Genomic DNA, 111,793 nt, shown 5'->3' with positions numbered 1-111,793 from the left:
GTCGGGGGTGGCCGCGCACTGGCTTTACAAGAACAACGACAGCAGCGCCTTGAACGGAAACCGGCTCGGCACGCAGTGGCTGCAGTCGCTGCTCGACATTCAAGACGAAACCCGGGACGCTGCCGAGTTCTGGGACCACATCAAGGTCGACCTCTTCCCCGATGCGGTCTACGTCTTCACCCCCAAGAGCCAGATCCTGGCCCTGCCCCGCGGTGCCACCGCCGTCGACTTTGCCTACGCGATTCACAGCAACGTGGGCGACCATGCGGTCGGTGCGCGCATCAATGGCCTTGATTCGCCGCTGCGGGCTGAACTGAAAAACGGCGACGTCGTCGAAATCGTCACCAACCCCACCGCCACGCCCAACCCCGCGTGGCTGAGCTTCGTGCGCACGGGCCGAGCCCGGTCCAAAATCCGGCACTACCTCAAGACGATGGCGCAGACCGAGTCGGAGCGCCTCGGTGAGCAGCTTCTGGCCCAGGCCCTACGCGCCGAGGGCGTCGACCACGTCCCCGCAGACGATGAGGCGCACCAGGAGTTGTGGGAAAAACTGCTGCGCTTTACCGGCAGCCGCAGTCGCAGCGAGCTCATGGTCGACATCGGTCTCGGAAAACGGGTGGCCAGCATCGTCGCCAAACGGATGTTGGCGCTGCTCGACGAAAGCGGCGAAAAACCCGATGCCATCCTGTTGAGCCGCGAACGCTTCACCGCCCATGAAACGCTGTCGCAAGGAGCGGTCACGGTGGACGGCAGCGAAAACGCCTCGGTGCGTTTTGCGCGCTGCTGCCGGCCGGTACCCGGGGATGCGATCGTCGGCTATCTGGGCCGAGGGGAAGGCCTCATGGTCCACCGCGCGGAATGTCCAGCCGCCCGCAAGCTGTTGCAAAAGGACGCCGAGCGCTTCATCACCGTCGAATGGTCCGATGAGCCCACACGGGCGTTCGATGCAGAAATCGTCGTCACGGTGCGCAACGGCAAAGGCGTGTTGGCCAAGGTGGCCGGCGCCATCGCCGCAGCCGAAGGAGACATCACCCACATCGACATGGAAGACGAAAGCGCCATGGAGACGACCGATCTGCGCTTCGTCGTGGCTGTCCGGGACGAAGCCCATCTCGACAGCCTCATGCGCAGCCTGCGCCGCACCCCGCACGTGCTGCACGTCCGGCGGGCAATGGCGGGTGCGTAAGGGCAGCGGCCCGGTCCGTCAAGACGACGAGGTCGACCGCGCCTGCGGGTAGCTCACCTCGAGGATTTCGAGCATCCGCGTGCCCGCGGGCGTCTGCAAGCGGACCACGTCGCCCACGCGGGCCTTCAGAAGCGCTCGAGCGACCGGCGAAATCCAACTCACCTGCCCCTGGGTGTGATCCGCTTCGTCGATTCCGACGATGGTCACCGTACGCTGCTCGCCCAAATCGTCTTCGTACCTGACCGTCGCACCAAAAAACACTTCGTCGCGGCCATGGTGAACCGACGGGTCGGTGACGACGGCGATCTCCAGGCGCTTGGTCAGGAAACGGATGCGGCGATCGATCTCGCGCAAGCGCCGCTTTCCGTAGATGTAGTCGCCATTCTCCGAACGGTCACCGTTGCTGGCCGCCCAATGGACGACATCGACGACGCGAGGCCGCTCCACGTCGATCAGTTCGAGCAGCTCGGCGCGCAAGCGCGCATATCCTTCGGGCGTGATGTAGTTTCGTGTGCCTGCGGGTAGGCCCGCCGCTTCGGGTTGCTCCGAATCGTCGGCCTCGGCATCTGGCTCTCGGGTAAATGCCTTGCTCATCGCAAACCTCGAACACAAAGGAAAAAGCCCTGAAACCGATCAGCTTCAGGGCTTTTTGTTTGGTGCGGCTGGCAGGAATCGAACCCACGACCCCCTGGTTCGTAGCCAGGTACTCTATCCAGCTGAGCTACAGCCGCGAAGCCCGCATTGTACAACAAAATTTCGCCCCGCCCGCCGCCACCCGATCGGCATGCGCATGCCTGTCAATCTTGCCAGGGGTGCTCGACACCAAATTGGATGAATGGGGCAACCTTGAGTTTGAGCGTCACACCATCAGCCTTCAGGGAGGCCCGAAGGGGGACGAGCGGCGGATGTTGCGGGCGAAAAAGATCGACAAACAGAGCCGCGCCCGTAGGCGAATCCGCCGGGAACAAGGCGGGCTCCACCAGCGAGGCAACAACCTGGCTTGGGAGCCCGCCCCTTGTTTCCATCGCACTGCCACGCGCTGCGACACCAGCCTTTGGCACAATGCGCAAACCGCGCAGATGCGCCCTCTCTGAGGTCCCCTTTGAGCCGCGAAGCCATCTTGAGCGCCGTCGGGACTGGGCACTGGTTTCGACATGCAGCTTGGGCCGAGGCATCTATGGGGCATCACCCAGGAGTTCGAAATGACCGTCACCGTCCACATTGAACTGCAGTACGAATTCGAAGTGCACGCCCAGGCCGACGAGGTGTTCTCCGTGCTCTCCAACGTCCCCTTGTCGGTCAGCCACTTTCCCAAAGTGCATCGTCTCGTCGATCTGGGCGAGGGGGTCTATCAGTGGGAAATGGAAAAGGTGGGGACGAAGCAGGTCCACCTGCAAACCGTGTATGCCTGCAAGTATGTCAGCGACAAGGCCAAGCGAACGGTGAAATGGACGCCGGTCAAGGGCATCGGCAATGCCGAAGTTCGGGGCAGTTGGAAGATCAAGGACAAGAAAACATCCACCCAGGTCACCCTGAACATCGAGGCCGACGTCTCGGTGGCCCTACCCGCCCTGATGCGCGTGGTGGTCGAACCGGTCGTTCGCAAGGAATTCGAAGACCTGGTCGATCAATATGTCGCCAACCTCATCGAGCGCTTCGGGGGCGAGGTCGAATAGAAGATGGTCGACGAGGCGGTTGTCCCGTCTGGACGTGAACAATCTTGTGGATAAGCTTGGGCAAGTTCTGTAGTGAATACCCAAGTCTTTGATTTCAAAGGGCGGGCCTTATCCTGCCTAATTTTTTGGCAGCTAGGTCGGCCGACCCCCGCCCAACTCGCCCGCCCGATCAGCGGCTGCTCGCCTGACGCGGGTGACGCTGCTGACGGCGCTCGGCACGCTGCGCCTCGCGCTCTTGCCTGGCGCGATCTGCCTCGGCTTGCCACTGGACGAAACGCTCCGGGGTTTCCAGCGTGACGCGGCCCAAGGCTCCCGAACGAAAGTCTGCCAGCACCCGCTCGGCCGCCTTTTGTTCATCGACGCGTCCACCCGACTGCAAAGCACCGCGGCGTCGGCCGATTTCGGTGAGCAACTGGTCCGCTGGGGTTGCCGACACCTCCACGGGAGCGGCCAGTCCGAAGCGCTGCGCGAGCCGTTCTGGGTAGTCCGCGCGCAAAACATCGAGCAATTCGAGCGCGACCTCCACATCGTCATAGGCGTTGCGCCCGATCGCACCGCTGGCCGCCAGAAAGTAACCGCTGCGTTCGATCTCGATCTTGGGCCACAACATGCCAGGCGTATCGAAAAGGTAGAAGTCATCGGCCAGCAGAATCCGCTGCTCCATGCGCGTGATTCCGGCCTCATCACCCGTCTTGGCCATCCGTCGTCCGCACAGCGCATTGACCAGGGTGGATTTCCCGACGTTGGGGATGCCGCAGATCAGCACGCGCAGGGGTTTGGCCAGCCCATGCCGACCAGGCGCCAACGCGCGGCATGCGTCGATCAGCAGCCGGGCGGCGGCGCGCTCTGCGGCATCCAGCGCCAGCGCCCCGGTTGCCGTCCGCGCGCGATACCAGTCCAGCCAAAGCGCGGTTCGGGCCGGGTCGGCGAGATCTTGTTTGTTGAGGACCATCAGCACGGGGCGATCTCCGCGCAACCGCGCCAGCAGAGGATTGGCGCTCGACCCGGGCAGGCGCGCGTCGAGCAGTTCGATCACGACGTCGATTTCGGCCATGCGCTCGGCAATCGCCTTGCTTGTCCGGTGCATGTGCCCGGGATACCACTGAACCGTCATCGTCTGTCCTGTTTCGCTCGGGGCTCAGAGGCTGAGAGGGAATTGGGCGTGCCCGAAGGGGCGCCCCAAAACGCGCCCGAGTAGGCGCAAAGCACAGCCGTAGCTCGGGCTACGGCGCGCATTTGCAACGCCCTCTGGGGTGTTTTGGGACGTCAAAGCGGGCATGACCAATTCCCTCTCAGCCTCTCAGCCCGCCATCGCTCGGATTGTGCCTGTGAAAGCCGCCCTCGCCTGCTGCTGGCTTGACGCGCATCAAGAGAGCGATTCGGCCCGCTCGATAGACTCTTTACATTGAATCACCACTCACCGGAGAAACCCATGTCTCAGTATCACGCTGCCGTTTGGCTCGATCATGCCGAAGCCCATGTCATGCACATCAGCCCGGACGACGTCGAGCGCTCGATCGTTCGCCCCGAGGGCGGGCGGCCCCATCTGCATGTCAAGTCCGGCATCGTCGGCTCCGGGCATCGCAGCGGCGACGCGAAGTATTACCACGAGATCGCCGAAGCACTTCGCGGCGCCCAGGAGATCCTGATCGTCGGCCCGGGCCAGGCCAAGGTCGAACTGATGAAGCACTTGCAAAAGCACGATCCGCAGGTGGCCGAACGCGTCGTCGGCATCGAGAGCATCGACCACCCCACCGACAATCAGCTCGTGGCCTATGCGCGCCGTTACTTCCACGCCAAAGACCAGATGCTCGGCCATTGAGCCGACGCGCCTCGGACTTTATGCCCGCAACTGTCGGCGCAACTGAGAGAGTGCGCGGGCGACGACGTCGGTGGCATCGACAGGACGGAGGTGATCCCGCACCAGCAGGCGCTGCACGATGCGCCGCGTCATGGTGTAGGCGCGGCCGCCCTGGCCGTGGAAGAGGTAGAGGGTCTGGTTGGCCGTCGCCCAGCTCAGCTGCACGCGGCGCCAGCGTTCACGTACCTGAAGGTCGGCCCAGTCACCGACCCGCAGATGGTTCAAAACTTCGGCGATCAGCCGCTCCGCATCCCCCTCCAGGGGGCTCGCTGCGCTTTCCAGGGGTACAGCGGCGCTGTCCTCGAGCTGAGCGGGTGGTACGCCTTCCGCAGGCGAGGCACCGCCCGCCGAAGCCAGCCCCAGCGAGACGCGATCCTGTGGGGCCAACCACGGCATTTGCGGGCTTTGCGGCAAGCGTTCCTCGGGCACCACGGGCGTCCAGTGGGCGGGCAGCGGCGGCTGCGGCGCCTGCGACTGCAGGGCCGATCGCTCGCGGCGCAGGCGCAGCACCGGCTCGTGTAGTTGCAACAACACATCCAGAAAGCTTTGCCGCTCCTCGGGCGGCATGCCGATCAGATCGAGTCCGGCGTGGATACGCCGCAGCATCGGCGGCACGAGGTCGAGCAGCTTGGTCGGCTGACGCAGGGTGAGTTCGGGCTTCACGCTCCAGACCAAGTCGGGTACGACGAGGCCGAAACCGCTGGGGTCGAGTTGCTGGGCGGTATCGAGCAGCCGCGCATGGGCCATGACCAGCGACCAGGGACCAAACAGGAAATCGAGCACCGGGGCGGGCACCCCCGTCAAATCCGGCCGCTGGCTGAGTTCGTAGGCGATTTCGTTCGCCAGATCCTGCCGCCGCTCGGCGAACTGCAACCGCTGTAGGGCCTGCTCGCGCTCGGCCTGTTCGACGGCATCCTCACGCAGCCACTGGTTCTCAAGACGCCCGAGCGCATCCCGAAACGGCCCGCTGCCTTCGATTTCGGGGCGGTGGTGCAGCGCCTGAAACGTCGAGCGCACGCCGTCGAGAAAACCGCCAAAGCCGGGACTGTGGACGTCTCGAAACTTGAAGCTGCGCTGCGCAACCCGCGAAATCAGCCGCCTGCCGGGATGGGTCTCATCCCCGAAAAACCGGGGATCGACCAGCGCCAGCCGCAGCAGCGCGGGCTCGATCGCCACGATCGCCTCACGCACGGGTTCGAGCAGCCGAGGATCGTCGGCCACCTGGGCGACCAGACGCCGAACCACTTCGATGCCCAGAGCCTGATCGACCCGCTGGGCTCGCTTCTGCGTCGCCAGTCGCCAATCGGCCCGCCGTGCGGGCTCGGCCAGCTCGCCCCAGCGCGCGTCGAGCCTGCGGGCGTCGACCGGCGCCCTGCCACCCGGCGCGTCGTCGGTCGAAGCCGCCGCGCTTCGAGCCGCCCCGGCCTGTTGCTCCAGCGCTTCGAGGTAGGCGGCGTCCAAAGGCGCCGCCAGCGCTGGCGACGACCCGTCCAGAAAGCCCTCGAGCAGACGAAGTCCGAGCTCGGGGTCCAAGGGATTGATGGGCGAGAAGCCGCCAGCCTCAACGGCCCACTCCGGCGCCCGACCCGGCACCGCAGGGGCCGGGTCGTCGATCGCCGCGCGCGATGAATCCGCCGCGACCGAGCCCGCAACGCGCCCGCCGCGCGCGGGCTGCAGACGGTAGCGCGCAGGGCTTTCGACACCGGCGCGCAACAGGGTCAGCAGATGCTCGTAGACCGCACGCAGCGAGCGCCCCATCGACACGGCCAAAGCGCGCAGCCAGCGTGCGCGGGTGGCGGCGTCCGCGCCCGATTCGGTCACGACGATCATGAGCGCCCGCGCAAAGGTTTCCGGCCGAAGGAGGTTGCGCTCGGGCACCACTTCGGGCAAGCCCAGGGATGCATTGACCCAGGCATCGAGATCGGCCATCACGGGCTCGACCTGCAGCCGCCACTGCTGAACGAGGTGCGCAAAAGCCAGATCCTGAGCCATCTGCTCGTCGTCGACGAGCGACAAGCCGCCAAGGCCGCTGGGACTGGCATCGAGCACCCCCAGGACCGATGGCGTGAAGGGGGCAAGGCGTTGCGCCTCGGCGGCCGGGGCGACTTCGATCGCCTCCGCGAGCGCCGACACGAAGCGCGCATTCCAGGCTGCCCGCTGGCGCTGCAAGCCACTCCAGGCCAAGTGGAGTGCATCGCGTTCGAGAATCCGGCGCTCGGCCGCCTCAGCCGCCTGCAAAGCCTCGACCGCCTCGTCCATCGACTGCACAAGCGCGCTGCGCATGCGATCGCCCGCCTCATCGAGACAGCGACGAATCAGGGGAGGCAAATCGGACATATTTCGTGAAAAAAGTCACGAAAGTGTAGTCGTCGCGCGTGTTTCCTCAAACAACCAGGCCTCGATGAGCGCCGGATCTTGAACCAGGCGCAGCCGCTCGAACGCGGCGCGTGCCTCGGGGTAACGCCCGCGCAGGCTCGACAGCCATTGCTTGAGCCGACCCGCACGGTGTCGCGGTGCCACCCGCCATGAAATCTGCCGCCAGAACTCCAGCAGTAGGAGCCGAACCGAGGGCCAATCGACGGCCTCGGGCGCCGCGTCCGCGTGCGTTGCTCCGGCCTGAGCCGCCCGGATGGCCAACGCGAGGCCCGGATCCCGAATCATGCCGCGGCCGAGCATGAGTGATTCGCAGCCGGTGGTTTGGCGGCAACGCTCGGCATCCTCCGCGGTCCAGATTTCGCCGTTGGCAATCAAGACCGTGTCGGAAAGTGCGCGCCGGATGTCGGCAATGCGCGCCCAATGGGCCGGCGGCCGGTAGCCCTGCGCGCGCGTTCGCGCATGCACGACGAGTTCCTGCGCTCCGCCCTCGGCCAGCGCGCAGGCGCACTCGACCGCACGGGCGTCGTCGGCATAGCCCAGCCGCATCTTGGCGGAAACCGCGAACCCGGCCGGAACCGACCGACGCACGGCAGCCACGATGTCATGCAGGAGTTCGGGTTCGTCGAGCAGCACCGCCCCGCCGCGGTGGCGGTTCACCGTCTTGGCGGGACATCCGAAATTCAGGTCGACGCCGAACGCCCCGAGTTCGGCGAGGCGTGCCGCGTTTTCTGCCATGCACGCCGGATCCGAGCCCAGCAACTGGGGACGCACGGGCACGCCGCTGGGCGTGCGGCTGCCGTGTAGCAGCTCGGGGACGATGCGGGTGTAGACCCGGGGCGGCAACAACTGGTCGGTCACGCGGATGAACTCGGACACGCACCGGTCGATGCCGCCCACGCGCGTGAGGATGTCCCTCAAGCTGTGATCGAGCAGCCCCTCCATCGGGGCGAGCAGCAGCATCGCGCACGACCCCGGATCAATCGAGCGCGCGGCGCAGCCGGATTTCCTCGAGGCGGGTCGTCCCCACCGCCGTCGTGCGAGCGGTCTTGAGCTCGCGCTTGAAGCCTGCCAGCTCGAAGAATCGCAGCGCGCGCTCGTTGCGCAGCGGCACCCAGACCGTGACCTCGGTGCATTCCTCATCGAGCAGACCTTCGCGCGCGGCGTCCCAAAGGGCGAGCCCGGCCCCTTGATCCCAGTCGCCCGGCTGGACATACAGCGCCCAGATTTCGCCGGTCGTGGGCTTGGTTTTGGGGTCGCGCGAGCGGTCGAAACCGACAAAGCCGACCGGCCGGTCGCCGTCGACGGCCAACAAGACCTGGGGCTCGCCATAGGTGACGGCGTCACGCCAATGCGCCACCCGAGCCGCGTCGGGCTGGATGCGAGCCAACTCCTCTGGGCTCAGCAAGCCTTCGAGCACGGCCTGCAGGGTATGGGCGTGCAGTTCCGCGATGGTGCGGGCATCTTTGACGGTGGCGGGGCGGACGGAGTAATAAGAAGACATGGCGACTCGAATCTCGAAGATGCAAAACCCTGCATTGTCGCGGCAAGGAGCACATCGCTGCGGCACAATGAAGGCGCATTTGCTTTCTTCTTGCCGCACTCTTTGGAGCCCTATGAGCGACCGTTTCCTACTCTGTGCCTTGGTAGCGGCCTTGCTGGCAACGCCTGCCTGGGCCGACACCGCGCCCAAAGGCGAGCGCGCGGGCACGTTCAAGCAGGTCGAAGGCAGCGTCACCGCGACACTCGGCAGCGAAACCCGCAAGGTCCGATCCGGTGACGCCGTCTTTCCCAACGACCGCATCCAGACCGCGGCCGACGGCGCCGCAGCACTCACACTGCGCGACGGAACCGAGCTGGTGCTAGGCCCCCAGGCGCAACTGCAGGTCGCGGGCTTTGAGTTCGAACCCACGACGCAAAGCGGCAGCCTGTTGCTGAGCCTGCTGCACGGCAGCCTGCGCATGGTCTCGGGCCTGATTGCGAAGCTGCAGCCGGAGAAGGCGCAGGTCAAGACGCCCACGCTCGTCATCGGGCTGCGCGGCACCGATTTCATCGTGGAGGCACCATGAAGTCGCAAACCCCCATGAAGTACCGCAGGACGACCCTGGGCCTTGGGCTCTTGCTCGCGGCAGGGCTTGCCGGCTGCGCCGGGCCCGTCGACCGGGTCATCCTGCTGCCCGAGGACGGGGGTCGGCCCAGCGCCGTCGAGATCCGTCGCGGCGAGCAATCCTTGCGTCTCGACCAGCCCTACCAGGCCGCCACCGTCGACCGCAGCGGGCAGCTCGTGCCGGCGCAGAGCAGTGCCGACGAGGTGCGCGAGCGCTACCCCAAGCTGATTGCGCTGCGGCCGCAGCCACCGCTGAAATACACCCTCAGCTTTCTCACCGGGACCTCGGATCTCACCCCCGAGTCGGAACGCCTGCTGCCGGAGGTTCTGCGCGCAGCCGCGGCGCGTGCGGGGGGAGAAATTTTGGTGATCGGGCATACCGACACGGTGGGCGACGCAGCGGCCAACGACCGGCTGTCATTGCAGCGCGCGCAAGCGATACGCGAGCGGCTGCTGCGCGAGGGTTTCGATCCAGAGCGCATCGTCGCGATCGGCCGCGGCGAGCGCGAACCAGCCGTTCCAACGGCCGATGAGGTCGACGAGCCCCGCAACCGACGCGCCGAGTTGATCGTGCGCTGAGCCGCCTGACCCTACACCGGAGAGCCCCCATGCGTATAGGCGTCCTCACCGGTGGCGGCGACTGTCCTGGCCTCAACGCCGTGATTCGCGCCGTCACCAAATCGCTCATCCGGCAGTGCCGGGCCGAAGTCATCGGCATCGAAGACGGCTATGCCGGCTTGATGGAAGGGCGTCGCCGCCCACTCGACTGGGCCTCGGTCAGCGGCATCCTGTTCAACGGCGGGACGATACTCGGCACGAGCAACCGCGCCAACCCGCTCGCGTCCGAGGAGACCGCCGAGCGCGCCGTGGCGCAGGCGCGCGCATGGGGTCTCGACGCGCTGGTGGCCATCGGCGGCGACGGCACGATGAGTATTGCGCACGGGCTGATGCAGCGCGGGCTGGCCACCGTGGGCGTACCCAAAACCATCGACAACGACATCGAGGCCTGCGAACGCAGCTTTGGCTTCGACACCGCCGTTGCCACGGTCACCGAAGCCCTCGAGCGTGTCCAAACCACGGGCCAGAGCCACGGCCGCGTGATGATCGTCGAAACCATGGGCCGTTACGCCGGATGGATCGCGTTGGAGGCGGGCATGGCGGGGGCGGCCGACATCATCTTGCTGCCCGAAATCGACTACGACCCCGAGCGGGTGCTCGAAATCTGCCGCGAGCGTGAAAAGCGTCAGCGCTACACCGTGATCTGCATCGGCGAAGGCGCCAAACCGGTCGGCGGCACGTGGACGATCGAGCGGCGGGTCGAAGCCAGCGGCGGCGCCGACCCGATCCGACTCGGCGGTGTCGCGCACCGGTTGCGCGAGTGGCTCGAGCCGCGCCTGGACAGCGAAGTCCGCGCCACCGTCCTCGGGCATGTGCAGCGCGGCGGCTCGCCGACCCCTTTTGACCGTGTGCTCGCGACCCAGTATGGCAATCAGGCCGCGCAGTTGGTGCAACAGCGGCGATTCGGCCACATGGTCACGCTGACCCAGGGACGCATGGGCAGCATCGAAATCGAGCGCGTCGCCGGTCGGCAACGGCGCGTGCCGCTCGATCACCCGCTGCTGAACGCCGCCCGGCAAATCGGCGTCAGCCTTGGCGACTGACCCCTGAAAGACGCTCTCTTTTTAGGAGTCGTCTGCCGCCATTCATGCCGGGGTGAAGGCCAAAACAGCCCAAAAACGGCAGTCACGACGCGCGGCCAGGCATGGGCTGGGCCGGACGCCGCGGTTCCTCAGAGGCTGAGAGGGAATTGGGTTCCCAATTCCCTCTCAGCCTCTCAACGCTTGATGAGGCCAGCCGCCGCTTCGCCGCCCGATTGGAACGGGCCGAGCGGATTGACCTGCCGCTCGGTGAGGTCGATGCGCGGCTCGCCACCCGCATTCTTGAACAGCACCAGGCCATCGCGCGCGACCACCATGGCCTCGAAACGCCAGCCCTCGATGTGGGTAATGCGGCGGAAATTGAAGAAGTCGGTGAGGAACTCCCCTTCACGCTTGCGGCTTTGCTGGCTGAAGCGGTAGACATACGCGCGGCAGGCGGTCTGCGCGAGCAGGCAGTCGCGCACGCCGCGGTCGAGCGCGTCGAGGGGCACACCCGGATGCGGCGCGAGCCGGGCGACCACCTCGGGGTAGGGAATGACGGTCACGTTGGCCGTAGCCGCCGGGTCGAAGCCCAGCTCGGCGAGCTTCGCCACCGGCGTCTGGTACGGCTCGATGCGGTCGAACGCAGCCTTGGCCTCCTCGTAGCTGGCAAACGGCGAGAGCGTCACCGAACTGCCGCGGGGAAGCAGGCTGCTGCAAGCGGCGAGACTGGCGGCCAACGACGAACAAGCAAGGATACGCATCAGGCGGTGCATGGGCCAAGTATCGCACTTGCGGTCATCGGCACAAGAGCGGCGCCTCCTCGACGGCCCGCGCGGCAGGCTTGCACGCGCACCGCGCGCTGGCGAAATCGACGCGCTTGCGGCATGCTCAGGCCCCATGAGCGCCACCGAACCTTCTTCTCACCTGCCCCGCCTGCATCGGGCCCTGGGCGACTTGCTGCGCGCGCAGCGCGTGGCGGCGCTCGGCACGCTGGACGCGCAGGACCCCACGCAACCCTTCGTCTCCATGGTGCCTTACGCGCTGCTGCCCGATGGCGCGGGCTTCGTCATTCACGTGAGCGGCCTCGCGCCGCACACCGCCAACCTGCAAGCCGCGCCGCGCGCCGCATTGATGGTGATGGCGAGCGAGCCTGAAACCGGCCCGGTCCATGCCTTGCCGCGTGTGAGCATCGATGTGCGCGCCGAGACGCCCGTGCCGCATAGCCCCGCCTGGGAGCGCGCCCGTGATGCGTATTTGGCGCGCTTTCCCGAAGCCGAGCCGATGACGGCGCTGGCGGATTTCCGCTTCGTCACGCTGAGCCCAACCCGTGCCCGCCAAGTCGCGGGCTTCGGCGCGGCGCGCACGGTCGAAGCCGATGAACTCGCCGCCGTGCTCGCCTACGCGGCAGCCGCCCCCGCGCCATGAGCGTGACGAGTCGGGTCCCGGAGACCGCAGGCGCCGCCGAAGGCCCAGCCGGTCTAGATCCGCCAGGCGCTGAGGCAGCCGACACGGCCGCCTCGCCCCCGCTGCGCGTCCACTACGAAGACGCGTCTGTGCTGGTGCTCGACAAGCCTGCGGGCCTGCTGTCCGTGCCGGGCCGCGGGCCCGAAGGTATGCGCGCCTTGAGCGTCCATGCGGCGCAGCGCTGGCCCGACGCGCTCGTCGTCCATCGGCTGGACATGGCGACCTCGGGCCTCATCGTGCTCGCGCGCGGCCCGACGGCCCAACGGCGCTTGAGCCTCGCATTCGCGCAGCGCGCGGTGCGCAAGCGCTATGAAGCGCTCGTCAGCGGCCATCTATCGGCGCCGAGCGAGCACGACGACGGCTGGGGCCTGATCGACCTGCCGCTGATCCCCGACTGGCCCAACCGTCCGAAAAGCCGGGTTGATTTCGAAGTCGGCAAACCCAGCCGCACCCGCTGGCAGGTGCGCGCACACGAGTGGCTGCGGGGCCAGCCAGTGACCCGCCTCAGGCTCGAGCCGATTACTGGCCGCTCGCACCAATTGCGCGTGCATCTGCTCGCGCTCGGCCACCCGATCGTCGGCGACGCGCTCTACGCGCCCCCCGACCTGCTTGGACTCGCGCCGCGCCTCTTGCTGCACGCCACCGAACTCGACTTTCCCCACCCGGAGAGCGGCGAGCGACTGCGCTTCACCAGCCGCCCGCCGTTTTAGGGCGACGCCTACACGCCGCCCCCACGCAAGCCTCGGGACGCTGGCCGCTGACCGGGGCGCCACGGGCTCCTGGAGCGCGAATCGGCGCGATACTGTCGCCTTTGCCCCCACTCAGGAGTATTCCCATGCGTCGTGAAGTCGTGATTGCAAGCGGTGTGCGCACCGCCATCGGCACCTATGGCGGCAGCCTCAAGGACGTGCCACCCACGGAACTTGCCAGCCTCGTGGTGCGCGAGTCGCTCGCGCGGGCCGGCGTCGAAGGCAAAGATGTCGGCCATGTGGTGTTCGGCCATGTCGTCAACACCGAACCCAAAGACATGTACCTCTCGCGTGTGGCCGCCCTCAACGGCGGCTGCCCCGAGGAAACCCCGGCCTACAACGTCAACCGTCTCTGCGGCTCGGGGCTGCAGGCCATCGTCTCGGCGAGCCAATCGATCCTGCTCGGCGACTGCGACGTGGCCATCGGCGGCGGCGCCGAGAACATGAGCCGCGCCCCTTATGCCAGCCTCAACACCCGCTGGGGCGCGCGCATGGGCGACACCAAGCTGGTCGACATGATGGTCGGCGCGCTGCACGACCCCTTCCACACCATCCATATGGGCGTGACGGCCGAGCATGTGGCCGAGCGCTACCGCATCAGCCGCGAGCAGCAGGATGCACTGGCCGTCGAAAGCCACCAGCGTGCACAGCGTGCCACCGAAGCGGGCTACTTCAAGAGCCAGATCGTCCCGGTCATGCTCAAAGGCCGCAAGGGTGAAACGGCTTTCGACACCGACGAGCACTTCCGCCCGAACTGCACGCTGGCCGACCTGGCGAAACTCAAGCCCGTGTTCGTCAAGGAAAACGGCACGGTCACGGCCGGCAATGCCTCGGGCATCAACGACGCAGCGGCCGCAGTGGTGTTGATGGAAGCCCACGCAGCCAAGGCACGCGGGGTGCAGCCGCTGGCGCGGCTCGTCGCCTACGCGCACGCAGGCGTGGACCCGAAATACATGGGCATCGGCCCGGTGCCGGCCTCCAAACTGGCCTTGCAGCGCGCCGGACTCACGGTCAACGACCTCGATGTGGTCGAGGCCAACGAAGCCTTTGCGGCGCAGGCTTGCGCGGTCACCTGCGAGCTCGGCCTCGACCCGGCCAAGGTCAACCCCAACGGTTCGGGCATCTCGCTCGGCCACCCGATCGGCGCCACCGGCGCACTCATCACGGTCAAGGCCATCCACGAGTTGCACCGCATCCAAGGCCGCTATGCGCTCGTCACCATGTGCATCGGCGGCGGCCAGGGCATCGCGGCGATCTTCGAGCGGCTCTGACACCCAAAAAGCTAGGGGTTCCAAGGCTTTTCCTTGGAACCCCGGCGTGAAATGGTCTTCTCGCGCTATTGTTTTAGGACTTCACATCATCCCCAGCAGTCGCGGGAACCACAGTGACAAGGCGGGCCAATAGGTCACCACGCCGAGGAAACCCAGCATCGCCAGCAGCCACGGCCACACCGCCACCGTGAGTTCGGTGATGCCCATCTTGGTGATGCCCGAGGCGACGTAGAGGTTGAGCCCCACCGGCGGGTGACACATGCCCACCTCCATGTTCACCACCATGATGATGCCGAAGTGCACCGGGTCGATGCCCAGCTTCATCGCCACCGGGAACAGAATGGGCGCGAAGATCAGCACGATGGACGAAGGCTCCATGAAGTTACCCGCCAGCAGCAGGATCACGTTGACCGCCAGCAGGAAGGTGATGACACCCAAGCCGTTGCCCAGCATCCAGTCGGCCAGCGCCTGCGGGATGTTCTCGTTGGTCATGATGAAGCTGAACAGCACCGCGTTGGTGATGATGTAGAGCAGCATCGCGCTCATGTTGGCCGAGTTCAGCAGCACCCGCGGCACGTCCTTGAGCCGCATGTCCTTGTAAATGAACACGGCGACGATGAAGGCATAGACCGCACTCATCGCGGCTGCCTCGGTCGGCGTGAATACGCCGCTGTAGATGCCGCCCATGACGATCACGATCAGCAGCAGGCCCCAGATCGACTCGCGCAGCGCCGAAAGGCGCTCGCCCCAACTGGCCTTGGGCAGCCGCGGGTAGTCAAACTTGCGCGCGCGCCAGTAGGTCACGCCGCCGAGCGTGGCTGCGAGCGCCAGCCCCGGCACCACGCCGGCCATGAACAGCGCGCCCACCGAGGTGTTGGTCGCCACCGAATACATCACCATCACGATAGAGGGCGGAATCAGAATGCCCAGTGCGCCCGAGGTGGTGATGACGCCCGCGCCGAAGTTCTTCGGGAAGCCCGCCTTCACCATCGCCGGCAGCAGGATGGAGCCGATGGCCACGACGGTCGCCGGCGAGGAGCCCGACACCGCCGCAAACAGCGCACAGGCCACCACCCCGCCGAGCCCCAGGCCGCCATACCAGTGCCCCACCATGCTGGTGGCAAAGCGAATCATCCGCTTGGCCACACCGCCATGGGTGAGGAAGTTGCCCGCAAGGATGAAGAACGGGATCGCCATGATCTCGAACTTCTCGATGCCGGTGAACAGCTTGAGCGCCACCGACTCCAGCGGCACGTGGGAGAAGCCGAACAGGAAGGTCAGCACCGTGAGGCCGAGCGAAATCGAGATCGGCATGCCGGTGAGCATCAGCACCAGCAGGATGAGGAAGATGATGAGCGCGTTCATGGCTGCGTGTCCTTCGCTTTCGAAGCGGCCTCACCGGCCACGGGCTTGGGGTGCAGGTTTTCATCGAGCGCAAAGGGATTGAGGTCCACCGGCGGCTCGCCCGCGTCGAGGCCGTCCACATGGCCGTGGTCGTGGTGCGGCAGGTCACCCGTGCGGATGAAGTTCACCATCACCTGAAGAAAGCGAAAGCACATCAGCCCGGTGCCCAGCGGAATCGCGCTGTAGACGATCCAGGTCGGCCACTCGAGGTCGGGCGTCGTCGGCCCCTCGGGGATGTCCCCAACCGGCTGGCCGAACAACTGCAGAAAGAAGTGGTGCGCGCCGTTTTCCCAGACGAAGGTGGCGCCAAGCCAGGCGACGATGGAGGTGAACAAAGCACCGGCCGCCAAGCCGAAGATGATGAATTTCGCGCGCCAGCTCGGGCTGAGGCGATTGATGAGCACATCCACCCCAACGTGGATGCCGGTGCGCACGCCATAAGCCGCGCCGAACTTGGCCATCCAGACGAACATGATGATGGTCAGTTCCTGCGCCCAGCCCAGGTTGAGCGAGAGCAGCCAGTCCTGCACGCCCGGTATCGGCCAGCCCGCGGCGTAGCGGTGCAGCACGGCCACAAAGATGATCAGCGTGGCACCCGCCATGAGGAAGGTGATCAGCCATTCCTCCAGATGATCGAGAAATTTCATGCGCGGTCTCCCGTCGGCAAAAAAAAGACGCGGCGCGCCCGATGCTGAACATCGGTGCGGCCGCGCCCTGGCCTGGAATCAGAGCTTGTTCGGATCGAAACCGGTGACCTTATAGATCTCTTGCAAGGTCTCCTTGCCCACCCGATCGGCCATCTTGGTGTGCACCGGCGCGAGCACCTTCTTGAGCGCCAGGCGCTCCTCGGCTGTCGGCGTGTAGACCGTCGTCTTGCCGCTCTTGCGCACCGCTTCCAGCGCGCTGTCGTTTTCTTCCTGGGCGATCTTGTTGGCGTAGTCGGTGGCTTCCTTCAGCGCCTGTTCGAGTTCACCGCGGATGTCAGCGGGCAGACCGTCCCAGAACTTCTTGTTCGTGATGACGGCGTAACCGAGGTAGCCGTGGTTGGTCAGCGACAGGTGCTTTTGCACCTCGTGCATCTTCTGCGTGTAGAAGTTGGAAATCGGGTTTTCCGTGCCGTCGACCACCCCGGTCTGCAGCGCCTGATAGACCTCGGAGAAGGCCATCACCTGCGGAATGGCGCCGAGCGCGCGAATCTGCTCCTCGAGCACCTTGGAAGATTGAATGCGGAACTTCTTGCCCTTGTAGTCGGCGGGCACATGCAGCGGCGTGTTGGCCGAGAAGGACTTGAAACCGTTGTCCCAATAGGCCAAGCCCTTGATTCCCTTGGGCTCGAGCTTGGCCAGCAGCGCCTTGCCCACCGGGCCTTGCGTGACCTTGTGCAGTTCGGCGTAGTCGTCGAAGATGAACGGCAGGTCGAAGGCTTCGAATTCCTTCACGCCCAGCGGACCGAACTTGGCCAGGGACGGCGCGAGCATCTGCACCGCGCCCAGCTGCAGCGCCTCCATCTCTTCCTTGTCTTTGTAGAGCGAGCTGTTGGCATACACCTCGACCTTGACACGGCCCTTGGTCAACTCGCCGGCACGCTTGGCGAAAAACTCCGCTGCCTTGCCTTTGGGCGTGTTCTGCGCCACGACATGGCTGAACTTGATGACAATCGGCGACTGGGCAAGCGCCGGCAAGGAAAGCGAAAAAGCCGCGGCCGAGGCCAGGGCCAACACGGAACGACGCGCAAAACGGGTCATGGAAAGTCTCCTGAAGTTCGAACGAGAACCACCTCAGTATCGGTCGCAGCCGCCACTCGCGCCATTGTGGAAATCCACATATGCGCGCCGTCGAGATCAGGGTTTTCCCTGGCGCGCGCTGTCCGTGGGACATCCATGAATCCACCCACTTCGACGCCTGCGCCAGCCGCGAACGCCAGCCCCAGCACCCGGGCGATCTGGCTGCTGCCGCTGCTCGCCTCGGTCGTGTTCGTGGCCGGCGTCGCGGCGCTGGCGCAGTATTGGTTCAACGCCGAGCTCGAAGACCGCCGCCAAAGCCTGATCACCGACGCCCTCAACGTCAGCGCGCAGCTGCGCACGCAACTCGATGCCGAGCGCTCGCGCACCCGCACACTCGCCGAGCAACTGCGCAAGACGCCGCATACCCAATCCGCCTTGGCCGAAAACCCCGAAGTCGTCGCCGGCCTGCGCCGGCTCTGGCTCAGCGTGACCTGGCTCGATGCGGGCAACCGGGTGATCGCCGAAGTGCCCGCCGCATCCGCACGACGCGCCGAGAACAGCAGCGGCGAGCGCTTTCCCGGCCTCTCCGCGCACCTGAGCGCGAGCTACCCCACCGCGACGACGCCGGCGGCCGACCGTTTCGGCAGCGTGGCACCGCCAGCCCCCGAAGGCTCGGTGGTGGTGCGCTACGCGCTGCCGGTGCTGCTCAAGAATGCCGCGCCCTGGTGGCTCGCCCGCAAGTACGAAGTGCAGTTGCTCGACAGCGCCGACCAGCTCCTGGCCTCGGTCGACGATGGAGCCGTGCCGGCCCGCGGGCCCGACCATGAAAGCTACCGCATTCCACTCGACGAAGAGCTCCCCGGCGTGCTGCTCGAACTCACCGCCCGCGAGCGCACTCCCCGCCTGTGGACGCCCGTGCCTCTGGTTCTGATGGTGGGCTTCCTGGCGCTGATGGCGCTGGCGACCGTGCTGCTGCGTCGACAGGTGCAGCAGGTCAGCCGCGCCGAGGCGGCCTGGCGCACCGAAGCCACCTGGCGCAGCGCCATGCAAGACAGCGCGCTCGTCGGGCTGCGCGCCCGCGACGCCGAAGGCACGCTGTTGTATGTGAACCGCACGTTCTGCGAGTTGGTGGGCTACAGCGCCGAACAACTCGTCGGCCGCAAGCCACCGATGCCGTACTGGCCGCCCGAGGCGCTCGAGGAGGTCATGACGCGCAGCCGCCGCAACTTGCAGGGCCACGCACCGCGCGAGGGCTTCGAGGCGGTCTGGCGCCATGCAGATGGACGCCCGATTACGGTGATGGTGTACGAGTCCCCGCTGATCGACGCACAGGGCCGGCAAATCGGCTGGATGGGTTCCATCATCGACATCACGGCGAAGAAACAGCTCGAGGAGCGCGAGCGCCGTCAGCTCGAAGCCCTGGCCCGACAGGCGAGGCTGTCGAGCTTTGGCGAAATCGCCTCGGCGCTGGCGCATCAGCTCAACCAGCCGCTCGCCGCGATTGCGAGCTACAACGCGGGCGTGTTGCAGATGCTCGAGCGCCAGGGCTACACCGACGGGGTCGTGCTGCAAGCGCTCGAGCGCCAGGGCGAGCAAACGCGGGAAGCGGGCCGTATCGTGCAACGCATGCGTGAGTTCCTCACCCGGCGCCAGCCCCGGCGCGAACGGCTGGCGCTCGAGGCGACGATCACGCGGGTCCACACCCTGCTGCGCCATGACTTCCTGCGCCAGGGCATCGATTTGCGCTGGCGTGAGCCCACGGGGCTGCCGGCCGTCGATGCCGACGAAGTGCTGATCGAACAGCTGCTGATCAACTTGCTGCGCAACGCCGCCGATGCCCTCGAGGCCGGGGACGACCGCAAAATCGAAGTGCGCGCCGAGTGGGACGGCGGCCGCTTCGTTCAGGTGCATGTCGAAGACAGCGGGCCGGGCCTGCAGGGCCGCAGCTTCGAAGAACTGTCCACGCCCTTTCACAGCACCAAAGCCGACGGACTGGGCCTGGGGCTGGCCATCTGCCGCTCCGTCGTCGAGGCGCACGGAGGCGCCTTCGACTGCGGCGTCTCACACTTGGGCGGCGCGCGTCTGAGCTTCCGCTTGCCGGTCGCCGCAGACGCCTTGGGCCCAAACGGTGCGGCCCCGTCTGAACGCGACGCAACCCAGGCATCCGCATGAGGACAACGCCATGAAGCTCGAACACCCTGCTGCTGCATCCACAGGCACCGTCTACCTCGTCGACGACGAGGCCGCGGTGCGTGATGCGCTCAGTTTCCTGTTCGCCTCCCACGGCTTGGAGGTTCGGGCGTACACCGAGGGGCCGGCGCTGCTCGAGGCTTTGCGCGAGCCGGCCCCATTGCCGGCCTGCATCCTGCTCGATGTACGCATGGAGCCGATGTCGGGTCTGCAGGTGTTCGACGAGTTGCGACGCCTGGACGTCCCGCTGCCGGTGATCTTCCTCAGCGGTCACGCCGACATCGCGATGGCGGTGGATGCGCTCAAGCAAGGCGCGTTCGACTTCATCGAAAAGCCCTTCCACGACGCGGTGCTCATCGATCGGGTGCGCCAGGGGCTCGCCGCCTGTGACGCGGCGGTGGCCCAGGCGTCGAGCCTGCGTACGTTACGCGCGCGCATCGAGGGTCTCTCGCCACGCGAACGCGAATTGATGCGCCATGTAGCCGCAGGAAAGCTCAACAAGGTCATCGCCGACGAAATGCACATTGCCGTGCGCACGGTCGAAGTCCACCGCTCGCGCGTGTACGCCAAGCTCGGCGTGCGCTCAGCCGCCGAACTCGCAACGCTGTTGGTGCGCGCGGGGTTTTAGGGCAACGCTGAACAAGTCCCCCGCGCGTCGCGCATCCCGGCTGCGGGCGGTCTGCGTCGTTGCAAATCCTCGCCATAGCTTCGGCTATGGCTGCGGTTTGCGCCTCGCATCCCATCCCGCGGCCGGGCGCGCGCCATCACGGGAACTTATTCAGCGTTGCCTTAGGCTGAGTCAGCGTTGTCCTCAGCTCGGCTCTGGGTCCTGGAAGCCCCCGCGACGCAGGGTGACCACCAGCGTGTCGCGGTGACCGCCGGTAGCCAGCGGTTGGATCGGCGTCGTTTCGTGGATCACCCGCAGGTCGTCGAGCAACAGCACCGACCAGGGCTCGGTCAGTGTGAAGCGCTGCCCCGCGGGCCCCGTCGCCTCGAACACGCGCGTCTCACCGCCCTTGATGCCCTCGCGCGCAACGAGAAACACCGCGACCAGTTCCACCCCGTCGCGATGCGCCCCTTCGGGCGTGGGGCGACCGATGCCATCGGTGGTGTCGATGCGGAACTGGTGCGCCTCGACATACCAACGCTGCGGGGCATCGGCATTGGCCTTGAGCGCATCGGCCACGCGGGCCAGCCAACGCAGCAGCGCCAGCCAAGCCGGCTGCGCGCTGGTCGATTCCGCGATCGGCTCGAACCAACGCTCGATCCCGCCGTGCAGCGCGTTGTATTCGAGCGGCTGCCAATGCGCGCGGTGCGGCGTGCGCGTGACCGCATCCCCCTCGACGACGAAGCTGGCATGGCGACGACGCCGATACCGACCGCCATCTCGCAAATAGCGGTCGGGTGGCAGGTCGGACCAATCGGCCGCGAGGACGTGCAGCGCATCGGGCGACACGCCCGCGAGCCGCATCAGGTCGGAAGCACCGAGCACGGCATAGCCCTGCGTCGCCAGCTGCGTCCCGAGCCGATCGACCGGGGTCAAGGGTGGAGCAAAAGTCACGTCGGGCATCGTTCGGGGCTGGGGAGAAGACGCGTCGGAGCATACCCCGTCGGCGGGCACTGACCGCGGATCCGGACCTGACCTGGATCAAGCAGACCCGCGGTCGCCGGGACTAGACTTTTGCTTTTTTCGGAGACCCACCACATGGCTCTGCTCGAATGGACCGACGCGATGGCGGTCGAGGTGCCCGCCATGGACCAGACGCATCAGGAGTTCGTCGCCCTGCTCAACGCCCTCGAGTCAGCCAGCGACGAAGCGCTCATCGACCGCTATGTCGCGCTGCTCGCGCACACCGACGCGCACTTTGCGCGCGAAGATGCCTGGATGCAAGCCACGGGTTTTGCGGCCTCGAACTGCCACAGCATGCAGCACAAAATCGTCATGGACGTGCTGCGCGAGGGCGAAAAGCGCGGCCGCGCCGGCGACCTCGAAGTCCTGCGCGTGATCGCGCGCGAGCTGGCGCAGTGGTTCCCCCAGCACACGGACGCGATGGACGCGGCACTCGCGCAGCACCTGCTGCGCACCGGCTTCGATCCGGCCACCGGCAGCGTCACCCGGCCCGAGGCACTGCCGCGCGCCGCCCTACATGGCTGCGGCGGGGCAACCTGCACCGACCCTGAAGACTTGGCACCAGCTGGCCTGAGCGCTTAGCCAGGCAACGCTGGGCCAAACCGGGAAACTCCGTGGGCTTGGAAACGCTGATCCTCATCGCCTTGCTTGGCGTTTCTGTGTCGATGCGGCCGTGGCGGCTGCTGCGCGGATCGGGCAGCGCCTTGCTCACGCCGCTGTTTGCCAGCCTGACCTTGCTGCCTTGGCTGTGGGCCTTGCCGCGCATGCACGCCATGCCACTGGCCTTGCAACTCTCGGGGGCCTGCGCGGTGACGCTGATGCTCGGCTGGCCGCTCGCAGTGCCGGTGCTCGTGCTGGTCGGGCTGCTCTCGGCCATCATCACGCCCGCGCCGGTGGCGGAGATCGTGGCCCAGATCGTCTGGTTCGGCCTGGTGCCCTCGACGCTCTCGCTCGGGCTCGGCGTGGGCTTGCGGCGCTGGTTCGGCGAGCGCCCCTTCCTCTACATTCTTGGGCGAGGTTTTCTCGGCACGGTGCTGTGCACCTTCGCAGGGGCGAGTCTCGCGCTGTGGATGGGTCACGACATCGCCCACACCGCAACCGCCTTGGGCCTCGTCGGCCGCTGGCTGCTGGCCTGGGGCGACGGCTTCATGACCGGCATGCTGACGGCCATCTTCGTGGCCTTCAAGCCGCAATGGCTGGCGACCTGGTCGGACCGGCTGTATCTGCGCCAGCGCTGAATTTGATCCAGATCAGCGTTGCTGCGCGTACCGCGAAAGTGTTGACAAAGATCAGTCGACGCACAGCCCGATCGCCGCACGATAACCGGCACGCGGGGCATTTGGGCCTCTGCGGTTTTGCTGAAAAAGGACCTCGATCATGAAAGCACTCGCAGACCTCTTTTCGACCGACTATGGCCTCATGAGCGTTGCCGGCATCGCCTTCATGCTGGGCATGGCCGTGTTTTTCATTCGGCTGTTCACCAACAAGATGGACGAAAGCGCCAAGCAGGCCGGCAAGTGAGCCGCAGTGGCGGGGCTCGGCGGCGCTGCTGCCCTGGTCGTGCTGCATTTTTGATGCACCCGCCTCTTTACGCGCGAGGCATGGCGGTGGGCGCTCAATCCAGCACCGCCGCGTAGACCATGTTGCGGAACAGCGCGCGGTAGTACTCGCGCTGGTTCGGTGCCTGGATCATCAGGATGGCCTGCAAGCCCAGGGCCGGGTCTGCGAAGAAACTCGTGCCGGCCAGCCCACCCCAGTAATACATGCCGACCGAGCCCGGCGTGGGCGCGAGGCCCGCTGCGGTGCGCACCGCGACGCCAAGGCCAAAGCCATGCCCCGGCGGCAACAAGGCCGCGCTGCCAGCGCTGGCGCGCGGCAGATCGCCCAGATGGTCGGCGGTCATCCAGTCGACGATGTGCGGCCCGAGCAGGCGCACGTTGTCGAGCGTGCCGCGGTTGAGCAGGAACTGCACGAAGCGCGCATAGTCTCGCGCCGTCGAGACCAGCCCGCCCCCGCCGCTCTCATGGCGGCCCGGTCGCCGGTAATCGGTCACGACCATCATCGGCGCGCCGTCGGGGTCCTTGGGAAAGGGCTCGGCCAGCCTGGCCAACCAGTCCTCGGGCACGTCGAAGCGCGTGTCCTTCATGCCCAGCGGCTCGAACACATGCGCCTGCAGCCAAGCGCCCAGCGTCTGGCCACTCACCACTTCGATCAGACGCCCCAACACGTCGGTGGCCCGGCTGTACTCCCAAGCCGTGCCAGGCTGGATCAGCAGCGGCAACGTGGCGAGCGTCGCGGTAAAGGCTGCGTTGTCGCGTTCGCGCGAGCCGATGCGGGCCTGCGCATAGGCGCGGTGAACTTCGGTGCTGCCCAAAAACTCGTAGGTGAAACCCGCGGTGTGCCGCAACAGGTCGTGCACCGTCGGCGCGCGCTGCGCCGGCACGCGCTCGCCAGTGCCGGGCTGCAGCACCTCGAGCGAGGCAAATTCCGGCAGCCAGCGCGCCAGCGGGTCTTCGAGCTGTAGGCGCCCCTGCTCGACCAGCATGAGCACGGCAGCCGACACGATCGGCTTGGTCATCGAATAGATGCGAAACACCGTGTCGCGCGTCATCGGCTCGCCGCGCAGCGGGGCGCGCAGACCCAGATGCTCGAACAAAGCCACTTGCCCGTGCCGCGCAATCAGCACGACCGCGCCGGGCAGCCGGCTGCGGTCGATATCGCCCTGCAGCGCATCGAGCAGGCGCTGCAGCCGCAGTGGGCACAGCCCGAGGTCGCCCGGCCGGGCCTGGGGCAGAGGGTGTATGCCGTGCATCATGGGTGGAAACTCCGAAAGATCAGACGGGGATGCTGCGGCTATGGCGCCAAGGCGGCAGGCGCGCGCCGCAGTGGTAGCAGAAGACCGCCTCGGGCAAGTGCCCCTCGGTCAGGCATTCGTGACAGGTTCGGGTGGTGATCGCGCCTTGGCGGCGGGCGGTCATCTCCGACGTGACGATGCCGGTGGGCACGGCCAGCGTGCCCCAGCCGAGGAGCATCATCAGCGACGAGATGAGGCGGCCGATGTCGGTTTTGGGCGTGATGTCGCCAAAGCCCACGGTGGTCATGGTGGTGATCGCCCAATAGACGGCCACGGGAATGCTGGTGTAGCCGTTCTCGGGTCCTTCGACCACGTACATCAACGTGCCCATGATCACCACGACCAGCACGACGACCATCAGGAACACGGCGATTTTGCGCCGACTCGCCAGCAGCGCAGCCCCGAGCGACTGGAACTCGCTCATGTAGGCGGTGAGCTTGAAGATCCGGAACACCCGCAGCAGCCGCAACACCCGCACGTCGATCAGCGCATGCACGCCGGGCAACAGCATCGCGAGGTACGTCGGCAAGACGGAAAGCAGATCGATCACGCCAAAAAAACTCGTCGCGTAGCGCCAGGGATGCCGCACACAGGCCAAGCGGGCGAGATATTCGAGCGTGAAGATCAGGGTGAAGCCCCATTCGAGCGCCGAGAAGACTGAACCGAAACGCTGGTGCAGCGACTGCACGCTGTCGGCCATGACCACACCAACGCTGGACAGAATCAGCGCAATCAGCGCGCGGTCGAACCACTGGCCCGCGCGGGTATCGGCCTCGAAAATGATGGTGTAGAGCCGCAAGCGCCAGCCCTGCAGCGGCTTGCCGTAGGCGGGCGCAGCTTGCGGCTCAGCGAGTGCGCTGGGTTTGGCCATGGGATGGATCGAAGAGGCACATGCCGGGCCATGATACCGAAGCGCGGGGGCGTACCGAAAAGTCTCTTTTTAATAGCAAGACCCGACCGTTTGACGCCGGCATTCAACGATCAAGCCTCAAAATTGGCCCACTCGGCCTCTTGCAGCGCGCGCCACATCACCTTGCCCGCGCCGCTCTTGGGCAGCGCCTCGACGAACTGCACCAGGCGCGGCGCCTTGTAGGCGGCCATGTGCGCATGGCACCAGTCGATGAGTTCCCGCTCGCTGATGTGGCCGCGCCAGTCGGCGCGCAACACCACGACCGCCTTGACGGTTTCGCCGCGGTAGGCGTCACGGGCGCCGATGACGCAGGCTTCGGCAACCGCCGGGTGGCGAAACATCAGCGCTTCGACCTCGGCCGGCCAGACCTTGAAGCCCGAGGCGTTGATCATGCGCTTCAAGCGGTCGGTCATGAAGAAATAGCCTTCCTCATCGACACGCCCCAAGTCGCCGGAACGGAAAAAGCGCTTGCCGTCCCGCACGACGAAGGCCTCGGCCGTGGCGCCGGCCTGCTTCCAATAGCCCTGAAACACCTGCGGGCCATGGATGAGGATTTCGCCGGCTTCGCCGGCGCGCAATTCCTGCAGCGTGTCGGGGTCGACCACCCGCGCGTCGGTGCTGAGAAAAGGCACGCCCAGGCACTGCTGCTTGGGCCGGTCGGGCGGGTTGGAGTGCGAGGGGCCGCCGGTTTCGGTGAGGCCATAGCCCTCGACGTAGCGCAGCCCAAATTGTTCGAGCAAACGCTGCGCCACCGCCTGCGGCATAGCCGCGCCGCCCCCGCCGATGTAGATGAGGCTCGAGAGGTCGAACTGCGCAAAGTTGGGGCTCGCGAGCAGGTCGATGACCATCGTCGGTATGTTGGTCCAGTGACTGACGCGCCAGCGGGAAATCAAGCGGCCAGCGAGGTCACGGTCCCAGCGCGGCATCAGCACCAGCGTGGCGCCCATGTAAATCGCCGCGTGCATCACGCTCACCATGCCGGTCACATGAAACATCGGCGCGACTGCCAATGTCACGTTCTCGGAACTGCCGTTGCCCCAGAGCGTGCTGGCCACGGCGTTGTGCATGATGCTCGCGTGCGTGTGCATGCAGCCTTTGGGCAAACCGGTGGTGCCACTGGTGTAGGGCAGCAGCGCGAGATCGCCCGGACCGGCAATGTGCACCGGCGGTGACAACGCCGCGCCGAGCGCATCCGGCCAGCGATGCACGACGCCGTCGGCAAGCCGGGGCAGCGCAGCGTCGGCGAGCAGCCAGGGTGCCCAAGCCGCAGGCACCGGGTCAGACTCCTCGGCATCGGGGTCAAATGCGTCCAGATAGCGGGTCACCAGGAGATGGGCGAGCCGTTGGGCTTCGGGCAAGGCCTCGCTTGCAGCGGCGAACTCAGCCGCGAGGTCGGCACTGGTGATGGCCACGCGGGCGCCGGGGTCGCGGATGTAATGCTGCAGTTCCTCGGACCGATTCATTGGATTGACCGGCACCACGACCGCGTTGGCGCGCAGGATGGCGAAGTGCGCAATCACCAACTGCGGACTGTTTTGCAGACACAGCAGCACACGGTCGCCCGGGGCCACGCCCTGCGCCACGAGCCATCCTGCCAGCGCCTCGACCGCGGCGTGCAGCGCTGCATACGAGAACGTGCGCCCAAAGAACGCCAGCGCCGGCTTGTACGGGTAGCGCCGCGCACTGATGTCCAGATTGGCCCAAAGCGAAGTGGCCGGCGGCGTGATGGTCCGCGGCAGCCGCGCGGGCCAGTGATGGTGGTGCGGGCGCAGCGGGGGCGTCGGGATCGGCATCGGGGCTCCTCGGGCAACGAAGGACGATCCTAGGCGCGAGCGCTCCGCCGCTTTTGTCGCCCGCGCGACCCAATGCAGCGCGGCGCATGGCGCATCGCACGGCTTACAACTGGAAGGCCAGCCAAAGCAGCAGGCCTTCGGCCACTTCGCGCATCAGCGTCGGGTGCCGTGGGTGGTAGGGGTGCGCGCCGACAGCCTGGCGCTCGATCCAGGCCGCAAAGCGGCGCACATCGTCGGGTTCAGCCCAGGCGAACATCAGCTCGAAATTCAGAAACAGACTGCGCTCGTCAAGATTGGCCGACCCGGCGAAGGCCAGCGCCTCGTCGACGACCACAGCCTTCGCATGCACCATGCGCGGCAGCAAGCGCACCTCGGCACCGGCGGCGGCGAGTTCGCGCAGCGCGCGGTGGCGGGCCAGATCGGCCAGCCGGTGGTTGGACCGCTCGGGCAGCACCAGCGAGACCCGCACACCCCGGCGCGCCGCGAGCGTGAGCGCCAGCAGCAAAGTTTCGTCGGGCACGAAATACGGCGTGACCGCGACGATGCGCTCGCGTGCGTTGAAGAAGCTCGACACCAGAAGGGCAAACAAGGTGTCGTCGGCCTGGTCGGGGCCGCTCGGAATGAGTTGCAGCTTCGGGCAAGGCTGAACAACGCCTCCGCGCTGCATCGGGCCAGGCGCCTCGGCGTCGCGGGGCATCGGGGGTGGCGGCTCCTGACCTTGGGCGAAGGCCCAGTCCCGCTCGAACAAGGCCCGCGCTTGCCCGGCGGCTTCGCCCTCGAGGTCGAAGCTCAGATCCAGCCAGGCCGCGCGGTGGGCATCGCCGGTGAAGTATTCGGCAGCGAGGTTACGCCCACCGCTCCAGAGCCAATGGCCGTCGACGATGACCTTCTTGCGGTGGTTGCGCAAATTGGTGCGCCCGCGCAGACCAGAACGCAAGGGCGGCACGAAAAGCCGCACCTCGATGCCGCGCGCCTCGAGCCGCCGCAGGTCCGGATGGCCGCCCAGCCACGCCCCCACGCCATCGATCAGCAACCGAACGCGCACCCCCGCGGCCACGCGTTCGGCCAGGGCCTCGGCCAGAGCCTCACCGAAGGCGTCTCGGCCGTAGAGAAAGGTGCTGAGCAGCACCTCGCGTTGCGCGCGCGCAATGCCTGCATGCAAAGCCTCGGCCGCAGCGGCGCCGTCCTCATGGATCTGCAGCCGCGCATAACACGCCGGTGGCGGCAGGCCGAGCGCGGCTGCGAGCGGCTCGAGCGGCCCGGTCCGCGCCGCCCCACTCGAGCCTTTCGCGGCAGCCAGCTCCGCCCGCTCACGCCGCCGCACCATCTTTCGGTTGCCAAACAGCAAATACAGCGGCAGTGCCACATAGGGCATCAGCACCAGCGCCAGCACCCAAGCCACGGCCGCCGACGGGTGGCGCCGCTGGTGCAAGGTGCGCGAGCCGGTCACATAGACGCCCAGCCCGAGCAACGCCAACAGGCCATGCAACGAGAACGCGTGGTCGAGCACGGAGTTCACCATGGTGGGTATGATGCCAGCCATGGCTGTGCTTCGGCGTTCCTGGTTCTTGCTGCTGCTCGTCGCGCTGCTGCCCTGGCGCGGCTGGGTCGGCGACGCCATGGCCTTCGAGATGCTGCGCATGGGCTCGGCGCCGATGAGCGCCGCCGCTGGGGGCTTGGCTTCGGGCGCTGAAATGTCCGACTGCCCCATGCACGCCGCCGCAGGCGCGGCCTCCAGCGAGGACGGATCGTCTGCCCCTCAAGCCGACCGGACGGAAGCCTCCAAAGGCCACGCAGACGGCCATGCCGCGCCCTGCACGCTCTGCGACATCTGCCACGGCAGCTGCGCCGCGCCGGACACGCCCGCACTGGCGGCCCTGCGCCTGCCCACCGCCCCGCCCTCAGCGCGCCTGCCGCACGGGCTGGCGCTGCACCACGCCCCCGACCTGCGCCCGCCCATCGCTGCATTCCCCATGTGCTGACGCACGAGGCCACGCCCAAGCGCGCGGCCGTGACGTCTAAGGCAACGCTGAACAAGCCCCTCGCGCGTCGCGCATCCCGGCTGCGGGCGGTCTGCTTCGTTGCAAATCCTCGCCATAGCTTCGGCTATGGCTGCGGTTTGCGCCTCGCATCCCATCCCGCGGCCGGGCGCGCGCCATCGCGGGAACTTATTCAGCGTTGCCCTAAGCCCGTTCTTTGAGATTCATTTTTCATAGCACTCGATGTCCGTTTCACGCCGGGAATACGAGGTTTTCATTCAAAAATCTCTCTCCAGGGGGGCGCTGGACGCCGCTGCTGGCCGCATGCGTCCTCGCGGGCTGCGCCAGCACGCCGGGCGTGCCCCCGCAGCAAACCGTGGCCGAGGCGATCGCCGGGCGCACCGGGTCGCTCGCCGTCGGCGCGGCTGACCTCTCACCGCTGCCCGACAGCGTCGGGGCAACCGCCGCTGCAGCACCGGTCGATGCGCGCATCGATGCGTGGCTGGCCGAGCCGCTCAGCGACGCCAGCGCAGTGCGCATCGCGCTGTTGCGGCACCCGCAAATGCAAACCCTGCTCGCCGAGCTGCAACTGAGCCAGGCCGAGGCGCGACTGGACGCGCAACTGCCCAACCCGCAGCTGGCGCTGGCGCGCTTGCGCGAGGGCGACGCGCGCGAGCTCGACCGGGCCTTGCGTTTCGACCTCTTGGGCCTGGTGACACTGCCCTGGCGGCAGCGCGCCGCCGAGCGCGCCGAGGCCGCCGCCCGCTGGCAAGCCGCCCAGCGCGTGCTGCTGCTCGCGGCGCAGGCGCGCAACGCCTGGGTCGACGCAGTGGCCGCAGCCTTGATGGCACGCCAGACCGCTGCAGCGCAGGAAGCCGCCGAACTCGGCGTGGAGCTGGGCCGACGCATGGTCCGCGCCGGCAACTGGAGCGCGTGGCAGCTCGGGCAAGCCGAACTCGCTCTGGCCGAAGCGCGCCAGCGCAGCTTGGCGGCCGAGCACGCCGCCGGCCTCGCCCGGGAGCGGCTCGCGCGGGCGATCGGGCTTGCCGACGCGCCCGAGCGCTTCCGGCTGCCCGAACGCCTGCCCGATCTGCCGGCCCAGCTGCCGCTCGACGTGGCCGCTGCCGAACGGCGGGCCCTCGCCGAGCGGCTGGACCTGCGCGCCGCGCGCGAACAGGCACAGCAACGCGCCGAGGCGCTGGGCGCGACCCGCAGCACCGGAGCCCTCGACACGCTGACGCTCGGCGTCGATCGCAACCGCATCAGCGACCCGGCCGGCCGCAGGACCCAGCGCGGCGTCGAGCTGGAGCTTTCGCTGCCGCTGTTCGACGCCGGCGGCGCCCGCAACGCACGCGCCCAAGCCGAGCTGGCCCGCGCGAGCGCCGAGCTGCGCGAGGTCGCCGAGCGCGCCCGCACGGAAGCACGCACCGCCTGGGCGCAGTGGCAGCGTGCGCACCAGGCAGCCCGCCACTGGCGCGACGAGCTCGTGCCGCTGCGCCAGCGGCTCAGTGAGGAAACCCTGCTGCGCTACAACGGCATGCTCACCAGCCCTTGGGATGTGCTGACGCAGGCCGCCGCGCAGTCTGTCGCCGTGGCCTCGGCCATCGCCGCCGAGCGCGACTTCTGGTTCGCCGACACCGAACTGCAACTCGCCCTCACCGGCACCTCGCCCCGTGGGCTCGAACGCCCCAGCGACGCCGCGCCCACCGCCGCGTCGGCGACCCCTACCCCGCAAGGACATTGACCATGCAACGCAGACAGCTTCTGACTCGAATGGCCCAGGGTGCCGGCCTCGCGGTCGCCGCCACGGCCGTCCACCGCGCGGCGCTGGCCGCCCTGCCCGAGCCGCCGACGCAAACCAGCGCCGAGACGGCTGGGCCGCTCTTTCCCCCCAACGGTCGTCCATACCGCCCCGTGGTCACGCTCAACGGCTGGACCCTGCCCTGGCGCATGAAAGACGGCGTCAAGGAATTCCACCTCGTCGCCGAGCCCGTGGTGCGCGAAATGGCGCCGGGCTTTCGCGTCAACATGTGGGGCTACAACGGCCAGTCGCCGGGGCCGACCATCGAAGTCGTCGAAGGCGACCGGGTGCGCATCTTCGTCACCAACCGCCTGCCCGAACACACCACCGTGCACTGGCACGGCCAGCGCCTGCCCAACGGCATGGACGGCGTCGGCGGCCTCACCCAACCGCACATCGAACCGGGCAAAACCTTCGTCTATGAATTCGTGGCGCGCCGCCCTGGCACCTTCATGTACCACCCGCACGCCGACGAGATGGTGCAGATGGCCATGGGCATGATGGGCTTGTGGATCACCCACCCCAAGGGTCGCCATCCGCTGATCGCCGAGGTCGACCGCGACTACGCGTTCCTGCTCAACGCCTTCGCGGTCGAGCCCGGGAGCGCGACGCCACAGGTCAACACCATGCTCGACTTCAACATCTGGAGCTGGAACAGCCGCGTCTTTCCAGCCATCAGCCCGCTGGTGGCGCGGCTCGGCGACCGGGTGCGCATCCGCATCGGCAACCTCACCATGACCAACCACCCCATCCACCTGCACGGCCATGAATTCGAAGTGACCGGCACCGACGGCGGCCCGGTACCCCGAAGCGCCCGCTGGCCCGAGGTCACGACCGACGTCGCCGTGGGGCAAATGCGGCAAATCGAGCTCATCGCCGACGAACCCGGCGACTGGGCCTTCCACTGCCACAAGAGCCACCACACCATGGGCGCCATGGGTCACAACGTGCCGACGATGATCGGCGTCGATCAGACCGATCTCGTCGAGCGCATCCGCAAGCTCGTGCCCGACTACATGGCCATGGGCGACAAAGGCATGGCGGAGATGGGCAGCATGGAAATGCCGCTGCCCGACAACACCTTCCCGATGATGACCGGAGTCGGTCCCTTTGGTCCGCTGGAGATGGGCGGCATGTTCAGCGTGCTCAAGGTGCGCGCCGATCAGAAGCCGGGCGACTACAGCGACCCCGGCCCCTACCGCCAACCGCCAGGCACCCAGGCGCGCGAATGGGTTACGCCCACAGACCCGCCCCCGCCCGCTCCAGCCGCCCCCGGGCCCGCTGCCCCGGCCAACGCCCAAGCGCACAAGCCCGGCGGCCACGCACACCACTGACGATCCCCATCGAACCCTGCACCATCAAACCTCAAAGGAGCTGACATGACCCCGCAAACGGATATCAAAACCATAGCAACCCTGTCCCTTTTGACAGTGGCATCGGCCGCTTTTTCTGCGGAAAGCATGCCAATGGGCCACCACCACGCCACGGCGGCATCCGCGCAGGCTCCGGCCGCCGCCGAATCGCCCTGGACCGAGGGCGAGGTGCGCAAAATCGACGCCGCGGCGGGCAAGATCACGCTGCGCCATGCCGACATGCCGCATCTGCAGATGATGGGCATGACCATGGTTTTTCGCGTTGCCGACCCCGCGCTGCTGCAAGGGCTTGGGGTAGGCCAGGCGGTGCGCTTCAAGGCCCAGCGCGAGGGCGGGCAGCTCACCGTCACCGCCATCGAGAAGCGCTGAAGCCCGCGAGTGCCACGGCGATGACCGGCCCCGCCCCCACCGACAGCCTCACCGACGTCGCCGGCATCGAGGTCGGCCACTTCACCGACCCGCGTCGGCCCACCGGCTGCACCGTGGTGCTCGCGCGCGAGGGCGCAGTCGGCGGCGTCGATGTGCGCGGCGCCGCCCCCGGCACGCGCGAGACCGACCTGCTCGAACCGGGCAACACCGTGGGCGTCGTGCATGCCGTGCTGCTCTCGGGCGGCAGCGCCTATGGGCTCGATGCGGCCGGCGGCGTGATGCGCTGGCTCGAAGCCCACGGCATCGGCCTCGAAGTAGGCGCAGCGCGCGTGCCGATCGTGCCCGCCGCCGTGCTGTTCGACCTCGGCCTCGGCGACGCCCGCATCCGCCCCGACGCGGCTGCGGGGGCAGCCGCCTGCGCCGCCGCGAGCCGCGCACCCGTCGCCCAAGGCAACGTCGGTGCCGGGGCAGGCGCCACCGTCGCCAAGATGTTCGGCATGGCGCGGGCCATGAAGGGCGGCATCGGCAGCGCCTCGATCACGATCGGCGGCGTGACGGTGGGTGCTCTCGTCGCCTGCAATGCGCTCGGTGACGTGCGCGACCCCGACAGCGGCCAGCTGGTCGCCGGCGCGCGCGGCGCCGACGGTACGGGGTTCGTCGATACGCGGCGCGCGCTGCTCGCGGGCGAGCCGCCGCTGCCCATCCTCGCGGGTACCCAAACCACGATCGGGGTGATTGCCACCGATGCCCAACTCGACAAAGCGCAAGCCCGTCGCCTCGCGCAGGTCGGCCACGACGGCCTGGCGCGCAGCATCGACCCGGTGCACACCCTCTCCGACGGCGACACCTTGTTCGTCCTGGCCACCGGTGGGGCACCCCGCCGCAGCGATGCGCCCGGCATGACGGTGTTGTGCGTCATGGCCGCCGAGGTGGTGGCCCGCGCCACCGTGCGCGCCGTGCGCGCCGCGCGCAGCCTGGAGGTAGGCGGACTGTGGCTGCCCGCCGCATCCGACTTCGAAGTGCCTCGGCGCTGACGCTGCGCGGCAGCGCTCTGCCTTCGGGCCGTATCCCGGCTGCGGCCGGGCGCGCACCATCACGGGAACTTATTCAGCGTTGCCTTCAGCGTTGCCCCAAGCTGTTGCGCAACGCCTGCTGAGCGACGGCGTCGAGCGCTCCGTCGACCATCAGTCCGGCCGAAACGATGCGGATCATGCCGCTGGCGAGCAAGCGCGCCATCGAGCGGCGCGACATCGAGTGCGCCCGGCCCCGGCTCGAGGTAAACATGAACAGCGTTCGATGCGGGCTGCTCCACGTGAGCTTGAGCCGCGTCCACTGGCCATCGAGCAGGAGCTCGACCCAGGCGCCTTCGGCGATCGCATCGCTCGCGGCCTCGGCCTGCGCGCGTGCATCCCACGGAACCTCGGGCGACTCGGGGTCGACCGGAAGCACGGCGTCGGCCTCGATGTAGCCGAAATGCTCGGTTTCGTTCTCGGCCAGCCAGGGGGTATCGGCCGGCATGACGGCTGCGGCCTCGGCCAGCGTCGCGCCGGCTTGCGCCGCATCGCCCGAGGCTTCGGCTTCCTCGGCCGAGACGCCTTCGAGCTCATCCCCGACCGCCAGCCCCGCGGCGATCGCCGCCTCCCGGCGCGCCCGGGCCTCGCGCAAGACCTCCTCATGGCAGGCAATCAGCGCATCGAAAAACAGCCCGATCTGCTCGGGCGAGCGTCCGAGCAGTTCGAGCCCGCTGCGCAAGGTCGCCAGCAAGCCCGGAATGATCTTCACCAGATGCGCCGGATTGCGCCGCGCCAGCCGCGGCTGCACGCTCCAGACCAGTGGCTCGATCACCGCCTGGTACGCGCGCACCGATGCCTCGTCGGCCACGCCGCGCAGCTGCGCCTCGGCGACCACCTGAGCCCAGGGCCCGAGAATGAATCCGCGCACCAGCGCCGGCACGGGCTTGTCGGCCAGGCGCGTCGACCATTGCTCGACCAGGCGCTGTGCGAGCAGGTTGCGCTGCTCGATGTGCAACAGTGCGCGCGCCGCCTCCTCGCGCTGCTGCAGCAGCTGGCGATCGGCCTCGGCCCAGTGTGCTTTCAGGATGGCCAGCGCCCGCGTGAACGCATCGGCGCCGCCTGCGGGGTTGCGCAACAAGGCCTCGACCCCCTCCTCGACCGAGGCCAGAAACGCATCGAAGCCCGGATCCTCCGCGGTCGGGAAGGCGAGGCTGCGGTCGGTGACCTGATCGAGCCACTGCCGCGCCGGGTGATGCGCTTCGCTGAAAAACCGCATGTCCGAGCGTGCCAAAGACACGAGCATGGGTTCGAGCCGCCGCAACTGATCCCGAAGCGGCGGCAGCAGTCGCTCATCGGCCAGCAGGTTTTCCACCATGAGGCGGCCGACTTCCTCGCCGATTTGCTGCGCCAGCGCCCGTCCTTCGAGCGGTCGGCGGCGCAAGGCATCGGCCTGCTGCCGCGCCGCGCGGGCGCCGCCCTTGGCGCTGCGCTGTGCTTCGAGTCGAGCAATCATCGCCTCGACCTGCTTCATGTCCTGCAGCGAGACGACGCATGCGGGCACGGTGTGCAAGAAGTCCCCTGCCGGCGCAACCAGGTTCGGCCCCCGCAGCAAGTCCCCCACGTCGGTGTTGAACAGCCGCCGCAAGCGCTCAAGCGTCAGCACGGTCCGTGCGGCCTCACTCGCAGGGGCATCCGTCGCTGCGGCAGCGCCAGCCGCTGCCGTCGCCAGCACCGTGCGCTCGGTCACCGCGGGTTCGACCTGGTGCGCGGCCATCCACTCGGAAAGCTCGCGATAGAGCTGCCGCACGCCCGCGGCGAAACGCCCGGACGACACCGCCAACAGCTCGGAGCGGAGTTCGGGCACCGGCAAATGCGCCGCAAACGCATCGCGGTAGGCCTGCGCCCAAATCTCGGGGCGCAAGGGGTTGATCGTGGGCTGCACGCTGATCCAGCCCATGACGCTGCTCATCAGCGCATCGAAGCGGGGGCGCACGTCGCTGACCGCGACCTCGACATCGCGCTGCACGCGCGCGAGTTCGATGCTCTCGTCGAGCGCTCGCGCATCGAAAAATTGCAGCTCATCGAACCGCACGGTCGTGCGCACCCGATCGCTCGAGCCGCCGCCAAAGGAAAGAATGCGCAGCTGGCCCGTGAAGGCCTTGCGCAAAGAGTCACGCCGTTCGACGAGCTGCCGGATGGCCGGCAAGAGCGCGGGCCGCGGGGCATCCGGGGCTGCGCCCTTGCTCCCCGCGGTCAGCGCCAGCAGCAGGCCGTCGAGCACCTGGTCGATCAAACCCGGCGCCTGCGCCAAGGCCATCTCGAGGCAGGCCGACACCGTCGGCTTGCGCGCGGCCATCGGGTCGATCAACCCGATGCGCGGTAGGGCGGCAGGCTTGTTCATCGGCGCGAGTATTGCAGGAAAGCCGCTGCTTGCGCAGCCCCCGCGCCGCGCCGCTTGCACCGTCGCCGCTTACTTGAGCGCCTTGTAGCGCACGCGGTGCGGGCGCGCGCCCTCTTCACCGAGGCGCCGCTTTTTGTCGGCTTCGTATTCCTGATAGTTGCCGTCGAAGAACACCCACTGGCTGTCGCCCTCGGCGGCGAGGATGTGCGTCGCGATGCGGTCGAGGAACCAGCGGTCGTGGCTGATGACGAGGATGGAGCCCGCGAACTCGAGCAGCGCATCTTCGAGCGCGCGCAGGGTTTCCACGTCGAGGTCGTTCGATGGTTCGTCGAGCAGCAGCACGTTGCCGCCGGCGATCAAGGTCTTGGCCAGGTGCAGCCGGCCGCGCTCGCCGCCCGAGAGCGTGCCGACCTTCTTTTGCTGGTCACCGCCGTTGAAATTGAAGCGGCCGCAGTAGGCGCGGCTGGCCATCTGGAACTTGCCGACGGTGAGGATGTCGAGCCCGCCGGAAATGTCTTCCCAGACGGTCTTGTCGGCGCTGAGCGCGTCGCGCGATTGGTCGACGTAGGCGAGCTTGACCGTCGAGCCGATCACCACTTCGCCGCTGTCGGGCTGCTCTTTGCCTGCAATCATCTTGAACAGCGTGGACTTGCCCGCGCCGTTGGGCCCGATGATGCCGACGATGGCCCCGGGCGGCACGCTGAACGACAGGTTGTCGATCAGCAGCCGGTCGCCGAAGGACTTGCTGACGTTCTTGAACTCGATGACCTGATTGCCCAGGCGGTCGGCCACGGGAATGAAGATTTCCTGCGTTTCGTTGCGCTTTTGGTATTCGTAGTCGGAGAGCTCTTCGAAGCGAGCCAGACGCGCCTTGCTCTTGGCCTGCCGACCCTTGGGGTTCTGCCGCACCCACTCCAATTCCTTCTTCATGGCCTTCACGCGGGCGTCCTCGCTGCGCTGCTCCTGCTCGAGCCGCGCCTCTTTTTGCTCGAGCCAGCTCGAATAGTTGCCCTTCCAAGGAATGCCGTGCCCGCGGTCGAGTTCGAGGATCCACTCGGCCGCGTTGTCGAGGAAGTAGCGGTCGTGGGTGACGGCCACGACGGTGCCCGGGAAACGCTGCAGGAATTGTTCGAGCCACTCCACCGATTCGGCGTCGAGGTGGTTGGTCGGTTCATCGAGGAGCAGCATGTCGGGCTTGGACAGCAGCAGCCGGCACAAGGCCACGCGGCGCTTCTCGCCGCCGGAGAGGTTCTGGATCACCGCATCCCAGGGCGGCAGGCGCAAGGCATCGGCCGCGATTTCGAGCTGATGCTCGGAGCCGTCGCCGGCAGTTGCCAAAATGGCTTCGAGCCGCGCTTGCTCGGCGGCGAGCGCGTCGAAGTCGGCGTCAGGCTCGGCATAGGCGGCGTACACCTCTTCGAGCCGCTGCTTGGCCTGCAAAATCTCGCCCATACCGCCCTCGACCGCCTCACGCACGGTCTGCTGGGGGTCGAGTTGTGGCTCCTGCGGCAGGTATCCGATCTTGAGGCCGGGCATCGGGATCGCCTCGCCCTCGTATTCCTTGTCCACCCCGGCCATGATCTTGAGCAGCGTGGACTTGCCCGAGCCGTTGAGGCCGAGCACCCCGATCTTGGCGCCCGGGAAAAAGCTGAGAGAAATGTCCTTGAGAATCTGGCGCTTCGGCGGAACGATCTTGCCGAGGCGATTCATGGAAAAGACGTACTGGGCCATTTTGTGACTTCCAAAAAAAGCGGCGCCTGTTGCAGGAATGCACAGCGCCCATGCGTCAATTATCCCAGCATGCGACAATACGCCTCGTTGCGGCACCCAGTTATCCGCACATCAGCACGTTGCTGGGGACGAACGAGGCCCATCGCGCCTTGCGGCTCCCACCCCCCGAAGTCCATCGACCTTGACTGGCCCGACATGCCCCGCATGCCGGAACAGGCCGATGTTCCAAGCGCCCAGGACGGGCGCATCCTTATGAAATTTGAAGATCTCCAACTGGCTCCGGCCATCGTCAAGGCCGTGCAGGAGCAAGGCTACGAAACCCCCACGCCGATCCAGGCCCAGGCCATACCGCTCATCCTCGCCGGCCATGACCTGCTCGGCGGCGCCCAGACCGGCACCGGCAAGACGGCTGCGTTCACGCTGCCCATGCTCGACATCCTCTCGCGCGGCGAGCGCAAGAAAAACAAGTTCGGCGGCACGGCGATCCGCGGGCTCGTCCTCACCCCGACACGCGAACTCGCCGCCCAGGTCGAGGAATCGGTGCGCACCTACGGCAAATACCTCGACCTGAGCTCCGCCGTCGTCTTTGGCGGCGTGGGCATGAACCCGCAGATCAACGCCATGAAGCGCGGCGTCGACATCCTCGTCGCGACCCCGGGCCGGCTGCTCGACCTTCAGCAGCAGGGCTTCCTCGACCTCTCCGGCGTGCAGATGCTCGTACTCGACGAAGCCGACCGCATGCTCGACATGGGCTTCATCCATGACGTGAAGAAGGTGCTCGCGCTGGTGCCGCGTGACAAGCAAAGCCTGCTGTTCTCGGCCACCTTCAGCGATGAAATCCGCGAGCTCGCCAATGGCTTGCTCAAGAACCCGCAAAGCGTGCAGGTCACGCCGCGCAACACCACCGTGCAGCGCATCCGTCAAGTCATCCACCCGGTCGGCCGCAACAAGAAAAAAGCCTTACTCGCGCACATCATCCAGAGCAAGAACTGGAGCCAGGTGCTGGTGTTCACCCGCACCAAATTCGGCGCCAACCATGTGGCCGACTTTCTCAACAAGAACGGCATCACCGCGATGGCGCTGCACGGCAACAAAAGCCAGAGCGCGCGCACGCAGGCGCTTGCCGGCTTCAAGAGCGGGGAGATCCGCGCCCTGGTGGCGACCGACATCGCCGCGCGTGGCATCGACATCGAAGACCTGCCGCATGTCGTGAACTACGACATCCCCAATGTCAGCGAAGACTATGTGCACCGCATCGGCCGCACCGGCCGCGCCGGCGCCACCGGCGAAGCGGTCAGCCTCGTGAGCCTCGACGAAGAAGGCTTCATGATGGACATCGAGCGCTTCACCAAGCAGGAAATTCCGGTGGAGTTCATCGAGGGCTTCGGTCCCGAACCCGGCGAAAAGGCCGAACCCATCGCCATGGGGCGGCAAACCCTCTGGGGCGGTGCGGGCAAGCCTCCGAGCCGCGAGGTCATGGCCGCCGCGGCCAAAGCCGCACGGGCCGAGATGACGCAACGCCTGCGCGAGGGCAAGGGCCAGCGCGGCGGTGGCGGCAACGCGGGCGGCCGCGCCGGTCGGAGCGACGGCGGCGCGCAGCCCCGAGCCGTGCGACCCGAAGCATCCGCTGCCCGCGCCGGCCGACCGGCCGACCGTGGCCAAGCCGGCCGCAAAGGCCCGAACCCCAACGCCAGCCAGCCACGCGCAGGCCGCACGGAGCCCCGCGACGACGAATACGGCAGCGAATTCGCACCCGATGAGCTGCCGCGCAATGTCGATCCGCTGCGCACCAACCTGCATGGCACGCGCAATGCCCCGCGCCGCCCCGCGGTTGACGCATCCGGCCAGCCCGACCCGATGCGCACCAGCATCGACAGCATGGCCGGCGGTGCCGGTCGTGGCCGTCGCAGCGGCTTCGGCGGCAAGCGTTCCGGCGGCGGCGCCAACCGCAGCGGCAACAGCGCGCCACGGTTCGGGCGCTGAGCGCGCCGCGCGTCAAACCCGCACGAACAAGGTCTCGAGCGGCGCCTCGTCGAGCGCGCGGCTGCGGTGGCCGTGCACGCTCGGGTCGAACACAGTCCCTTCGGGCAGCAAGTCGGCCGAAAGAAAGCTCTCCCCGGAGCCGAAGATGCGCGTGCTGCCGTCCTGCAGGCCAATCTCCATGCGCCCGCGCAGCACGATCAGCCACTGCGGGTACTCGGTGCAGTGAAAGCGGCTCTCGAAGCCCGCAGGGCTCCAGCGCCATTGGTAACCGCCCGAGGGCGCCAAGGGCGATAGCGCCGCCGCGGGGCTGCCTGCGCACAGTTCGATGATCTCGTCGCGAAAGCGCGCGCGGCCGTCGACATCGGTGTAGAGCACGGCGCGGGTGATTTGGGGCATGGGCTAGGCTCCGTCTGGATTCAAAGGGCGCATGTTCGCATGCACGCCCGGGATGCGCGGCGCGCGAAGGACTGGTTCAGCGTTGCCCTACCATTACCGCATGGATCAAACAGCCCCCCACCCCTCTGCTTCTTCGTCCATCTGTTTCGGTCTGCAGGGCCGCGTCGTGCTCATCACCGGTGCGGCGCAAGGCATAGGCGCGGCCTGTGCGCGCCGCTTCGCGCGCGAGGGCGCGCAGCTCGTGCTCCTCGACGTCGATGCCGCGCGCAACGAGGCGCTGGCGGCCGAGCTGGGCGCGCTCGCGCTGCGCTGCGACGTCGGCGCCAAAGCCGAGGTCGACGCCGCCGTGGCCGCTGCGCTCGCGACACATGGCCGCATCGACGTGCTGGTCAACAACGCGGGCATCTTCAAGGCCGCGGATTTCCTCGAAGTCACCGAAGCGGACTTCGACGCGGTACTGCGCGTCAACCTCAAAGGCTCGTTCCTGATGGGGCAGGCGGTGGCGCGCGCGATGGTGCAGACCGGCACCCGCGGCGCCATCGTCAACATGAGTTCCGTCAACGGTGTGATGGCGATTCCGAGCATCGCCAGCTACAACGCGAGCAAGGGCGGCGTCAACCAGCTCACGCGCGCGATGGCGCTGGCTCTCGCGGACCATGGCATCCGCGTCAACGCCGTCGCACCCGGAACCATCGCCACCGAACTCGCCGCGCAGGCGGTGCTCACCAGCGCCGAAGCCCGCGCTCGCATCCTCTCGCGCACGCCGATGAAGCGCCTGGGCACGCCCGAGGAAGTCGCGGAGGTGGTCGCCTTTCTCGCCAGCGACGCGGCGAGCTACATGACCGGCGAAATCGTGACTGTGGACGGCGGGCGGTTGGCGTTGAACTACACGGTGCCGGTCTAGGGCAACGCTGAACAAGACCCTCGCGCGCCGCGCATCCCGGCTGCGGGCGGTCTGCGTCGTTGCAAATCCTCGCCATAGCTGCGGCTATGGCTGCGGTTTGCGCCTCGCATCCCATCCCGCATCCGGGCGCGCGCCATCGCAGGAACTTATTCAGCGTTGCCCTAGCATTTTTGACGGTCTTTTGCGCCTACCCCGGCGTGAACTGGTCTTGTGTAGCTATCATTTTTGATTCTTCCAAAGGCGCCTGCAAATACATCTGCGCAAGCCGCTCGCGCGCTGCGGGTGTGAGCGCGAGCGCACGGTTCAGGTAGGACTCCAACCCGCCGAAGTCGCGCTCGATGGCTTCGAAGGCCGCATGCAGAAAATCCTCCTGCACCTGCCAAAGCACGCGCAGCACCTCATTCGGGGCACTGCCCGCATACGCTTCGGGCATGCGGTAGTGGTGGTTGGTCAGCAAATAGTCGTGCATTACCGTCTGGCGCGGCACCCCAAGCGCGAGCAGCACCAAGGCAACGGCAAAACCGGTGCGGTCCTTGCCGGCGGTGCAGTGCACGACCGAGGGCAGGTCGCGCTCGAGCAAATGGGCGAACAATTCGGCAAAGCGCGGCGAGTTGTCGGTGACGAAGGCGCGATAAGTTTCCTGCATCAACCGCACCGTGTGCGCCGCGGTGAGCGACTCGCCGCGCGCACGCAATTCCTGCAAGCGTTGCACCACCGTGGGCTCGATCGGCAGGGGCTGCACCCGCACGCCTGGCAGCGCGTAAGGCTGCGCAGCGCGCTCCCGCTCGCCCCGCAGGTCGAAACTGCGCCCCAAACCCAGCGCCTGCAACCGCGCCACATCTTCAGGCACGAGCGCCCCGAGGTGGTCTGAGCGGAACAAGCGCCGCCAGCGCAACACGCGTCCATCGACCGTGCGGTAGCCGCCAAGATCACGAAAGTTGCTCGCCCCACGCAGGGGCACATGTCGATCAGGATGATGCATCGCACAGAAGTTAGCAGGAAACGGGCCAAGCATTCGCTTGATCCTTCCGAAGTCTGCCCGCCGATCGTGACACTTGTGCAACGCTGAATCCATTTCCGCGATGGCGCGCGTGGGGCTTCTTCAGCGTCGCGCTTGGGCGTCGAAGCCTGTGTGCCCGCGCTGCCGCCTGGATTTTCCCTGGCGCGCGCCTCATCTTTGTGCATCCAGGCAGGCAAATGCCCGTTCTTGGTCACAGTTTGGCGCACTTCGGTTCCAATACGCCCATGCCTTTACCTTCACCCCCCACACAAAAGCTTCGCCCCCAAGGGCGCAAACCCGCTCCCGCTTGGCAAGGCCCCTTGGTCCGCTGGGCGACCGATTTTTCGATGAATGCGCCGCGCTGGCTGCCGACGTGGCTGCGCCACGCGCCCATGAAGGCGATCTCCTACGCGCTTCGGGTTTACTACAAAGGCTGGGACTGAGCGCCGGCGTCTTTCACGGCCAGCGCCTCGAGTGCGTTGCGCACGCGGTCGACGATCGGTGAGGCCCCTGCGGCGGAAAGCACCAGGCGGTGCGTGGCGCGGGTCATTCCGACATAGAGCAAGCGGGCGGCCTCGTCCAGCGACTCCTCACGCGCAGGCATGCGGTGCAGGCCCACGATCGCAACGAACGGAAACTCCAAGCCCTTGGCGCTGTGCATGGTGACGAGCTTGGCCGCGGGCGCGGCCCAGTCGAAGTGGCGGAAGTCGCTCCCGCCCATCGATTGCAGCGCAATGCCCCGACGGTGCAGCTCGCGCGCCACGGTGTTGAGCTGCGCCTTGGTGCGTGCGAGCACAGCCAGGTCGCCCAGGGCGAGGCCGTCGGCCAGCGCGGCCTCGACCTGCGAGGCCACGGCCGCGGCCTCTTCGGCTTCGCTGGCCACCTCGATGAGCCGTGGCATGGGGCCGCGGCGGCCCGCGCTGGCCGGGAGGACGCAGGGCACGGCGTCGTCGTCGGCACCGGCGCGCTCGTCATCGAGCAGGCCTTGCGCGCAACGCAGCGCCAGCGCCAGGATTTCCGCGGTGTTGCGGTAGTTCAGCCGCATCACGCTGGTGCGGCCCCGGGCCTGGATGCCGAGCTTGGCGAAGCTGAAGCTGCGGCGCGACTTCTGGTAGATGCTTTGCGCGTCGTCGTAGAGCACCAGCAGCGCATTCGTCGCCGGGTTCACCAGACGCGTGGCCATGCGCAACCAGGCGTCCTCGAAATCATGAGCTTCGTCGATGAGCAGCGCGCTGTACTGGCCACCGGGCACGAGGCCGGTCTCCACGCTGCGGCTCACCGTCGCGGCCAGCGCCTCGAAGTAAGCCTCGCCGCGCAGGTCAGCGCCGACCTCGAGCTGGTAGCTGCGCACCATGTCGTGGCACCAGGCATGGAAGGTGCGCACCACCACCGTCTGCTCGCTCACGCCGCGCTCGCGCAGCACGAAGCCGATGCGCTCGGCCAGCGCGCGGTTGTAGCAGAGCACCAGCACCGGCTGCTCAGGCCGCGCGGCGGCGGCGAGCTGCTGCGCGCGGAAGATGAGGATCATGGTCTTGCCCGAGCCGGCCGGGCCGTGGATGACGCGGTGGCCCTCGCCCAGCGTGCGTGCAATCTGCTCCTGCTGCAAGTCCATGACCTGCATGAGATCGGGCAGCGGCGCCAGGGCAGAGCTGCCGTCGTCCAGCGCGAGCGCTTGTTGCGCCTGCACGCGCACCTCGGGGAAGAGGTGCCAGCGCACGCGGTCGCGCTGCGGCAGTGACAACGCAAACGGAAACGTCAGGACGAACATGCCCCAGAGGCGCTTCTCGAAATCGTAGGGTTCCACATCCTCGGCGAGGTCGTCGCGCAGCAGGGTCTTGTGCTCGGGGAAGACCTCGGCAAAGTCGCTGCCATCGATCTTGCGGCGCTCGATTTTCGAGAGCACGCAGCCCCAGCCGTAAGGCACGCGTGACTTGCCCCGAAACGGCCCGTCGTCGTGCACGAGCACGGCGTCGCCTTGCAGCACGTCGTTGAGTTCAAGCGCGTAGGTGCGTGCCTGCACCAGCGGATGCGCCACGGTCTGCAGACCGTGCGCGGTAGCCAGCTCCACCCGGTCGCGCGTGGCGCTGCGCAGGCTCGAGAGCGCCCAGTGCTTGACCTCCAGAATCAGCAGGCCGCGGCGCGGGCTGAACACCACGAAGTCGGGCTGGCGCTGGCGCGGCCCCACGGGCACGTCGTGCCAGACGAGGTAGTCGTCGCTGAGGCAGCGCTTGAGCTGGTGCAGCACCGCGCGCTCGCCGGCGTTGTCGCAGCGGCGGTCGATGGCGCTCAGGCCTTGGGGAAAAACAGCCATGGAACGAACAGCAAGGCGGATGCAATCACAGATCCAATCATGCCAGCGTCCGAGGCGACGCACGGGTACGCGGGTGCGCGAGCGCGTGGGCGCTCAGGCAGGCAAGCCACCCCAGGGTCACGACCCTGGGCACGATCAAAACCAAGGCTGGCCGGAGCTCTTTAATGTCTTTTTGAATCTTAACACTTGAGTCTTTAGTATTGACTAGGCATGAAGTCGACTCCTAGAATCGGCGCCAACCCATCCCACCTAGGGACAACCCTAGCCGCTGCCGCCCGTCGGCCCCGGCGCTTCCGAGACCAGCCGTCGCCCCGACGCGCGACGGAATGCGCCGCCAACCCATCCCAACGGGGTCACGCCTGACCGTCCTCGTGACGCACGGCCCCGCCCCGCGAAGAAAGGAGTGAAGAAATGACAGCGCTGGTAAACACCACCCCCGACCTGCGTCGCCTGGCCCAAAGCCTCACGCAGATGATCTTCAAACTCACCCACAATGGCTTCGCCCTCGTCGGCGTTGCCGTGGCCTGCCTCGCCATTGCCCTGATCGCCCGCCCCGATTTGCGCGAAAGCGGCGAAGCGCAGCTCATTCAATGGGTGCAGGAGCGGCTCATGGCCCAGCAGCCCGAAGACGCCGATCCGTCGGCCATCGAGCGCGCCACGGCCACCAACCCCAAGGACCTGCCGCGCGAGCAGGCGGCCGTCGCCTACTGGCTGAGCCGCAAGTACCGCGTCGCGCCCGAGCCGATCAGCGCCCTGGTTGCCGCGGCCTACGAGGTGGGCCGCAGCGCCAAGCTCGACCCGACGCTGATCCTCGCCGTCATGGCGGTGGAATCGAGCTTCAACCCCTTTGCCCAAAGCCCCGTCGGCGCCCAGGGCCTCATGCAGGTGATGACGCGCGTCCACGCCGACAAATACCAAAACTTCGGCGGCACGCTTGCAGCCTTCGACCCGGTCACCAATTTGCGCGTAGGCGTCAAGGTGCTGCAGGAATGCATCGCCCGTGCGGGCTCGGTGCAAGGCGGCCTCAAACTCTACGTGGGCGCCGGCAACGACGACAACGACAGCGGTTACGCTGACAAAGTGCTCAGCGAGCACGCCCGTCTCCAACAAGTGGCCAAGGGCCGCGTCGTGCCCATCGCCCCGCCGCAGGCCATCGCCGCCACGAACAGCCGCCCGGGCGCCGCGCCTGCGGCGAGCGCCTCTGACCTGAGCGCAAGTCACACTGGCCTGGACGGTTGAGGCAACCCTGAACAAGTCCCCCGCGCGTCGCGCATCCCGGCTGCGGGCGGTCTGCTTCGTTGCAAATCCTCGCCATAGCTGTGGCTATGGCTGCGGTTTGCGCCTCGCATCCCATCCCGCCGCCGGGCGCGCGCCATCGCGGGAACTTATTCAGCGTTGCCTTAATCACGACGCTTTCAGCTAAACTGCGCCCCGTGCGCAACTGGCGATAGGCGCCGCCTGCCCCTCGAGGGAATCTGGCGCCGACGTGGACCCCGGGGCTGCCTGACTGCAACCCCGACAACCACGGGGAAGCGCACCGCGCGGCCGAACGGTTTGCGTGTTTTGCCGTTCGCCTGGGCAGCCCTTGTCGCCGCGCAAGGACCATTTCCTCAAAGGACTGCCATCCATGTACCACCGCAGCCAGCTCATCGCACAAACCGACCCCGAACTCTGGGCCGCCATCGAGGCCGAAAACCGTCGCCAGGAAGACCACATCGAGCTCATCGCGAGCGAGAACTACGCCTCGCCCGCCGTCATGGCCGCACAAGGCACGCAGCTCACCAACAAATATGCCGAGGGCTACCCCGGCAAGCGGTACTACGGCGGCTGTGAATACGTCGACATCGCCGAGCAGCTCGCCATCGACCGCGTCAAGCAGCTCTTCGGCGCCGAAGCCGCCAACGTGCAGCCGCACTGCGGCGCCAGCGCCAACGAGGCGGTGTTCCTCGCCTTCCTCAAGCCCGGCGACACCATCATGGGCATGAGCCTGGCCGAAGGCGGCCATCTCACGCACGGCATGGCGCTCAACATGAGCGGCAAGTGGTTCAACGTCGTCTCCTACGGCCTCAACGCCCAGGAAGAAATCGACTACGACGCGATGGAGCGCAAAGCGCACGAAACCCGCCCCAAGCTCATCATCGCCGGCGCCAGCGCCTACAGCCTGCGCATCGACTTCGCGCGCTTTGCCAAAGTGGCCAAGGACGTCGGCGCCATCTTCATGGTCGACATGGCGCACTATGCCGGCCTCATCGCCGCGGGCGTCTACCCCAACCCCGTGCCGCATGCCGACGTGGTGACCTCCACCACGCACAAGAGCCTGCGCGGCCCGCGCGGCGGCATCATCCTCATGAAGGCCGAGCACGAGAAAGCCATCAACAGCGCCATCTTCCCCGGCCTGCAAGGCGGCCCACTGATGCACGTCATCGCCGCCAAGGCCGTGGCCTTCAAAGAAGCGTTACAGCCCGAGTTCAAAACCTACCAGCAGCAGGTGGTCAAAAACGCCCAGGTCATCGCCGAGACCCTCACGCAGCGCGGCCTGCGCATCGTCAGCGGCCGCACCGAAAGCCACGTCATGCTCGTCGACCTGCGCGCCAAGGGCATCACCGGCAAGGAAGCTGAAGGCCTGCTGGGCAGCGCCCACATGACCATCAACAAGAACGCCATCCCCAACGACCCCGAAAAGCCCATGGTCACAAGTGGCGTGCGCATCGGCACCCCGGCGATGACCACCCGCGGTTTCAAGGAAGAAGAAGCCCGCCAGACCGCCCACCTCATCGCCGACGTGCTCGACAACCCGCGCGACGCAGCCAACATCGAAGCGGTGCGCGCCATGGTCGCCGCGCTGACCGCGCGCTTTCCGGTGTACAAGTGAACACCCCCCTGAGGCGCTGCGCGCCTTCCCCCCTGAACGCCACCCTTCGGTGGCAGGGGGGACGCACCCGGTGGCCCGGCAAAGCCGGCTCCACGGGCGCCCGGGAAGAAGCCCGGTCCTTCACATATCAGGGTTTTCTGCCATGAAGTGCCCCTTCTGCGGCCACGCCGAGACCCAAGTGGTCGAAACCCGCGTGTCCGAAGACGGGGACTTCATCCGCCGTCGCCGCCAGTGCGCGCAGTGCGGCAAGCGCTTCACCACCTACGAGCGGCCCGACCTCAGCTTCCCCGCCATCGTCAAGAAAGACGGCCGCCGCACCGACTACGACCGCGCCAAGCTGCGCGCGTCGCTCATGCTCGCGCTGCGCAAGCGCCCGGTCAGCACCGAACAGGTCGACGCCGCCATCGAGCGCATCGAGGAAAAGCTGCTCGCCGCCGGCGCCCGAGAAACCCCCTCCGCCCGCCTGGGCGAGCTCGTCATGCGCGAGCTGAAAAAACTCGACAAGGTCGCCTACGTGCGCTTTGCCAGCGTCTACCGCAGCTTCGAGGACGTGGACGACTTCCGGGCGCTGGTGGAAGAGGTTCGGCGGTAGCAACGCACTCCGCTCATCCGCCCACGGCTACCGTTCATCGGTTTACCCTGGCCCAAGGCGCCCCGCATGCGCCAGACTACGGCCATGAAACCCGAGGCAACGTTGAATCAGTTCCAGCGACGGTGCGCGCGCGGATACAAGATGGGTCGCGGCAGGGCGTGCGAAACCGAACGCGAGACCGATCGTTCATTGCAGCCGAAGCGGTGGCCAAGCGCCGTCTGCGGGGCACCCCACCCGCCGACGCAATGGACGGCGCTTGCGGGGCTCGCTCGGCACGCCACCACACGCGGCTTCACCCTGCCCGAGTTGCTGGTCACGATCGCCATCCTTGGCATCCTTCTGGCGCTGGCGGCCCCGAGCCTGCGCGAGATCCTGGCTACCTCGGAGCTGCGCAGCCTGTCAATCGAACTGACGTCCACGCTCGAACAGGCACGCTCCGAAGCCATCAAGCGCGGTGGCCGCGTCACCGTCTGCCCCAGCGCCAACGGCACCAGCTGCCTCACCAACGTGGGCGACTGGCGCTCCGGCTGGATCGTCTTTACCGATGACACGCGTACGGGCACCACGGCCAGCCTCGACACCGGTGAAACGGTCCTGCGCCGATTCCAAGGCGCGAGCAGCAACATCGTCACCACCGGCAATCTGCCCTACATCTCGTTTGCATCCGACGGCACATCTCGCCAGTTGAATGGCGGCTTCCTCGCCGGCACCTTGCGGCTGTGCACCACCGTCCCCAGCATCCGTGATGATGAGCGCGCCCGCCTCTACACGCTCAACGCGATGGGCCGCATCACCGTCACCAAGCCCAGCGTCTCCGCCGCCTGTAACTGAGCCTGTCGTCCATGAACGCCAACGCCCCAAGACCAACCCGTTTCGTCGCGCGGCAGCGTGGCGCCACGCTACTCGAGATTCTGGTCGCCTTGCTGATCCTCAGCCTCGGTATCCTCGGCATGGGTGCGCTGCAGACCCGCGCCATCAAAGGCAACGTCAGCAGCATGCAGCGCTCGCAAGCGGTCATGCTCAGCTACTCGATCCTCGAGGCCATGCGTATCGACCGGGCGGGGGCCCAAGCAGGCACTTACAACACCGGCACCTTCGACACCGGCACGGGCCTGATCGACGCAAAACTCTGCGGCCCTTCAACCATCACCGGCACGACCTTGCGCGACAACAACCTGCGCGACTGGCTCATCTCGATACAGCTCAATCTCGGCCAACCCGGCGACACCACCAGCTGTGGCGCCATTTATTGCGACACCACCAGCAACCCCGCCAATTGCCGTATCCAGGTGTTCTGGGACGACCAACGTGCCGGCGGACTCGGCAATCAAATGATCGAAACGGTGTCCCGGCTATGAAACCCATCCGTCACCGCCCACACCTCGCATCGCTTGCACCGTCCCCGAGACCGATGCGCGGCTTTACGCTCGTCGAGCTGCTCGTCGCGATGGTGCTTGGTCTGGTGCTCATCGGAGGCGCCCTCAATATGGTGTTGACCAGCCGCAACACCTTGCGCGTCAATGACAACGTCATGCGGCTGCAGGAGAGCGCGCGCACCGCCTTCGAAATCTTGGCCCGTGATCTGCGCGAAACCGGGCAGATCCCCTGTGGCATTGCCGACACGCCTGTCTCGCTATTGCAGATCGGCAACGTCATCCGAGACCCCAAAACCTCGGCCGTGCGTCCATGGTGGGCCGACTGGGAGGGTGGCACGCTGCGCGCATGGGACGCTGCGACCGACACCCCCGGCATCGTCGCCTTCGGCACGGGCACGGCGCAGCGCGTCAACGGCACCGCAGCCATCCTGACCCTGCAGGCGTCTGGCACCGAGTACACCATCCAGGCACACGACCCGACCGCCCACGAATTCACCCTCGACAGAGTCAGCGGCCTTGCAGCCAACGACCTCCTCGTCGCCTGCGACCTCAGCTCCGCGGCGCTGTTTCAGGCTGCCACCGTGAGCACCAGCCTCAACACCGTCGATTACTCGGCCGCCAGCACGACGTACAACTGCAGCGACAACCTCGGGGCGCCGACACCGGCAAACTGTGCGACCGTTCCTGCCAAAACCTTCCCGGCCAATGGCACCGGCATCGTCACGCCCTTGCGCATGGCTTTCTGGTATGTCGGCTACAACGGCAACGGTGGCAAATCACTCTACCGGGCCTGGGTGAAACCCGATAACACTGGCACGGCCGTCCTCGCCCCGGATGAGATCGTCGCCGGCGTCAACAACCTCGAAGTCAAGCTGCTGACGGTCGACCTGACCAACGCCTCGGCGCCGGCACTGGCGAGCAACTGGGTGGCGCCATCAACCATCACCGACTGGTCGAAAAACGCGCTCAATCAGGTCATCGGCGTCAAGGTGAAATTGTGGCTTTCGACCCAGGAAAGCGTCGGCACCAACCCAGCCAGCGTACCCATCGAGCGCCAGCTCGAACACGTTATCAAGCTTCGTAACCGCGAGGCCCTGCTGCCATGAACGCCGCCCGTCACGCCCCCGCTCACCGGCGCCTGCCGGCTCGCCGCAAACAAAGCGGCGTCGCACTCATCATGAGCCTCATCATCCTGGTGCTCATGACGCTACTCGGTCTGGCAGCCATCCGCGGTGTCACCCAGCAAGAGCGCATGGCCGCCAACAGCCAATCGCGCAATGTCAGCTTCCAAGCGGCCGAAAAGACGCTTCGCGACATCGAAGCCGCCATCGAAGCGGCCTCGCCGCGCATCACCCAGACCGCCGGCACCTGCGCGACGGTCAGCGCGCTCATGGTGTGCGGCCCACCGGCAGCGAGCGACACGCCCCGCTGGCGTGACGCCAGCTTCAACTCGTGGGCCAACTGGAACACGATAGGCACGGGTGCACTCGCCATCACGCCGCAGTATTTTGTCGAGTACCTCGGCAACAGCTACTCATGCAACCCGGCCGATGCCGGCGCCATCAACAACTGCTACCGCTACCGCATCACCGCTCGCGCCGGCGGCAGCGGTGGCCGGGCCATGGTCATGCTGCAGTCCGTCTACGCCACCGAATGATCGCCACACTGCACCGGAGGTTTCAATGTACACCAAGCCACGTACCGGGCGACAACCGTTGAAAGCCGGCCTACTGGTCCTTGCCATCGCAAGCGCCGCCCTGCTCGACGTGCCCGCCGCCACCATCCCGAACGTGCCGCTGCTCACCTCGACCTCGGCCGAGCCCAACATCATGATGATCCTCGATGATTCGGGCTCCATGCAGTGGGAGATGCTGCCCGACGACTATGCCGATGGGTACTTCGTCTATCCACGCCCCAGCGGCGTCTATGGCAGCAGCGACTACGACAACCGCGTCGCCACCTTTGAAAATGGGCAGCCTTACAACGCCGTCGCGCGCTCGCCGCAGATCAACCGGGCCTATTACGACCCGTCCATCACGTATAAGCCCTGGAGCCAGGCCGACGGCAGCCTGATGCCGAATGCCGCGCCATCCTGCGCCCCCCACAACCCGATGAACACGGCCCTGGGTTGCCGGGATCTGGCGACCAACAACACCCAGTCCTTCAATGCGTTGCGATGCTCATCGGACACCAGTTGCAGTTGGGGGCCCAGCGGGACACAAACCTTCTGGCCTGCCACCTATTTCCGGTACAACGGCGGCAACATCTGGAACTGGTCCAGCTACACCCGGATTGATATCCGGCCGACGACGGCCACCTACACCGGCGATGGCCGCGACAAGCGCACCGACTGCGCCAGTGCCGCCACCGCGACGTGCACCTACAGCGAAGAAATCCAGAACTTCGCCAACTGGTACACCTATTACCGATCGCGTGTGCTTACCGCGCGCGCCGGCATCGGCCGGGCCTTTGCCGCGCAGGGCAGCAACCTGCGGCCCGGTTTCGCCGCGATCAACAAAGGTTCGACATCCATCGATGGCGTCAACACGCGCACGGTCATCCTGGGCGTTCGACGCTTCACGGGCACGGACCGGACGACCTGGTTCAACGAGCTCTACACCCACCCCATTCCGGCGGCAGGAACGCCGCTGCGACAGGCGCTCAATGACGTCGGACAGTATTTCAGCCGGACGGACAGCAAAGGCCCCTGGAGCACGACACCAGGCCAGAGTGGCGGTACAGACTACACCTGCCGTCAGAGTTACACCATCATGATGACGGACGGCTACTGGAATGGAAACGGAGCCAGCACCGCGGGCGCACAAGCCAACAACGACGGCACGGCAGGCCCCACCATCACCGGGCCAAATGGACAGACCTACACCTACGCGGCGGTCTCTCCCTTCAAAGACTCACGCAGCAACACGCTGGCGGATGTGGCGATGTATTACTGGAAGCGTGATTTGCGCACCGACCTCGCCAACGAAGTGCCGACCAACTACATCGACCCGGCCTTCTGGCAACACATGGTCACCTTTGGCGTCGGCCTCGGTGTGAGCGGCTCGGTCGACCCCACGACCGCATTCCGGGCGATTTTCGATGGCACCACCATCAACTGGCCGGACCCCACCAGCAGCAATGCCGCCCTGCTCGACGATCTGCTTCATGCATCCGTCAACGGGCGAGGGGGCTTTTTTAGCGCCAAGAACCCCACCGACTTCGCCAAAGCCCTGTCCGACACCCTCAACAACATCGTGAGCCGCAATGGCTCGGCCTCGAACGTGGCCGCCAACAGCACATCGATTTCGACCGACAGCCAAGTGTTCCAGGCAAAGTTCGAGAGCGGCAAGTGGTCGGGTGAGCTCGAAGCACGCGCCATCAGTGGTACGGGGGTCGCGTCGACCCCAACCTGGACGGCATCGGCGAACATCCCGGCACCAACCAGCCGCCGGATCTTCACCCGCTCTGGCGGCACCGTCGTCGCCTTCACCTGGGCCAACCTCAGCAGTTCCGACCGAACGGCGCTTGGTTCGAGTGACGTCGTCGACTATCTGCGCGGCGTGCGCAGCAAAGAGCTGCAAAACGGCGGTACCCTGCGCAACCGGCCGACCAATAACATCCTTGGCGACATCGTCGATTCATCGCCGGTGTACGTCAAGGACAACAACACGGTTTTCGTCGGCGCCAATGACGGCATGTTGCATGCCTTCGACGCAAGCACTGGCGTCGAGCGTTTCGCCTACATCCCGGGCAGCCTGATCGGCCGGCTTCAGGCCTTGACGGACCCAGCGTATGCCCATGCGTACTATGTCAATGGCAACATCGCCGTCAGCAACAAGTCTGATACGGGCGGACACAACTACCTCGTCGCCACACTCGGCGCGGGTGGCAAGGGGGTGTTTGGTCTCGACGCGACCACCCCCGGCAGCTTTGCCGCCACGGACGTCAAATGGGAGTACACGGACGGCGCCAGCGACAACGACCTCGGCTACATGTTGGGCCAACCCATCATCGCCAAGATGAACGATGGCAGCTGGAGTGTGATCGTTGCCAACGGCTACAACTCGACGAACCAGCGCGCCGTCCTCTACATTTTTGACTTGGCCACCGGCGCCCTCAAGCGCAAACTGGACACGGGTGTCGGCGGTGACAACGGGTTGAGTTCGCCCGGCGTCGCCGATGTGGACGGCAATGGCACCGTCGACATCATTTACGCGGGCGATCTCAAGGGGAACCTGTGGAAGTTCGACGTCAGCGCCAATGCCCCATCCGGCTGGACCATCGCCCATGGTGGCTCGCCCTTCTTTGTGGCCAAAGACGCTTCCAACAACCGGCAGCCCATCACGGCGCCCGTAACGACCCAGGTGAACTATCTCAACACCGGCGATAACGCCGGCAAACGCTTCATCTTCTTCGGCACGGGCAGCTACTTCCGCGACACCGACCCGACCGATACGCAGGTGCAAACCTGGTATGGCCTGGTTGACGACACCACCATGACCATCAGCGGCCGCAGTGAACTCAAGCAACGCAGCATTCAGGACCAGGGCACCTACGGCGGCAGCAACGTTCGCACCTTCAGTGCCGCCACAGCCAACGACATGGCGGGCAAGAAAGGCTGGTACATCGACTTTTCCACGTCGCCCGGCGAGCGCATCGTCACGGCCAGCACCATGTACCGTAGTGCCCAACCCGTCCTCGTCACCGCCAGCCGTATTCCGCAAAACGACCCCTGCAAGCCCGGCGGCACGGGCTATGTCAACGCCGTCAATGCGTTCACTGGCGCCCGGCTCGACTTCAGCTTCTTCGACGTCAATGGCAACAACGCCTTTACAGATGACGTGCTCAATGGCAATCCCATTGGCTCGGTCGACCTCGGCATCGGCATGCCAACGAAGCCGCTCCTCGTGGGCACCCGTCTCGTCGTTGGCGGTTCCTCGGGTGGTCTAGGCAGTATCCGGACGAATTTTCCGAATTCATTCAAAGGGCGCATCTCCTGGCGCGAAATCATCAAGGATTGACCCATGCATCACCCGTATCGCCGCGTAGACGGCTTCACCCTCATCGAGCTGATGGTCGTCGTTGCCATCGTCGGCATCCTTGCGGCCATCGTGTATCCGTCTTATCAGAACCATGTGCTGCGCACCCACCGCGCGGCAGCGGCGGCCTGCCTGGGCGAAATGGCACAGCAAATGGAGCGCTACTACACCACCACGCTCAAATACACTGGCGCCACCCTGCCCAACCCGACATGCCGCAACGACCTTGCCAGCCGCTACACGTTTGCCTTCGACACCGGGCAGCCGACGGACACCACGTTCAAAATCAAGGCAACCCCCAGCGGCGCGCAGGCGGCCGACACCAAGTGCGGCACGCTCAGCCTGGATCAGGCCGGCACCAAAACCGTTTCTGGCACCGACAGCGTGGCCAATTGCTGGCGCTGACCGGGCAACACAAGGCCCGCGCAGGCGCAATCGAGCAACGGGTATTCGGCTTCCGTGCATGCATAGCCCCCTCCACCGCGCGCTCGCCCTGGCCGAGCACGCGCTGTTTCTAACGCCACCGAATCCGCGCGTGGGCTGTGTCATCACCGGTGCGGACGGCGCCGTGCTGGGTGAGGGCCACACACAGGCCGTGGGCGGGCCGCACGCGGAAGTCATGGCGCTGCGGGATGCGGCTGCTCGCGGGCACGATGTGCGCGGCGCCACTGTGTGGGTCACGCTCGAACCCTGTGCGCACCATGGCCGCACGCCGCCGTGTTGCGATGCGCTCGTTGCGGCTGGTGTGGGGCGGGTGGTGGTGACGAACATCGACCCGAATCCGCGCGTGGCCGGCGCCGGCATCGCCCGGCTGCGCGCCGCCGGCGTGCAGGTGGACGTGCTGCCTGCGGACGACCCGCTGGCGCGGGCGGCGCGCGCGCTCAACATCGGTTTTTTCAGCCGCATGGAGCGTGGCCGGCCCTGGGTGCGGCTCAAGATTGCGGCCTCGGCCGACGGGCGCACGGCGCTGCCCAATGGGGTGAGTCAGTGGATCACATCGCCCGAGGCGCGGCAGGACGGCCACCGCTGGCGTGCGCGCGCCTGCGCCGTGCTCACCGGCGTGGGCACCGTGCTTGCCGACGATCCGCGGCTCGACGCCCGTGGCGTGGATGCGCCACGCCAGCCGCATGCGGTGGTGCTCGACAGCCACCTGCGAACGCCACCCGCCGCGCGCTTGTTCGACGTGCCGCACAAGGTCTGGATCTTCACCGCGAGCACCGATGCGGTGCGGCGCGCGGCGCTCGAGGCGCGCGGGGCCGAGGTCATCTCCGCGCCGGCTGCGCCGGATGGGCGCCTCGTGCTCGATGCGGTCGCGGCCGAATTGGCGCGCCGTGAGGTCAACGAGGTGCATGTGGAAGCCGGCGAAACGCTCAACGGCGCCCTGCTCGCCGCCGGGCTGGCCGACGAATTGCTGCTGTATCTGGCGCCGCGGCTGCTGGGCGCGGGGCGCGGCATGGCGGCTTTGGGGCCGTATGCGGCGCTGGACGAGGCGCCGGCCCTCGTCTGGCACGAGGCCACGCCGGTCGGCCCCGACCTGCGGCTGCGCGCCGACGTCGCGGGGCGCGAGCGTTTCTGACCCATCGCGCCGAGCGGCCACCCCTGGGCGCGTCGCAAGGGTGCGCGGCATTCCCTGCGAAAATAGCGCGATGTTCACTGGAATCATCACCGGCGTCGGCCGCATTGCCGACGTCCAAGCGCTCGGCACAGGCCCCGAGCACGGCGTGCGGCTGAGCGTCGTAGCGCCACCGGCCTATCTCGACGACGTGGGCTTGGGCGACAGCATCGCCATCAACGGCGCCTGCATGACCGTAACCACCCTCGATGCGGCGGCCGGCACGTTCACCGTCGATGTCTCGGCCGAGTCGCTCGCGCGCACCGCGGGCCTGCAGCGGCCCGGCGCGGTCAACCTCGAAAAGGCCTTGCGCGCGGCCGACCGGCTCGGCGGCCACATCGTCTCGGGCCATGTGGACGGCATCGGCCGCGTGCTGCGCCTCGAGCCCGTGGGCGAGAGCTGGCGTTTCGAAATCGCCGCGCCGCGCGCGCTGGCGAAATACCTGGCCTACAAGGGCTCGATCACCGTCAACGGCGTGAGCCTCACCGTCAACCGCGTGACCGACACCGCCGACGACTGCCGCGTGGACATCAACCTCATTCCGCACACCGTGGAACACACGGCGCTGGGCGGTCTGCGCCCGGGCGACGCGGTGAATCTCGAAATCGACCTGATCGCGCGCTATGTGGAGCGCATGCTGAGCGTCGATGCCGCCGCCCGGCCCACACCCTCCTCCCCTCCCGAGACCGCCGCATGAACACCGCATCCAACACCGCCCCTACCGAGCCCACGGTGGGCATCTCGCCGGTCGAGGACATCGTCGCCGAACTGCGCGCGGGCCGCATGGTGATCCTCGTCGACGAGGAAGACCGCGAGAACGAGGGCGACCTGGTGCTCGCCGCCGACCATGTGACGCCCGAGGCGATCAACTTCATGGCGCGCTTCGGCCGCGGGTTGATCTGCCTCACGCTCACGCGCGAGCGCTGCGAATACCTGAAGCTGCCGCCGATGGCCGCGCGCAACGGCACCGTCTACAGCACGGCGTTCACGGTGTCGATCGAGGCGGCCGAGGGCGTAACCACCGGCATTTCCGCCGCTGACCGTGCCCGCACCATCCAGGTCGCCGTCGGTCGCGACACCCGCCCCGAGGACCTGGTGCAGCCGGGTCATGTGTTCCCACTGCAAGCGGTGGACGGTGGCGTGCTCATGCGCGCCGGCCACACCGAGGCGGGCTGCGACCTCGCGGCCATGGCCGGCTGCACGCCCGCGGCGGTGATCTGCGAGATCATGAACGACGACGGCACCATGGCGCGCCTGCCCGATCTGCAGCGCTTTGCCGCGCAGCACGGCCTCAAGATTGGCACCATTGCCGACCTGATCGAGTACCGCAGCCGCACCGAGTCGCTGGTGCAGCCCATCGCGTCGCGCCCCCTGCGCACGCCCTGGGGCGACTTCATGGCGCATGCGTTTCGCGACACGCCAAGCCAGTCGGTGCACCTGGCGCTCGTCAAGGGCGAGTGGTCGCCCGAGACCGAGGTGGCGGTGCGGGTGCATGAGCCGCTGTCGGTGCTCGATGTGCTCGAGTGCGGCCGTGGCCTGCACTCCTGGAGCCTGGACGCGAGCCTGGCCTACCTGGAGGCGCAAGGGCGCGGCGTGGCCGTGCTGCTCAACTGCGGCGAGAGCGCCGAGCAGCTGCTCGCGCAGTTCGAGGGCCGCGCACGCCCCGCGCACGCGCCCGAGCGCGGCCGCATGGATTTGCGCACCTACGGCATCGGCGCGCAGATTCTGCGCCACTGCGGCGTGCACCGCATGAAACTCATGGGCGCGCCGCGGCGCATGCCCAGCATGACGGGCTACGGCCTGGAAATCACGGGCTACATCCCGAAGGAATGAAGGACTTTATGTTTGAAGCAGAAAAAGGCGACAGCGGCACGCTCGATGGGCGCGGTCTGACGATCGGCATCGTGCAGGCGCGATTCAACGCCAGCATCACCGAAGCGCTCGCGCAGGCGTGCCGCAGCGAGCTCATCGCGCTGGGCGTTGCTCCCGAGGACATCGACCTCGTGCAGGTGCCGGGCGCCCTCGAAGTGCCGCTGGCGCTGCAAGCCCTGGCCGAGCGCGATCGTTACGACGCGCTGATCGCGCTGGGCTGCATCATTCGCGGCGAAACCTATCACTTCGAGCTGGTGGCCAACGAGTCCGGGGCCGGCGTGAGCCGCGTGGCCCTCGACTACCAAATCCCGATTGCCAACGCCATCCTGACCACCGAAAACCTGGCGCAGGCCGAGGCCCGGCAAACCGAAAAGGGCCGCGACGCTGCGCGCGTGGCGGTGGAGATGGCCCGACTGCTGGAGCGGCTGGCATGAGTGACGCCCTGAGCCCCGAGCCGAAGCCCGGCGCGAATGCCGGCCGCAGCGCCCACGCCGGCGCGCGCAAGGCTGCCGCGAAGGCCGCCCGCAGCCGCGCGCGCGAGTTCGCGCTGCAGGCGCTCTATCAGCACCTGGTGGGACGCAATCCCGCCGCCGACATCGACCGCTTCACGCGCGACCTGTCGGGATTCCACAAGGCAGACTCGGCGCACTACGACGCGCTGCTGCACGGCTGCATCGAAGAGGCCGACGCGCTCGACGCGCAGATCGAGCCGGTGCTCGACCGCAAGCTCAGCGAGCTCTCGCCCATCGAGCATGCGGTGATGTGGATCGGCGTGTGGGAGCTGCTGCATGCGCCCGACGTGCCCTGGCGGGTCATCATCAACGAATGCGTGGAGCTGGCCAAGTCGTTTGGAGGCACCGACGGGCACAAGTATGTCAACGGCGTGCTGGGCAGCCTCGCGCCCAAGCTGCGCCCAGCCGAAGTGGCTTCCGACCCGCGCGGCCAGCGCCGGCCACCCGGCGCGCCCGAGTGAACGCGAGCCCGATGAGCCCGCAGCGCATCGCCCGGCGCGCCGAGCGCATCGCGCCGTTTTATGTGATGGAAGTCGCCAAGGCCGCGAGCGAAATCGCCCGTGAGGCCACGGCGCACGCGCAGCCGATGATCTTCCTCAACATCGGCGAACCCGACTTCACCGCGCCGCCGTTGGTGCAGGAAGCCGCGGCGCGCGCCATTCGCGAGGGGCGCACGCAATACACCCCGGCACTGGGGCTCGATGCGCTGCGCGAGCGCATCAGTGGCTGGTATGCCGAGCGCTTCGGGCTCGACGTGCCGGCGCGGCGCATCGTGGTCACGGCGGGCGCATCGGCCGCCTTGCAACTGGCCTGTCTGGCGCTGGTCGATGCGGGCGATGAAATCCTCATGCCCGACCCGAGCTACCCCTGCAACCGCCATTTCGTGAGCGCCGCCGAGGGCACGGCGCGCTTGATTCCCAGCGGCGTGGCCGAGCGGTTCCAGCTGAGCGCCGCGCAGGTCGAGGCGCACTGGGGCCCGGCCACGCGCGGCGTGCTGCTGGCTTCGCCCTCGAACCCGACGGGCACGTCGATCGACCCCGAAGAACTGCGGCGCATCGTGGACGTGGTGCGCGCGCGCAGCGGCATCACGCTGGTCGACGAGATCTACCTTGGCCTGAGTTTTGATGCGCGTTTCGGCCAGAGCGCGCTGGCCTTGGGCGAGGACGTGATCAGCATCAACAGCTTTTCGAAATACTTCAACATGACCGGCTGGCGCCTCGGCTGGCTGGTGTTGCCCGAAGCCCTCGTGCCGGTGGTGGAGCGGCTGGCGCAAAACCTGTTCATCTGTGCCAATGCGGTCGCGCAGCACGCGGCACTGGCGTGCTTCGAGCCCGAAAGCCTGGCCGAATACGAGCAGCGGCGAGCCGCGTTTCGCGCGCGGCGCGACTATTTCGTGCCCGCGCTCGAGCGCCTGGGTTTCTCGGTGCCGGTGATGCCCGATGGCGCGTTTTATGCCTGGGCCGACGGCAGCGCGGCGGCGCAGCGGCTGGGCGTGCAAGGCAGTTGGGACCTGAGCTTTGCGCTGATGCGCGCTGCGCATGTGGCCGTGACGCCCGGGCGCGACTTTGGCGACGCCGATACCGCGCGCTTCGTGCGTTTTTCGACCGCCGCATCGATGGAGCAGCTGCGCGCGGCCATCGAGCGGCTGGAAGGGGTGCTGCGGTGAGCGTCGAGGAACCGCGCCCAAGCCGGTCGGGCGAGGCCACGGAATTTTTCTGGCCGGTGCGCATCTATTGGGAAGACACGGACGCCGGTGGCATCGTCTTTTATGCGAACTACCTCAAGTTTTTCGAGCGCGCACGCACCGAGTGGCTGCGTGCGCGCGGCATCCACCAGCAGGCGCTGCGCGAGACGCTGCGCGCTCAGTTCGTCGTGAGCGATCTTCGCGTGCGCTTCGAGCGGGCCGCGCGGCTCGACGACTGCTTACAGGTATCGGTTCGGCTCATCGAGGCGGGCCGTGCCTCCCTGACGCTGGAGCAACGGGCGCTGCGGCAGGCGGCCGGCGGCGCGACCGCGCTGTGCAGTGCCGCGACGGTGCGCGTGGGCTGGGTCGATGCCCAAACGCTCAAACCGCTGCGGCTTCCGACCTCCCTCCTGGAAACCCTTCGAGCATGAACAGCAACCTTTCCATCCTCAACCTGGTGCTGCACGCGAGCGTCGTCGTGCAGGCGGTCATGGCGCTGCTGTTGGCGGTGTCGGTGGCGAGTTGGGCGGCGATCTTTCGCAAGCACTTTGCGCTCAAGAAAGTGCGCGCGCTCAACGAGAGTTTCGAGCGCGAGTTCTGGTCGGGCGCGAGCCTCAACGACCTGTATGCCGCGGCGACACGCAACGCCCGCACGGCCGGGCCGATGGAGCGCATCTTCGCCAGCGGCATGCGGGAGTTCCAAAAGCTGCGCGAGCGCCGCATCAGCGACCCTGGTACGCTGCTCGACGGCGCGCGCCGCGCCATGCGCGCGAGCTACCAGCGCGAGATGGATGCGATCGAGGCCAACCTGGCCTTCCTGGCGTCGGTGGGCTCGGTTTCGCCCTACGTGGGCTTGTTCGGCACGGTCTGGGGCATCATGCACGCGTTCACGGGGCTCGCCGCGCTGCAGCAGGTGACGCTCGCCACCGTGGCGCCGGGCATTGCCGAGGCGCTGGTGGCTACCGCGATCGGCCTGTTCGCCGCGATTCCGGCGGTGGTGGCCTACAACCGCTTCGCGCACGACATCGACCGCGTGGCCAACGGGCTGGAAACCTTCATCGAAGAGTTTTCGAACATCCTGCAGCGCAGCCTGGGCGCGAGCGCGCCGGCTGCGTCCGTCCACTGACCCGCGAGGATCGAGCCCATGCCCTCCGTCGCCCCGCGCGGCCGTGGCCGCCGCACCATCAGCGAGATCAACATGGTGCCCTTCATCGACGTGATGCTGGTGCTGCTCATCATCTTCATGGTCACGGCGCCGCTGATCGCCCCCAGCGTCATCGACCTGCCCTCCGTCGGCAAGGCCAACAAGACGCCCGACCGCGTGGTGCAGGTGCTCATCGGCAAGGACGAGAGCCTGCAGGTGCGCGCGGGCGACAAGGCCGGCGCCGACGCCCGCACCGTGACGCCCGACGGCCTGGTGGCTGCGGTGCGCGCGGCCCAGGCGGACGATGCGAACAGCCCGGTGGTCATCAGCGCCGACCGCAACGTGCGCTATGAGACGGTGGTCAAGGTGATGGACCGGCTGCAGCGCGCGGGCGTGCAACGCGTGGGGCTGTCGGTGCAACTGAGCCCCTGAAGCTCCCCTGCCCGATTCGACCATGTCTGCGAGCCTCGCCGCCCGACCCGATGCACTGATGCCGCCGCCCGAGCCCGGACGCGGCCGCGCCTACGCATTGGCGCTGCTCGTCCATGGGCTGTTGATCGCCGCGCTGACCTGGGGCGTGAACTGGCGCCACGAGAGCGACACGCCCGCGGTCGAAGCCGAACTTTGGTCCGCCGTGCCACGGCAAGCCGCCCCACCCGCTGCTGCCCCGGCGCCAGCCCCCACCCCCGCACCCGAACGCCCTGCCCCCGCGCCCACGCCACCGGCGCCACCTCCCGACCTCGCCGCCCGCGAGGCCCAGATCGCGCTGGAAAAGCGCCGTGCCGCCGAAGCGAAGGCGCTGCAAGCCGCACGGGAAAAGGAAGCCGCGCGGGCACGCGCCGAACAGGCGGCGCGTGAAAAGGCGCTGGCCGAGAAACGCAAGGCCGCCGAAGACGCCGCCCGCCGCAAGCAGGAAGCCGCGCAGAAGGCCGCTGAGGAAGCGGCGCGCAAAAAACAGCTCGAGGCCCAGAAGGCCGCCCAACGCGCCGCCGAGGATGCCGCGCGCGCCAAGGCCCAGCGCGAAGAGGCGCAGCGGCTCGAAGCGCAGCGGCAGGAAAACATCCGCCGGATGCAAGGCCTGGCGGGCAGCAGCGGCAGCCGCGCGAGCACCGGGCGCGACGTCCAAAGCGCGGGCCCCTCGGGCAGCTACGCGGGTCGCGTGGCCGCGCGGATCCGGCCCAACATCGTGTTCACCGACGACGCGCCGGGCAACCCGAGCGCCGAGGTGGAGGTGCGCGCCGCGCCCGACGGGACCATCCTCTCGCGCAAGCTCGTGAAATCGAGCGGTGTGAAGGCTTGGGACGAGGCGGTACTCAAAGCCATCGACAAAACCGAGCGGCTGCCCGCCGACACCGACGGCCGCGTGCCCTCGGCCCTCATCATCAGCTTCCGGCCAAGGGACTGAGGCCCTTGGGGCCGCCCGGACGGGCTTCGGGCGTGCAATCGCTCTTGATTTGAGAGCAACAGGCCGTTGATTCACGCCGGCATCAGGCGATTTTTGCTTCAAAACTATTCGTAGACCACCTCGGCCTGGCCTTCGAGCGCCTGGGCGGACCAGGCGGCGAGCGCTGCGTCGCTCGGGAAGATGCGCGCGGCGTCCCCGAGCGCCAGCTCGTAGCGCACGCCGGCCAGATCGGCCTCAGGAGCAACCGCGGCATCCGTCGCGTCCGCTGCCCCGTCCCAGCGGCGTTCGACCCGCAGGCGCACGGGCAGGCCGCGCGGAGCGATGGGGACGTCCCGGTCCGCATCGGTCTCGAACGGCGCGCCCAAGGGGTCTGCGGCTGAAAAATCGTCGGTTGCACCCGGCTGCGCCTGCGGGCCGTAGGCCGCCAGCAGTTCCGCCACGCGCGGAGGAGGGTCGCCCACAAGCACCCGCAGATAGCGGCCGAAGCGGCAACGCGCCTCGGCCAAGCTCCAGAGCTGCTGAACCGACAACTGCCAACCGCCCGAGAAGCGGTCGGGCTGCAGCCGGCCGCTGGCGACGACGAACTCATCGTCGCGCAGGAGGTTGCGCTGGGCCTGCAACAAGGCGTCATCGGCGCGTGCGTCGATGACCGCGCTTTTGTCGTCGAGCTTGAACAGCGCCAGCCGGCCGCGCTGGCCTTGGATCACACGCAAATCGCTGACGATGCCCGCGAGCAGGACGGCGTCGCCCCCGTTGCGGGGGTCGCGCACGGCTTCGCGGGCGGCGCAGGCTTCGGCGATGCTGCGGCGCACGAAGCGGCGCACTTCACGTTCGACGGCGTCGAACAGATGGCCCGAGAGGTAAAAACCCACGGCGGTCTTTTCGGCGGCGAGCTGCGCGCGCAAGTCCCAGGGGATGGCTTCGACGAGTTCGGGTTCCTGCGTGCTGGCGCCGTGGCCGTCGCCCTCGAGCATGTCGAACAGCCCGCCCTGGTTGGCATGGGCCTCGCAGGCGGCGGCGTAGTCGAAGGCGCGGTCGATGCTGGCCACCAGTGCGGCGCGGTTGCGCTGCAGGCCGTCGAAGGCGCCAGCCTTGATGAGCGCTTCGACGGTGCGCTTGTTCACGCGGGTGCGGTCGACGCGGCGGCAGAAGTCGAACAGGCTCTTGAAGGGGCCGGCTTCGCTGCCGTAGTAGCCGCTGCCGCGGCCTTCGCGCGCGGCGACGATGGCCTCGATGGCTTGCTGACCCGTGCCCTTGACGGCGCCGAGGCCGTAGCGGATGACGGTGTCGGAGACGGGCTCGAAGCGGTAGCTGCCGAGGTTGACGTCGGGCGGCTCGAAACGCAGGCCAAAGCTTTGCGCGTCACCGAGCAAGACCTTGAGCTTGTCGGTGTCGTCCATCTCCACCGTCATGTTGGCGCAGAAGAACTCGGCGGTGTAATGCACCTTGAGCCAGGCCGTGTGGTAGGCCAGCAGCGAGTAGGCGGCGGCATGCGACTTGTTGAAGCCGTAGCCGGCGAACTTTTCCATGAGGTCGAAGACCTCGTCGGCTTTCTCCTGGCTGATGCCGTTCTTGGCCGCACCGGCACGGAAAATTTCGCGGTGCTGCGCCATCTCCTCGGGCTTTTTCTTGCCCATCGCCCGGCGCAGCATGTCGGCGCCGCCGAGCGAGTAGCCGCCCAGGATCTGCGCGGTCTGCATCACCTGCTCCTGATAGACCATGATGCCGTAGGTCTCGGCGAGCACGGGCTCGACCAGCGGGTGCGGGTATTGCACCGGCTCGCGGCCGTGCTTGCGCGCGACGAAGGTCGGGATCAGGTCCATCGGGCCGGGTCGGTAGAGCGCGTTGAGCGCAATCAGGTCTTCGAGCCGCGAGGGCTTGGCATCGCGCAACATGCCTTGCATGCCGCGGCTTTCGAACTGGAACACGGCCTCGGTGCGTCCTTCCTGGAACAGCCGGTAGGTGGCCGGGTCATCGAGCGGCACGTTCTCGAAGGCGAAATCAGCCTGACCGGGGTGGCGCCGGCGGATGAGGTCGCGCGCGATCTCGAGAATGGTGAGCGTGGCCAGCCCCAGAAAGTCGAACTTCACCAGGCCGACGGCCTCGACGTCGTCCTTGTCGTACTGGCTGACCGCCGAGTCGCTGCCGGGCTGCTGGTAGAGCGGGCAGAAATCGGTGAGCTTGCCCGGCGCGATGAGCACGCCGCCCGCGTGCATGCCCACGTTGCGCGTGAGGCCCTCGAGCTTTTGCGCGAGCTCGATCAACGTGCGTACGTCCTCTTCTTTTTCGATGCGCTCGGCGAGCACCGGCTCCATCTCGATCGCGTAGTTGTTCTTGTCGCCTTCCTTCTTGGGCTGCGGCGGGTACTGCAGCGTCACGCTCATGCCCGGCTTGTTCGGGATGAGCTTGGAGAGCCCGTCGCAAAAGCCATAGGAGAGGTCGAGCACGCGGCCCACGTCGCGAATGGCGGCGCGTGCGGCCATGGTGCCGAAGGTGGCGATCTGGCTCACCGCGTCCCGGCCGTATTTGTCTTTGACGTAGTCGATGACGCGGTCGCGGTTCGCTTGGCAGAAGTCGATGTCGAAGTCGGGCATCGAGACCCGCTCGGGGTTGAGAAAGCGCTCGAACAGCAGCTTGTATTGCAGCGGGTCGAGGTCGGTGATTTTCAGCGCGTAGGCCACCAGCGAGCCCGCGCCCGAGCCCCGACCCGGACCGACCGGGCAGCCGTGCGTCTTGGCCCACTGGATGAAGTCGCCAACGATGAGGAAGTAGCCCGGAAACCCCATCTGAATGATGGTGCGCAGCTCGAACTCGAGCCGCTCCACATAGCGGGGCCGCTCGGCCTCGCGCTCGGCGGGGTTCGGGAAGCGCTGCACCAGGCGCGCTTCGAGCCCCTCGTAGCTCACATGGCGGAAATACTCGTCGATCGACAGCGTGCGCCCGTTGACCGGCGGAATCGGAAAATCCGGCAGCCGCGGCTTGCCCAGCGTGAGCGTGAGGCTGCAGCGCTCGGCAATCGCCACGCTGTTGGCGAGCGCCGAGGGCAGATCCGCAAACAAGGCCTCCATCGCGGCGCGGCGCTTGAAATACTGCTCGGTCGTGAAACGCCGCACGCGGCGCGGGTTGGCGAGCATCTCGCCTTCGGCGATGCAGACCCGCGCCTCATGCGCTTCATAGTCGTCGGGTTCGAGGAACTGCACCGGGTGCGTGGCGACCACCGGCAGCTTGAGCCGCGCGGCCAGTTGCACCGCGGCGAGCACATGCGCTTCATCGTCGGCCCGGCCGGCGCGTTGCAGTTCGAGATAAAAGCGGTGCGGGAACCAGGCGGCGAATTGCAGTGCGAGGTCGGCCGCGCGCGCCTCGTCGCCCTGCAGCAACGCCTGTCCCACCGGGCCGGCCTGCGCGCCCGAGAGCAGGATCAGCCCCTCGGACAACTCGCGCAGCCACGCCAGGCGCAGCACCGCCTGCGTGCGCTGCACGTTTTGCGTCCAGGCCCGTGCCAGCAGCTCGCAGAGGTTCAGGTAACCCTGGTGGTTTTGCACCAGCAGCAGCATGCGACCCAGCGCCTCGGGCGTGCCTGCCGGCCCTTCGATGACGACTTCGCAGCCGATGATGGGCTTGACGCCTTTGCCCCGCGCGGCCTTGTAGAACTTGATCGCCCCAAACAGGTTGTTGAGGTCGGTGATGGCCAGCGCCGGCTGGCCGTCGGCGGCGGCAGCGGCCACCACGTCGTCGATGCGGCAGGTGCCGTCGACGACGGAAAACTCGGTATGAAGGCGCAGATGAACGAACATGCGGGCCATTGTAGGGAGCCGCCGACGTGACCCCCACCCCCACAGGCCCCGCGCCACACCCCGGCAGCCGCCGTCAAGAGTTCAAAAATAGGAGCACACGAGCGCCATTTTTCCGCGGGGAGAGAGGGCTTCAAGCACTCTTGAGCCGCCGCGCCGCCTGCGCCACGCGCGCGCCGAACTGGCGCGCGGTCTCCAAGTCACCGGGCAGCATTTCGGCGGGCGATGCATCCGACGGGCTTTGCGCCATCGCCCCGCTGAAGGAGCCGACGTAGTTGAGGTCGTTGCGCTGCGCGGCCTTGGTGTTGCTCGGCATCATGCCCGTGCCCACCCACAACCCGCTGTGCTGCATGGCCAGCGTGAAGAAATAGTGCAGCGTCGAGAGCTTGTCGCCATTCATCGTTGCGCTGTTGGTGAAGCCCGCAAACAGCTTGTCCTTCCAGCCCTGGGTGAACCAGACCTTGCTGCTGGCGTCGGCAAACTTCTTGAACTGCCAGCTCGGCCCGCCCATGTAGGTCGGGCTGCCGAAGATGATGGCGTCGGCCGCGGCCAACCGCTCCCAGCAGCCCTCGGGCTGGTTGCCGTCCGCGTCGATGGGCAAGAGCTCGGCGTCTGCGCCTTCGGCCACGGCCTGCGCCATGCGCAGCGTGTGGCCATAGCCCGAGTGAAACACGATGCAGATCTTTGCGGGGTTCATGGAAGTCCTCCTGTTGGGTTTGAGGGGTTGGGAAAACAAAAACTTGGGGCAACGCGGGCGCGCTGTCAAGGCGCGAGGTCGAACACCAGCACCTCGGCGTCTTGCCCGGCGTCGAGGCTCAGGCGGCTTTCGCCGTGCAGCAGCGCGGCGTCACCGCCCTGCAAGGCCCGGCCGTTGACACGCAGCGCGCCGCGCACCAGGTGCACATAGGCCTTGCGTGCCGGGTCGAGCGCGAGCGTGGTGGTTTCCGGGCCGTCAAACCATCCGGCATAGAGCCGCGCGTCGGCGTGCATGCGCAGCGAACCGTCGGCGCCATTCGGGGTCGCGATGGCGCACAAGCGGCCGCGCTTCTCAGCATCGGCAAACGCGCGCTGCTCGTACTCGGGTGCAATGCCGCGGACATTGGGCTGGATCCAGATCTGCAGCAGATGGGTGGTGTCGTCGCTGGCGCTGAACTCGCTGTGCATCACGCCACGGCCTGCGCTCATGCGCTGCACCTCGCCGGGGGCGATGGATACGGCATGGCCCATGCTGTCCTGGTGCGCGAGACGCCCGCTGAGCAGATAGGTCACGATCTCCATGTCGCGGTGGCCGTGCATCGGAAAGCCCGCGCGCGGCGCGATGAAGTCCTCGTTGATCACGCGCAAGTTGCCCCAACCCATGTGCGCCGGGTCGTGGTAGTCGGCAAACGAAAAACTGTGCCAGGACTGCAGCCAGCCATGATCGGCGTGACCACGATCGGCTGCGGGGCGAATGGTCAGCATCGGGCACCTCCGTCGTTCAGTCACCCTAAATCCGGCAGTTGGGCGCGCCCGGGCGGGTCGTCATCGGGCGCGCGGGCAAGGCGCAAACCACAGCCATGGCGCGTGCCATGGCGAGGATTTGCAACGCCGCCCCCGCGCTCGAGGGCGGCTCGAACGGGTGCGCAGCGCTCACCCAAACGGTGAACAGCCTGCGCACCGAGAATTGTCGAAACATCAACATCTTGCTTTTCGCGAGTAGCGGTCAACTGCCGGATTTAGGGTCACGCCAATGTAGGCGCCTTTCGTGCAAAAACATGGCGGTTGATTTGATGGCATTATTCAATTTTTCTGAATCATTCAGCCCGCACCATGCAAAACGCTCGCGATGTCTTGAGCCCGGAAGCGCTTGGGCTGATCGAGCGGGTGGCGCGCAGCGGCAGCTTTGCCGCGGCCGCGCGTGAGCTGGGCCTGGCGCCGAGCGCACTGACCTATCGCGTGCGGCGCATCGAGGATGCGCTCGACGTGCTCTTGTTCGACCGTAGCCGCCGCCAGGCCGTGCCCACCGCCGCCGCGCGCGAGCTGCTGCGCGAGGGCGCGCGCGTCCTCGAGGATCTCGACGCCATCGCGCAGCGGGTGCGCCGGGTGGCCACCGGCTGGGAGGCGCAGCTCACCATCGCAGCGGACAGCGTGATCGACCGTGCCACCCTGCTCGACCTGTGCGAGGCCTTCCTTGCGGGCCAGCCGCCCACCCGACTGCGGCTGCTGCACACCACCCTCTCGGGCACGCTGGAAGCACTGACGAGCGGCCGGGCCGACCTCGCCCTGGGCGTCACGCTCGAAGCCGGGCTACCCGAGGGCCTGCCGCACCGGCCACTGGGGACGCTGGCGTTCGTGTTCGCGGTCGCGCCGCACCACCCACTCGCGCAGCTTGGCCGGCCCCTGACCGATGCCGACCTGCGCGCCCACCGTGCGGTGGCCGTAGCCGACAGCGCCTTGCACCGCCGCGCGCTGCACCTGGGCCTGCTGCCTGGGCAGGATGTCTTCACCGTGCCCGACATGGCCACCAAGCTGCAGGCGCAGCTGCGCGGACTCGGCGCGGGCTATCTGCCCGAGCCCCTGGCGCGGCCGCATCTGCAAAGCGGTGGGCTGGTCGCCTGCGCGCTGGAGCGGCCCGCGCGCGCCGCGCTGCTGCACGCAGTCTGGCGCGCGCCTGAGCGCCAGCGGCCCGGCCCAGCCCTGCAATGGTGGCTCGACCGGCTGGAAAACGCCGCCACCTGCCAGGCGCTGCTGGGGCAACGCTGAGCACGTCCGTCATCTCCGTGTCATGGGTGTAGAGTCCGTGGCGCACAACCCTATCGCCCACGCCACCGGAGCCCCCATGAGCCGCACCCAAACGCCCCGTCACTACGCCATCGTCGGCGCCGGCATGGCCGGCGTGGCCTGCGCACGCACGCTGCTGCAGGCCGGCCATCGCGTGACGGTGTTCGAGAAGAGCCCGGGCGCGGGCGGGCGCATGGCCACGCGCGAGACGCCGCTCGGCGGCTTCGATCACGGCGCGCAGTACTTCACCGTGCGCGACCTCCGATTCGCGCGCGCGCTCGAAACCGTGCCCGGCCTCGTGCGCCCGTGGAGCGCCAGCAGCGTGCGGGTGCTCGACGCCCTCGGCCATGTGCTCGAAGCGGCGCCGCCACCGCGCGAGCCGCATCTCGTGCCCGTGCCCGGCATGAATGCGCTGCCGCGGGCTTGGGGCCAGCCCTTGGGGTCGGCGCTGCTGACCCGCACGCGCGTAGACCGCATCGAGCGCGACGCCATCGACCGGTGGCGCTGGCAGCTGCATACCGAAGCGCCCGGCGGCATCGTGCATGTGCACGGGGGCTACGACGCGGTGCTACTCGCCCTGCCCGCGCCGCAAGCGGCCGCCTTGCTCGACGCCTCGGCGCTCGCGCCCAAGCCGCTGCTGGGCCTGCACGAAGTGAAGCTCGCGCCGTGCTGGACGCTGATGGTCGCCTTCCCCAATGCGATGCAGCCGGGGCTGGGCACGCTCGGGCCGCAGTGGAATGCCGCGCGCAGCACGCACCACCGCGTGGCCTGGCTCGCGCGCGAATCGTCCAAACCGCAGCGCGCGCCGATCGAGCGCTGGACCGTGCAAGCCAGCGCCGCGTGGTCGCACGAGCACCTCGAGGATGAACCCGCGCGCGTCGAAGCCAAGCTGCAGCGCGCGTTTGCCGAAATCACCGGCATCCGCGCAACGCCGGGCCACAGCGCCGTGCACCGCTGGCGCTATGCAAAAACCCTCCAGCCGCTGGGACAGTCGCATCTCTGGGACGCGAAGAGCGGCCTCGGTGCCTGCGGCGACTGGTGCTTGGGCCACCGGGTCGAAGACGCGTTCATCTCGGGTCTGAGCCTCGCGCTTGCGGTGCTTTGAGAGGCGCATCGGCGCACGATGGCAGGCTACGTCGGCCGCTTTGCCCCTTCCCCCACCGGGCCGCTGCACGCGGGCTCGCTGGTCGCAGCGCTGGCCAGCTGGCTCGATGCGCGCGCGCACGGCGGGCAGTGGCTGGTGCGCATCGAAGACGTGGACACGCCGCGCTGCGTGCCCGGTGCCGACCGGCTCATCCTGCAACAGCTCGCCGACTGCGGCCTGCAGCCCGACGCGCCGCCGCTGTGGCAGTCGCGCCGTGGGGCGATCTACCAGCGCGCGCTCGATGCGCTCATCGACGCGGGTCTGGCCTATCCCTGCGCGTGCACGCGCCGCGCGATCGAGGCCGCCTGGGCTGCGCGCGGCATCGCCTGGCCGCGTCACGCCGAAGTGCCCTACCCCGGAACCTGCCGCAGTGGCCTCGCAGGCACGGCCGCGCGAGCCTGGCGGCTGCGTACCGATTTTTTGAGGCAAAAACCGGGGTATGCCGGCGTGAAGTGCGCATTGGATGCTCCTATTTCAGGAGTTCACGACAACCCGTTCGATCCTTCGCCCCCGTGCATCGAAGGCAGCACCGTGCACTGGCACGACCGGCGGCTGGGCGCGCAGAGCCAGGATGTCGAGGCCACCGTCGGCGACTTCGTGCTGCGCCGCGCCGACGGGCTCTGGGCCTACCAGCTGGCCGTGGTCGTCGACGACGCGCTGCAGGGCGTGAGCCATGTGGTGCGCGGCGAGGACCTGGCCGACAACACGCCGCGGCAGATCTTGCTGCAACGCGCGCTCGCCCTGCCCACGCCGCGCTACCTGCACACCCCGCTGGTGCGCAACGCCGCCGGCGAAAAGCTCTCCAAGCAAACCCACGCGCCGGCGCTGGACACGCGCGACCCGCTCGCTGCGCTCAACGCCGCCGCCACCGCGCTCGGCCTGCAGCCCCAACCCAGCCACACCCCGCTGTCGCACGCACTGGCCGCCTGGACGGGCGAGTGGCAGCGTGCAACGGACGTGCACCATCAGCGAAGCTGATGGGGCGTTGCCCTAGAATCCGCCGCTTTCTTCCGCCTTCCGCATGACGTCCTCCCCGCCCCGTCCCGAAGACCCGAACCCGTCGGCAGCGACCGCCGCGCCCGGCGGGCCGCCGCCGCATGTCGCGCACCCGCAGCGGGTGCGCAGCTTCGTCACGCGCGCAGGGCGCACGACCACGGGCCAGGCCAAGGCGCTGGCCGAGCTCGGCCCGCGCTTCGTGCTGCCGTTCCAGCAAACCAAGCTCGACCTCGCCGCGGCGTTTGGTCGTGAAGCGCCGGTGGTGCTGGAGATCGGCTTTGGCATGGGTGACGCCACCGCCCACATTGCCTCGCTGCGCCCCGATGAGAACTTCCTCTGCTGCGAAGTACACGAGCCCGGGGTGGGCGCGCTCCTCAAGCGGATCGGCGAGATGGGCCTCACCAACATCCGCATCCTGCAACACGATGCGGTCGAGGTGGTGGATCACATGCTCGAGGCGTCGACGCTCGCGAGCATCCACATTTTCTTTCCCGACCCCTGGCACAAGAAGCGCCACCACAAGCGCCGCCTGATCCAGCCGCCACTGGTCGCCAAACTCGCGCAGCGGCTCATCCCCGGCGGCTACCTGCACTGCGCGACCGACTGGCAGCCCTATGCCGAGCAGATGCTCGAAGTGCTCACGGCCGAGCCGCTGCTCGAAAACACCGCCGCCGGCTACGCCGAGCGCCCCGCTTACCGCCCCGAGACCAAGTTCGAGCGCCGCGGCCTCAAGCTCGGCCACGGCGTGTGGGATCTGGTGTTCCGCCGCCGCGCGGCTGTCCCATGATCCTAAATCCGGCAGTTGACCGCTTTTCGCTGAAGGCAAGATGTTGATGTTTGAACCATTTTCGGTGCGCAGGCCCTTCACCGTTGGGGTGAGCGCTGCGCACCCGTTCGAGTCGCCCTCGGGCGCGGGGGCGGCGTTGCAAATCCTCGCCATGGCGCCCGCCATGGCTGTGGTTTGCGCCTTGCCCGCGCGCCCGATGACGACCCGCCCAGGCGCGCCCAACTGCCGGATTTAGGATGAAGCGGCTCGCCACCCGGCATCCCGCCCTGGTGGCGGGCTTGCTGCGCCCATGACCCGCCCCGCCCGCCCGGCAGCCGTGCCGCTGCGCGCGGGCGTGGCACCGAGCTGCCTGGCCCTGCCGCAGATGCGCCACGTGCCCTGGGGCTGCGTGCTCGACCTGCTCGCCGAACGCCTGCCGCGCCTGACGCGCGCGCAATGGGCCGAGCGCATGGCCGCCGGCGATGTGGTCGACGCCACCGGCCGTCCGCTCGCGCCCGACGCGCCCTGCCACAGCGGCCAGCGCATCTACTACTGGCGCAACCTGCCCAACGAGACGCCGGTACCCTTCCACGAGCGTATCGTGTTTCGCGACGCGCACCTCGTGGTGGCCGACAAGCCGCACTTTCTTCCCGTCTCGCCGGTCGGTCGCTATGTGCGCGAGACGCTGCTCGTGCGCCTGCGCGCCGCGCTCGACCTGCCCGATCTGAGCCCGCTGCACCGCATCGACCGCGAAACGGCCGGCCTCGTGCTGCTGAGCGTGCGCGCGCAAGACCGCGACGCCTACCAGCGGCTGTTTCGCGAACACCGCATCCACAAGACCTATGAGGCGATCGCCCCCGCCGCGCCCAGCCACCCCTGGCCGCTGCTGCGCGTGAGCCACCTGCGCGAAGACGAGGCCGCGTTCTACCGCATGCGCGAAGCCGCCCCGGAAGAGGGCCTGCCGCCAAACGCCGAGACGCGCATCAGCCTCATCGAACGGCGCGGCGAGTGGGCGCGCTACCGGCTCGAGCCCCGCACCGGCCAGCGCCACCAGTTGCGCGTACACATGAACGCCTTGGGCCTGCCGATCCGCGGCGACCAGTTCTACCCCACGGTGCGCCGCGGCCCCGACGAACCCGAGGACTACCGCGAGCCGCTGCAGCTCCTCGCCCGCAGTCTGCGCTTCACCGACCCCATCACCGGCCAAGCGCGGCATTTCGAAAGCGGCCTACAGCTCGATTGGGGGGACTGAGCCTAGATCCGGCAGTTGACCGCTTTGAGCTGAATGCAAGGTGTTGATGTTTGAACCGTTTTGGGTGCAAAAGCCGTTCACCGCTTGGGTGAGCGCTGCGCACCCGTTCGAGCCGCCCTCGGGCCCGGGGGCAGCGTTGCAAATCCTCGCCATGGCGAGCGCCATGGCTGTGGTTTGCGCCTTGCCCGCGCGCCCGACGACGGCCCGCCCGGGCGCGCCCAACTGCCGGATTTAGGCTGAGGCGGCATTTTCGGGAAAAACCCGCCGACGCCGGCCTAGAACGCTTCGATCCTGCTCTCAAAACAAGAGCGCGAGCTCTCCTCGGCGTCGCTCTGGCTCGCGCCCGGGGGTAACGCCTTGCGGGCTCAGGCCCGCGCGGCGACGATCCGGTAGCGGAAATCGTTCGGGCTGTAGGAGTCGAGACGCTCGCCATCGACCTCGGCCACCGGGTACATGAGGAAGGGTAGGCGCGGGCCGCGCGCGCCCGGCAGGTCGAGGTCATGGGCCATGTTCCAGCCCACCCAGTTGCCCTCCCAGCCGCCGAAGAGGGCCTGACGGACCGGCTCGACGCGGGGGTCCCGCGGGTCGCGGATCCAGTCCAGGAACTCGTGCCGCATGACTTTCGTCACGTCGGCCGGATCCATGGCGCACCAGCCTGCGCCCTCGAGCCAAACCTCGGCACGGCAATGCTGGGCCCCGCTCAGCTGCTCGCTCGGCGCCCCCAGTTGACGGTACCCAAACGCGCTCGGCGCCACCCGCACTCCGTAGACATCCCGCGCCGGCAAGCCGGCCGAGCGACACAGGCCGACGAACAACGCGTTGATGTCGGCGCACTTGCCGCCCAGGTTCCCGGTTTCAAGCATGGTGCGGATGTCGCCCGGCCCGCAACCGCGGGTCGTCGGTTCGCGCCAGGCGTTGCGCACCACCCAGTCGTAGATCCGCTCCGCACGCGCGCGGTCACTGCGGGCCGAGCCCACCGCCTCCAGCGCCGTCTTGCGCACGATGCCGTCCGTGGGCAGCCACTCGGTCGGCGCGAGCCAAAAACGGCGCTCGGCGGCCGTCAAAGCGGGTGCGGTGCGCGCAACCGGCGAGGCCCAGGGCGATGCGCGGTCGCGCGTCCGGACCGTCGTGGTCAGCGTCACCGTCGGCCGGCGCTCATCGCGCGCAAAGCGCACATGCAGCATCTGCGCACCATAGCGGCCATCGGCACGCAGGCGCGCCTCCCCCTGGGTCTGGAAAGTGTGGGTCACGGTCTGCTGCCACGGCGTCGACAGGCTCGGCAAAGGCAGCCAGACCTGGGTTTCACGGCCGGGGTCGCGCACCTCGACCGTGGTGGTCAAGGTCCACGCGCGCCACGGCGCATCGGCTGCCCACATGGGCGGCCGGTGAGCGGCGGTTGGGGTCGTCGGCTGCGCACGCAGCCAAAGCGGGGTAAGCAGCGAAACGGTGCCCGCGGCAACGCCTCGCAAACAACGGCGACGGTCTAGGGTCATACAGAGACTCCGGGTATATCGAAAAACGGCCGAAGCGAACACACAAGGTTCACTGCAGGGCCAAGCCAGCGGCGGCAACGGAGCCACGTGTTCAGGGCAACGCCGAGGGAAACGGACTGGTTCAGTACGACCTCGAACGGTGACCCGCGCCCGCCGCCGCCCGATTGTCCACGAGGTTCCGACGAGGCGCGCGCTGGTCCCTCCGCGTGGAAGCGCCCGCAGGGGCGCAGACCGGTGCCGGGCCTCGGTGCGCTCAGCGGCGAATCAGAGCGCCTCGATCCAGCGCAACACCTTGGGCTGACTCCAATCCACTTCGCCCTCGATCAGCCACAGAGGACGGCCTTGCCGATCGATCAGGATCGTGGTGGGGAACGCCTGCACCCCCATGGCCTGAGTGAACCCACCCGTGCTGTCGAAGGCCACCGCCACGTCGACGCCGCTGCGCGCGAGATAGGCCCGCACCGTACGCGCCGATTCGCGGAAATTCACCGCCAGCACCGCAACCCGATCCTCCCCGAGCACCTGCGGCAAGGCTGCCAGCGTGGGCATCTCGGCGCGACAGGGTGGGCACCAGGTGGCCCAGAAGTTCAACAGCAGCAAGCGGCCCCGAAACGCCGCCCACGTCATCGTTCGGCCATCAAGCGTCGGCAGTTCCAGAGGCGCCAGTGAACGGGCCTGCGGCCAAGGCCGAAGCCGCGCACCATCGAGTCCTGGCGGATCCGCCGGCGTAGGCGCCGCAGCCACCCGCCACGACACGGTGGCCGCGGCCAAACCCAAAACCCCTTGCCGCAGCCAGGCGCGGCGGCTTTGCCGGCGGAGCGGCGGCGGCATCACAGGCGCTCGGCCACCCAGGCGGGCACGGAAGCCAGCGCAGCATCCAGCCGCGACGGGTCGGTGCCACCGGCCATCGCCAGATCGGGTTTGCCGCCGCCCTTGCCGCCGACCTGCTGGGCGACGAAGTTGACCAGTTCCCCGGCTTTGACGCGGGCGGTCAGGTCGCTGGTCACGCCGGCGGCCAGCTGAACCTTCGCGCCGTCAGCCGCGCCGAGCACGATCACCGCGTGCTTGAGCTTGTCCTTGAGCTTGTCGAGCGTCTCGCGCAGGGTCTTGGCGTCCGCGCCGTCGAGCCGCGCCGCGAGAACCTTCACGCCCGCAAGGTCCTGCGCGCGCTCGGCCAGTTCATCGCCCTGCACCGAGGCGAGCTTGCCCTTGAGCGCCGCGAGTTCGCGCTCGAGGCTGCGCAGTTGCTCGAGCGTGTGCGTCATGCGCCCGGTCAACTCGGCCACCGGGCTCTTGAGCAAGGCCGCCGCCTGCATCACCGTGTCTTCCAGATCCTGCACATGGGCCAGCGCCGCCTCACCTGCGACCGCTTCGATGCGCCGCACACCGGCGGCCACGCCCCCCTCGGACACCACTTTGAAGAAGCCGATGTCGCCGGTCCGCTGCACATGCGTGCCGCCGCACAGCTCGCGGCTCGAACCAATGTCGAGCACGCGCACGGTCTCACCGTATTTCTCGCCAAAAAGCATCATGGCGCCGGTCTTTTGGGCCGACTCGATGTCCATCACGCGCGCTTGCGTCGCGGTGTTGGCCAGGATTTCCGCGTTGACGATCGCCTCGATGCGCCGGATCTGCTCCGCGGTCACGGGGGCGTTGTGCGCGAAGTCAAAGCGCGTGCGCTCCGGCGTCACCAACGAGCCTTTTTGCTGCACATGAGCGCCCAGCACCTCACGCAGCGCCTTGTGCATCAGGTGCGTGGCGGAATGGTGGCGCATGGTTGCGGCACGGCGCTGCGTATCCACCCGTGCCGTCACGTGGTCCCCGACCGCCAGCACGCCCTCGGCGACCCGGCCGTGATGGCCAAAGACATCGGCCTTGATTTTTTGCGTGTCGTCGACCCGAAAGCGGGCGCTGCCGGCGACCAGCTCGCCCGAATCGCCCACCTGACCGCCCGACTCGGCATAGAACGGCGTGGTGTCGAGCACCACGACGCCCTCCTCATCGGCCTTGAGTTCGACCACCGGCGTGCCGTCGCGGTAGAGCGCGACGATCTTGGCCTGCGTCTCGAGCACGTCATAGCCAACGAAGGTGTTGCCCGCTCCGGTGTAATCGAGCACCCGGTCCATCTTGAACTTGCCCGCGGCCCGCGCCTGGTTCTTCTGCCGCTCCATCGCGGCATTGAAGCCGGCGGTATCGACGCTAACACCGCGCTCGCGGCACACGTCCTGCGTGAGGTCGAGCGGGAAGCCGTAGGTGTCGTGCAGTTTGAACGCCACCTCACCCGAAAGCTCGCGCTGTCCGTCGGCGAGCGCGTGATCGAGGATTTCCATTCCGTGGGCCAGCGTCTCGTAGAAGCGCTCCTCCTCGGTCTTGAGCACATCCATCACACGCGCCGCGTTGGCCGCGAGGTTGGGATAGGCCTCACCCATGAGCGCCACCAGGTCGGGCACGAGCTTGTGGAAGAACGGCGTCTTGCGGCCGAGCTTGTAGCCATGGCGGATCGCCCGGCGGATGATGCGCCGCTGCACATAGCCACGCCCCTCGTTGCTCGGAATGACGCCGTCGGCGACGAGAAACGCGCAGGCGCGGATGTGGTCCGCGATCACCTTGAGCGAGGGGCTATCCAGCTCGTCCGTGCCGGTTTCCCGCGCCGCGGCTGCGATCAGGCGCTGGAACAGGTCGATTTCATAGTTGCTGTGCACGCCCTGCAAAATCGCTGCCAGCCGCTCCAAACCCATGCCCGTATCGACACAGGGCGCGGGCAGCGGCCGCACCGAGCCGTCCTCCTGCATGTCGAACTGCATGAACACGTTGTTCCAGATCTCGATGTAGCGGTCGCCGTCGGCGTCCGGGCTGCCCGGGGGGCCGCCTGCCACTTCGGGGCCATGGTCGTAAAAGATCTCGGAACACGGGCCACAGGGGCCGGTGTCGGCCATCATCCAGAAGTTGTCGGACTGATATTTCCCGCCCTTGTTGTCGCCGATGCGCACCACCCGCTCGGGCGGCAGGCCGATCTCTTTGGTCCAGATGTCATAGGCCTCGTCGTCATCGATGTACACCGTCGCCCACAGCCGATCGGGCGGCAGCCGGTAAACCTCGGTCAACAGCTCCCAGGCCCACTTGAGCGACTCGCGCTTGAAATAGTCGCCAAACGACCAGTTGCCCAGCATCTCGAAGAAGGTGTGGTGCCGCGCGGTGTAGCCCACGTTTTCGAGGTCGTTGTGCTTGCCGCCCGCGCGCAGGCAGGCCTGGACCGAAGCGGCGCGCACATAGGGCCGCTTGTCGGTGCCGAGAAACACGTCCTTGAACTGCACCATGCCCGAGTTGGTGAACATCAAGGTCGGGTCATTGGCGGGCACCAGCGGACTCGAAGGCACGATCGTGTGCCCCTTGGATGCAAAGAAGTCCAGGAAGGACTTGCGTATGTCGGCAACGGTGTTCGGGGGCTGGCTCATGGGGCGGCGCGTCGGTTGGGAAATCGGCAAAAGCACCCGGTTCGGCGGTCTCTGAGAGGGCAGTCAGACCGATAAAACGGGCGCAGGCAAAGCCTTGAATTATAAGTTTCGGCCCCTGCTTTCTGGGTTGCGACCAGGGCCAGGCTCCGATTGGGGCCGCCCGCACCGCGAAACCAAAGCGACAGCCGATGGGCGTCAGCCGGCGCTACGATTGCTCCACCGCTGCCTGACCATCACCTCTGAGCCAACTGCCATGTCCCATCCGCATCCCCTCTCCCTGCTGCAAGACCCGACATTGCTCAAGACCGAAGGCCTGATCGACGGCCGCTGGGTGCCGGGCGAGCAGCGCTTTGCCGTCACCGACCCGGCCACCGGCCAAACGCTGGCCGAAGTCGCCAACCTCGGCGTGCCCGAGGCGGAAGCGGCCATTGCCGCGGCCAACGCCGCCTGGCCGGCCTGGCGCGCCAAGACCGCCAAAGAGCGCAGCATCATCCTGCGCCGCTGGTTCGATCTGTTGATGTCCAACCAAGAAGACCTCGCGCGCCTCATGACCGCCGAAAACGGCAAACCCTTGGCCGAATCACGCGGTGAGGTCACCTACGGTGCCAGTTTCGTCGAGTGGTTTGCCGAAGAAGCCAAGCGCATCAACGGTGAAACCCTGCCGCAGTTCGACAACAACCGGCGCCTGCTGGTGCTGCGCCAGCCCATCGGCGTATGCGCCGCCATCACGCCGTGGAATTTCCCCTTGGCGATGATCACGCGCAAGGTCGCCCCGGCATTGGCTGCGGGCTGCCCCGTGGTCATCAAACCCGCCGAGCAAACCCCGTTCACCGCGCTTGCGGCGGTGGAACTGGCCTTGCGCGCGGGCGTGCCGGCCGGCGTGCTCAACGTGCTCACAGCCGACGCGGCCCAGTCGGTGGCGATCGGCAAGGTGCTGTGCGCCAGCGACGTCGTGCGCCACCTGTCGTTCACCGGCAGCACCGAGGTCGGCCGCATCCTCATGGCGCAAAGCGCGCCCACGGTGAAGAAGCTCTCGCTCGAGCTCGGCGGCAACGCGCCCTTCATCGTGTTCGACGACGCGGACATCGACTCCGCGGTCGAAGGCGCCTTCGCCAGCAAATACCGCAACGCCGGCCAGACCTGCGTGTGTTCCAACCGGATCTACGTGCAAGACGCGATCTACGACGCCTTCGTCGAAAAATTCGCCGCCAAGGTCGCCACCGCCAAAGTGGGCAACGGCTTCGAGGAAGGCGTGAACCAAGGCCCGCTGATCGAGCCCTCGGCGGTGGAAAAGGTCGAGCGCCATGTGCAGGACGCCATTGCCCGCGGCGCGCGCGTGCTCGTCGGCGGCAAGCGCCTCGGCGGCCAGTTCTTCGAGCCCACGGTGGTGGCCGACGCCACGCCCGACATGCTCTGCGCGCGCGAAGAGACTTTTGGCCCCTTCGCGCCGGTGTTTCGCTTTCACACCGAGGAAGAAGTCATCGCCGCCGCCAACGCCACCGAGTACGGCTTGGCCAGCTATTTCTACAGCCGCGACGTGGGCCGAATCTTCCGCGTGGCCGAAGCGCTCGAGTACGGCATGGTGGGTATCAACGTTGGCATCCTCGCCACCGAGCATGTGCCTTTCGGCGGCGTGAAGCAGTCGGGCCTGGGGCGCGAGGGCTCGCACCACGGCATCGAGGAATACGTCGAGCTCAAATACCTCTGCGTCGGCGACATCCTCAAGTGACGTAAAATGCGAGGCGAAGCGGGCGTCGTTCAATGGTAGGACCTGAGCTTCCCAAGCTCAAGACGTGGGTTCGATTCCCATCGCCCGCTCCAGCAGGATGCAAACCGCCCCCGGGCGGTTTTTTTGACCCCATCGAACGCGGCGCTGAAGGCGCGCGGACATGAAGCCCTCCTTTGCGCTGCGGCTCATGGCCGCTCTGCTCGTCCTCGGCCTGCACGCGGCGGCCTTGCGTCTCGCCGATGCCGTCCTGCACGGCTTAGGCGCGGCCAAGCCCGCGCGCGCCGAGCGCATGGTGATCCATCTGACGCTGCCGCCGCTTGCGCGCGAAGCCGAGCCTCCCCCACCGAAACGCCGTCCGCCCCCCCGGCCGCCGCAGCCGCAAGCCCAGCCGGAGCGCTCACCGCTGCAAAACCCAGTCGCCGTCGCCCCGCACGCGCCGGCTTCGCGCGCCGCGCCTCCACCACCAACGGCCGAGGAATGGGCGTTCGCGGCGCGCTACACGCTGCGCAACAGCAAGGGCTACCGCCACAGTTGGGGGCAACAATTGCGCAGCCTCATGGGCACGGCCATCGAAGGGCCGGACCAAGGCGCGGTGCGCTTTCGCATCGAAATCGCACCCGACGGAACCCTCACCCGGGTCGACACGCTGTGGACGACGTCCGCTGCCGTGGAGCGCCGCGCGCGCGAGGCGCTCGGCCGCATGCCGCCTTTGCCGCCCACACCCACGGGCAAACCGCTCATTTTCGAGCGCACGATCCACTTCAGCCCAGACGCCCACGACGACCCGCCCACCTACGACCACGACTGCCTGCCGCAACCCAAGGCGTTCCGCAACCCCTTCGTCTGGGATGGAAAGTCGCCGCAGCGCCGCCCCGAACCCGAGCCGGAAGAACCGCCAGATCCGCAAGCTCTGCAAGACTGCCTCAAGCAACTGCCGCAGAACACCATCGAGGCAGAAGCCGCGCGTGATCGCCGCGCGATGGAGCGCTGGGGCTGGACCTCGGGCTCCGGAGATGCTCAGAGGTAAGCGGCGCGGGCCTGCTTGAGGTCGATGCGTCCCTGCACGTATTTCTCGAGCGCATCGTGCCGCAAGCTGTGCATCCCCGCAGCGATCGCCGCATCGAAAATCGCCGAGGGGCGCGCGCGCTCCTGAATCAGCGTGCGCAGCGTGGGGTTGCTCTCGAGAATTTCATAAATCCCGATGCGGCCTTTGTAGCCCTTGCCGCCGCATTGCGGGCAACCGGCGGCGGTTCGAACCACGATCTCCTCGGGCCGCTGCGCGCCCGCCGCTTGCAGCAGCCGCTCGCGCCCTTCTTCGGCGCTCAGACGCGAGCCTTGGATGTATTCCAGCACCAAGGGGGTGAAGGCCTCGGCGGTCATCGGCACGGGCACCGCGCAGTGCGGGCACAGCAGTCGAACGAGGCGCTGCGCCACGATGCCGATGAGCGAGTCGGCGAAGTTCATCGCATCCATCCCGAGGTCGAGCAGCCGCACCACGCTTTCGCTGGCGCTGTTGGTGTGCAGCGTCGACAGCACGAGGTGGCCGGTCAGCGAGGCTTCGATCGCGATCTTCGCGGTTTCCGCGTCGCGGATCTCGCCGATCATGATGACATCGGGGTCGGCGCGCAGAAAGCTGCGCATGGCCGCGGCAAAGGTCAAGCCGATCTTGGGGTTGACCTGCACCTGCCGTAACCCGGGCTGCGTGATCTCGATCGGGTCTTCGGCCGTCCAGATCTTGCGCTCGCCGGTGTTGAGTTCGGCGAGCATCGAGTGCAGGGTCGTGGTCTTGCCCGAGCCCGTCGGACCCGCCGCGAGGATGAGCCCGAAGGTTCGGGAAATCATGCGGTGGAAGGTGGCCTCGTCCCGCGGCTGCAGGCCCAGCCGGGAAAGGGGCAAGGGCTTGGAAGTGGCCAGCAACCGCAAGACCACATCCTCGAGACCGTCGTGCGTGGGCAACACCGCCACCCGGAGTTCGAGCTTGGGGCCACCAAACTCGGCGAAATCGATCTTGCCGTCCTGGGGCCGGCGATGCTCGGCAATGTCGAGCTTGGCCATGATCTTGATGCGCGAAACCAGCGGCCCGCGCAGCCGTGCAGGCAACTGCAGATAGGGTTCGAGATCGCCATCGCGGCGAAACCGCACCAGCGTCGTCTGCTCTCCGGGGTTCGTCTCGATGTGGATGTCCGACGCCCCCTGCCGCAGCGCGTCGTCGATCATTTTCTTCACGAGCTGGACGACGCCGGAGTTGGTGTCGGCCGCTTCGAGCTCGGTCTGTTCCTGCCCCGAAGACACCTCGACCAATGCCTTGGAGACCAGCCACTCGAGCTCAGAGAGTTGATTGAGGTCGGCCGCCGCCGGCCCTGCACCGCCAGATGGGCCGTGCGACGCCGCGGCTTCGGCGGGCGCAGGCGTCGACGCGCGTGCAACACGGACGCCGCTTTGCAACTCGAGCCGCACAGCGATGGCGTCGGCCGCCGCCCAGACCAAGACGACCCGGCGCTCGGTCAGCACCGACAACTCGTGACGCAAGCCCTCGTCGGTCGGCCGGGCGCTGGCGACGAAGAACTGGCCATCGGCTTCGCCGAGCGGAACCGCCGAGCGGCGCAGCGCCTCGCGCAGCGGCAATATCTGCCAAGCCTCGGGCGGAACCTCGAAGCGCACGACGTCCACCTCGGGAACCGCCGCCATACGCGCAAAAGCATGTTCGAGCTCTTCGGACGTGAGGAGCATGCGCTGAACCAGCTCGCGTGCCCGGCCGCGCAGCAACAGAGGGTCCTCCCGCTCGATGGCGTCGAGTTGCGCTCGGGTGAGTAAGCGCAGCTCGAGCAGCGCGTCTCGCAAGCGCAGCACCGGTCGACGACGCAACGCGTCTTGCAGCGCCACCAGCTCACCGAGTGTTCGGGCTACCGGGAACGCAGACGCCCCTGGGGCCGGCGCGGCAGCGGTACCCGCGGGTGGGGACTCGCTCAAGGGTGCGGGGTCGGTATCGATGCGCATCAAAGAATGAAAGAAGTCAACCAATCCAAGGTAGAAGCCGACGCTCCATTCAGGCAACGCAACATCGGATCTCGCTTCGGCGCAGGCCCAGCGGCTCGCCGGCGGCGCCGCGTCTGGGATGCCGCCCGCCCTGCTGCGCATCCTACTATGAGCTAAGGCAACGCTGAACAAGCCCCTCGCGCGCCGCGCATCCCGCAGCCGCTCGCGCGCCATCGCAGGAACTGATTCAGCGTTGCCTTCAGCCTGGGTGAGCTCGGATGCGCCGAATCAGCTCTTGCCGTGGCGCACGGCCGGCTGATTCAGCGAGGCGGTTCTCGTCAGATCAGCGGCACGCCGGTCTTGGCTTGCAGCTCCTGGTGCGTGACGCCCGGGGCAATCTCGGCGACCTTGAGGCCGTGCGGCGTGACATCCATGACGGCCAGATCCGTGATGATGCGGTCGACCACGCCCACGCCGGTCAGCGGCAGCGTGCACTGCGGCAGGATTTTGTGCTCCCAACTGCCGTCTTTTTTCTTGGCGACGTGCTCCATCAGCACGACGACGCTCTTGACCCCAGCCACGAGGTCCATCGCGCCGCCCATACCCTTGACCATCTTGCCGGGAATCATCCAGTTGGCTAGGTCGCCCTTCTCGCTGACCTGCATGGCGCCAAGGATGGACAGGTTGATCTTGCCGCCGCGGATCATGGCGAAGCTGTCGTGGCTGCCGAAAATACTCGAGCCGGGCAGCGTCGTGACGGTTTGCTTGCCAGCGTTGATGAGGTCGGGGTCGACTTCGCTCTCGTCGGGAAACGGACCGATGCCGAGCATGCCGTTTTCGCTCTGCAGCCAGACTTCGATGTCGGGCGGAACGAAGTTCGCCACCAGCGTGGGCAGGCCGATGCCGAGGTTGACGTAGTAGCCGTCTTGCAGTTCCTTGGCCGCGATGGCCGCCATTTCGTCGTGGGTCCAGGCCATGTCAGACTCCTTTGGGGTTTTGCCGGGTGGTGCGCTTTTCGATGCGCTTCTCCGGATGGGCATTGAGCACGAGGCGGTGCACGTAGATGCCAGGCAGATGGACCTCGTCGGGGTCGAAGCTGCCGGTCTCGACGATTTCCTCGACCTCGACCACGCTCACCCGGCCCGCCATGATGACCGCTGGGTTGAAGTTGCGCGCGGTGCGTCGAAAGATGAGGTTGCCGGCCTTGTCGGCCTTCCAGGCCTTGCCCAGCGAGACGTCGGGGACGAGCGAGCGCTCCATCACATAGGTGTGGCCGTCGAACTCGCGCAACTCCTTACCCTCGGCGACGATGGTGCCCACACCGGTGCGCGTGAAAAAGGCCGGAATGCCCGCGCCGCCCGCGCGCAGCTTCTCGGCCAGCGTGCCCTGCGGGGTGAATTCCAATTCGAGCTCGCCCGCGAGGTACTGGCGCTCGAATTCCTTGTTCTCTCCGACGTAGGACGAGATCATTTTGCGGATCTGGCGTGTCTCGAGCAGTTTGCCGAGCCCAAAGCCGTCCACACCCGCGTTGTTGGAGATGACGGTGAGGTTCTTCACGCCCGAGTCGCGCAGCGCGTCGATGAGCGCCTCGGGTATGCCGCACAGACCAAAGCCGCCCACGGCGAGCAATTGGCCGTCGGCGACGAGCCCTTCGAGGGCTGCGGCCGCAGAGGGGTAAATCTTGTTCACGAGGGTCTCCTGAGAATCGAGACTGCAACGATACTACGTAAGCAGCTACGTAGTAATCCGTAATGGCCGACCCTGATCCCAGCGCAAACGCGCCCGCCATCGACGCGATCGACTACGCGCTGGCCTTCGAGCTCGCGCCCATCGGACTCGTGCTCTCGCGCCAGCGCGTCATCGTCGACTGCAACCAGCGGCTGTGCGAAATGTTTGGCGCGACGCGCGAGCAGCTCATCGGGCAGAGTTTTCGCGTGCTCTACCCGAGCACCGACGAGTTCGAGCGCACGGGCGCGCGCATCGCGCCGCTCCTGGGGCGTGGCGGCACCTATGCCGACGACCGCATCATGCGCCGCGTGGGCGGACGGCTCGCCGGCGAGCCCTTTTGGTGCCACGTGACCGGCCGCGCGCTGCGGCCCGAAGCGCCGCACGAGGCTGGCATCTGGAGCTTCGAAGACCTCTCGGCGCAGCGGCCGGTGCGCGCCGAACTCACGCCGCGGGAACGCGAAGTCGCCGCCTTGGTGATGGACGGCAAGAGCGCCAAGCAAATCGGCCGGCTGCTCGGCATTAGCCACCGCACCGTCGAGGTTTACCGCGCCAGCCTGATGCGCAAATACAGCGCGGCCACCACCGCCGAGCTGGTGCATCGGCTGCTTGCCGGTTGATCGCGTGCCCACTCCATAATGTCCCCGTAAGCAACCTCAAGCACAACGAGGAGACCCGATGACGCCACGCTACCCCCATCCCGATCTCGACACGCTGCCCGACGACATCCGCGCCCGCATCCTGGAGGTGCAGGCGAAAACCGGCTTCATCCCCAACGTGTTTCTCGCCTTTGCGCGCCGGCCCGCCGAATGGCGCGCCTTTTTTGCCTACCACGACGCACTGATGGCCCCCGAGAGCGTGGGCCGCACCAGCGGCCTCACCAAAGGCGAGCGCGAAATGATCGTCACCGCGACCAGCGCGGCCAATCGCTGCCTCTATTGCGTGGTGGCGCACGGCGCGATTTTGCGCATCTACGAGAAAAAACCGCTGCTGGCCGACCAGGTGGCGGTGAACCACCGCAAGGCCGACATCAGCCCACGCCAGCGCGCGATGCTCGACTTCGCAATGAAAGTCTGCCTGCACGCCGACGAAATCGAGGATGCCGACTTCGAAGCGCTGCACGTGCACGGCTTCGACGACGAAGACATTTGGGACATCGCCGCCATCACCGCATTCTTTGGCCTCTCCAACCGCATGGCCAACTTCAGCCACATGATGCCCAACCCCGAGTTTTATCTGATGGGCCGGGTGCCCAAGGCGAAAAATGCCTGACGAACCGCTCTTTTTTCAAGAGCACCAGAATGCCGTTTGACGCCGGCGCTGCGGGGTTTTTCTTCAAAAAGAGCGGCGCAGGGCCTGTCGAATCCGCTCGGGCAGGGGTACGGCGCGCTGCTCGGGAAAGTTGACCCAGACGACGGTGGCCCCGCCGTTGGCGCGCACCCGGGCTTCGGCGTCGTCGTCCAGCAGGATTTCATGGTAAGTGTCGAAGCTGCTGTTGCCGACCGCGCCCACATAGGTCCGCACCCGCAGCACACCCGGGTACTCGAGCTGGCGCAGAAAGTTGCAAAACGCGTTGCCGATCACCGGCCCTTCGCCCTGCGGATCGACGGGGCAGCCCAAGCGCTCGAACCACTCGATGCGGGCCGACTCCATGTAGCGGAAGTAAACCGTATTGTTGACATGACCCATCGCATCCATGTCGCCCCAGCGGATGGGCATGGTGGTTTCATAGACGAGGGTTCGCTCCGCCGGCAATTCGATTCTCATGTTGGACTCCCAAAGGCAACGCTGAACCCGTCCCTCGCGCGTCGCGCATCCCATCCCGCGGCCGCTCGCGCGCCATCACGGGAACGGATTCGCGTTGCCCAAAAGACGCGGCAGCACAAAACCGCGCGCCCCTGCAACCGCAAACCCGAAGGACGGCCCGACGGCGGCGCGCATAAAAGAACGACCGTTCTATTTTTGCCTACTGTCGCATAAAATGGGCTGTTCGCTGGCAAGGCTGCTGGCGATGGTCGTTTTCCTCCCCCCCCTTCATCGCCCGCCAACGAGATCGCTCATGACTCCTGAAGAAATCCTAGCCCAATTCGGCCCCCGCGAGGCCATGGAATACGACGTCGTCATCGTCGGTGCCGGCCCGGGTGGCCTCGCCACCGCGATCCGCCTCAAGCAGCTCGCCCAGCAGCACGGGCGCGACGTCTCGGTCGTGGTGCTCGAAAAAGGCTCCGAGCCTGGCGCGCACATCCTCTCGGGCGCGATCATGGACCCGATCGCGATGAATGAGCTCTTCCCCGACTGGAAGGCCATGGGCGCGCCGCTCAACCAGCCGGTGACCGAGGACGTGTTCCTCATGACCAGCGAAACCGGTGCCACCCGGGTGCCGAACTTCCTGCTGCCCAAGTGCTTCCACAACGAAGGCAACTACATCGTCAGCCTCGGCAACGTCGTGCGCTGGATGGCGCAGCAGGCTGAAAGTTTGGGCGTCGAAATCTTCCCTGGCTTTGCGGCTGCCGAAGTGCTCTACAACGACGACGGCTCGGTCAAGGGCGTGGCCACGGGCAACCTCGGCATCGGCAAGGATGGCGAGCCGACCGAGAACTTCCAGCTCGGCATGGAGTTGCACGCCAAATACACGATCTTCGCCGAGGGCGCGCGCGGCCACCTCGGGCGCCAGCTGATCGAGCGCTTCCGTCTCGACGAGGGGCGCGACCCGCAAAGCTACGCGATCGGCATCAAGGAGCTGTGGGAGATCGACCCCGCGCGCCACCAGCCCGGCCTAGCGTTGCACAGCGCCGGCTGGCCGCTCGATGAAATGACCTACGGCGGCTCCTTCCTCTACCACATGGAGGACAACAAAATGGTGGTCGGCTTCGTCGTCGGGCTCGACTACCAGAACCCCTACCTCAGCCCCTTCGAAGAGTTCCAGCGCTTCAAGACCCACCCCAACATCCGCTGGTATTTCGAGAACAGCCAGGGCCAGGTGACGGCGCGGCGGCTGGGTTACGGCGCGCGGGCGATCACCGCCGGCGGCCTGCTTTCGCTGCCCAAAACCGTGTTCCCGGGCGGTGCGCTCATCGGCTGCGAGGCGGGCTACCTCAACGCCAGCCGCATCAAAGGCAGCCACGCCGCCATCAAAACCGGCATGCTTGCTGCCGAGGCCGCCTTCGACGCACTCGGTGCGGGCCGCGCGCACGACGAGCTCAGCGCCTACCCGGAAGCGTTCGAGTCGAGCTGGCTGCACACCGAACTCAACAAAGCGCGCAACTTCAAACAGTGGTTCAAAAAGGGCCGCAGCATCGGCACGCTGATGACCGGCATCGAGCAGTACGTGCTCAAGGGCGCCGTGCCGTGGACCATCCACCGCGACAAGCCCGACCATCTCGCGCTCAAGCCCGCGGCCGAGTGCAGCCCCATCGCCTACCCCAAGCCCGACGGCAAGCTGACCTTCGACCGCCTCTCCTCGGTCTTTCTGAGCAACACCAACCACGAGGAAAACCAGCCGCCGCATCTGACCCTCAAAGACCCCACGGTCCCGGTACGCATCAATCTGGCCGTGTATGCCGGGCCCGAAAGCCGCTACTGCCCTGCGGGGGTCTATGAGTTCGTTCCCGATGAGGCCCAGGGCGGCAACGCGCAGCGGCTGCAGATCAACGCACAGAACTGCGTGCACTGCAAAACCTGCGACATCAAAGACCCGACCCAAAACATCGTCTGGGTTACGCCCGAAGGTGGCGGCGGCCCGAACTACGTCGGCATGTAAACGCAACGCGGCCGGTGGCTGGCGCACCCGGCGCCATGCCTTCGGCTACACTGCGGACTTGCCAGGAGAGTGCTGCCGAGCCCGGCTTCAAGCCCGGCTGAAGCAGCCGCCGAAGGCGCAGGGAACTCCCCGAACGCTCAGGCAAAAGGACTGGCAAAGACGTCGCCGGAACGGCGGCGTCCCTCACTGGAGAGAGGCGGATCGACTCCGCCCACCGAAGGGGCAAGCGGTGCGCCTATCGTGGCGGCGCCGCCAATCTCTCAGGTAAAGCGGACAGCGAGGGCAGCGTCACCCGCCAGAACTGGCGGGCCTTCTTGCCCTTGCCTTTGGAGACCGCGACCATGAGCCACCCCGCCGACGATACCCTGCGCCACACACCGCTGCATGCGCTGCATGTGCGCCTGGGCGCCCGCATGGTGCCCTTTGCCGGCTACGCGATGCCGGTGCAATACCCCGCGGGGCTGCTCGCCGAGCACCACCACACTCGTGAATCGGCCAGCCTGTTCGACGTCTCGCACATGGGCCAGCTCTCTCTGATCGGCCCGGATGCGGCGGCCGCGCTCGAGGCCCTCATCCCCATGGACGTGCTTGGCCTCGGGGTCGACCGGCAGCGCTATGGCCTGCTGCTCAACGACGCCGGCGGCATCATCGACGACCTGATGTTCGTCAACCGCGACGTCGCCCAGGGCGGTGACCTGTTCCTCATCGTCAACGGCGCATGCAAACACGGTGACCTCGCGCATATTGCCGCGGGCATCGGTCACCGCTGCACGATCCGGGTGCAGTTCGACCGCGCGCTGCTCGCGCTGCAAGGGCCACGCGCCGTCGATGCGCTGCGCCGGCTGCTGCCCGGTGTCGAAACCCTCGTCTTCATGACCGGCCGCGCGTTCGAGTGGAACGGCGCCGAACTCTACGTCACGCGCAGCGGCTACACCGGCGAGGACGGCTTCGAGATTTCGGTGCCCGCCGACGCGGCCGAGGGCTTGGCCCTGGCGCTGCTCGAGCAGCCCGAAGTTCGCCCCGCGGGCCTGGGCGCGCGCAATTCGCTACGCCTCGAAGCCGGCCTGCCGCTGTACGGCAACGACATCGACGCCACCACCAGCCCAGTCGAGGCAGGGCTGGCCTGGGCGATTCAGAAGGTTCGCCGCAGCGGCGGCGCGCGCGCGGGCGGATTCCCTGGGGCCGAGCGAGTGTTGGGCCAACTCGATGGGCGCATCCCGGTCGAGCGGCGGCGCGTCGGCCTCGTCGCCCAGGAACGCGTGCCGGTGCGCGAGCATGTCGGGCTCGAAAACTTCGACGGCCAGACGATCGGTGAGACGACGAGCGGGCTGCTCTCGCCCACGCTCAACACCCCGATCGCCATGGGCTATGTCGAAACCGATTACAGCGAGCCCGATACCGAAGTCTTCGCCATGGTGCGCGGCAAGCCCGTGCCCATGCGCGTGCGCCCCATGCCTTTCGTGCCCACGCGCTACCACCGCGGCTGAAAGCTCAAGACCCCCATTTCCCTTCTTCCCTCCCTTTCCCCCATCGCAAGGAGCCTCTCCATGAGCACGACCAAGTACACGCCCGACCACGAATGGATCCGCCTCGAGGGCGATGTCGCCACCGTCGGCATCACCCACCATGCGCAGGACGCGCTCGGCGACGTGGTGTTCGTCGAACTGCCCGAAATGGGCAAGCACTACGCCGCCAAGAGCGTGGCCGGTGTGGTCGAGTCGGTCAAGGCGGCGGCCGACGTGTACATGCCGGCTTCGGGAACGATCGTTGAGGTCAACGAGGCGCTGCGCGCCGACCCGGCGCTGGCCAACACCGATCCGCTGGGCGCGGGCTGGTTCTTCAAGGTTCGACTCGACAACCCGGCCGAGCTCGACGCGCTGCTCGACGAGACCGCCTACGCCGCCCACGCCGCCGCCAGCCACTGAGCGCAAGTGAGCACATCTGAACGCCTCTGAACGCCTCTGAGCGCCCCTGAGCACCTCTGACGGCAAACGCCCGCCCTGCTGCACCGCGAACCCGCACCGACCATGACGACCACCCCCGCCACGGCCCGCCTGGCCGACCTCGAGAATCCATCGGCCTTCGTCGCGCGCCACATCGGCCCGAGCCCCGAAGACGAAGCGCGCATGCTCGCCGCCATCGGCGAGCCCTCGCGGCAAGCCTTGATCGACGCCATCGTCCCGCCCGCGATCGCGCGCCCCAGCCCCATGACGCTGCCGGACGCCGTCGATGAAGCCCAGGCGCTCGAGGAACTGCGCGCTATCGCGCGCAAGAACCGCGTGCTCAAGAGCTACATCGGTCAGGGCTATTACGGCACGCACACGCCCGGCGTGATCCTGCGCAACATTCTCGAAAACCCCGCCTGGTACACCGCCTACACGCCGTACCAGGCCGAGATCTCGCAGGGCCGCATGGAGGCGCTGGTCAACTTCCAGACCATGGTGGCCGAGCTCACGGCGATGGACATTGCCAATGCCTCCATGCTCGACGAGGCCACGGCTGCGGCCGAGGCCATGACCCTGGCCAAGCGCTCGGTCAAGGCGCGCGGCTCCGTCTTCATCGTCAGCGGCGAATGCCACCCGCAAACGATCGAGGTCATCCGCACCCGTGCCGAGCCGCTGGGCATTTTGGTGCGCGTCGTGCACTCGGCCGACGAATGGCAAGCCGCGCTGGCGGGCGACGACTATTTCGCCGCGCTCAACCAGTACCCGGGCAGCAGCGGCTGGCTGGCCGACTGGCAGCTCTCGGCCGACCTGATCCACCGCAAACAAGCCGCCTTCATCCTCGCCGCGGACCTGCTCGCGCTCACCTTGCTCAAGCCACCAGGGGAGATGGGCGCGGACATCGTCGTCGGCAGCACGCAGCGCTTTGGCATGCCCATGGGCGCGGGCGGCCCGCATGCCGCCTTCATGGCCTGCCGCGACGCCTTCAAGCGTTCCATGCCCGGGCGGCTGGTGGGCGTGAGCGTGGACGCGCACGGCCAGCCGGCCTACCGGCTCGCGCTGCAAACGCGCGAGCAGCACATCCGCCGCGAGAAGGCAACGAGCAACATCTGCACCGCACAGGTGCTGCCCGCGGTGGTGGCGAGCATGTATGCCGTCTACCACGGCCCCGCAGGGCTGGCACGCATCGCCGAGCGTATCGCGCGCTACACCGGCGTCCTGGCTGCGGGACTGCGCCAAATGGGGGTGCGCGTGGCGCACGCAACGGGTTTCGACACCCTGCTGCTCGAGCTCGGCTCACCCGAAGCCGCGGCCGCCTTGCATGCGCGCGCCGTCGATCGCGGCATGAACCTGCGCCGCTACACCGGCGAGCGGGCGTCGTGCGTGGGCATCAGCCTCGATGAAACCACGACGCGCGAGGACCTGCGGGACCTGTGGGCGCTGTTCGCCAGCGAAGGCCAGCCGCTGCCGGAGGTGGACGCGCTCGCCGAGTCGGCGGGCACGCGGATTCCGCCCTCGCTGCGGCGCACCAGCGCCTACCTCACGCATCCGGTTTTCCATCGTTTCCACAGCGAAACCGCGATGCTGCGCTACATCCGGGCGCTCTCGGACAAAGACCTCGCGCTCGACCGCAGCATGATTCCGCTGGGCTCCTGCACCATGAAGCTCAACGCCACGGCCGAGATGATTCCCATCACCTGGCCAGAGTTCGCCAACCTGCACCCGTTTGCGCCGGCCGACCAGCTCGCAGGCTATGCCGAACTCGATGCGCGGCTTCGCCAGTGGCTCTGCGAGGCCACCGGCTACCACGCGATCAGCCTGCAGCCCAACGCCGGCTCGCAGGGCGAATACGCCGGCATGCTCGCCATCCGCGCCTGGCAGGCTGCACGCGGGCAGCCGCAGCGCAACATCTGCCTCATTCCCGCCAGCGCCCACGGCACCAACCCCGCTTCGGCCGCGATGGCGGGCTTTGAAGTCGTCGTCGCCGCCTGCGACGCCCGCGGGAACGTCGACATGGCCGACCTCGAAGCCAAGTGCGCGCAATACAGCGATCGCCTCGGCGCGATCATGATCACCTACCCCAGCACCCACGGCGTGTTCGAAACCACGGTCAGCGCACTCTGCGCGCTGGTGCACCGGCACGGCGGCCGCGTGTATGTGGACGGCGCGAACATGAACGCCCTGGTGGGTGTGGCCGCGCCGGGCGCCTTCGGCGGTGATGTGAGCCACCTCAACCTGCACAAGACCTTCTGCATCCCGCACGGCGGCGGGGGGCCCGGCGTGGGGCCGGTGTGCGTGGTCGAAGACCTCGCGCCCTACTTGCCCGGCCACGCCACGGCCGCCGCTGCCGGTGCCTGCCTCGGCGCTGCGCCCTTGGCCAGCGGCGCAGCGGGTACCGCCACGGGCATCGGAGCCGTCAGCGCGGCACCGCTGGGCAACGCCGCCGTGCTGCCGATTTCCTGGATGTACATCCGCATGATGGGGGCCGAAGGGCTGCGCCGCGCGACCGAGACGGCCATCCTCTCGGCCAACTACATCAGCGCGCGGCTGCGCGCGCACTACCCCACGCTCTACGCCAGCGAAAACGGCCATGTCGCGCATGAGTGCATCCTCGACCTGCGCGGCCTCAAGGAAACCAGCGGCGTGATGGCCGAGGACGTGGCCAAGCGGCTCATGGACTACGGCTTCCACGCGCCGACGCTGTCCTTTCCCGTGCCCAACACGCTGATGGTCGAACCCACGGAGAGCGAACCGCTCGCCGAACTCGACCGCTTCATCGACGCCATGATCGCCATCCGCGAGGAAATCCGCCAGGTCGAGACGGGCGTGTGGCCGCGCGAGGACAACCCGCTGAAGAATGCGCCGCACACCGCGCACAGCCTGCTCGCCGCCGACTGGCCCCACCCGTACCCGCGCGAGGTGGGTGCGGCGCTGCACGCGCGCACCGCCGTACCCGGCGCGATGAAATTCTGGCCCGCCGTGGGCCGGGTGGACAACGTCTACGGCGACCGCAACCTGTTCTGCAGTTGCGTCCCGGTGGAAACCTGGGCCGAAGCGAGCCCTGAAGCCTGCCCCGAGACCGAGGCGGCGGCCGCGGCGCGCTGAGCATCCCCAGAGTCCGCCATGGATGTCCTGCTGCTCTTGCTGTTGGCCGGCGCCGGGCTGCAGCTCGTCAACCGGCAGCAGCAGCGCACCCGCGTGCAGCTGCTGGCCGAGAGCTTCGCGCCCTTGGACATCCAGCGGCTGACCGAAACGCTGCTGCGCGGCTATTTGAGTGCCTTGGACTTGCCCGTAGGAGAGCCGCGCGAAACGCGCTGGCGCCAGCTGATCCCGCTGGAGCAAGCCCTGGCCGAGCGCCTGAGCCAATTCGCCGCGGCCTTTGGCGCACGCAGCGCCACCGAAACCCGGGTCAGCACGCTGCCGCTCGCGCTGCCCGCGGCGCACCGCTGGTGGCCGACCGCGAGCTTCGACCTGCGCCGCGCCTTCGACATCCACGCCCGCGGCCTGCAGCGCGCGCTGCAGGTCGACGGCGGCGCGCCCACGCGCGACCGCGCCTACACCCTCATGGCCGAGTTGCTGCTGCTGCAGTTCAGCTGCCACTGGTTCTGCCGCTCGCGCGCCGTCGCCACCGCCCGCCTCGTCGCGCTGCACCAGACCACGCCCGCGGAGGTGCTCGCCGCCGTCACGCCAGCCACGCGGGAAGACTATTTGGCGCTCACCGGCTTACGCATCGCCTGACGGCAGGGCCAACTGCACCAGCCCGTCGATGGCCAGCGCGTAACCGGCGACGCCAAAACCGGCCATGACGGCACGCGCGGCCGGCGCGATGAAGCTGTGGTGGCGGAAGGCCTCGCGCGCGTGGACGTTGCTGATGTGCAGTTCGATGAGCGTCAGGCCCGTGCCCTTGATGGCGTCGTGCAGCGCGATGCTGGTGTGGGTGTAGGCGCCCGCATTGAGCACGGCCCCAAGCGCCGTGCCCGCAGCTTGCGCGCGGCCGGCTTCATGCAGCCAATCGACGAGCACGCCCTCGTGGTTGGTCTGCCGAAAATCGAGCGTGAGGCCGTGGCGCGCACACGCGGCCTCGCACAGCCGCTGCACATCGGACAGCGTCGCGGAGCCGTACACCGCGGGCTCGCGCGTGCCGAGCAGGTTGAGGTTGGGGCCGTTGAAGACGTAGACGGTTTTCATGGGGCGTTGGGGGTGCTTCGGGTGCAATCCGTAGGCTGCGCCACACAGTGTACGTCGCGTGATCACCGACGACCGGTGACGCCATTTCGAGAGCGCACGATCGCCATCGTGCGCGCCGTCTGCCGCCAGACCTGAACCGCGCAGCCGGTTGCTATGATCGATGTAGCAACTGCAGCCCAGAACACGCTGGCAAGGCCGTATTTTTGGCTCAAGACGCCGCCGCCCAAGCCGCCCACCACCCCCGGCACGCCGTAGGCGAGGACGGTGTAGAGCGCCTGGCCCCGCCCCCTCAGCCGGCCGGGGAAGTGGTGCGACAGCAGCGCGATGCAGCTCGTGTGGTGCGCGGCGAAGGTCAGCGCGTGCAGCGCCTGCGCGAACAGCAGCACCCACAGCACATCGGCCCATTGCGCGGTGAGCGCCATGCGCAGCGTCATCGCGGCCGAACACAGCACCAGCCAGGCCGACAGGCCGAGCCGCGGCAGCCAGCGCGCCTGGGTGTAGAACCAGCCGATCTCGACCACCACCGACTGCGCCCAAAGCAGACCGATCAGGGTCTTGGGGCAGCCCAGCGCGTCGAGGTAGAGCGAGAAGAACACATACACCGCGATGTGCGACAGCACATGAAAGAAAGCCGCTGCGAAAAACCAGCGCACCAGCGGCTGCGCGAGCACCGGCGCGATGGGCACGCGCGCCTCATGCGCGGGTAAGGCTTCCTTGAGGTCGGGCAGGCTCCAGACGCTGGCGGCGACGGCGGCGAGCGTGAGCACCGTCCAGACGGCAAAGCTGCCCATGCCAAAGCGCTGGAACCAAGCGCCCGCCGCCAGCACCGTGACGAGGAACCCGAGCGAGCCCCAGAGCCGCACGCGCCCGTAGCGCCGTGCATCGAACGCGCCACCCGCGCTGACCAGATGCGCGAGCGCCGCCTCGCTCATGGGCATCATGGAACTCGTGTGGGTGAACAGCAGCAGCAACACCAGCCCCAGCGCCCACGGGGACAGCGGCACGAACAGCGCGAACGACACCAGCAGCGCCACCGTGGCGCTGTAGCGCAGCAGCTTGACGCGCTCGCCCGTGTGGTCCGACAGCCAGCCCCAGCCATAGGGCGCAAACAGCCGGGTCGCCGACTGCACCGAGCTCAACACGCTGATGACGAGCAGCCCGTAGCCCAGGTCTTTGAGCCACAGCGGCAGGTAGGGGTTGAAGAATCCGATGTGCGCGAAATAGCTGGCCGAGAGCGCTCCAAACGGCAGCAGCTGGCGCCGCTCAGCCACGCGGCGCAGCCGCCGGGATGGGCGGCACGCGATGCTGCACGTCGCCGCACTGCGCGCGGTGGCGCAGCGCGTGGTCCATCACCACCAGGGCGAGCAAGGCCTCCAGGATGGGCGCGGCGCGGATGCCCACGCAGGGGTCGTGGCGGCCCTTCGTGATGACTTCAGTCGGTGCACCGTTGGCGTCGATGGTCGGCCGCGGAATGAGGATGGAACTGGTCGGCTTGATCGCCACCGACACCTCGATGTCCTGCCCGGTGCTGATGCCGCCGAGCACGCCGCCGGCCTTGTTGCCAACGAAACCTTCGGGCGTGAGCGCGTCGCCGTGGGTGGAGCCGTAATCGGCCACGCTGGCAAAGCCCGCGCCGATCTCGACACCCTTGACGGCGTTGAGGCCCATCATGGCGTGGGCGATGTCGGCATCGAGCTTGTCGTAGATCGGCTCGCCCAGGCCTGCGGGCACGCCGGTCGCGACCACGCGCAGCCGCGCGCCGCAGGAGTCGCCACGCTTGCGCAGCGCATTCATGTAGTCCTCCAGCGCCGAGACGTCCGCCACCGGCGCGAAGAAGGGGTTGTTGGGCACATGGTCCCAGCTCTCAAAGCCGATCGGAAGCTCGCCGAGCTGCGTCATGCAGGCGTGAAAGGTCGTGCCGTACTTTTCCCGCAGCCACTTCTTCGCCACCGCACCCGCGGCCACCGTGGGCGCGGTCAGCCGGGCCGAGGAACGGCCGCCGCCGCGGGGATCGCGGATGCCGTACTTGCGCCAGTAGGTGTAGTCGGCGTGCCCCGGGCGGAAGGTCTCGGTGAGGTTGCCGTAGTCCTTGCTGCGCTGGTCGGTGTTGCGGATGAGCAGCGCAATGGGCGTGCCGGTGGTGCGGCCCTCGTACACGCCAGAGAGGATTTCCACCGCGTCGGCCTCGTTGCGCTGCGTGACGAACTTGCTGGTGCCGGGGCGGCGACGGTCCAGATCGTGCTGAACGTCGGCCTCACTCAAAGCCATGCCCGGCGGGCAGCCGTCGATCACGCAGCCGATGGCCGGGCCGTGCGATTCGCCAAAATTCGTGACACAAAACAGGGTGCCGATGGTGTTGCCGCTCATGCGCGGGATTATCCCGCAGGGCGGGCGGCTCAGCTGGCGCGCGGGGTGGCTGCGCCCTCGCCCGCGGGTTCGTCCTCGGGCCAGTCGCGGATGTAGGCCTTGAGCATGCGGTTTTCGAAGTTTTGGCTTTCGACGACGGCGCGGGCAACGTCGTAGAAGCTGATCACGCCCATAAGTACACCGGCGTCCATCACCGGCATGTAGCGGGTGTGGCGCTCGAGCATCATGGGGCGTACTTCGTCGAGTTCGGTCTCGGGGGTGCAGGTCATGGGGTGGTCGTCCATGACCGAGCCAACCCGCACCTCGCCCACGCTGCCACCGTTTTTGGCGATGGTGTCGATGACCTCGCGGAAGGTGAGCATGCCCACCAGTTCGCCGTGCTCCATCACGGCGAGCGAGCCGATGTCGAACTCGGCCATGGTCTCGACGGCGCGCTTGAGGCTTTCGTCGGGCGTGACGGTGTAGAGCGTGCCGCCTTTGACGCGTAGGATGTCGCTGACTTTCATGGGGGCCTCCGGACTGCTGTTGTCGCCGAAGCGGCGAAAGAACGAAGTCAATATAGCCCACAATCCACACCAAAAACAGCACGGCAAACCCCGGGGCACGACTGGCCGCCGCGGGATTGCCTCCCCGAGGAGCACCCATGCCCGGCTATTCCGACCCCGGCTTCGACACCCTGGCGCTGCACGCCGGCGCCGCCCCCGACCCGAGCACCGGCGCGCGCGCCGTGCCGATCCATCTGACGACTTCGTTCGTTTTCGAGTCGAGCGACCATGCCGCCTCGCTGTTCAACCTCGAGCGCGCGGGCCATGTCTACAGCCGCATCAGCAACCCCACCAACGCGGTGCTGGAGCAGCGCGTGGCTGCGCTCGAAGGCGGCATCGGGGGCATCACCACGGCGAGCGGCCAGGCGGCGCTGCATCTGGCCATTGCCACGCTCATGGGCGCGGGCAGCCACATCGTGGCCAGCACGGCGCTCTATGGTGGCAGCCAGAACCTGTTGCACTACACGCTGCGGCGCTTCGGGATCGAGACCAGCTTCGTCAAGCCCGGCGACATCGACGGCTGGCGCGCGGCGGTGCGGCCGAACACGCGGCTGTTTTTCGGCGAGACGCTGGGCAACCCGGGGCTGGACGTGCTCGACATCCCCACCGTGGCCGAAATCGCGCATGCCGCGCGGGTGCCGCTGCTGGTGGACAGCACGCTGACGACGCCCTACCTGATCCAGCCGTTCGAACTCGGCGCCGATCTGGTCTATCACTCGGCGACCAAGTTCCTCAGCGGCCACGGCACGGTGATCGGCGGCGTGGTGGTCGACGGCGGCCGCTTCGATTGGGACGCGAGCGGGAAATTCCCCGAGCTGACCGAGCCCTACGAGGGCTTTCATGGCATGACCTTCAGCGAGGAGAGCACGGTGGGTGCCTTTTTGCTGCGCGCGCGACGCGAGGGCCTGCGCGACTTCGGCGCCTGCATGAGCCCGCACAGCGCGTGGCTGATTCTGCAGGGCATCGAAACGCTGCCGCTGCGCATGGAGCGGCACATCGCGAACACCGAAAAGGTGGTGCAGTTTCTGGCGAGCCAGCCGCTGGTGGCGCGCGTGGGGCATCCGCTGCTCGAATCGCACCCGAGCCATGCGCTGGCCGAGCGGCTGCTCAAGCACGGCGCGCGGGGTGCGGGTTCGGTGTTCAGCTTCGACATCCGCGGCTCGCGCGCGCAAGGCCAGGCGTTCATTGAAGCGCTCAAGCTCTTCAGCCACCTCGCCAACGTCGGCGACTGCCGCAGCCTGGTCATCCACCCGGCCAGCACCACACACTTTCGCATGAGCGACGAGGCACTGGCGGCCGCAGGCATCGGGCCGGGCACGATCCGGCTCTCGATCGGGCTGGAAGACCCGGACGACCTGATCGACGACCTCAAGCGCGCGCTCAGGGCCGCAGAAAAGGCAGGTGCATGATGAAGCTGACCGTCAACGGCGCCACCACCTACGGCTACACCGGCGGCAAGGCCTTCGATGCGGCCAAGCCGACCGTGGTGTTCATCCACGGCGTGCTCAATGACCACAGCGTGTGGATCTTGCAAACCCGCTACCTCGCGCATCATGGCTACAACGTGCTGGCGGTGGATCTGCCCGGGCACGGCCAGAGCGAGGGCGAGGCGCCGGCGAGCGTGGAGCAGGCGGCGGACTTCATCACCGCCTTGCTCGACGCCGCGGGCGTTGCGCGCGCGGCGCTGGTGGGGCACAGCTGGGGCTCGCTCATCGCGCTCGAAGCCGCCGCCCGCCTGGGCGAGCGCGTGACGCATCTGGTGTTGGTCGGCACAGCCTCACCAATGCGGGTGTCACCCGCGCTGCTCGAGGCGTCGCAACACGACCCCGAGGCCGCGATCAAGCTGGTCAACGTGTTCAGCCGCAGCACGCTCGCGCCGCCGCCCTCGGCGCTCGGGCCCGGCACCTGGGTGTTTGGAGCGGGCATGGCGCTGGGGCGGCGCGTGCTCGAACGCAACCGCGCGGTCAACGTGTTCCACCGCGGCTTCGTCGCCTGCGACCGCTACCGCGGCGCGGAGGATGCGATCGAGCGCGTGCGCTGCCCGGTGCTGTTCCTGCTCGGCCGGCTCGACCAGATGACACCGCCCAAGGCCGCGCAGGGACTGATCGACCGCGCACGTGCCGCCGGCAAGACCACCCGCACCGTGCTGCTCGACGTGGGGCACAACCAGATGACCGAGGCACCCGACGCGACGCTGTTTGCCATCCGCGACTTTCTGCAATCCTGAAGAGCGCCGGGGGCCGCACGACCCGCGGCTGCTCGCGCGCCGTCACGCGAACCGATTCCGCGTCGCGCTCACTCCTGATTTGAGAGCAAGTCCGCCGCTTTCCATGCCGGCAAACCCGCTTTTTTCCTGAAATTTTCGACGCTCGGGGCCGGTGCGAGCAGCAGCGCATCGATCAGCGGCAAAGCCGGTGTGTGCGCCAGGTCGATCAGCAGCGCGTCGCGGCCATCTTCGAGCGCGGCCACCCAGCCGAGATCGGCGAGCGCGTCGACGACCGGCTCGAGTTCGAGCGGATCGACCCGCAGCCGCTGCGCGAGTTCTCCAATCGCCACAGCCCCCTCGCCGCGCCGGCGCGCCGCCGCCAGTTCGTCGACGGCTTCGACCGCAAGCCGGAATTTCCAGCCCGGCTGCCCGGCGCGATGCTGCACGCGCGCCTGCAAGGCCGGCAAATACGCGGCAATCACCGCGCCCATGAGCACGACGAGCCAGAGCACGTAGATCCACAGCAACAGAATCGGCACCGCGGCAAAGGCGCCGTAGATCGCCGACATGCCCGGCATGGCCTTCAAGTACCAGGCCAGCAGCCGCTTGGCCAGCTCCAGCCCGACACCGACGAACACCGCGCCCGCGAACGCATGGCGCCAGCGCACCGAAGTGTGGGGCACGAAACGATAGAGCGCGGCCATCGTCATCACGCTCAAACCGAAGCCGAGCAGACTGAGCATCCCTTGGACGACGCCCGCCGGCGCCTGCACCCAGCCCCGAGAGAGCGTGGTCGCATACGAGCCGAGCGCCAGCAGCGTTGCCAGTGCCAGCGGCCCAAGCGTCAGCACGGCCCAGTAAATCACCAGGCGTTGGGCATAAGGCCGAGGCCGACGCACCCGCCAGATGGCGTTGAGCGTGCGGTCGATCGTGAACACCAGGGACAAGGCCGAGCCCACGAAAAACGCAAAGCCCACCGCACCCACCCGGCTGGCTTTGGCGGCAAACTGCTCGAGTGCGCCGAGCACTTGCTGGGAAATGGCCGGCGGAAACAGCCGCTCGGCCAACCACTGCTGCAACAAGCCTTGCAGTTTGGAAAACGCAGGGAACGCCGAAAACACCGCGAGCAGCACGGTGAAGAGCGGCACGAGCGCAATCACCGTGGTGAAGGTCAGGCTGCCGGCAGTCAGGGCAAGGCGATCTTCCCGCACGCGTGCGCGCAGGGTTTGCAGGGTCGCCATCCAAGGAAAGCGCCGCAGCCGCTCGGGCGTCGGCCACCAAATGGGTAGGTTCATGAAAGCTATGATGCCATCGAAGATGCTGATGAACCGACCGAACCGCCCGCCCCCCTCCCCCCTTCCCTTGGCCGTGCGCTTGTCCCGTTGGACGGCTGCGGCCAGCCTGCTGGCCTTGATCGGCCTGTGTCTGGCCTGGGAGCTCTGGCTTGCGCCGCTGCGGCCCGGTGGCTCGTGGCTCGCGCTCAAAGCGTTGCCGCTGTGCCTGCCGCTCGTGGGCCTGCTCAAGCAGCGCCTCTATACCTACCGCTGGGTCAGCCTGATGGTTTGGCTCTACTTCACCGAGGGCGTGGTGCGCGCCTGGAGCGACCCCTGGCCCAGCCGCGGCTGGGCCGGCGTCGAGATTGCGCTGAGCCTGCTGCTGTTCGTCGCCTGCGTGGCGCATGTGCGGCTGCGGCTGCGCGGCGCGGCAACGCGGGCTGCGGCCGCCGCTGAGCGATCCCCTTGAACGCCGCATCCCGACACCGATGAACCTGCCGTCCGACCCCGCCACCCGCGAACTGCTCGATACGCTGCGCCACATCGTCGGCGCCGCGCAGGTGTACACCGACGGTGACTTGACCGCGTTCGAACGCGACTGGCGCGGCCGCGTGCGTGGCCGCGCGCTGGCCGTCGTGCGCCCCGGGACCACGGACGAAGTCGCCGCCGTCGTGCGCGCCTGCCGCGCCGCACAGGCCGCCACTGGCGTGAGCCTCGTGCCCCAAGGAGGGAACACCGGCCTGTCCGTGGGCGGCGTGCCCGATGCCAGCGGCCGGCAAATCGTGCTCAGCCTGCAGCGCATGACGGCGGTGCGCGCGCTCGATGCGGCCAACGCCAGCCTCACGGTCGAGGCGGGCTGCCCGCTGCAGCATGTGCAAGAAGCCGCCGAGGACGCCGGCTTTCTGTTCCCCTTGAGTTTGGCGTCCGAGGGCAGTTGCACCATCGGCGGCAATCTCGCAACCAACGCCGGTGGCACACAGGTGCTGCGCTACGGCAACGCACGCGCGCTGTGCCTGGGGCTCGAGGTGGTCACCGCGGCCGGCGAGGTCTGGCAAGGGCTCTCCGGCCTGCGCAAGAACAACACCGGCTACGACCTGCGTGACCTGTTCGTCGGCAGCGAAGGCACGCTGGGCATCATCACCGCGGCCACGCTGGCGCTGTTTCCTTTGCCCGCGGCGCGCATCACCGCCTGGGCCAGCGTGCCCACGTTCGACGCGGCGGTGGCGCTGCTCGGCCGGGCGCGGCAAGGACTCGACGCGGGCTTGACGGCGTTCGAGCTGATGAGCAGCTTTGCGCTCGGTCTGGTCGAGCGGCATTTCCCGCAGCTCGAGGTGCCGCTGTCGGGCAGCGCGCCGTGGTTCGTGCTGCTCGAACTCAGCGACGCCGAGTCCGAAACCCATGCGGCGGCGCGCTTCGAGGCGCTGCTCGAGCCCGCGCTGGCCGAGGGCTGCGTACTCGACGCGGTGGTGGCGGGCAACCTGAACCAGTCGCGCCACCTGTGGCATCTGCGCGAAAGTATCCCGCTCGCGCAGGCACAGGAAGGGCTCAACGTCAAGCACGACATCGCCGTGCCGATCTCGCGTATGGCCGACTTCATCATGGAGACCGACGCCGAGCTCGCAGCCGCCTACCCCGGCGTGCGGTTCGTGGTGTTCGGCCACCTCGGAGACGGCAACCTGCACTACAACGTGCAAGCGCCCGAGGGCAGCGACCCCGCGGAATTCCTGGCCCGACATGAAGCCGACATCAACCACCGCGTCTATGAGGCCGTGCAACGCCACGGCGGCTCGATCTCGGCCGAACACGGCATCGGTGCGCTCAAGGTCGATCTGCTGCCACGCTACCAATCCCCGGTCGCCCTCGAGCTGATGCGCGCCATCAAGCGCGCGCTCGACCCCACCGGCCTGCTCAACCCAGGGCGGGTGGTGCGCGATTGAAGGCAACGCTGAATCAGTTCCCGTGATGGCGGGCGCCGGACCGCGGAATGGGATGCGAGGCGCACGAGGGACTTGTTCAGCGTCGCCCGAAGCACGCCCCTCTATACTTTGCGGCCACCCTCCGCCTCGTGCCGCCTGCGCCGATATGTCGAACGACACCACCCCCACCACCATCCCCACGCCCTACGAAGACTTGATGCGCCTCGTGCATGAGCGCGGCGTGTTCAAACCCGACCGCACCGGCACGGGCACCAAGAGCATTTTTGGTCACCAGATGCGTTTCGACCTGCGCGCGGGCTTTCCGCTCGTAACGACGAAGAAGGTGCATGTCAAGTCCATCATTTACGAACTGCTGTGGTTTCTGCGCGGCGACTCGAACGTGCGCTGGCTGCAGCAGCACGGCGTGACGATCTGGGACGAATGGGCGCGCGCCGATGGTGAGCTCGGGCCGGTCTATGGCGTGCAGTGGCGCAGTTGGCCCACGCCCGATGGCGGGCACATCGACCAGATCGCGCAGGTCATCGAGACGCTGCGCACCAATCCCGACAGCCGGCGCATCTTGGTCAGCGCCTGGAACGTGGCCGACCTGCCCAAGATGGCGCTGATGCCCTGTCACGCGCTGTTCCAGTTCTATGTGGCGCCAGCGCCCGAACCCGGTGGCCGCGGCGTCTTGAGCTGCCAGCTCTACCAGCGCAGCGCCGACATCTTCCTCGGCGTGCCTTTCAACATCGCCAGCTACGCGCTGCTCACCCACATGGTGGCACAGCAGTGTGATCTCGATGTGGGCGACTTCATCTGGACCGGCGGCGACTGCCATCTCTACAGCAACCACGAAGAACAGGTGCGGCTGCAACTGAGCCGCCAGCCCTTCCCGCCGCCGCAACTGCGCATCCGCCGCCGGCCGCCGTCGATCTTCGACTACAGGTTCGAGGACTTCGAGATCGTCGGCTACCAGCACCACCCGGCGATCCCTGCGCCGGTGGCCGTGTAGGCGTGCTCTCGCGCCGGCAGTTCTGGGGGCTGGTCGCGCTCACGCTGATGTGGGGCGTGAACTGGCCGATGATGAAGCTCTCGCTGCGCGAGCTCACACCGCTGTACTTCCGCGCCTTCACGATGACGGGTGGGGCGCTGTGGCTTTACCTGTTCTTCCGCGCGCGCGGCGTGCGCATGGCGCCTGCGGGCCCCGAGTGGCGACAGATCGCGGCGCTGGCGCTGCCCAATATGCTGGGCTGGCATGTGCTGTCGATCTTTGGCGTGCAGGCGCTGGCCAGCGGTCGCGCGGCCATCCTCGGCTTCACCATGCCGGTGTGGACGGTGCTGCTGGGCGCGCTGTTCTTTGGCGAGCGGCTCACGCGCCGCGTGGGTGTGGCTGCGGCTTTGGTGTTGCTGGCCATTGGCCTGTTGCTGAGCCATGAACTGGACGCGCTCGCGGGTCGGCCCGTGGGCGTGCTGTGGATGGAAGGCGCGGCCCTGGCCTGGGCCCTCGGCACCCTGATGATGCGCCGCGCGCGGCTGACGCTGCCCATGCCGGCGCTGACGGTCTGGATGATGATCCTCACCGCCGCCGTGCTGTGGGTGCTGGCGCTCGTGGCCGAGCCCTGGCCCGAATGGCGTTTTTCTTGGCCGATGTGGCTGAGCCTGGCCTACGGGGTGCTGATCAATTACGGCTTTGCGCAAATCATCTGGTTTGGCCTGGCACGGCATTTGCCGCCCGCGACCAGCGCCATGAGCATCATGGCCGTGCCGCTGATCGGCACCCTGAGCGCAACCCTCATCGTGGGTGAGTGGCCGACCTGGCAAGATGGCGTGGCCATGCTCGCGGTGATGGGCGCGATGGCCGCCGTGTTGCTGTCGCCGCGCACGCCCAGAACCGCCCCCGTCGAGGATGCCCGATGACCCGTTTGAACCTGATTTTTGCGCGCGCCGCCAACGGCGTGATCGGCAAGGACAACGCACTGCCCTGGCACCTGCCCGAGGATCTGGCGCACTTCAAGCGCACCACGCTCGGGGCGCCGGTGATCATGGGCCGCAAGACCTGGGAGTCGCTGCCGCCACGCTTTCGCCCGCTGCCGGGCCGCACCAACATCGTCCTCACCCGTCAGCGCGACTGGGCCGCCGACGGCGCGCAGACGGCGCACACGATCGACGAGGCACTCACACTGTGCGGTGACGCGCCCGAAGCCTGGGTGATCGGCGGCGCCGAGCTGTACCGACAGGCACTGCCGCAGGCCGCGCGCGCGGTGGTGACCGAGATCGACGCCCCCTTCGCGGGCGACGCATTTGCGCCAGAATTCGGCCCCGGATGGCGCGAGGCCGCGCGCGAAACACACACTGCCGCCAACGGCCTGCGCTACCACTTTGTCACCTACCTACACGATTTTTCACAAACCTGAGGAAATCACGATGTCCGGACACGGCTTTCACGTCCACGGCCCGCACGACCATGAGCTTGAACACGCCGTGCAGGGCGCGCACGACGAGCACGGAGCGGGCCACGGTTCCGGCGCCGACAAGCGCATGACCAACCAGATCGCCATGTTCACCGCGGTCATGGCGACCGTCGGCGCGATTTTTGGCTACATGGCCGGCGCGACGCAGGCCAACGCGGGTCTCTACAAGAACGACGCGGCGATCAAGAAGACCGAAGCCTCGAACCAGTGGAACTACTACCAGGCCAAGAGCAGCAAACAGAACCTGGCCGAACTGGCGCTCGAACTCGTGCCCGAACCGCGCAAGGCGTTCTACCAAGAGGAAATCAAACGCTACAAGAGCGAGAAGGCTGAGATCAAGGCCAAGGCCGAGGCCCTCGAAGCCGAGGCGAGCGAGTGGGACCGCAAGAGCGACGAACAAATGCACCAGCACCACCGCTGGGCGCAGGCCACCACGGCGCTGCAGGTGTCGATCGCGCTGGCGGCCATCGCGCTGCTCACGCGCAAGAAGTGGCTCGAGTGGGCCATGTTCGCCATGGGTGGGCTGGGCGTGTTGGTGGGCGTGCTCGCGGCGCTGCACGTCTGAGCTAATGCTTCTATTTCAATAGCACGCAAGCGCCGAAATTCGCTGGCATACCCGCACAAACACATGAAACTCGCCACTTGGAACATCAACTCGCTGACGGTGCGGCTGCCGCAGGTGCTCGATTGGCTCGCGGCGCAGGCGGCTGCGGGTGCGCCGGTGGACGTGCTGGCGCTGCAGGAGCTCAAGCTCACGGACGACAAGTTTCCGCATGAGGCGCTGCGCGCGGCGGGCTACGAAGCGGCGGTGTTCGGCCAAAAAACCTACAACGGTGTCGCGCTGCTCAGCCGCACGCCGCTGGCCGACGTGGTGCGCAACATTCCGGGTTTCGACGACCCGATGGCGCGCGTGATCAGCGCCACGGTCGCCGCGCCGTTCGGGCCGATGCGCGTGGTGGGCGCCTACTTTCCCAACGGGCAAGAGCCCGGCAGCGACAAATTCGCCTACAAGCTGCGCTGGCTCGATGCGCTGCGCGACTGGCTGCGCGCGGAGCTCGAACGGCACCCCCGGCTCGTGCTGATGGGCGACTTCAACATCACCTTCGACGACCGCGACGTTTGGGACCCGGTGGGGCTGGCCGGCACCATCCACTGCACCGAGGAAGAGCGCGCCAAGCTGCGCGCGCTGACCGAACTGGGCCTCGTCGACGCCTTCCGCTTGTTCGAGCAACCCGCGAAGACCTACAGCTGGTGGGACTACCGGCAGCTCGCGTTTCCGAAAAACCGCGGCTTGCGCATCGACCACATTCTGGTGAGCCAACCGCTCGTGCCGCGGGTGACCCGCTGCACCATCGACCGCGCGCCGCGTAAAAATCCGCAGCCGAGCGACCACGCGCCCGTGGTGCTCGAGTTGGCCGACGGCTGAGCATCTGACGCGGCACCATCCTCAACCGGAGTCCGATCGATGCTTGCTTCCTTGCCGCCCACCTCCCCCACCGCCGAGCGGCGCCTGACGACGATCGCGGCGGCCCGCGCGCGCGTGCTCGACGGCGGAGCGCTGCCCGATGCGGCTGCGGGGGCGATCGAGCCCTGGATCGAGCGTTCCTGGCGGCGCTGCCTGGCGCAGGGCTTCGAGCCCTCGCGGCGCGTGGCTTTCGACACCGTCTCGCGTGCGGTTTTGCGGCAGACGCTCGAAGCCAACCACGCGCTCATCGAAGCGGCCCGCCCGGCGCTCGAGCGGCTCTCCGAAGCAATGGCGCGCACGCGCTATTTCGCCCTCCTCACCAACGCGCAAGGCATCGTGGTCGACACGCACGGGCCGATCGACGCGCGCGACCCGCGCGCCGCGGCCATCACCCGCATCGGCGCCGATCTGTCCGAGGCAGCGGTTGGAACCACGGCGATCGGCGCGGCGTTGATCGAGCAGCATCCAGTCTGGCTGCACCGGGGCGAGCATTTCTTCGAGGACACCTCGGTCTACAGCTGCGCCGGTGCGCCGCTCTTCGGTCCGGACGGGCGTTGCCTGGGCATGCTCGACCTCACGGGCATCGATGCGGTCGAGCGGCCCGAGCTGCGGCATCTGGTGGCGCGAACCGCGCGTGGCATTGAAAACGCCCTGGCGCTGCGCCAGCCCCATGCCTTGCTGCTGCGCCTGAACTGGCCCGGTCAAACCCTGGGCAGCGACGACGACGGTCTCGTCTGTCTCGATGTCGATGGCCGCGTCACAGCTGCCAACAGCACCGCGCGCACCTTGCTGCCGCTGCTGGGCAGCGAACCCGACGCCCACGCCGAAACCCTGTTCGCGACGCCGCTGTCGGCCCTGTTCGACGCGGCGCGTCGGCACAAGGCAGCGCTGGATCTGCCGCTGTGGTCGGGCTTGCGGCTGCAGGGCTGGGTTCATGCGCGCGAGCGTGGCGCGAGCACGCCCACGCCCGCCGCCGGTGAAGCCGAAAACCTGAGCCTCAAAGACCTCGAGTTGCACCTGATCCGCAAGGCCGTTGCCGATGCGCGCGGCAATGTGCAACAAGCCGCGCGCACGCTGGGCATCAGCCGCGCCACGGTTTACCGCAAACTGCGCCAAAACGGCTGAACCGGGACCCATGCAACGCTCGCTTCGCTTCCTCCTCGTCCGGGTCGTCTTGGCATTCGCGGCTTCGTTTGGCGGCGCCGCCCAGGCCGAGACGGCGCGCGTGGCGGCCGCTTCGGACTTGAAGTTTGCCTTCGACGAGCTCAAGCCTTTGTTCGAGCAGACGCATCCGCCACACCGGCTCGAACTCATCATGGGCTCGTCGGGGAAGTTTTTTCAGCAAATCCACCACGGCGCGCCATTCGACCTGTTTTTTTCGGCGGACGTGGACTTGCCCAAGCAACTCGTCGCACGCGGCAAGGCAATCACGCCCGTGACCACCTACGCGTTGGGTCGCATCGTGCTCTGGAGCGCGAAAGTGGACGCGAGCCGGCTGCGGCTGCAGGACCTCGAGCGCTCGGAGTTTCGCAAGATCGCGATCGCCGCGCCCGACCACGCGCCCTACGGCGCCCGCGCCAAGGAAGCCCTGCAGGCGAGCGGCGTCTGGCCCAAGGTGGAGTCGCGTTTGGTCTTTGGAGAAAACATTGCGCAAACCGCGCAGCTCGTGGACCAGCAGGCCGCCGAGGTGGGCATCCTGGCGCTGTCGCTGGCGCTGAGCGAGCCGTTGCGCAAGAAAGGGGCCTATGCCCTGATTCCGCAGGAGCTGCACCAGCCGCTCGAACAAGCCTATGTGCTCACCACGCACGGCCAGAACAACGCCGCAGCGCGCGCCTTTGCCGACTTCATGCGCAGCGCCGCCGCACGCCGGGTAATGGTGCGCTATGGCTTTGTTCTGCCCGGAGAGGCGGCGCCATGAACCTGGCGGCAACGACGCTCGGGCTCACGGCCGACGAATGGCTGGCGATCCGCCTCACCGCCGAACTCGCCGCTGCAACCACCTTGATTTTGTTGCTGCTCGGCGCGCCGCTGGCCTGGTGGCTCACGCGCAGCGCATCGCGCTGGGCAAACCTCGTGTCGGCCGCAGTGTCGCTGCCGCTGGTGCTGCCGCCGACGGTGATTGGTTTTTACCTGCTGATCGCGCTCGGCCCCGAGGGCTTCATCGGCCGCACGCTCGAGCGGCTGGGCGCACACCACCTGGCCTTCAGCTTTGGCGGCATCTTGATCGGCTCGGTGATTTATTCGCTGCCGTTCGCGGTACAACCGCTGCGCGAAGCCTTCGCCGGCATCGACCCCAAGCTGCTCGACGCCGCAGCCACCCTGCGCGCGCGCGGCCTCGACCGCTTTTTTTCCGTGGTGCTGCCGCTGTCGCGCAGCGGCATACTCACGGCGGTCGTGCTCAGCTTTGCGCACACGGTCGGCGAATTCGGCGTGATCGCGATGCTGGGCGGCAACATCGCGGGCGAAACCCGTGTCGTCTCCATCGCCATCTACGACCACACCCAGGCCATGGAATACGCCGCTGCGCACCGGCTCTCCGCCGTGCTGCTGGGCTTTTCGTTCGTCACGCTGCTGGCCTTCTATGCCCTCAACCAGCGGGCCTTGCGCCCCGCCAAACTGGGATGATTCAAGGCCATTTGCAGCTGCAGCGCGGGGCGTTCCTGCTCGACACGGGCGCGTTTGCGTTCGAGGCCGACGGCGTGACCGCGATCTTTGGTCGATCGGGCTGCGGCAAGAGCAGCCTGCTGCGCGCCATCGCCGGGCTCGACGCCGACACCCGCGGGCGGCTGACCGTGCGCGGCGAAGTCTGGCAGGACGGTCGCTGGGCGCGTCCCGTGGCCGAACGCGACATCGGCTTCGTGTTCCAGGACGCCGCGCTGTTTCCGCACCTGAGCGTGCGCGGCAACCTGCGGTATGCGCTGCGGCGCGCACCGCAAGCGCCGAGCGACGCGCTCGAGGCGGTGGCCGAGCGCGTGGGCATTGCTGCCTGGCTCGACCAAGCCGTGACCACGCTCTCGGGCGGCCAGCGCCAGCGCGTGGCCATCGCCCGCGCCTTGCTGATGCAGCCGCGGCTGCTGTGCATGGACGAGCCGCTCGCTGCACTGGACTGGCGCGCCAAGGCCGAGTTGCTGCCGCTGATCGACGAACTGGCGCGTGAAACCGGCGTGGCGGTGCTTTTCGTGACCCACGCGCCGGTCGAAGTCGAGCGGCTCGCCACGCGCGTGCTGTTCATGGCCGATGGGCGGATCGAGCGCATCGAGCCCTTGCAAGCGGCGCTGGCGCGGCCCGACTCGCCGCTGTTTGCCGAAGAAGGGCCGGTCACGGTGCTGCAAGGCGGGCTGCAGCCCAGCGGCATCGACGGCCTGCTGCGCTTCGATGCCGAGGGCGTGCCCTTCCTGCTCGTTGCCAGCGCCGTGGCCGCCGCTCCCCGCGCGAGCCGGCTGCGCGTGCTGGCACGCGACGTGGCGCTCGCGGTCGAGCCGCCGCGGGGCCTGAGCATGCTCAACCAACTGCCGGTGACCGTGCAGGCGCTGCATCCGGCCGAGGCGGGCCGCGTCACGGTCGCCTGTGGGCTCGCCAACGGCCACAAGCTGCTCGCGCAGCTCACCGCGCATTCGGTGGCAATGCTGGGCTTGCAAACCGGCCAAGCGGCCTGGGCGCTGGTGAAGTCGGTGGCGCTGGTGGACTGAAATCTAGGTTCGACGGGAAGAACACCGGTTCGCCGCCGATGCGGTAGCTCGCGATGGCGGCTTGGCCCTCGGGGCCGCTGAGCCAATCGACGAAGAGCTGCCCCTCGCGGGCCCGCACCTGCGGGTGCAAGGCCGGGTTGACCCGCATGACGTGATAGCGGTTGCGCAGTCGCTGGTCGCCTTCGACGAGGATTTTCAAGTCCGCGCGGTTGCGAAAAGCGAGCCAGGTGCCGCGGTCGGACAGCACATAGGCGCCGAGCGCAGCGGCCATGTTGAGCGCCGGCCCCATGCCGCAACCGCAAGCACGCCAGCCCCGGCCGCGGTTCTGCGGCGAGCCGGTCAGCGCCCAGTAGCGTTGCTCGGCTGCATCGGTGCCGCTGCGGTCGCCGCGCGAGATGAAGGGCGCGTCGGCGCGGGCGATGCGGGCCAAAGCGACAGCAATGTCGGCTCCGGCCACGCCCGCCGGGTCGGCAGCGGGGCCGATGAGCACGAAATCGTTGGCCATCACGGGTCGGCGGTCGATGCCCTGCCCTTCGGCGACGAAGCGCGCCTCGGCCGCTTCATCGTGGACCAGCACGACGTCGGCGTCGCCCCGGCGCGCGACATCGAGCGCCTGACCGGTCCCCAAAGCCACGACTTTCACCTCGATGCCGGTGGCGCGTTGGAACGCGGGCAACAGCACGCCAAACAAGCCGGACTGCTCGGTGGAAGTGGTCGAGGCAAGCACGAGACCAGCGGCCCACAGCGGCAGCGGAACTATTAAAAAAATAGCAACAAACCACCATTTCACGCTGGGGTATGGCGCGTTGGTTCCAAAAATACTCATGGAAGCTCTCCTTTGAGGAAGGCGTGTGCCTCGGGATGCGTCTGCCGCAGCCGCTCGGCGTCGAAGAACGCATCCACCGGCAGATCGGCGCGCACGCGGCCGCGTTCGAGGTAGATCGCCCGCGTGGCCAGCCGCTTGACCTGGCCGAGGTTGTGGCTGGCAAACACCAGCGTGCGCGGCAGGCCGCCGGGGTCGCTGGCGCTGGCCCAGGCGTCCATCAGCGACTCGACCTCGCGCTTGGCGTGCGGGTCCAGACTCGCGGTGGGCTCGTCGAGCAGCAGCGTCTGCGCCCCCGTAGCCCAGGCCCGCGCGAGCGCGAGCCGCTGCTGCTGCCCGCCCGAGAGCGTGGTCGCCCGCCGCCCGGCCAGCTCGCCCAGGCCCACGCGCGCGAGCGCCTCTGCGGCCTGGGCGCGCGCCGCGCTCCAGGTCCGCCCCTGCAGCCACAGCCCCAGCGCCACGTTGTGCGCAGCGCTCGCCCGCAGCATGAAGGGGCGCTGGAACAGCATGGCTTGCCGCTGCGGCGCGCGCCAGACCGACCCGCCGCTCGGCTCGACCAAGCCGTGCAGCAGCCGCAGCAGCGTGCTCTTGCCGCTGCCGTTGGCACCGACCAGCGCCACGCGCTCGCCCGCGACAATCTCGAGCTCCACGGCATCGAGCGCGCGCACCGCACCAAAGCACACGCTCGCATCCTGCAGCCGCAGCACCGGCGGCCTCGCCCCTCGACGATCCGTCATCCTAAATCCGGCAGTTGGGCGCACCCGGGCGGGTCGTCATCGGGCGCGCGGGCAAGGCGCAAACCACAGCCATGGCGCTCGCCATGGCGAGGATTTGCAACGCCGCCCCCGCGCCCGAGGG

At 67.6% G+C, this 111,793-nt stretch carries 106 protein-coding genes, 2 tRNA genes and 2 riboswitches (1 of these 110 cut by a window edge); of the genes, 70 read left to right on the top strand and 38 right to left on the bottom strand.

The features are described from left to right. Window positions 1-1,186 carry the 3' portion of a RelA/SpoT family protein gene (locus tag EDC62_RS10595; RefSeq protein ID WP_124223480.1) on the top strand. 1,079 nt of this gene lie to the left of the window's left edge, so the window shows 1,186 of its 2,265 coding nt (coding positions 1,080-2,265); its start codon lies beyond the left edge, outside the window; the stop codon is at window positions 1,184-1,186. Between the two features lie 18 nt (window positions 1,187-1,204). Here the strand turns inward: EDC62_RS10595 and greB are convergent, their stop codons facing one another. Together greB and EDC62_RS10585 are read right to left on the bottom strand one after the other, a co-directional pair. Further along, window positions 1,205-1,780, bottom strand: a complete 576-nt coding sequence (gene greB / locus EDC62_RS10590; RefSeq protein WP_124223478.1) for a transcription elongation factor GreB — start codon at window positions 1,778-1,780, stop codon at window positions 1,205-1,207. 60 nt (window positions 1,781-1,840) lie between these two features. Continuing rightward, window positions 1,841-1,917, bottom strand: a tRNA-Arg gene (locus tag EDC62_RS10585). A gap of 471 nt (window positions 1,918-2,388) precedes the next feature. On the opposite strand from EDC62_RS10585, the gene EDC62_RS10580 reads away from it, so the two are divergent. Then, entirely contained in the window at window positions 2,389-2,862 is a 474-nt protein-coding gene (locus EDC62_RS10580; protein WP_124223476.1) for an SRPBCC family protein, read from the top strand. A 169-nt stretch (window positions 2,863-3,031) separates the two neighbouring features. Here the strand turns inward: EDC62_RS10580 and ylqF are convergent, their stop codons facing one another. Further along, window positions 3,032-3,976, bottom strand: a complete 945-nt coding sequence (ylqF, locus tag EDC62_RS10575; protein ID WP_124223474.1) for a ribosome biogenesis GTPase YlqF — start codon at window positions 3,974-3,976, stop codon at window positions 3,032-3,034. Window positions 3,977-4,294: 318 nt separating this feature from the next. Here ylqF and EDC62_RS10570 point away from each other — a divergent pair, with 318 nt between their 5' ends. After that, on the top strand, window positions 4,295-4,684 hold the full coding sequence (locus EDC62_RS10570) for a translational machinery protein (protein WP_124223472.1): 390 nt from the start codon (window positions 4,295-4,297) through the stop codon (window positions 4,682-4,684). 18 nt (window positions 4,685-4,702) lie between these two features. Here EDC62_RS10570 and EDC62_RS10565 read toward each other — a convergent pair whose 3' ends face one another. The 3 genes from EDC62_RS10565 to EDC62_RS10555 are packed head-to-tail and all read right to left on the bottom strand — an operon-like array spanning window position 4,703 to window position 8,600. Continuing rightward, window positions 4,703-7,060, bottom strand: coding sequence for a DUF1631 family protein (locus tag EDC62_RS10565; protein WP_124223470.1), 2,358 nt, complete (start codon window positions 7,058-7,060; stop codon window positions 4,703-4,705). A 15-nt stretch (window positions 7,061-7,075) separates the two neighbouring features. Continuing rightward, entirely contained in the window at window positions 7,076-8,059 is a 984-nt protein-coding gene (locus EDC62_RS10560; RefSeq protein WP_124223468.1) for a tRNA dihydrouridine synthase, read from the bottom strand. A gap of 16 nt (window positions 8,060-8,075) precedes the next feature. Then, the gene (locus tag EDC62_RS10555) at window positions 8,076-8,600 is read right to left on the bottom strand and encodes a GNAT family N-acetyltransferase (protein ID WP_124223466.1); all 525 of its coding nucleotides are present in this window, start codon (window positions 8,598-8,600) and stop codon (window positions 8,076-8,078) included. A 112-nt stretch (window positions 8,601-8,712) separates the two neighbouring features. On the opposite strand from EDC62_RS10555, the gene EDC62_RS10550 reads away from it, so the two are divergent. Genes EDC62_RS10550 through EDC62_RS10540 form a run of 3 tightly spaced genes read left to right on the top strand, consistent with a single transcriptional unit; the run spans window position 8,713 to window position 10,864 of the window. Further along, window positions 8,713-9,165 carry a FecR domain-containing protein gene (locus EDC62_RS10550; RefSeq protein WP_170159063.1) on the top strand — a complete coding sequence of 151 codons (453 nt, stop codon included), beginning with the start codon at window positions 8,713-8,715 and terminating at the stop codon, window positions 9,163-9,165. Next, window positions 9,162-9,782, top strand: a complete 621-nt coding sequence (locus EDC62_RS10545; protein WP_124223462.1) for an OmpA family protein — start codon at window positions 9,162-9,164, stop codon at window positions 9,780-9,782. The genes EDC62_RS10550 and EDC62_RS10545 overlap by 4 nt, the downstream gene beginning before the upstream one ends. A 29-nt stretch (window positions 9,783-9,811) precedes the next feature. Beyond that, a complete protein-coding gene (locus EDC62_RS10540; RefSeq protein ID WP_124223459.1) occupies window positions 9,812-10,864 on the top strand; it encodes a 6-phosphofructokinase in 1,053 nt (350 codons plus the stop codon). Between the two features lie 173 nt (window positions 10,865-11,037). Here EDC62_RS10540 and EDC62_RS10535 read toward each other — a convergent pair whose 3' ends face one another. Further along, the gene (locus tag EDC62_RS10535) at window positions 11,038-11,604 is read right to left on the bottom strand and encodes a hypothetical protein (RefSeq protein WP_170159062.1); all 567 of its coding nucleotides are present in this window, start codon (window positions 11,602-11,604) and stop codon (window positions 11,038-11,040) included. 136 nt (window positions 11,605-11,740) lie between these two features. Between EDC62_RS10535 and EDC62_RS10530 the strand changes: the two genes are divergently transcribed. The 3 genes from EDC62_RS10530 to bktB all read left to right on the top strand — a co-directional run bounded on the left by EDC62_RS10530 (window position 11,741) and on the right by bktB (window position 14,327). Continuing rightward, the gene (locus EDC62_RS10530; protein ID WP_124223455.1) at window positions 11,741-12,268 is read left to right on the top strand and encodes a HugZ family pyridoxamine 5'-phosphate oxidase; all 528 of its coding nucleotides are present in this window, start codon (window positions 11,741-11,743) and stop codon (window positions 12,266-12,268) included. Continuing rightward, window positions 12,265-13,017, top strand: a complete 753-nt coding sequence (locus EDC62_RS10525; RefSeq protein ID WP_124223453.1) for an RluA family pseudouridine synthase — start codon at window positions 12,265-12,267, stop codon at window positions 13,015-13,017. The genes EDC62_RS10530 and EDC62_RS10525 overlap by 4 nt, the downstream gene beginning before the upstream one ends. A 125-nt stretch (window positions 13,018-13,142) precedes the next feature. Continuing rightward, window positions 13,143-14,327 (top strand): beta-ketothiolase BktB, encoded by a 1,185-nt coding sequence (gene bktB, locus EDC62_RS10520; protein WP_124223450.1) that lies wholly within the window; start codon window positions 13,143-13,145, stop codon window positions 14,325-14,327. An 81-nt stretch (window positions 14,328-14,408) separates the two neighbouring features. Here the strand turns inward: bktB and EDC62_RS10515 are convergent, their stop codons facing one another. The 3 genes from EDC62_RS10515 to EDC62_RS10505 form a co-directional block, all read right to left on the bottom strand. Continuing rightward, window positions 14,409-15,692 carry a TRAP transporter large permease gene (locus tag EDC62_RS10515; protein WP_124223448.1) on the bottom strand — a complete coding sequence of 428 codons (1,284 nt, stop codon included), beginning with the start codon at window positions 15,690-15,692 and terminating at the stop codon, window positions 14,409-14,411. Then, window positions 15,689-16,378, bottom strand: a complete 690-nt coding sequence (locus tag EDC62_RS10510; RefSeq protein WP_124223446.1) for a TRAP transporter small permease — start codon at window positions 16,376-16,378, stop codon at window positions 15,689-15,691. The genes EDC62_RS10515 and EDC62_RS10510 overlap by 4 nt, the downstream gene beginning before the upstream one ends. A gap of 78 nt (window positions 16,379-16,456) precedes the next feature. Continuing rightward, window positions 16,457-17,476, bottom strand: coding sequence for a TRAP transporter substrate-binding protein (locus tag EDC62_RS10505; RefSeq protein WP_124223443.1), 1,020 nt, complete (start codon window positions 17,474-17,476; stop codon window positions 16,457-16,459). A 135-nt stretch (window positions 17,477-17,611) separates the two neighbouring features. Between EDC62_RS10505 and EDC62_RS10500 the strand changes: the two genes are divergently transcribed. Further along, window positions 17,612-19,627 (top strand): two-component system sensor histidine kinase NtrB, encoded by a 2,016-nt coding sequence (locus EDC62_RS10500; RefSeq protein WP_124223441.1) that lies wholly within the window; start codon window positions 17,612-17,614, stop codon window positions 19,625-19,627. Between the two features lie 10 nt (window positions 19,628-19,637). Beyond that, entirely contained in the window at window positions 19,638-20,273 is a 636-nt protein-coding gene (locus EDC62_RS10495) for a response regulator transcription factor (RefSeq protein ID WP_124223438.1), read from the top strand. Window positions 20,274-20,456: 183 nt separating this feature from the next. On the opposite strand, the gene EDC62_RS10490 is transcribed toward EDC62_RS10495, so the two are convergent. After that, window positions 20,457-21,215: a 2OG-Fe dioxygenase family protein gene (locus tag EDC62_RS10490; protein WP_124223436.1), complete on the bottom strand. Its 759-nt coding sequence runs from the start codon at window positions 21,213-21,215 to the stop codon at window positions 20,457-20,459. 135 nt (window positions 21,216-21,350) lie between these two features. Between EDC62_RS10490 and EDC62_RS10485 the strand changes: the two genes are divergently transcribed. From EDC62_RS10485 to EDC62_RS10475, 3 genes are all read left to right on the top strand, one after another. Then, window positions 21,351-21,857, top strand: coding sequence for a bacteriohemerythrin (locus EDC62_RS10485; RefSeq protein ID WP_124223433.1), 507 nt, complete (start codon window positions 21,351-21,353; stop codon window positions 21,855-21,857). A gap of 32 nt (window positions 21,858-21,889) precedes the next feature. Further along, window positions 21,890-22,513 carry a hypothetical protein gene (locus EDC62_RS10480; protein WP_124223430.1) on the top strand — a complete coding sequence of 208 codons (624 nt, stop codon included), beginning with the start codon at window positions 21,890-21,892 and terminating at the stop codon, window positions 22,511-22,513. Between the two features lie 139 nt (window positions 22,514-22,652). Continuing rightward, entirely contained in the window at window positions 22,653-22,796 is a 144-nt protein-coding gene (locus tag EDC62_RS10475; RefSeq protein ID WP_124223428.1) for a DUF3149 domain-containing protein, read from the top strand. 94 nt (window positions 22,797-22,890) lie between these two features. Here EDC62_RS10475 and EDC62_RS10470 read toward each other — a convergent pair whose 3' ends face one another. From EDC62_RS10470 to EDC62_RS10455, 4 genes are all read right to left on the bottom strand, one after another. Continuing rightward, window positions 22,891-24,090 carry a serine hydrolase domain-containing protein gene (locus tag EDC62_RS10470; RefSeq protein WP_170159061.1) on the bottom strand — a complete coding sequence of 400 codons (1,200 nt, stop codon included), beginning with the start codon at window positions 24,088-24,090 and terminating at the stop codon, window positions 22,891-22,893. 19 nt (window positions 24,091-24,109) lie between these two features. Continuing rightward, window positions 24,110-25,000: an ion transporter gene (locus EDC62_RS10465; protein WP_124223425.1), complete on the bottom strand. Its 891-nt coding sequence runs from the start codon at window positions 24,998-25,000 to the stop codon at window positions 24,110-24,112. Window positions 25,001-25,110: 110 nt separating this feature from the next. Then, complete coding sequence (locus EDC62_RS10460; protein ID WP_245968842.1) at window positions 25,111-26,832, bottom strand: long-chain fatty acid--CoA ligase; 1,722 nt, start codon at window positions 26,830-26,832, stop codon at window positions 25,111-25,113. 103 nt (window positions 26,833-26,935) lie between these two features. Beyond that, window positions 26,936-28,375 carry a phospholipase D-like domain-containing protein gene (locus tag EDC62_RS10455; protein ID WP_245968841.1) on the bottom strand — a complete coding sequence of 480 codons (1,440 nt, stop codon included), beginning with the start codon at window positions 28,373-28,375 and terminating at the stop codon, window positions 26,936-26,938. On the opposite strand from EDC62_RS10455, the gene EDC62_RS10450 reads away from it, so the two are divergent. The 5 genes from EDC62_RS10450 (at window position 28,374) to EDC62_RS10430 (ending at window position 33,388) form a co-directional block, all read left to right on the top strand. Next, complete coding sequence (locus EDC62_RS10450) at window positions 28,374-28,814, top strand: hypothetical protein (RefSeq protein WP_124223423.1); 441 nt, start codon at window positions 28,374-28,376, stop codon at window positions 28,812-28,814. The two genes, EDC62_RS10455 and EDC62_RS10450, sit on opposite strands and share 2 nt — an antisense overlap. Before the next feature lie 355 nt (window positions 28,815-29,169). Next, on the top strand, window positions 29,170-30,555 hold the full coding sequence (locus EDC62_RS10445; RefSeq protein WP_124223420.1) for a TolC family protein: 1,386 nt from the start codon (window positions 29,170-29,172) through the stop codon (window positions 30,553-30,555). Between the two features lie 2 nt (window positions 30,556-30,557). Beyond that, window positions 30,558-31,946, top strand: a complete 1,389-nt coding sequence (locus EDC62_RS10440) for a multicopper oxidase family protein (RefSeq protein ID WP_124223418.1) — start codon at window positions 30,558-30,560, stop codon at window positions 31,944-31,946. 126 nt (window positions 31,947-32,072) lie between these two features. Beyond that, a complete protein-coding gene (locus EDC62_RS10435) occupies window positions 32,073-32,354 on the top strand; it encodes a copper-binding protein (protein ID WP_124223761.1) in 282 nt (93 codons plus the stop codon). A 20-nt stretch (window positions 32,355-32,374) separates the two neighbouring features. Beyond that, window positions 32,375-33,388, top strand: coding sequence for a P1 family peptidase (locus EDC62_RS10430; protein WP_124223416.1), 1,014 nt, complete (start codon window positions 32,375-32,377; stop codon window positions 33,386-33,388). An 85-nt stretch (window positions 33,389-33,473) separates the two neighbouring features. Here EDC62_RS10430 and EDC62_RS10425 read toward each other — a convergent pair whose 3' ends face one another. Together EDC62_RS10425 and ettA are read right to left on the bottom strand one after the other, a co-directional pair. Further along, complete coding sequence (locus tag EDC62_RS10425) at window positions 33,474-35,768, bottom strand: DUF1631 family protein (RefSeq protein WP_124223414.1); 2,295 nt, start codon at window positions 35,766-35,768, stop codon at window positions 33,474-33,476. A gap of 69 nt (window positions 35,769-35,837) precedes the next feature. Beyond that, window positions 35,838-37,499 (bottom strand): energy-dependent translational throttle protein EttA, encoded by a 1,662-nt coding sequence (gene ettA, locus EDC62_RS10420; RefSeq protein ID WP_124223412.1) that lies wholly within the window; start codon window positions 37,497-37,499, stop codon window positions 35,838-35,840. Between the two features lie 252 nt (window positions 37,500-37,751). Here ettA and EDC62_RS10415 point away from each other — a divergent pair, with 252 nt between their 5' ends. Next, window positions 37,752-39,482, top strand: a complete 1,731-nt coding sequence (locus tag EDC62_RS10415; RefSeq protein WP_124223758.1) for a DEAD/DEAH box helicase — start codon at window positions 37,752-37,754, stop codon at window positions 39,480-39,482. Between the two features lie 12 nt (window positions 39,483-39,494). On the opposite strand, the gene EDC62_RS10410 is transcribed toward EDC62_RS10415, so the two are convergent. Continuing rightward, window positions 39,495-39,878, bottom strand: coding sequence for a cupin domain-containing protein (locus EDC62_RS10410; protein WP_124223410.1), 384 nt, complete (start codon window positions 39,876-39,878; stop codon window positions 39,495-39,497). A 100-nt stretch (window positions 39,879-39,978) separates the two neighbouring features. Here EDC62_RS10410 and EDC62_RS10405 point away from each other — a divergent pair, with 100 nt between their 5' ends. Next, window positions 39,979-40,782 carry an SDR family NAD(P)-dependent oxidoreductase gene (locus EDC62_RS10405; RefSeq protein ID WP_124223408.1) on the top strand — a complete coding sequence of 268 codons (804 nt, stop codon included), beginning with the start codon at window positions 39,979-39,981 and terminating at the stop codon, window positions 40,780-40,782. Window positions 40,783-40,969: 187 nt separating this feature from the next. On the opposite strand, the gene EDC62_RS10400 is transcribed toward EDC62_RS10405, so the two are convergent. After that, window positions 40,970-41,764, bottom strand: coding sequence for a tyrosine-protein phosphatase (locus EDC62_RS10400; RefSeq protein ID WP_124223406.1), 795 nt, complete (start codon window positions 41,762-41,764; stop codon window positions 40,970-40,972). Window positions 41,765-42,206: 442 nt separating this feature from the next. Beyond that, the gene (locus EDC62_RS10395; RefSeq protein ID WP_124223404.1) at window positions 42,207-44,093 is read right to left on the bottom strand and encodes a 3'-5' exonuclease; all 1,887 of its coding nucleotides are present in this window, start codon (window positions 44,091-44,093) and stop codon (window positions 42,207-42,209) included. 411 nt (window positions 44,094-44,504) lie between these two features. Here EDC62_RS10395 and EDC62_RS10390 point away from each other — a divergent pair, with 411 nt between their 5' ends. The 19 genes from EDC62_RS10390 (at window position 44,505) to tolA (ending at window position 62,201) form a co-directional block, all read left to right on the top strand. Continuing rightward, window positions 44,505-45,332, top strand: a complete 828-nt coding sequence (locus EDC62_RS10390; RefSeq protein WP_211330991.1) for a lytic transglycosylase domain-containing protein — start codon at window positions 44,505-44,507, stop codon at window positions 45,330-45,332. Between the two features lie 388 nt (window positions 45,333-45,720). Further along, entirely contained in the window at window positions 45,721-46,965 is a 1,245-nt protein-coding gene (gene glyA / locus EDC62_RS10385; RefSeq protein ID WP_124223402.1) for a serine hydroxymethyltransferase, read from the top strand. A gap of 142 nt (window positions 46,966-47,107) precedes the next feature. Beyond that, entirely contained in the window at window positions 47,108-47,557 is a 450-nt protein-coding gene (gene nrdR / locus EDC62_RS10380; protein WP_124223399.1) for a transcriptional regulator NrdR, read from the top strand. 84 nt (window positions 47,558-47,641) lie between these two features. Next, the gene (locus EDC62_RS10375) at window positions 47,642-48,388 is read left to right on the top strand and encodes a GspH/FimT family pseudopilin (protein WP_170159060.1); all 747 of its coding nucleotides are present in this window, start codon (window positions 47,642-47,644) and stop codon (window positions 48,386-48,388) included. 11 nt (window positions 48,389-48,399) lie between these two features. Further along, window positions 48,400-48,915 (top strand): type IV pilus modification protein PilV, encoded by a 516-nt coding sequence (gene pilV, locus EDC62_RS10370; protein WP_124223394.1) that lies wholly within the window; start codon window positions 48,400-48,402, stop codon window positions 48,913-48,915. A 53-nt stretch (window positions 48,916-48,968) separates the two neighbouring features. Further along, window positions 48,969-50,039, top strand: a complete 1,071-nt coding sequence (locus EDC62_RS10365; RefSeq protein ID WP_170159059.1) for a PilW family protein — start codon at window positions 48,969-48,971, stop codon at window positions 50,037-50,039. After that, window positions 50,036-50,590: a pilus assembly PilX family protein gene (locus tag EDC62_RS10360; protein ID WP_124223390.1), complete on the top strand. Its 555-nt coding sequence runs from the start codon at window positions 50,036-50,038 to the stop codon at window positions 50,588-50,590. The genes EDC62_RS10365 and EDC62_RS10360 overlap by 4 nt, the downstream gene beginning before the upstream one ends. A gap of 25 nt (window positions 50,591-50,615) precedes the next feature. After that, the gene (locus tag EDC62_RS10355; RefSeq protein ID WP_170159058.1) at window positions 50,616-53,954 is read left to right on the top strand and encodes a pilus assembly protein; all 3,339 of its coding nucleotides are present in this window, start codon (window positions 50,616-50,618) and stop codon (window positions 53,952-53,954) included. Between the two features lie 3 nt (window positions 53,955-53,957). Continuing rightward, window positions 53,958-54,377: a type IV pilin protein gene (locus tag EDC62_RS10350; RefSeq protein ID WP_124223386.1), complete on the top strand. Its 420-nt coding sequence runs from the start codon at window positions 53,958-53,960 to the stop codon at window positions 54,375-54,377. A 58-nt stretch (window positions 54,378-54,435) separates the two neighbouring features. Further along, window positions 54,436-55,548, top strand: a complete 1,113-nt coding sequence (gene ribD, locus EDC62_RS10345; RefSeq protein ID WP_124223384.1) for a bifunctional diaminohydroxyphosphoribosylaminopyrimidine deaminase/5-amino-6-(5-phosphoribosylamino)uracil reductase RibD — start codon at window positions 54,436-54,438, stop codon at window positions 55,546-55,548. Between the two features lie 70 nt (window positions 55,549-55,618). Further along, on the top strand, window positions 55,619-56,281 hold the full coding sequence (locus tag EDC62_RS10340; protein ID WP_124223382.1) for a riboflavin synthase: 663 nt from the start codon (window positions 55,619-55,621) through the stop codon (window positions 56,279-56,281). Then, a complete protein-coding gene (gene ribBA, locus EDC62_RS10335; protein WP_124223380.1) occupies window positions 56,278-57,417 on the top strand; it encodes a bifunctional 3,4-dihydroxy-2-butanone-4-phosphate synthase/GTP cyclohydrolase II in 1,140 nt (379 codons plus the stop codon). The genes EDC62_RS10340 and ribBA overlap by 4 nt, the downstream gene beginning before the upstream one ends. A gap of 8 nt (window positions 57,418-57,425) precedes the next feature. Then, window positions 57,426-57,890: a 6,7-dimethyl-8-ribityllumazine synthase gene (gene ribH / locus EDC62_RS10330; protein WP_124223378.1), complete on the top strand. Its 465-nt coding sequence runs from the start codon at window positions 57,426-57,428 to the stop codon at window positions 57,888-57,890. Beyond that, window positions 57,887-58,429: a transcription antitermination factor NusB gene (gene nusB, locus EDC62_RS10325; RefSeq protein ID WP_124223376.1), complete on the top strand. Its 543-nt coding sequence runs from the start codon at window positions 57,887-57,889 to the stop codon at window positions 58,427-58,429. Before ribH ends, nusB begins: the two co-directional genes overlap by 4 nt. An 11-nt stretch (window positions 58,430-58,440) precedes the next feature. Then, the gene (locus EDC62_RS10320) at window positions 58,441-59,634 is read left to right on the top strand and encodes a pyridoxal phosphate-dependent aminotransferase (protein ID WP_124223374.1); all 1,194 of its coding nucleotides are present in this window, start codon (window positions 58,441-58,443) and stop codon (window positions 59,632-59,634) included. Then, complete coding sequence (gene ybgC / locus EDC62_RS10315; RefSeq protein ID WP_124223372.1) at window positions 59,631-60,083, top strand: tol-pal system-associated acyl-CoA thioesterase; 453 nt, start codon at window positions 59,631-59,633, stop codon at window positions 60,081-60,083. The genes EDC62_RS10320 and ybgC overlap by 4 nt, the downstream gene beginning before the upstream one ends. Further along, a complete protein-coding gene (tolQ, locus tag EDC62_RS10310) occupies window positions 60,080-60,778 on the top strand; it encodes a protein TolQ (protein ID WP_124223370.1) in 699 nt (232 codons plus the stop codon). Before ybgC ends, tolQ begins: the two co-directional genes overlap by 4 nt. A gap of 18 nt (window positions 60,779-60,796) precedes the next feature. Next, the gene (locus EDC62_RS10305; RefSeq protein ID WP_124223369.1) at window positions 60,797-61,228 is read left to right on the top strand and encodes an ExbD/TolR family protein; all 432 of its coding nucleotides are present in this window, start codon (window positions 60,797-60,799) and stop codon (window positions 61,226-61,228) included. 22 nt (window positions 61,229-61,250) lie between these two features. Beyond that, window positions 61,251-62,201, top strand: coding sequence for a cell envelope integrity protein TolA (gene tolA, locus EDC62_RS10300; RefSeq protein ID WP_124223366.1), 951 nt, complete (start codon window positions 61,251-61,253; stop codon window positions 62,199-62,201). Window positions 62,202-62,305: 104 nt separating this feature from the next. Here tolA and dnaE read toward each other — a convergent pair whose 3' ends face one another. The 4 genes from dnaE to EDC62_RS10280 all read right to left on the bottom strand — a co-directional run bounded on the left by dnaE (window position 62,306) and on the right by EDC62_RS10280 (window position 67,667). Further along, on the bottom strand, window positions 62,306-65,995 hold the full coding sequence (dnaE, locus tag EDC62_RS10295) for a DNA polymerase III subunit alpha (RefSeq protein ID WP_124223364.1): 3,690 nt from the start codon (window positions 65,993-65,995) through the stop codon (window positions 62,306-62,308). A 130-nt stretch (window positions 65,996-66,125) separates the two neighbouring features. Further along, window positions 66,126-66,689, bottom strand: a complete 564-nt coding sequence (locus tag EDC62_RS10290; RefSeq protein ID WP_124223361.1) for a flavodoxin family protein — start codon at window positions 66,687-66,689, stop codon at window positions 66,126-66,128. Between the two features lie 65 nt (window positions 66,690-66,754). Continuing rightward, window positions 66,755-67,453 carry a pirin family protein gene (locus EDC62_RS10285; RefSeq protein ID WP_124223359.1) on the bottom strand — a complete coding sequence of 233 codons (699 nt, stop codon included), beginning with the start codon at window positions 67,451-67,453 and terminating at the stop codon, window positions 66,755-66,757. Window positions 67,454-67,478: 25 nt separating this feature from the next. Beyond that, window positions 67,479-67,667 carry a hypothetical protein gene (locus EDC62_RS10280; RefSeq protein ID WP_124223356.1) on the bottom strand — a complete coding sequence of 63 codons (189 nt, stop codon included), beginning with the start codon at window positions 67,665-67,667 and terminating at the stop codon, window positions 67,479-67,481. A 134-nt stretch (window positions 67,668-67,801) separates the two neighbouring features. Here EDC62_RS10280 and EDC62_RS13180 point away from each other — a divergent pair, with 134 nt between their 5' ends. From EDC62_RS13180 to EDC62_RS10245, 7 genes are all read left to right on the top strand, one after another. Next, a complete protein-coding gene (locus EDC62_RS13180; RefSeq protein ID WP_124223354.1) occupies window positions 67,802-68,734 on the top strand; it encodes a LysR family transcriptional regulator in 933 nt (310 codons plus the stop codon). Between the two features lie 76 nt (window positions 68,735-68,810). Further along, window positions 68,811-69,857, top strand: a complete 1,047-nt coding sequence (locus tag EDC62_RS10270; protein WP_124223352.1) for an NAD(P)/FAD-dependent oxidoreductase — start codon at window positions 68,811-68,813, stop codon at window positions 69,855-69,857. 18 nt (window positions 69,858-69,875) lie between these two features. Beyond that, window positions 69,876-70,874 carry a tRNA glutamyl-Q(34) synthetase GluQRS gene (gene gluQRS / locus EDC62_RS10265; protein WP_124223350.1) on the top strand — a complete coding sequence of 333 codons (999 nt, stop codon included), beginning with the start codon at window positions 69,876-69,878 and terminating at the stop codon, window positions 70,872-70,874. A gap of 43 nt (window positions 70,875-70,917) precedes the next feature. Continuing rightward, window positions 70,918-71,679 carry a tRNA (guanosine(46)-N7)-methyltransferase TrmB gene (gene trmB, locus EDC62_RS10260; protein WP_124223348.1) on the top strand — a complete coding sequence of 254 codons (762 nt, stop codon included), beginning with the start codon at window positions 70,918-70,920 and terminating at the stop codon, window positions 71,677-71,679. Window positions 71,680-71,725: 46 nt separating this feature from the next. Next, complete coding sequence (locus EDC62_RS10255) at window positions 71,726-71,914, top strand: hypothetical protein (RefSeq protein WP_124223346.1); 189 nt, start codon at window positions 71,726-71,728, stop codon at window positions 71,912-71,914. A gap of 54 nt (window positions 71,915-71,968) precedes the next feature. After that, complete coding sequence (locus EDC62_RS10250; protein ID WP_124223344.1) at window positions 71,969-72,910, top strand: pseudouridine synthase; 942 nt, start codon at window positions 71,969-71,971, stop codon at window positions 72,908-72,910. 46 nt (window positions 72,911-72,956) lie between these two features. Beyond that, complete coding sequence (locus EDC62_RS10245; RefSeq protein WP_124223342.1) at window positions 72,957-73,145, top strand: hypothetical protein; 189 nt, start codon at window positions 72,957-72,959, stop codon at window positions 73,143-73,145. 130 nt (window positions 73,146-73,275) lie between these two features. Here EDC62_RS10245 and EDC62_RS10240 read toward each other — a convergent pair whose 3' ends face one another. From EDC62_RS10240 to alaS, 3 genes are all read right to left on the bottom strand, one after another. Further along, window positions 73,276-74,286 carry a transglutaminase-like domain-containing protein gene (locus EDC62_RS10240; RefSeq protein WP_245968840.1) on the bottom strand — a complete coding sequence of 337 codons (1,011 nt, stop codon included), beginning with the start codon at window positions 74,284-74,286 and terminating at the stop codon, window positions 73,276-73,278. A 381-nt stretch (window positions 74,287-74,667) separates the two neighbouring features. After that, entirely contained in the window at window positions 74,668-75,234 is a 567-nt protein-coding gene (locus EDC62_RS10235) for a TlpA family protein disulfide reductase (protein ID WP_124223338.1), read from the bottom strand. Continuing rightward, on the bottom strand, window positions 75,234-77,858 hold the full coding sequence (gene alaS / locus EDC62_RS10230; RefSeq protein ID WP_124223336.1) for an alanine--tRNA ligase: 2,625 nt from the start codon (window positions 77,856-77,858) through the stop codon (window positions 75,234-75,236). The genes EDC62_RS10235 and alaS overlap by 1 nt, the downstream gene beginning before the upstream one ends. 253 nt (window positions 77,859-78,111) lie before the next feature. Here alaS and EDC62_RS10225 point away from each other — a divergent pair, with 253 nt between their 5' ends. The 3 genes from EDC62_RS10225 (at window position 78,112) to EDC62_RS10215 (ending at window position 80,614) form a co-directional block, all read left to right on the top strand. Next, window positions 78,112-79,587 (top strand): NAD-dependent succinate-semialdehyde dehydrogenase, encoded by a 1,476-nt coding sequence (locus tag EDC62_RS10225; protein WP_124223334.1) that lies wholly within the window; start codon window positions 78,112-78,114, stop codon window positions 79,585-79,587. Between the two features lie 18 nt (window positions 79,588-79,605). Further along, a tRNA-Gly gene (locus EDC62_RS10220) sits at window positions 79,606-79,679 on the top strand. 68 nt (window positions 79,680-79,747) lie between these two features. Beyond that, window positions 79,748-80,614: an energy transducer TonB family protein gene (locus EDC62_RS10215; RefSeq protein ID WP_124223332.1), complete on the top strand. Its 867-nt coding sequence runs from the start codon at window positions 79,748-79,750 to the stop codon at window positions 80,612-80,614. Here the strand turns inward: EDC62_RS10215 and EDC62_RS10210 are convergent. The 3 genes from EDC62_RS10210 to EDC62_RS10200 all read right to left on the bottom strand — a co-directional run bounded on the left by EDC62_RS10210 (window position 80,605) and on the right by EDC62_RS10200 (window position 84,252). Further along, window positions 80,605-82,584 (bottom strand): GspE/PulE family protein, encoded by a 1,980-nt coding sequence (locus EDC62_RS10210; RefSeq protein WP_124223330.1) that lies wholly within the window; start codon window positions 82,582-82,584, stop codon window positions 80,605-80,607. The two genes, EDC62_RS10215 and EDC62_RS10210, sit on opposite strands and share 10 nt — an antisense overlap. A gap of 317 nt (window positions 82,585-82,901) precedes the next feature. After that, window positions 82,902-83,540, bottom strand: coding sequence for a CoA transferase subunit B (locus EDC62_RS10205; RefSeq protein ID WP_124223328.1), 639 nt, complete (start codon window positions 83,538-83,540; stop codon window positions 82,902-82,904). Between the two features lies 1 nt (window position 83,541). Continuing rightward, window positions 83,542-84,252: a CoA transferase subunit A gene (locus tag EDC62_RS10200; protein WP_124223326.1), complete on the bottom strand. Its 711-nt coding sequence runs from the start codon at window positions 84,250-84,252 to the stop codon at window positions 83,542-83,544. A 62-nt stretch (window positions 84,253-84,314) separates the two neighbouring features. On the opposite strand from EDC62_RS10200, the gene EDC62_RS10195 reads away from it, so the two are divergent. Next, window positions 84,315-84,908, top strand: coding sequence for a PAS and helix-turn-helix domain-containing protein (locus EDC62_RS10195; RefSeq protein WP_245968839.1), 594 nt, complete (start codon window positions 84,315-84,317; stop codon window positions 84,906-84,908). 58 nt (window positions 84,909-84,966) lie between these two features. After that, a complete protein-coding gene (locus EDC62_RS10190; RefSeq protein WP_124223324.1) occupies window positions 84,967-85,560 on the top strand; it encodes a peroxidase-related enzyme in 594 nt (197 codons plus the stop codon). Between the two features lie 63 nt (window positions 85,561-85,623). On the opposite strand, the gene EDC62_RS10185 is transcribed toward EDC62_RS10190, so the two are convergent. Next, window positions 85,624-86,055: an acyl-CoA thioesterase gene (locus tag EDC62_RS10185; protein WP_124223322.1), complete on the bottom strand. Its 432-nt coding sequence runs from the start codon at window positions 86,053-86,055 to the stop codon at window positions 85,624-85,626. A gap of 292 nt (window positions 86,056-86,347) precedes the next feature. On the opposite strand from EDC62_RS10185, the gene EDC62_RS10180 reads away from it, so the two are divergent. From EDC62_RS10180 to EDC62_RS10160, 5 genes are all read left to right on the top strand, one after another. Next, complete coding sequence (locus EDC62_RS10180) at window positions 86,348-88,048, top strand: electron transfer flavoprotein-ubiquinone oxidoreductase (protein ID WP_124223320.1); 1,701 nt, start codon at window positions 86,348-86,350, stop codon at window positions 88,046-88,048. Between the two features lie 52 nt (window positions 88,049-88,100). Then, window positions 88,101-88,211, top strand: a riboswitch (glycine riboswitch). A gap of 13 nt (window positions 88,212-88,224) precedes the next feature. Further along, window positions 88,225-88,335: riboswitch (glycine riboswitch) on the top strand. Between the two features lie 54 nt (window positions 88,336-88,389). Next, entirely contained in the window at window positions 88,390-89,535 is a 1,146-nt protein-coding gene (gene gcvT / locus EDC62_RS10175) for a glycine cleavage system aminomethyltransferase GcvT (protein WP_124223317.1), read from the top strand. Between the two features lie 60 nt (window positions 89,536-89,595). Continuing rightward, window positions 89,596-89,973: a glycine cleavage system protein GcvH gene (gcvH, locus tag EDC62_RS10170; RefSeq protein ID WP_124223315.1), complete on the top strand. Its 378-nt coding sequence runs from the start codon at window positions 89,596-89,598 to the stop codon at window positions 89,971-89,973. Window positions 89,974-90,075: 102 nt separating this feature from the next. Further along, window positions 90,076-93,096: an aminomethyl-transferring glycine dehydrogenase gene (gene gcvP, locus EDC62_RS10165; RefSeq protein ID WP_124223313.1), complete on the top strand. Its 3,021-nt coding sequence runs from the start codon at window positions 90,076-90,078 to the stop codon at window positions 93,094-93,096. Between the two features lie 18 nt (window positions 93,097-93,114). Next, window positions 93,115-93,729, top strand: coding sequence for a hypothetical protein (locus tag EDC62_RS10160; protein WP_124223311.1), 615 nt, complete (start codon window positions 93,115-93,117; stop codon window positions 93,727-93,729). Here EDC62_RS10160 and EDC62_RS10155 read toward each other — a convergent pair. The 4 genes from EDC62_RS10155 to EDC62_RS10140 all read right to left on the bottom strand — a co-directional run bounded on the left by EDC62_RS10155 (window position 93,715) and on the right by EDC62_RS10140 (window position 97,052). Continuing rightward, complete coding sequence (locus tag EDC62_RS10155) at window positions 93,715-94,179, bottom strand: type II 3-dehydroquinate dehydratase (RefSeq protein ID WP_124223309.1); 465 nt, start codon at window positions 94,177-94,179, stop codon at window positions 93,715-93,717. The two genes, EDC62_RS10160 and EDC62_RS10155, sit on opposite strands and share 15 nt — an antisense overlap. A gap of 62 nt (window positions 94,180-94,241) precedes the next feature. Then, window positions 94,242-95,450, bottom strand: coding sequence for an MFS transporter (locus EDC62_RS10150; RefSeq protein ID WP_124223307.1), 1,209 nt, complete (start codon window positions 95,448-95,450; stop codon window positions 94,242-94,244). After that, on the bottom strand, window positions 95,443-96,546 hold the full coding sequence (gene aroC / locus EDC62_RS10145; protein WP_124223304.1) for a chorismate synthase: 1,104 nt from the start codon (window positions 96,544-96,546) through the stop codon (window positions 95,443-95,445). The genes EDC62_RS10150 and aroC overlap by 8 nt, the downstream gene beginning before the upstream one ends. Before the next feature lie 29 nt (window positions 96,547-96,575). Next, window positions 96,576-97,052, bottom strand: a complete 477-nt coding sequence (locus tag EDC62_RS10140; protein ID WP_124223302.1) for a CBS domain-containing protein — start codon at window positions 97,050-97,052, stop codon at window positions 96,576-96,578. Between the two features lie 137 nt (window positions 97,053-97,189). On the opposite strand from EDC62_RS10140, the gene EDC62_RS10135 reads away from it, so the two are divergent. Next, window positions 97,190-98,500, top strand: coding sequence for an O-acetylhomoserine aminocarboxypropyltransferase (locus tag EDC62_RS10135; protein ID WP_124223301.1), 1,311 nt, complete (start codon window positions 97,190-97,192; stop codon window positions 98,498-98,500). Continuing rightward, the gene (locus EDC62_RS10130; protein ID WP_124223753.1) at window positions 98,500-99,318 is read left to right on the top strand and encodes an alpha/beta fold hydrolase; all 819 of its coding nucleotides are present in this window, start codon (window positions 98,500-98,502) and stop codon (window positions 99,316-99,318) included. Before EDC62_RS10135 ends, EDC62_RS10130 begins: the two co-directional genes overlap by 1 nt. Window positions 99,319-99,386: 68 nt before the next feature. Here EDC62_RS10130 and EDC62_RS10125 read toward each other — a convergent pair whose 3' ends face one another. Next, the gene (locus EDC62_RS10125; RefSeq protein ID WP_124223298.1) at window positions 99,387-100,592 is read right to left on the bottom strand and encodes a YihY family inner membrane protein; all 1,206 of its coding nucleotides are present in this window, start codon (window positions 100,590-100,592) and stop codon (window positions 99,387-99,389) included. A gap of 28 nt (window positions 100,593-100,620) precedes the next feature. Between EDC62_RS10125 and EDC62_RS10120 the strand changes: the two genes are divergently transcribed. The 11 genes from EDC62_RS10120 to modC all read left to right on the top strand — a co-directional run bounded on the left by EDC62_RS10120 (window position 100,621) and on the right by modC (window position 110,112). Further along, on the top strand, window positions 100,621-101,040 hold the full coding sequence (locus EDC62_RS10120; RefSeq protein WP_124223296.1) for a DUF2069 domain-containing protein: 420 nt from the start codon (window positions 100,621-100,623) through the stop codon (window positions 101,038-101,040). 19 nt (window positions 101,041-101,059) lie between these two features. Continuing rightward, window positions 101,060-102,508, top strand: coding sequence for an FAD-binding oxidoreductase (locus EDC62_RS10115; protein WP_124223295.1), 1,449 nt, complete (start codon window positions 101,060-101,062; stop codon window positions 102,506-102,508). A 145-nt stretch (window positions 102,509-102,653) separates the two neighbouring features. After that, window positions 102,654-103,499, top strand: coding sequence for a thymidylate synthase (locus EDC62_RS10110; protein ID WP_124223293.1), 846 nt, complete (start codon window positions 102,654-102,656; stop codon window positions 103,497-103,499). Between the two features lie 2 nt (window positions 103,500-103,501). Next, on the top strand, window positions 103,502-104,404 hold the full coding sequence (locus EDC62_RS10105) for a DMT family transporter (RefSeq protein WP_124223291.1): 903 nt from the start codon (window positions 103,502-103,504) through the stop codon (window positions 104,402-104,404). Then, window positions 104,401-104,901, top strand: a complete 501-nt coding sequence (locus EDC62_RS10100) for a dihydrofolate reductase (RefSeq protein WP_124223289.1) — start codon at window positions 104,401-104,403, stop codon at window positions 104,899-104,901. Before EDC62_RS10105 ends, EDC62_RS10100 begins: the two co-directional genes overlap by 4 nt. A 10-nt stretch (window positions 104,902-104,911) precedes the next feature. Beyond that, on the top strand, window positions 104,912-105,523 hold the full coding sequence (locus EDC62_RS10095; protein WP_124223287.1) for a DUF4337 domain-containing protein: 612 nt from the start codon (window positions 104,912-104,914) through the stop codon (window positions 105,521-105,523). 63 nt (window positions 105,524-105,586) lie between these two features. Then, complete coding sequence (locus EDC62_RS10090; RefSeq protein WP_124223285.1) at window positions 105,587-106,384, top strand: exodeoxyribonuclease III; 798 nt, start codon at window positions 105,587-105,589, stop codon at window positions 106,382-106,384. Between the two features lie 39 nt (window positions 106,385-106,423). Next, window positions 106,424-107,548, top strand: a complete 1,125-nt coding sequence (locus tag EDC62_RS10085) for a helix-turn-helix domain-containing protein (RefSeq protein WP_124223283.1) — start codon at window positions 106,424-106,426, stop codon at window positions 107,546-107,548. A gap of 10 nt (window positions 107,549-107,558) precedes the next feature. Next, window positions 107,559-108,341 carry a molybdate ABC transporter substrate-binding protein gene (gene modA / locus EDC62_RS10080; RefSeq protein ID WP_124223281.1) on the top strand — a complete coding sequence of 261 codons (783 nt, stop codon included), beginning with the start codon at window positions 107,559-107,561 and terminating at the stop codon, window positions 108,339-108,341. Then, on the top strand, window positions 108,338-109,048 hold the full coding sequence (gene modB, locus EDC62_RS10075) for a molybdate ABC transporter permease subunit (RefSeq protein WP_124223278.1): 711 nt from the start codon (window positions 108,338-108,340) through the stop codon (window positions 109,046-109,048). The genes modA and modB overlap by 4 nt, the downstream gene beginning before the upstream one ends. Continuing rightward, a complete protein-coding gene (gene modC, locus EDC62_RS10070) occupies window positions 109,045-110,112 on the top strand; it encodes a molybdenum ABC transporter ATP-binding protein (protein WP_124223276.1) in 1,068 nt (355 codons plus the stop codon). The genes modB and modC overlap by 4 nt, the downstream gene beginning before the upstream one ends. Here the strand turns inward: modC and EDC62_RS10065 are convergent. Together EDC62_RS10065 and EDC62_RS10060 are read right to left on the bottom strand one after the other, a co-directional pair. Further along, complete coding sequence (locus tag EDC62_RS10065) at window positions 110,027-110,938, bottom strand: ABC transporter substrate-binding protein (RefSeq protein WP_124223274.1); 912 nt, start codon at window positions 110,936-110,938, stop codon at window positions 110,027-110,029. The genes modC and EDC62_RS10065 overlap by 86 nt on opposite strands. Next, on the bottom strand, window positions 110,935-111,672 hold the full coding sequence (locus tag EDC62_RS10060) for an ATP-binding cassette domain-containing protein (RefSeq protein WP_124223272.1): 738 nt from the start codon (window positions 111,670-111,672) through the stop codon (window positions 110,935-110,937). Before EDC62_RS10060 ends, EDC62_RS10065 begins: the two co-directional genes overlap by 4 nt. Window positions 111,673-111,793 lie beyond the last annotated feature (121 nt).

The sequence above is a fragment of the Tibeticola sediminis genome (assembly GCF_003843835.1).
In the GTDB taxonomy this organism is placed as follows: domain Bacteria; phylum Pseudomonadota; class Gammaproteobacteria; order Burkholderiales; family Burkholderiaceae_C; genus Tibeticola; species Tibeticola sediminis.
The sequence above is the reverse complement of the archived record's forward strand: the minus strand, read 5'-3'. Positions and strand labels throughout refer to the sequence as shown.

Bases quoted from the DNA above. Each gene is read 5' to 3' on its own strand.
- EDC62_RS10350 (WP_124223386.1), top strand. From the start codon at position 53,958: ATGCATCACCCGTATCGCCGCGTAGACGGCTTCACCCTCATCGAGCTG.
- EDC62_RS10375 (WP_170159060.1), top strand. From the start codon at position 47,642: ATGAAACCCGAGGCAACGTTGAATCAGTTCCAGCGACGGTGCGCGCGC.
- EDC62_RS10085 (WP_124223283.1), top strand. From the start codon at position 106,424: ATGCTTGCTTCCTTGCCGCCCACCTCCCCCACCGCCGAGCGGCGCCTG.
- EDC62_RS10100 (WP_124223289.1), top strand. From the start codon at position 104,401: ATGACCCGTTTGAACCTGATTTTTGCGCGCGCCGCCAACGGCGTGATC.
- EDC62_RS10355 (WP_170159058.1), top strand. From the start codon at position 50,616: ATGTACACCAAGCCACGTACCGGGCGACAACCGTTGAAAGCCGGCCTA.
- EDC62_RS10540 (WP_124223459.1), top strand. From the start codon at position 9,812: ATGCGTATAGGCGTCCTCACCGGTGGCGGCGACTGTCCTGGCCTCAAC.
- EDC62_RS10060 (WP_124223272.1), bottom strand. From the start codon at position 111,672: ATGACGGATCGTCGAGGGGCGAGGCCGCCGGTGCTGCGGCTGCAGGAT.
- EDC62_RS10535 (WP_170159062.1), bottom strand. From the start codon at position 11,604: ATGCGTATCCTTGCTTGTTCGTCGTTGGCCGCCAGTCTCGCCGCTTGC.
- EDC62_RS10560 (WP_124223468.1), bottom strand. From the start codon at position 8,059: ATGCTGCTGCTCGCCCCGATGGAGGGGCTGCTCGATCACAGCTTGAGG.
- EDC62_RS10510 (WP_124223446.1), bottom strand. From the start codon at position 16,378: ATGAAATTTCTCGATCATCTGGAGGAATGGCTGATCACCTTCCTCATG.
- EDC62_RS10225 (WP_124223334.1), top strand. From the start codon at position 78,112: ATGTCCCATCCGCATCCCCTCTCCCTGCTGCAAGACCCGACATTGCTC.
- EDC62_RS10235 (WP_124223338.1), bottom strand. From the start codon at position 75,234: ATGCCGCCGCCGCTCCGCCGGCAAAGCCGCCGCGCCTGGCTGCGGCAA.
- gluQRS (WP_124223350.1), top strand. From the start codon at position 69,876: ATGGCAGGCTACGTCGGCCGCTTTGCCCCTTCCCCCACCGGGCCGCTG.
- EDC62_RS10160 (WP_124223311.1), top strand. From the start codon at position 93,115: ATGGATGTCCTGCTGCTCTTGCTGTTGGCCGGCGCCGGGCTGCAGCTC.
- EDC62_RS13180 (WP_124223354.1), top strand. From the start codon at position 67,802: ATGCAAAACGCTCGCGATGTCTTGAGCCCGGAAGCGCTTGGGCTGATC.
- greB (WP_124223478.1), bottom strand. From the start codon at position 1,780: ATGAGCAAGGCATTTACCCGAGAGCCAGATGCCGAGGCCGACGATTCG.
- EDC62_RS10475 (WP_124223428.1), top strand. From the start codon at position 22,653: ATGAAAGCACTCGCAGACCTCTTTTCGACCGACTATGGCCTCATGAGC.
- ettA (WP_124223412.1), bottom strand. From the start codon at position 37,499: ATGGCCCAGTACGTCTTTTCCATGAATCGCCTCGGCAAGATCGTTCCG.
- aroC (WP_124223304.1), bottom strand. From the start codon at position 96,546: ATGAGCGGCAACACCATCGGCACCCTGTTTTGTGTCACGAATTTTGGC.
- EDC62_RS10110 (WP_124223293.1), top strand. From the start codon at position 102,654: ATGTCGAACGACACCACCCCCACCACCATCCCCACGCCCTACGAAGAC.
- EDC62_RS10255 (WP_124223346.1), top strand. From the start codon at position 71,726: ATGTTTGAACCATTTTCGGTGCGCAGGCCCTTCACCGTTGGGGTGAGC.
- modC (WP_124223276.1), top strand. From the start codon at position 109,045: ATGATTCAAGGCCATTTGCAGCTGCAGCGCGGGGCGTTCCTGCTCGAC.
- EDC62_RS10305 (WP_124223369.1), top strand. From the start codon at position 60,797: ATGCCCTCCGTCGCCCCGCGCGGCCGTGGCCGCCGCACCATCAGCGAG.
- EDC62_RS10360 (WP_124223390.1), top strand. From the start codon at position 50,036: ATGAACGCCGCCCGTCACGCCCCCGCTCACCGGCGCCTGCCGGCTCGC.
- EDC62_RS10135 (WP_124223301.1), top strand. From the start codon at position 97,190: ATGCCCGGCTATTCCGACCCCGGCTTCGACACCCTGGCGCTGCACGCC.
- nusB (WP_124223376.1), top strand. From the start codon at position 57,887: ATGAGTGACGCCCTGAGCCCCGAGCCGAAGCCCGGCGCGAATGCCGGC.
- EDC62_RS10285 (WP_124223359.1), bottom strand. From the start codon at position 67,453: ATGCTGACCATTCGCCCCGCAGCCGATCGTGGTCACGCCGATCATGGC.
- EDC62_RS10155 (WP_124223309.1), bottom strand. From the start codon at position 94,179: ATGAAAACCGTCTACGTCTTCAACGGCCCCAACCTCAACCTGCTCGGC.
- EDC62_RS10195 (WP_245968839.1), top strand. From the start codon at position 84,315: ATGGCCGACCCTGATCCCAGCGCAAACGCGCCCGCCATCGACGCGATC.
- EDC62_RS10245 (WP_124223342.1), top strand. From the start codon at position 72,957: ATGTTTGAACCGTTTTGGGTGCAAAAGCCGTTCACCGCTTGGGTGAGC.
- EDC62_RS10430 (WP_124223416.1), top strand. From the start codon at position 32,375: ATGACCGGCCCCGCCCCCACCGACAGCCTCACCGACGTCGCCGGCATC.
- EDC62_RS10130 (WP_124223753.1), top strand. From the start codon at position 98,500: ATGAAGCTGACCGTCAACGGCGCCACCACCTACGGCTACACCGGCGGC.
- EDC62_RS10485 (WP_124223433.1), top strand. From the start codon at position 21,351: ATGGCTCTGCTCGAATGGACCGACGCGATGGCGGTCGAGGTGCCCGCC.
- ribD (WP_124223384.1), top strand. From the start codon at position 54,436: ATGCATAGCCCCCTCCACCGCGCGCTCGCCCTGGCCGAGCACGCGCTG.
- EDC62_RS10415 (WP_124223758.1), top strand. From the start codon at position 37,752: ATGAAATTTGAAGATCTCCAACTGGCTCCGGCCATCGTCAAGGCCGTG.
- EDC62_RS10400 (WP_124223406.1), bottom strand. From the start codon at position 41,764: ATGCATCATCCTGATCGACATGTGCCCCTGCGTGGGGCGAGCAACTTT.
- EDC62_RS10115 (WP_124223295.1), top strand. From the start codon at position 101,060: ATGAACCTGCCGTCCGACCCCGCCACCCGCGAACTGCTCGATACGCTG.
- EDC62_RS10455 (WP_245968841.1), bottom strand. From the start codon at position 28,375: ATGGCTGGCATCATACCCACCATGGTGAACTCCGTGCTCGACCACGCG.
- glyA (WP_124223402.1), top strand. From the start codon at position 45,721: ATGTACCACCGCAGCCAGCTCATCGCACAAACCGACCCCGAACTCTGG.
- EDC62_RS10125 (WP_124223298.1), bottom strand. From the start codon at position 100,592: ATGAACCTACCCATTTGGTGGCCGACGCCCGAGCGGCTGCGGCGCTTT.
- tolQ (WP_124223370.1), top strand. From the start codon at position 60,080: ATGAACAGCAACCTTTCCATCCTCAACCTGGTGCTGCACGCGAGCGTC.
- EDC62_RS10550 (WP_170159063.1), top strand. From the start codon at position 8,713: ATGAGCGACCGTTTCCTACTCTGTGCCTTGGTAGCGGCCTTGCTGGCA.
- EDC62_RS10290 (WP_124223361.1), bottom strand. From the start codon at position 66,689: ATGAACCCCGCAAAGATCTGCATCGTGTTTCACTCGGGCTATGGCCAC.
- EDC62_RS10205 (WP_124223328.1), bottom strand. From the start codon at position 83,540: ATGGCCTGGACCCACGACGAAATGGCGGCCATCGCGGCCAAGGAACTG.
- ylqF (WP_124223474.1), bottom strand. From the start codon at position 3,976: ATGACGGTTCAGTGGTATCCCGGGCACATGCACCGGACAAGCAAGGCG.
- EDC62_RS10410 (WP_124223410.1), bottom strand. From the start codon at position 39,878: ATGCCCCAAATCACCCGCGCCGTGCTCTACACCGATGTCGACGGCCGC.
- EDC62_RS10500 (WP_124223441.1), top strand. From the start codon at position 17,612: ATGAATCCACCCACTTCGACGCCTGCGCCAGCCGCGAACGCCAGCCCC.
- EDC62_RS10250 (WP_124223344.1), top strand. From the start codon at position 71,969: ATGACCCGCCCCGCCCGCCCGGCAGCCGTGCCGCTGCGCGCGGGCGTG.
- EDC62_RS10425 (WP_124223414.1), bottom strand. From the start codon at position 35,768: ATGAACAAGCCTGCCGCCCTACCGCGCATCGGGTTGATCGACCCGATG.
- EDC62_RS10180 (WP_124223320.1), top strand. From the start codon at position 86,348: ATGACTCCTGAAGAAATCCTAGCCCAATTCGGCCCCCGCGAGGCCATG.
- EDC62_RS10395 (WP_124223404.1), bottom strand. From the start codon at position 44,093: ATGGCTGTTTTTCCCCAAGGCCTGAGCGCCATCGACCGCCGCTGCGAC.
- EDC62_RS10280 (WP_124223356.1), bottom strand. From the start codon at position 67,667: ATGTTTCGACAATTCTCGGTGCGCAGGCTGTTCACCGTTTGGGTGAGC.
- EDC62_RS10565 (WP_124223470.1), bottom strand. From the start codon at position 7,060: ATGTCCGATTTGCCTCCCCTGATTCGTCGCTGTCTCGATGAGGCGGGC.
- EDC62_RS10090 (WP_124223285.1), top strand. From the start codon at position 105,587: ATGAAACTCGCCACTTGGAACATCAACTCGCTGACGGTGCGGCTGCCG.
- EDC62_RS10320 (WP_124223374.1), top strand. From the start codon at position 58,441: ATGAGCCCGCAGCGCATCGCCCGGCGCGCCGAGCGCATCGCGCCGTTT.
- alaS (WP_124223336.1), bottom strand. From the start codon at position 77,858: ATGAGCCAGCCCCCGAACACCGTTGCCGACATACGCAAGTCCTTCCTG.
- EDC62_RS10190 (WP_124223324.1), top strand. From the start codon at position 84,967: ATGACGCCACGCTACCCCCATCCCGATCTCGACACGCTGCCCGACGAC.
- EDC62_RS10545 (WP_124223462.1), top strand. From the start codon at position 9,162: ATGAAGTCGCAAACCCCCATGAAGTACCGCAGGACGACCCTGGGCCTT.
- EDC62_RS10215 (WP_124223332.1), top strand. From the start codon at position 79,748: ATGAAGCCCTCCTTTGCGCTGCGGCTCATGGCCGCTCTGCTCGTCCTC.
- gcvH (WP_124223315.1), top strand. From the start codon at position 89,596: ATGAGCACGACCAAGTACACGCCCGACCACGAATGGATCCGCCTCGAG.
- EDC62_RS10460 (WP_245968842.1), bottom strand. From the start codon at position 26,832: ATGCCGATCCCGACGCCCCCGCTGCGCCCGCACCACCATCACTGGCCC.
- EDC62_RS10580 (WP_124223476.1), top strand. From the start codon at position 2,389: ATGACCGTCACCGTCCACATTGAACTGCAGTACGAATTCGAAGTGCAC.
- trmB (WP_124223348.1), top strand. From the start codon at position 70,918: ATGACGTCCTCCCCGCCCCGTCCCGAAGACCCGAACCCGTCGGCAGCG.
- EDC62_RS10465 (WP_124223425.1), bottom strand. From the start codon at position 25,000: ATGGCCAAACCCAGCGCACTCGCTGAGCCGCAAGCTGCGCCCGCCTAC.
- EDC62_RS10495 (WP_124223438.1), top strand. From the start codon at position 19,638: ATGAAGCTCGAACACCCTGCTGCTGCATCCACAGGCACCGTCTACCTC.
- bktB (WP_124223450.1), top strand. From the start codon at position 13,143: ATGCGTCGTGAAGTCGTGATTGCAAGCGGTGTGCGCACCGCCATCGGC.
- EDC62_RS10095 (WP_124223287.1), top strand. From the start codon at position 104,912: ATGTCCGGACACGGCTTTCACGTCCACGGCCCGCACGACCATGAGCTT.
- ribBA (WP_124223380.1), top strand. From the start codon at position 56,278: ATGAACACCGCATCCAACACCGCCCCTACCGAGCCCACGGTGGGCATC.
- EDC62_RS10120 (WP_124223296.1), top strand. From the start codon at position 100,621: ATGAACCGACCGAACCGCCCGCCCCCCTCCCCCCTTCCCTTGGCCGTG.
- EDC62_RS10440 (WP_124223418.1), top strand. From the start codon at position 30,558: ATGCAACGCAGACAGCTTCTGACTCGAATGGCCCAGGGTGCCGGCCTC.
- EDC62_RS10505 (WP_124223443.1), bottom strand. From the start codon at position 17,476: ATGACCCGTTTTGCGCGTCGTTCCGTGTTGGCCCTGGCCTCGGCCGCG.
- EDC62_RS10515 (WP_124223448.1), bottom strand. From the start codon at position 15,692: ATGAACGCGCTCATCATCTTCCTCATCCTGCTGGTGCTGATGCTCACC.
- EDC62_RS10490 (WP_124223436.1), bottom strand. From the start codon at position 21,215: ATGCCCGACGTGACTTTTGCTCCACCCTTGACCCCGGTCGATCGGCTC.
- EDC62_RS10240 (WP_245968840.1), bottom strand. From the start codon at position 74,286: ATGTGGGCAGCCGATGCGCCGTGGCGCGCGTGGACCTTGACCACCACG.
- EDC62_RS10340 (WP_124223382.1), top strand. From the start codon at position 55,619: ATGTTCACTGGAATCATCACCGGCGTCGGCCGCATTGCCGACGTCCAA.
- pilV (WP_124223394.1), top strand. From the start codon at position 48,400: ATGAACGCCAACGCCCCAAGACCAACCCGTTTCGTCGCGCGGCAGCGT.
- dnaE (WP_124223364.1), bottom strand. From the start codon at position 65,995: ATGTTCGTTCATCTGCGCCTTCATACCGAGTTTTCCGTCGTCGACGGC.
- EDC62_RS10530 (WP_124223455.1), top strand. From the start codon at position 11,741: ATGAGCGCCACCGAACCTTCTTCTCACCTGCCCCGCCTGCATCGGGCC.
- EDC62_RS10185 (WP_124223322.1), bottom strand. From the start codon at position 86,055: ATGAGAATCGAATTGCCGGCGGAGCGAACCCTCGTCTATGAAACCACC.
- EDC62_RS10525 (WP_124223453.1), top strand. From the start codon at position 12,265: ATGAGCGTGACGAGTCGGGTCCCGGAGACCGCAGGCGCCGCCGAAGGC.
- EDC62_RS10390 (WP_211330991.1), top strand. From the start codon at position 44,505: ATGACAGCGCTGGTAAACACCACCCCCGACCTGCGTCGCCTGGCCCAA.
- EDC62_RS10450 (WP_124223423.1), top strand. From the start codon at position 28,374: ATGGCTGTGCTTCGGCGTTCCTGGTTCTTGCTGCTGCTCGTCGCGCTG.
- nrdR (WP_124223399.1), top strand. From the start codon at position 47,108: ATGAAGTGCCCCTTCTGCGGCCACGCCGAGACCCAAGTGGTCGAAACC.
- EDC62_RS10435 (WP_124223761.1), top strand. From the start codon at position 32,073: ATGCCAATGGGCCACCACCACGCCACGGCGGCATCCGCGCAGGCTCCG.
- EDC62_RS10065 (WP_124223274.1), bottom strand. From the start codon at position 110,938: ATGAGTATTTTTGGAACCAACGCGCCATACCCCAGCGTGAAATGGTGG.
- EDC62_RS10555 (WP_124223466.1), bottom strand. From the start codon at position 8,600: ATGTCTTCTTATTACTCCGTCCGCCCCGCCACCGTCAAAGATGCCCGC.
- EDC62_RS10405 (WP_124223408.1), top strand. From the start codon at position 39,979: ATGGATCAAACAGCCCCCCACCCCTCTGCTTCTTCGTCCATCTGTTTC.
- EDC62_RS10365 (WP_170159059.1), top strand. From the start codon at position 48,969: ATGCGCGGCTTTACGCTCGTCGAGCTGCTCGTCGCGATGGTGCTTGGT.
- modA (WP_124223281.1), top strand. From the start codon at position 107,559: ATGCAACGCTCGCTTCGCTTCCTCCTCGTCCGGGTCGTCTTGGCATTC.
- EDC62_RS10210 (WP_124223330.1), bottom strand. From the start codon at position 82,584: ATGCGCATCGATACCGACCCCGCACCCTTGAGCGAGTCCCCACCCGCG.
- EDC62_RS10140 (WP_124223302.1), bottom strand. From the start codon at position 97,052: ATGAAAGTCAGCGACATCCTACGCGTCAAAGGCGGCACGCTCTACACC.
- gcvP (WP_124223313.1), top strand. From the start codon at position 90,076: ATGACGACCACCCCCGCCACGGCCCGCCTGGCCGACCTCGAGAATCCA.
- modB (WP_124223278.1), top strand. From the start codon at position 108,338: ATGAACCTGGCGGCAACGACGCTCGGGCTCACGGCCGACGAATGGCTG.
- tolA (WP_124223366.1), top strand. From the start codon at position 61,251: ATGTCTGCGAGCCTCGCCGCCCGACCCGATGCACTGATGCCGCCGCCC.
- EDC62_RS10470 (WP_170159061.1), bottom strand. From the start codon at position 24,090: ATGATGCACGGCATACACCCTCTGCCCCAGGCCCGGCCGGGCGACCTC.
- EDC62_RS10570 (WP_124223472.1), top strand. From the start codon at position 4,295: ATGTCTCAGTATCACGCTGCCGTTTGGCTCGATCATGCCGAAGCCCAT.
- ribH (WP_124223378.1), top strand. From the start codon at position 57,426: ATGTTTGAAGCAGAAAAAGGCGACAGCGGCACGCTCGATGGGCGCGGT.
- EDC62_RS10270 (WP_124223352.1), top strand. From the start codon at position 68,811: ATGAGCCGCACCCAAACGCCCCGTCACTACGCCATCGTCGGCGCCGGC.
- gcvT (WP_124223317.1), top strand. From the start codon at position 88,390: ATGAGCCACCCCGCCGACGATACCCTGCGCCACACACCGCTGCATGCG.